Here is a 115,343-nt window from a genome sequence, read left to right as displayed (position 1 = left end):
TCAACTCAGACGGCGGTTTTGCTTCCTGAGCTCCGCTTTTCTCCATGATCTTTCTCCCTTTGCGGTGCTTTTGGGCCGCACCAAACCGGATACGGGCGATGTCGTTTGAGGATTCCCGCTCGCCCTGCAGGTCCTCGCCGATCATGCGACTCGGGTCGCTCGGGCGGCAAAGCGGTTTCACGTTTCCCTCGATGCGGGACCCTTTTAGAGATGGCACGTGAACTTAGGGGATTCTCGCCAGTTGTCGTTGCGCCCATCGGCGAAATTTACGGGCGCTGCCGCAAGCTCATCTTCCGGCACATCGTCAAGGCAGTTTACCCGGACGGAGACGAAATCACCACCGATCTCCGGAATGTTTCCGGTGCTGAAGGAATGGACCCCGCATACCTTGCAGAACTTGTACTTGCCGACGCCCGTTCCGAACGAATATTCGGCGACATCTTCCGGCCAGCAGCGGAGCCGGAAGGCAGCCGGCTTCACGATGGCGTTCCAATTCCGCGTCTTCATGCAGATCGAGCAGTTGCAGCGCCCCGTTCCGCCTGCGAGGTCGATGTCGACTTCGAAAGTCACCGCTTTACAATGGCAACTTCCCCTGTAGGTCTTCATCATCGCTCATTTCCTCCCATGCCTGCGAACCAGGGGACGCTGCTTGCAACCATTCGCCCTATATGACAACATATTGTCAATGCAGAACCAATAGATAAGCGACAATATGCTGTCAACGAGGAAGCCGCGCCGGACACCGGAAGGTGAAGCCTTCGCCAAGCTGGCGTTCGCCGTTTTGCGGCTATCGGGCTATCTCACCGCGGCAGGCGATGCCTTGACCAAGCCTCTCGGGCAGAGCAGCGCGAGATGGCAGGTTCTGGCAGCAGCTTCGCATGGAGCGCTTTCCGTTGCGCAGGTCGCTCGTGTCCTCGGCATGAGCCGGCAAGGCGTGCAACGGGTGGCGGATCTTCTGGTCGAGAGCGGCCTCGCAGAATATCAGCCGAACCCGCTTCACAAGCGGGCGAAGCTCCTGAACCTCCTGCCGAAGGGGCAGGAAATTCTGGCCGAGATTCGGCTGCGGCAGGCCGTGTGGGTCGATGAGATCGGAAAGCGATTCAGCGCGGAGGATCTTGTCGCCGTGGAAGGGCTGCTGAATCAGGCAATAGATGCGCTTTCGGAACATGACACACCCTAGGCATCCATGTGGGCTTAAGCCCCCTGTGGAGTAGAGGGGGCTGCCCGGACCGATAGGGGGCCCTGACAACGCCATATGTCCCTGCGCGATACCATGCTCATTTCCGCGCGGGATTTCTACAAGCGGTTCGGATATACTCCGAGGATGCTCAGCGGGCCTTATCCCTTCTCTCTTCATGCCTACCCGCTCGTGGGGGCGCGACTGCCTGACGGGGGCGGGCCTTCGCTGTTCGCGAAGCTGTTTGGCGTCGCGGAGCAGGCCTCCCTCGACACGAGGGCTCTCGCGGGCAGGGCCGTATGATGGAAATTGGAATTCTGGCCAGCGCAGCCATCTTCGTCCTGACCTATGGCGGTATCGCGCTCGGCCGAATTCCGGGGCTTCGCCTTGACCGCGCCGGCATTGCTCTGCTTGGTGCCGCATCGATGCTGGCAGCCGGCGCGCTTACCCCCGAGGAGGCGTACCACGCCGTCAATCTCGACACGATCACGTTGCTGCTCGGAATGATGGTCATCGTGGCGCATCTGCGGTTGTCCGGATTCTTCCGTCTGGTGAATGGCTGGGCCGTCACCCACGCTCATTCGCCGCTGGTGCTGCTGTCCGTGGTCACGCTGACCACCGGTGCTTTCTCGGCCTTCCTGGTCAACGACGCGGTGTGTCTGGTGATGGCTCCTCTTGTGCTGGATGTGACCAAGCGTCTCGGACTGAGGCCCGTACCGTACCTGCTGGCCGTCGCAATGGGCTCGAACGTGGGCAGCGTCGCGACCATCACGGGCAATCCTCAGAACATGATCATCGGGGTGATTTCCCAGATTTCCTACGCAACCTTTGCGGCTGCCCTCGTGCCGGTGGCGGCGGTGGGCCTGATCCTTGTCGTCATTCTGGTGACGCTTCTGTGCGGGAGCGAATTCCGAATCCCGAAGGTGCTGGCCGCAGATGCCGGGCCTAGCCGGATCCATAAGTCCCAGATGCTGAAGGCCATCCTTGTCACCGTGGGGGTGGTGGTCGCGTTCTTCGCCGGCGTGCCGGTTGCCAAGGCAGCCATTTCCGGCGCAGCGCTGCTGCTCGTGACGCGGCAGGTAAAGCCGGGAAAAGTCTACCGGGAGATCGACGGGCCCTTGCTGCTCATGTTCGCAGGGCTCTTCATCGTGGTGGCCGGTGCGGAGAAGGCTCTGCTGTCGCCCGACCTGATCGAAGCGGTACATGGGCTGCGACTGACCGACACCTGGATTCTCACCGGCGTCACGGCGGCTCTGTCGAACCTGGTGAGCAACGTTCCCGCCGTGCTCGTGCTCAAGCCTTTCGTTCAAGGGCTTCCCGACCAGCAGAGGATCTGGCTGGTGATCGCCATGGCCTCGACGCTGGCGGGCAATCTCACCCTGGTCGGCTCGGTGGCCAACCTGATCGTGGCCGAGAAGGCGCGCGCTGCAGGCGTCGAGATGGGATTCGGGATCTATCTTCGCGTCGGATTCCCGTTGACGCTCGCGACATTGACGGCGGGCGCGTGGTGGCTGTCGGGCGTTTCAGGTTCCTAGAGCATCGTTTTCGCGGACCCGGAGGGCCACGTTCGTGAAAACCGGGCCCACTTTTGCGTTCGGTGTCTGGCGACGGCTGCCGATGGCTCGCCTTGCTCCTTTCCGGAAGGTCAGGCGCGGCACTCACGAGGTGGCCGCGGACGCCGCGTCCCTCCACATTGCGTAGAGATCGTCTCCGCCGGGGCGGACGGGCAGATAGGCGATTTTGAGCGATTGTTGCGACGGCGGCTTCCCGAGTTCGGCATAGACGGCTGCCGTCGATAGGCCATAAGGTTCGCCGTCCTCGTTGGAATAAGCAAAGGTTACTTCGCGGATGCCTGTCAGGTGCATGGCGGCAAGGCACATGGGGCAGGGTTGTCCGCTGGCATAGACCACGCAGCCGTCGAGGCGTGGGCCACCAAGAACCCGGCTCGCCGCGCGGATCGCCTGGAGTTCCGCATGGGCGGTCGGGTCGTGCGTCGCGATGATCTCGTTGACACCCGTAGCGATGACGGCGCCGTCCTTGACGAGGATGGCGCCGAAAGGTCTGCCGCCCTTGCGCACGTTCTCGCGCGCAAGTTCGACGGCCTCACAAAGAAAGCGTTCCGCATCAGCCATGTCGCTTCTCCCATTCTTGTACCGGCGAAAAGGGGGCGTAACCGCCGTCGTTGGTTTTCGGAGCAGCCATCCTACTCCACAAAGGCATCCGGCTAAAGCTCGCGACCAATCTGACCTCTTCCGAAGAGCCCGGGCCTCTTGGGACCCGGGGCCTGCACGACTTGCTTTCGCGGGCGATGGAGCTATGGTGCGGGCATCATGTTCAAGCTCGTGACACCTCTTCGCTTCATGGCGCATGCGGGCTGCCTCAAAGCAGGCGGGTAGGCCCCGACGACCGGCTGGACCTTTGGGTCGCCGGTGCTCGGGGGACATGAATTCTCAACGAGACCATCCATGCGAAAACCGGGGCCGCTTTTTCGCACGATGCGCCAACGTCGCGGGCCGTTCCACTCTTCGACGCCAGAATGCACTCGCATGTGGAATTCCGGGAGGACGTTCCCTGGGGTGGCCGGTATGCGGCGCTCGTCTATCGAGACGAAGTCGATGGCGGGGAGGGCAGGATTGCCGTTCTGTCGCCGGAAGGTGCGGCGCCGATCGGCCTCGGTGGCGGGCAGTCGATCATGTGGTGGGCACCGAGCGGATGGCGCAGCCTGACGCCGTTGCGCGTACTCCGCGAACTGCAGGGGCGCACCACCGAACCACGCAAGGAGAGCCCATGACGTTCTTTCGGACGATATCGCCATCCGACGATGCCGATGGAGCCGTCCATTCACCAGCCGACACGCGAAAGGAGTACCGCAAATGCTGAGCCAAACGCTTTTTTCCATTGTGATGATCCTGGGATGCTTTCTTGCCTATCAGGCGGTTATCCGCTCAGGCACTTCGCGGCATCCTGACGACCACACTCCTCGATGACGGATGCCGGACGATCATGGCTCGTCCGATCTCTGGTGTGCCGTCCCATGGCGCAGGGGCGCATCGTGCATTAACATTGAGACGGGCATCTCATCGAGCGACCCGGCGATAGCTCTCGGCTGCTGACGATAGCCTTTCCTGTCGCCGGGTCGTAGACTGGATCGCGGAAGGGCAGCCAGACATGCTATTGTCGCTCCTCGCCACGCAGCCGGTGTGGCTGTCCAGCATCCTGCTGGTCGGTATGATGTCGCTTGTCGCGATGGCCGGGCCGGTCGTCGTGCGTCGGCGCGTCGACTTGACTCGATTGCGTCGCAACAATGAGGTCGCCGGTTTCCTGTTTGCCACCATCGGCGTGCTCTATGCGGTCATGTTGGGCTTCGCCGTGATCAGCGCGTGGGAAAAGTTCAGCGACGCCGAGAACATCGTGGCCCAGGAGGCCGCCGCCGTTGCTACGCTGTACCGTCTGGCAGAGGGGATCGGAGGCGACCCCGGCATCGCACTGCGCACCAGCCTCGACCGGTATATCACGACGGTCGTTGCGGAAGACTGGCCCGCCATGGAGCATGGGGAAGGCAGCCATGCCGTGACAGAGACGCTGAGTGCGGCCTACAGGGCGCTGCTCACGTTCACGCCCAGCGATAGTCGCGGGGCCGCCTTGCTGGAGGAGGCCCTCCATCAGCTCGATATGGTCACCCAGACCCGTCGAACCAGGCTCGTCCTGGCTCCTGGCATCATTCCTCGCGTGCTCTGGCTCGTGCTGTCCGGTGGCGCGGTCGTGACGATCGGCTTCACGCTATTTTTCGGGACCGAGAGCCTGCGCGTTCAGGTGATCATGACAGCCATTCTGTCGTTTCTGATCTTCTCAGGACTGCTGATCATCACTGCGATCGATCACCCGTTTGCTGGGACCGTAAAGGTTCGCCCGGACGCACTTCTGGCTCTGCTGGAGGACTTCCGCGCCCCGGCTCCGCCGCAACCGCCCTCGCGGTAGCGTCCACCATCCGGCCATACCTCAGCAGCGCGATTCGTGCCGGTATTCTTTATCGGATCCGGACCTTCTCAGAAGCGGCCTCTCCGATCATCCATGAGGAATTGCGGCGCATCTGCGCCGGGCGCCCGGTGCCTCCATCCTTGTCGGCCACGGCGACAGCGCTCCGGTTCACAACCCATCCTACGATTTCGACGATGAAGCGGTTCCTTATGGGGTCTCGTACCGGGTCGAGCTGGCGAGCCGTGTCCTGCCGCGGGAGGCTTGAGCGGCAGGCCGGACATGCCGACGAACCGAGACGGCGTAATAAGAGGTTCGGTCGCTTATCGATCCGGGTGAAGCCTCATTGAACCTGTTGTCCGACGAGTTCGTTCAGCAACTCCTGCCGCCGTGCCCGTCCGACGATCCAGCGGTGAAATTCCCTTGCACCGCTCTTGTTGAAGACCGGACCGTTCCACGCAAGGAAGTACGGAGATGATAGCCGAAGCTTCTGAGGGAAGGGCGCAGCGAGCCGGCCTGCGCGCAAATCCTCGGCCACCATGGCACATTGGCCCAGGGTAAAGCCGCGTCCCTCGACGGCCGCCTCGATCGCAACACTGGAGAGTGAAAACACGAATGAATGGCGCAGGCCGTGACAATCGACGCCGAGCTGCTTCAGCCAATCCTGCCATGTCGGAGGCGACGGGAATTGAGGTTGCCAATCGATGCTCAGAAGAGGATAGGCCAGGAGATCGGCGGGCGTCTTCAGCGGAGGACCGGACTCCAGCAGCTTGGGGCTGCAGACGGGAATGACGCTGTCGGTGAACAGCATGACCGAGCTGTCGTAATTCCTCACGCGATCGCCATAGGTGATGCGGAAGTCCGTACAATCCTCTTCCAGCCGCGGTTCGAGGTGAGTTCCCTCCAGGTGGACGCTCAGGTCCGGACAGCTGTGCTGCCATTCGAAAATAAGGGTCGCGAGCCACTTGCTGGCGAGCGAGGGCAGGGCACTGATGACCAGGCCGCTCGACCAACGGGCACGCTCGATCTCCGCCTGCGCCCGGCGGAACTCCTCGAAACCCTTCGTGATCGTTCTGTAGTATCGCTTCCCGATGTCGGTCAGCACCAGACTGGTTGTGCTCCGGACGACAAGCTGCAGGCCAAGTTTTTCTTCGAGAAGCCGGATCTGCTGGCTCACGGCGCCGGGAGAAACGTTCAGCTCGCGGGAAGCCTTGGTCATGTTCCCGCAACGACCGACGGCCTCGAAAGCCTGGAGCGCACGAAGAGGGGGCAATTCGGCCATTCGCATCACCGGATCGAAGTGCCGGGCGGCACCATGTCAATATCCTAGTCTTTAGCTTTTCTAAAAACAATCTCAGCGGGCGCCCGGTTGTGGGTGCGTTCTCTCACGTTCATTCTCGGTGACGCAGCAAGGGTTCAGTCCAAAGGGAAGACGTCGCGATGTTTCTTAGGAATTCTTGGTACGTGGCAGCATGGGACCATGAGGTCACCCGCTCGTTGCAGCCGGTCGAGATGTTGGGCGAGAAGATTGTCCTCTACCGCAAGGAGAATGGCGAGCCGGCCGCGCTCGAGGATGCCTGCCCTCACCGGAAGCTCCCGCTCTCCATGGGGCGCCTGAAAGGCGATCAGGTCGAATGCGGCTATCACGGACTGACTTTCGATTGCACCGGCACCTGCACACGCGTGCCGGGCGCGGAGCGTGTCCCCCACATCGCCCGGGTCCGCAGCTACCCCATCGTGGAGCGCTACGGATTGCTCTGGGTCTGGATGGGACGGCCGGAGCTCGCCGATCCGGCGACGATCTTCCAGGTCGAGCATTGGGGGGATCCGGCCTGGGGCGTCAACCGTGGCGAGTCCATGGTCATCGATTGCAATTATCTCTACATGACCGACAATCTCCTGGACCCGTCCCATGTCGCCTGGGTTCATCAATCGTCGTTCGGAAGCTCCGCCTGCGAGGAGGCGCCGCTCCAGACAGAAGTGACCAGCGACGGCGTCATCGTTTCGCGCTGGATGATGGACGTGGAGGTCGCCCCCTTCTACGCCAAATTCGTGAAGTTCAGAGGGAACAGCGACCGCAAACAGCATTACGAGGTCAGATACCCGAGCCATGCCATCATCAAGGCAATCTTCACGCCCGCAGGCACGGGTGGCCCCGACGGGCCGCTGCATGAAGACGTGTTCCTGATGGACTCGTACAACTTCATGACGCCCGTCGATGAAAACAGAACGCGATACTTCTGGTTCCAGATGCGCAATTTCGATGCAGACAACGAGGAAACGTCGCACGAATTCGCCAAGTCGGTGCGCGGCGCCTTCGAAGAGGATCGGGTCGTCCTGACGGCCGTCCACGAAGGCATGGCGAATAAACGGACGCCTAACCTCGATCTCCAGATCGATGCGGGGCCGCTGCGCTTTCGCAAGCGCCTCGGTCAACTGATCGGCGCCGAGGCCGAGCAGCCAATGGCCGCTGAATAGGTTCACGCGCGTTCCGGCCACGAAGGGCGCAACCGTGCCCTCCGTGGTCGCTCGGCCCCCGATCATGCCTTCGTACCTGACTGATCCGATGAATCCTGAACCGACAGAGACGTCCTTCTCCGACTACAAGATCGTCGCAAAGCGCCGCGAAAGTGAAACGATCATGTCGCTTGAACTGACGCCCGTATGTGGGTCGTCCGTCAGACCATTCATCCCCGGACAGTTCATCGTCATGCGCTTGCCGGACGCGAGCGGTTCCGGGAATTTGCTCCGCCACTACAGTATCTCCAGCAGTTGCAGGCTCACACATAGCTTCCGTATTAGCGTGAAGCGCGAAATGCCGCCGCCACATCTGCCTGACGCCCCGGAGGGGGTGGGATCCAGCTATCTTCATAACGCTCAGATCGGCACCATCCTGTCGGTCCATGGGCCGCGCGGCGAATTCTGCCTCGATCGCACAAGCCTCCGGCCGGTCCTTCTTCTGAGCGGGGGCGTCGGCCTGACGCCGGTGGTCAGTATGCTGCACGAGCTCGCATCCGATACCGAGAGGCCGGTGTTCTTCGTCCATGCCTGCGAGAACGGCAGGGTTCACGCTCTGAGAGACGAGGTCCTCGCCCTGGCCTCAAGCCGTCCCGGCATCGGGATCCACTTCTGCTATCGTGTGCCGACGGACGTGGATGAGGCCGCCGGAGCCTACGACAGCAAGGGCCTGATCACGAAGGAGACACTGCAGGCGCTCCTGCCACTGGACGATTACGACGTCTATATGTGCGGCCCGGCTGGGTTCATGCAGGCGAACTACTCGCTGCTTCGCGGACTCGGTATTCCAAAGCATCGCATTCGTTACGAGTTTTTCGGACCGGCCACGGTACTTGCCACTGGCGACGAATCCCCGTCCCCTGCAGAGACGACCATTCGCAATGCCGGGCCTTCTCCCGGACCTGACCCTGCTCAGAAAGACGGGACGTCAGAAGTAACCGTGAGCTTCAACGGTTCTGCTGCGCCCATACCTTGGCCGAATGGTGCCCGATCACTCCTGGAGCTTGCCGAATCCGTGGGCCTCGAGCCGCCTTTCAGTTGTCGTGCCGGTGTCTGCAGCACGTGTACAAGCCGCCTCCTCAGCGGCGAGATCGAATACTTCGAGGAACCGCTGACGCTGCCCGGTCCCGGTGAGCTGCTCCTGTGCTGCTCCAGGCCGAGAACATCCGTCGAGATCGCTTTTCCTTGAATGTGCAGACGTGCTGCCCAAGCCGACGGGCGTCACGACGTCGAATATGTGCGGATCGAGGAGCAGACATCGCTCACAATCAGCGGAGCAGCAATCAACAAGAAGACAGTTCATCCGAAACTGCGCCAAACGACAAAAAATCTATCCCAACGGGAGGAAAGACAATGCACGACACAATCATCATCGACAGGCGTGGTTTGCTCCTTGGAGCAGGCACTTTGGGCCTGGCAAGCTCGCTTCCGCTGAAGGCGAGGGCCCAAACACCTCGTAAGGGCGGCGCGCTGCGTATCGGCATGGCGGACTTTTCCACGTCCGAGACGCTCGATCCGACTCTGATGGACTCGCAGTTCCAGCAGAACCTGCATTGGCAGTTGCGAAACAACCTCATCGAGGTCGGTCCCGGGGGAGTTTTGATCCCGGAGCTCGCGGAGAGCTGGGAAGGCTCGAAGGATGCGAAATCCTGGACCTTCATCCTCCGCAAAGGAGTGACGTTCCATAACGGCAAGCCGTTCACCGCGGACGACGTCATCTATTCATTCAACCTGCATCTCAAGGAGGGATCGAAGTCACAGGCCCGCCCGCTCCTGGCGCAGGTCGCTTCGATGAAGGCAGACGGGCCCAACACGGTGATTTTCGACCTGAAGGACGCCAATGTCGGATTCCCGGCCATCACGAGTGCCGTTGGCCTTTACATCGTGCCGAACGGAGAGACGGATTTCGACAAGGGTGTCGGTACCGGGGGCTACATCCTCGAGCATTTCCAGCCGGGCGTGAAGTCTGTCGTGCGGCGCAATCCGAATTACTGGAAGGCCGACCGCGCACATTTCGATACCGTCGAGATGATCTGTATGAAGGATGCTACAGCCCGCGCCAACGCGCTTCTGACGGGGCAGATCGATGCGTATAATTCGGTTGATGCGAAGACGGTCTCCTTGCTTCAGCGCAGCAATGCAATCCGGATCAACCGAGTCAGAAGCAAGGCGCATTTCGCTTTCCCGATGATGGTCGATCAGGGACCGTTCACGAGCAACGATGTTCGCTTGGCCATGAAACTCGCGATCGACCGGGAGGATATCGTCAAGCGCATTCTCAACGGATTCGGTTCTGTCGGCAACGATCACCCGTTGTCGCCCGCCTATCAGATGTATAGCGCGGATGTCCCGCAACGGTCATACGATCCGGATAAGGCGAAATTCCACCTGAAGAAAGCGGGCGTTTCGGATCTGAAAGTGCAGCTGCACGTTTCCGACACCCCTTTCACCGGCGCGACCGATGCTGCCGTGCTCTACAAGGCTCATGCGGCCAAGGCGGGCATCACGATCGACGTGGTGAAGGAGCCCGAGGACGGATATTGGAGCTCGGTCTGGTCGAAGAAGCCCTTCTGTGCGACCCGGTGGAGCGGACGTGTCAACGAGGATGTCATATTCAGCCTCGTCTACACGGCGGACGGCATCAAGGCAGGCTGGAACGAAACCCGGCTGAACGACGATCGCATCAACCGCCTCGTCGAGGAGGCCCGCCGCGAGTTCGACACCGAGAAGCGCCGCACGCTTTATGCGGAGCTCCAGAGGATCGTTCACGACGATGGCGGATCGAACATCTTCGCCTTCTCCGACTTCATCGATGCTGTCAGCAGCAAGGTGACGCATGGCGAATTGTCGGGCGAGTACATGCTCGATGGCAGCCGCGCCGCCGAGCGCTGGTGGTTTGCCTGACCCGCTGCGGTCCTACGCGCCACCGCGCCGGCAAGTGCCTGCGGTGGCGCAATGTCCCGGGACGACGCCAGGGCAGACGATACCCGCCCTGAAGGGATGGTGCCGATGAATGTCATACTCTCCATTTCAGCCAAGCGACTGGCCCTCGGGCTGGCGACGCTGCTGACGATTTCACTGATCGTGTTCTTCTCCGTGGAGCTCTTGCCTGGCGACCTCGCGGAGGCGGTTCTCGGCCAGGGCGCGACCCCCGAGGCCGTGTCCGCATTGCGCCACGAACTCGGCTTGGACCGTCCGGCGGCGGTGCGGTACGTGGCGTGGGTTGTCGACCTGCTGCACGGAGATCTCGGTCGTTCCCTGGCAACAGGCCGGTCCGTGGTCGAGCTGGCCGGTGACCGGTTGGGAAACACGGTCGTCCTCGCCCTGGCGGCTGCGGCGATCGCGATGCCGATCGGGATCGGCCTCGGCATTCTGTCGACGGTCTATCGCGGCCGGGTCTTCGATCGTGTGGCTTCCACGGCATCGCTGGCCGGAATTTCCTTCCCGGAATTCTTCACCGCTTACATGCTGGTGGCGATCTTTTCGGTCAAGCTCGGCTGGCTGCCGGCCGTTGCGTTGGTGGGATCCGGAGAGAGTTGGATGCAGCGAATCGCGCTGCTGACATTGCCGGCTTTGACCCTGGCTCTGGCCGTGATCGCCTACGTGTTGCGCATGACCCGCGCGGCCATCGTCGGCGTCATGGCTGCGCCTTATATCGAGATGGCTCATCTCAAAGGCATTCCGCCAGTCTCCATCGTCATCCGGCATGCGCTGCCGAATGCGCTTTCCCCCATCATCAACGTCGTCATCCTGAACCTGGCTTATCTCGTCGTCGGGGTCGTCGTCGTCGAGGTGGTGTTTGTTTACCCGGGACTGGGGCAGCTTCTGGTCGACTCGGTTTCCAAGCGGGACATTCCCGTCGTACAGGCCTGCTGCATCATTTTCGCGGCGACTTATGTGCTTCTGAATCTGCTCGCCGACATTCTGTCGGTCCTGTCCAATCCCAGGCTGAAGCGGCCCCGACAGCAGGTGTGAGATGAACATTCTCGATAAGCTCGAACACGCGCCTCTGTCGGCCAGGATCGGAATCGGGATATTGGCGGTCAATCTGCTCTGTGTCCTGTTCGCGCCGTGGATCGCGCCCTATGCGGAGGGGCAGATCGTGGGCGATCCCTGGGCACCGGGCCTCATGGGGGCAGCGGCGGGCGACCCCGCGTCGACGACCTGGCTCGGGACCGACCATCTGGGACGCGATGTGTTGACCCGGCTGATCTTCGGCGCCCGAAACTCGATCCTGATCGCTCTCCTGACGACCGTGATTTCGTTCTCGGTCGGAATTACCTGCGGCCTTTTCGCGGCGACGATGCGCGGCGCGGTCGATCAGGTTCTCAGCCGTATCGTCGACGTCATGATGGGCTTTCCGACCCTGATCTTCGCCTTGATGGTGTTGGCGGTGCTCGGATCGTCGGTCCCTGTCCTCATCGGGGTCATCGCCCTTCTCGACGCAACGCGCGTCTTTCGCATCACCCGGGCCGTCGCCATGGATCTCGAGGCTCAGGACTTCGTCGAAGTCGCGAGATTGCGCGGCGAAAGCATCGGCTGGATCATGCGCCGGGAATTGTTGCCGAACGCCATTGCCCCACTGGCGGCAGAATTCGGGCTGCGGTTCTGCTTCGTGTTCCTTTTCATCGCGACATTGAGCTTCGTCGGATTGGGAATTCAGCCGCCGACGGCCGATTGGGGATCAATGGTGCGAGAGAACGCGGCGGCGATCTCGTTCGGCATCCTCATGCCGCTGTTTCCCGCTTCCGCCATTGCGCTTCTGACGGTTGCCGTCAACTTGATCGTGGATTGGGCCGTGGCATCGACGAGCGGAGCGCGCGATGACAATTGAACAACGGATCGTTCCCATGCACGCAGCGATGCATCGCGAGGCCATTCTCGAGATCCGTGGGCTCGAGATGGAAGGGTTCAGCGGCGGTTCCTGGCACAAGATCGTGCACGGGCTCGACCTGACCCTGCACCGGGGCGAGGTCCTCGGGCTCATAGGCGAGTCGGGTGCCGGAAAGTCGACGATCGGTCTCGCCGCCATGGGCTACGCCCGCGCCGGATGCCGCGTCGTCAGCGGGACGGTGCACTTCAGGGGACGGGATCTCCTGCACATGCCTTCCGCGGAACGCCGTGCGTTGAGAGGCTCGAAGATCGCGTATGTCGCGCAAAGCGCGGCGGCGTCCTTCAATCCCGCGCGACGGCTCATGGATCAGGTCGTCGAGGTCGCTGTGACCCGGGGAGGGCGCTCGCGACAGGAGGCAGTCCGGGATGCCCAGGATCTGTTTCGCCGCCTGGCTCTTCCGAATCCCGAAGCGATCGGCTTCCGGTATCCTCACGAAGTGTCCGGCGGCCAGCTCCAGCGGGTCATGACCGCAATGGCGATGGTATGTTGTCCCGACATCATCATCTTCGACGAGCCGACGACGGCCTTGGACGTGACCACTCAAGTCGAGGTCCTGGCCGCGATCCGCGGGATCGTGGAGGAGTTCCAGACCGCTGCGATCTATATCACCCACGATCTCGCCGTCGTCGCGCAGCTCGCCCACAGAATCATGGTGCTGCGGCACGGCCGCCTGATCGAAGAGGCCCCTACGCGGACCATGCTGGCGCATCCCCAACATGACTATACCCGTTCCCTGTGGGCTGTGAGAAAGCTGGCGAAGGATGCCGAGCCGAGGGGCAACGAGCTCCTGACTGTGAGGGATCTCACGGCCCATTACGGCACGCTGCCGGCTCTGGAGGACGTCACGGTGGAGATCGAGCGTGGCCGCACGGTGGCGATCGTCGGCGAATCCGGTTCCGGAAAATCGACGCTCGCCCGGGTCATCACGGGTCTCCTCAAGCCCAGCTCGGGGGAGATCACGTTTTCCGGCGAAAGGCTCCCGCGTGCCGTCAGGGATCGGAGCAGGGAGCAGCTGCGTCGCCTGCAGATGATCCATCAGAGCCCGGATGCATCGCTCAATCCACGCCACACCGTTCGCGAGATCATTGGACGGCCTCTCGCGTTCTATTTCGGGCTGAACGGGCAAAGGCGCGAACAGCGCATCGTCCAGCTTCTCGACATGATCGAGCTGAGCGCGAAGTTTCTCGATCGTTTGCCCGCTGCGCTCTCAGGCGGTCAGAAGCAGCGCGTCTGCATTGCGCGTGCCCTTGCGGCCAATCCGGAATTGATCGTCTGCGACGAGGTGACGTCCGCTCTCGACCAACTCGTTCAGGAGGAGATCCTGAAGCTCCTCTTGAGATTGCAGAGGGAGCTGTCGATCTCCTATCTCTTCATCACGCATGATATCGCGACGGTCAGAGCCATCGCCGACCAGGTCGTCGTCATGCACAGGGGCAGGGTCGTCCAGCAAGGCACGAAGGCGGAAGTCCTCACGCCGCCTCATCCTGCCTATACGGAGCTTCTGCTGTCGTCGGTTCCGGACGTCGATCCGGAGTGGCTCGACCGACTTCTGGCGGCCCGCCGGCCCGATGTCTCCAGCGTGGCATCGTGACGAGATCCTCTCACAACGGAACTGTCGGAGATTTTGCATGCGCCACGCGCAGGACATCGAAGAATTGCGCGGCATGATCGGCGGGGGATCCGTGCAAGGGCAAAGTGAACTTGCCGGACGGGATCCAGGATGGGATGCGCGAAACCTCAGGGCATTCGCCGCTGTCCGGCCGGATTCGCCCGATGCCGTCGCGAACCTCCTGCGCTGGTGCTGTCCGAGGGGGATCCCGGTCGTGCCTCATGGCGGACGAACGGGCCTGGTCGGCGGCGCCGTCACGAATCCCGAAACGCTGATCTGTGATCTGGGCGCACTCGATCGCATCGAAGAGATCGATCCTGTATCGGGCATCGCCGTGGTCCAGGCAGGCGTGACACTGGGCGCACTGCAGGAGGCCGCGAGTGCGTTCGGGCTCGATCCCGCCATCGACCTTGCTGCGCGCGGCTCGGCGACGGTGGGCGGTCTCATTTCGAGCAATGCCGGCGGAATCATGGCATTTCGATCCGGTGTCATGCGCCATCGCGTGCTCGGGCTTGAAGCCGTGCTCCCGGATGGAAGCATTTTCAGCGATCTGACCCGGGTCATGAAGACAAGTGCCGGGTACGATCTCAAGCACCTGTTCATTGGCGCGGAAGGAACGCTCGGGATCGTGACCCGTGCAGTCATCAAGCTCGAGCCATTGGTCCGTGCGCGAGCGACCGCTCTCGTCGGCGTGGACAACGCGGCCGCAGCCCAGAGAGTCGTGACGTACTTTCTGTCGCGCGGCGGTACGAATCTGCGCGCCGCGGAGATCATGTGGCGCAAATACGCGCAGACCACCGGCGCAGCCTTGGGATTCGAGCATGGCCAGCTTCCTCTCGACGCCGACTGCCTCCTGGCGCTTGAACTGGGCGGAGATAGCTTCGAGGCTGCTTCCGCGGCATTGGAAGACGGATTGGCGGCGATCTATGAGGATGCGGGGATCATCAAGGACGGCGTCGTCGCCGGTTCCGTGCAACAGGCCGACCGAATCTGGCGGGTTCGCGAGGACACCGAGATCCTTTACCGTCTCCATCCGCAGGCGCCTTCGTTCGACGTTTCCGTTCCAGGGAGAGCGATCGACAGCTATGTCGATCGCCTCGGCCCGGCGCTCAGGAGCATCGACCCGCCGTTGGATCCGTATGTCTTCGGCCACCTGGCCGATGGCAATCTCCACATCGTGCTCAATATCGAAGGTCCGTTGCCGGCGGCCGTCCAGCAGCGTGTCGAGGAGATACTGTATGGGCCTCTCGATGCGATCGGAGGGTGCTTCTCGGCGGAGCACGGGATCGGTCTCAAAAAGCGGGCGGCTTTCGAGCGCTACGCGGATCCGGTGAAGCAGAAACTCTCACGCGCCATCAAAGGTCTTCTCGATCCGAAGGGACTGCTCAATCCCGGGAAGGTGGTCGACCCGCTCTGAGGCGCCCGTCCCGGCCTGGATTACGCCCCTGCGGGCTTCGATCGGTCCGGGAACTGCCCTGTCCCGGCCGGGGAGAACCGGCCGACCAGCCGGTGACGCTCGCCGGGGTAGGTAATGCGGGCCTCCGTCATGAAGATGCCGGCCTGCCACGTTCGCCGCTCCAGGAGCAGGCATGCCGTACCGGGCGGGATTTGAAGGTGCTTTTGCAGCTTGGCATCGGCATTGACCGCCCGAATCACGTGCTCCGCATCCGTCCAGGGCACCCGGTTCAACAGCCATGTTCCCGGGGGCATCTGCTCGAACTGCTCCGTGCGGGCTTCCGGCACGGCGGCAAGATTGATGATGCGCTCCTCGTAGGCTTCCGGCTGACCTTCCACGAGATGCAGCGTCGTGACGCAGAGCACTTTCGCGCCGGCTCGGGCACCGGTCCGCGCTGCGGCTGCGGCGTCGATCGCCTCCACGCCGCGGTGCAGGACCCTGTGCTGGTACGTCTTGCCGGCGCGCTCGGCTTCCAGCGCGAAATCCTGGATCTCGAGAACCGCGCGGTCGGCGCTCGGGGCAGCCACGACGGAACCGGCGCGACGTTTTCTGATGATCAATCCCTGATTGGCAAGGGCCGAGAGAACTTTGTTCACCGTCATGCGTGAGCAGCCGTACTGCTCCGCCAGTTCGGTTTCGAAGGGAACCCGGTCTCCGGGCGCCCATTCGCCCGACATGATCCGCCTTTCGATATCGTCCCGGATCCGCTCATAGATATGCATAAAAACTCGTCCCGTACTCCGGATTGCTCCTGGAAATCCTTCTTTACTCGCGAATCCGGCGCCGGGATATGGATATCGTGGCCGGCCGCGCCATCATCTCACCGGGCTTATGTCCGGTATGATGGCCGGGCGGGTTTTCACCGATGCCCTAGACCTTAGAAACCGCCAGAGCCCGCAAGGCGAGGAGCAGCCGGTCGTTTTCGTCAGGATGACCGATCGTGACGCGCAGGAAGCGCTGGTAACCGTCTTCCCGCCACGGCTTGACGATGACGCCTTCCTTAAGCAGGCGATCGGCGATGTCGGTGCTGTGGCTATGGCACGCGAAGAACAGAAAGTTGGTCTGCGACGCCGCAGGCGCATAGCCCATATCCTGCAGGGCCGATGCGACACGCTCCCGCTCGGCCCGGATGCGCGCCACCGACGCCTTCATCCACGCCTGGTCGCCCAAGGCCGCGAGGGCGGCCGTCTGAGCGGCGACGTTGACGTTGAAGGGTGTCTTGGCCTTCCGGATCGCATCCGCGATCCGGATATCGGAGCAGACCGCATATCCGACCCTGAGCCCGGCCAGGCCATAGGCCTTCGAGAAGGTCCTGAGCACGACGTAACGGATATCCGTCCCGGCGAGCAGGGCGACGCCGTCAACGCGCGCCGCCTCGTCGGCATACTCGAAATACGCCTCGTCGAAGACGAGGACCGTTTCGCGGCTCATGGACTTGAGAATGGCGTCCAGGGCCTCATGCGACAGAGCGGGCCCGACCGGATTCCAGGGAGAGCTGAGCATCAGGAGCTTCGGCCGCCGGGACAAGGCGTCGAGGATGGCCGGTCGGTCGAAGGCCAGATCCGGTGTCATAGGGATCTTCACGACCGTCGCTCCCATCGCGCGCGGCTCGATTTCGTGGAGACCGAAACTCGGGGCCACGGTCGCCACGTGGTCGCCCGGCAGCAATAGGGCGCGCGAGAGGGCCGCGATCATCTCCTCGGATCCATTTCCGACGACGATGTGATCGGGATGGGTGGCAAGATGCTCGCCCAGTGCCTCGCGCAGAACCATGCACGCCGGATCCGAATAGCGCCACGGCTCCAGCCCTGTCGGAGCGAGGGCTTCCAGAACCGCAGGAGAACAGCCGTCGGGGTTCTCGTTGCTGGCCAGCCGCGCGATGGATTGGCGACCGCTGGCCCGGCGCGCCGCCCCGATGCTCATGCCGGCATTGTATGGCGGAAGGACGACGATGTGAGGGTTGAGGCCGATCGGGTCTGTCACGTTACGCTCGCCATATGTCGATGATGTAGAGTTCCAGGCTTCCCTGCGGGCTGATGCGGACGGACTCCGCTCCCTCGGCCTTGGACACGATGATCGTGTCGCCATCCGCGGCGGAGATCGCCGTGCCGGCGGCATTGGCCGTCGCGCCGGAGCCGGTCACCAGCATGAGCGTGATGTCGCCGCGACATGTCACGCCGACTTCTTCAGCGACGCTCATCCGTGCCATGGCATGCCCGTAGCGACCCCGCCGGGTCATCACGTTCAGATCCATGATGGGTTCGTCCACCAGATCCGCCTCGACCGGGACGTCGCCCGGGAACGAGACGGGCGCCGTATCGGGATGGACCAGAACCTCGCCCCGCCCCGCGATGGACAGCCGGATCCCGCTGCCGTCGAGCACGGCGAGCGTGCGGTCGATCTCCGGGAACAGGGAGAACGGGCCGGGCGATGCGACCTTCGCCATGCTGACCCGCCATTCGAAGGTGCTCAGGGTCGAGCCCTCGGGTGAGGAGACGATTTCGATGGTCTCGCCGCCGCCGTTCTTCCACGGCATGCGGCGGTAGCTGGTCGACGGAACGAGGCGCATGGCGGCAGCCTAGCCGAGGCTCGGGAGGTCGAGCCCGTGCTCGCGGGCGCAGCCGATCGCGATGTCGTATCCCGCGTCGGCATGGCGCATCACGCCGGTGGCGGGGTCGTTCCAGAGCACGCGCTCGATGCGCTTGGCCGCCTCGGGCGTGCCGTCGCAGACGATCACCATGCCCGAATGCTGCGAAAAGCCCATCCCCACGCCGCCGCCATGGTGCAGCGACACCCAGGTGGCTCCGGACGCGCAGTTGAGAAGGGCGTTCAGAAGCGGCCAGTCGGACACCGCATCCGATCCGTCCCGCATGGCCTCCGTCTCGCGGTTGGGGCTTGCGACCGAACCGGAATCGAGATGGTCGCGGCCGATCACGACAGGCGCCTTCAGCTCGCCCCTTGCGACCATGTCGTTGAAGGCGAGGCCGAGACGATGCCGGTCGCCGAGACCGACCCAGCAGATGCGGGCGGGCAGCCCCTGAAAATGGATGCGCTCGCGGGCCATGTCGAGCCAATTATGGAGATGCTTGTTGTCCGGGAGCAGCTCCTTCACCTTGGCGTCGGTACGGTAGATGTCCTCCGGGTCGCCCGAGAGTGCGGCCCACCGGAAGGGGCCGATGCCGCGGCAGAAGAGCGGCCGGATATAGGCCGGCACGAAGCCCGGAAACGCGAAGGCATCGCCGACGCCTTCTTCCTTCGCCATCTGGCGGATGTTGTTGCCGTAATCGAGGGTCGGTACGCCGGCTTTATGGAAATCCAGCATGGCGCGCACGTGCTCCGCCATGGAGTGTCTGGCAGCGCGCTCGACGGCCTTCGGGTCGGTCTCGCGCCTCGACTCCCACTCCGCGAGAGTCCAGCCCTTCGGCAGGTAGCCGTTGATCGGATCGTGAGCCGAGGTCTGGTCCGTGACGGCGTCCGGGCGGATGCCGCGCCGATAGATCTCCGGGAAGATCTCGGCGGCGTTGCCGAGAAGCCCGACCGAAACCGGCTTCTTGTCACGGCACGATTGCTCGATGATCGCAATCGCCTCGTCCAGCGTGTCGGCGCGTTTATCGAGATAACCCGTCCTCAGGCGCATTTCGATGCGGCTCGGCTGGCATTCCACGGCAAGGCAGGATGCTCCCGCCATGGTGGCCGCGAGCGGCTGTGCACCGCCCATTCCGCCGAGGCCGGCGGTAAGGATCCAGCGTCCCGAAAGATTGCCTTCGTAATGCTGGCGGCCGACCTCGACGAAGGTTTCGTAGGTGCCCTGCACGATGCCCTGGCTGCCGATATAGATCCAGGAACCCGCCGTCATCTGGCCGTACATCATGAGGCCCTTGCGGTCGAGCTCGTGGTACTTGTCCCAGGTGGCCCAGTGCGGCACGAGGTTTGAATTGGCAATCAGCACGCGGGGCGCATCCGGATGCGTGCGGAAGACGCCGACGGGCTTGCCGGATTGCACGAGCAAGGTCTCGTCCGCCTCCAGGGCCTTGAGCGCCGCAACGATGCGATCGAAGCTCTCCCAGTCTCGTGCTGCGCGGCCGATGCCGCCATAGACGACGAGCTCGCCCGGTTTCTCGGCCACATCGGGGTCGAGATTGTTCATCAGCATGCGCAGGGGCGCTTCGGTCAGCCAGCTCTTGGCCGACAGCTCGGTACCGTGCGCGGCGCGGATCACGCGGGTGTTGTCGATGCGGGTCATGGCTTGGTCCTCGGTGAGGCTTCTGGTGCGGCAAAGGAAAGACAGGCTTCGAAAATGCGGGTGAGAACGGCGCGCATGGGCGCCGCATAAGCCTCGTCATAAGGCGTCGGCCATGCGCCTTCGGTGACCGGGCCGAGAGGCTCACGCATGTAGCCGCGACAGGCGAGCTCCATCTGAATGGCGTGAACGCCGGTCTCGGGCTTGCCCAGGTTGCGCGTGATGTAGCCGCCCTTGAAGCGCCCGTTGACCACATGGCTGAAGCCGCTGTCCGCGCAGATCGTCTCGACGGCAACGCTGAGAGCGGGCGCGCAGGTGACACCGCCGTTGGTGCCGATGTTGAAGTGGGGCAGGGTGCCGTCGAACAGGCGCGGAATGACCGAGCGGATCGAGTGGCAGTCATAGACGACGACACGCTCGTGCCGCGCCCGCAGCCGTTCGACCTCGGTCCGCAATGTCGCGTGATACGGATCGAAGAAGCGTGCGCGGCGTTCGGCGATCTCCTCTGCCGTCGGCGCCGTTCCCGGCTCGTAGAGCGGCTCGCCATCGAAGGTCGTGGTCGGGCAAAGCTCCGTCGTCGCCTGTCCCGGATAGAGCGATATGCCTGTGGGATCGCGGTTCACGTCGATCACCGTGCGGGAGATCGGCGTGCGGATCACGGTCGCGCCGAGACCGGGAGCAAAATCGTAAAGCTGCTCGATCCACCAGTCGGCGTCCTTGCGCGCGAGCCAGAGAGAGACCAAGCCCGCTTCGTATTCGGACGGAATCTCCGTGCCCGTATGCGGCAGGCTCACGATCAACGGCGCGTCTCCGCGAAAGACGGAGAGCGAAGAGAGATAATCCGAAGCAGTCATGATGGCGGCTCTGCCTTTCACAGATTCTCTTCAGTCACGGACGGCAGGACGTCCTTGCCCACGGCGGCCGCGAGAGAGCCGGATGCGACGAGCATGGTCGCCCGTTCCATATCGGGCGCCATGTGCCGGTCCTCCTCCAGACGCGGCACGTCCGTTCGCAGGAGCGTGCGCGCACCCTCGAGCCGCACGCTCGAGCGCATCGGTGCATGAAAATCGCAGCCCTGTGCCGAGGCGAGCAGTTCGATGCCGATGATGTTCGCGGTATTCGCCGCCATGCCTAGCAGGCGCCGTGCGCCATGGGTCGCCATGGACACATGATCTTCCTGGTTGGCCGATGTCGGGATCGAATCGACGCTGGCCGGATAGGCGCGCTGCTTGTTCTCGGAGACGAGCGCCGCAGCCGTGACCTGCGGGATCATGAAGCCCGAATTCAAGCCCGGCTTCGGGGTCAGAAAGGCGGGCAGGCCCGAAAGAGCGGGATCGACCAGCATGGCGATGCGCCGCTCGGCGAGAGAGCCGATCTCGCACAGGGCCATGGCGATCATGTCGGCCGCGAAGGCGACGGGCTCCGCATGGAAGTTGCCGCCGGAAATGACCTCACCGGTTTCCGAGAAGACGAGCGGATTGTCGGAGACGCCGTTCGCTTCCGTGCCGAGCGTCTCGCCCGCCTGACGCAGCAGGTCGAGCACCGCGCCCATGACCTGCGGCTGGCAGCGCAGGCAATAGGGATCCTGCACGCGGTCGTCATTGGTGAGATGCGAAGCCCGGATGGCGCTGCCCTGCATCAGCATGCGCAGGGAGGCCGCCACTTCGATCTGTCCCCGGTGGCGCCGCAGCGTCTGGATTCTGGCATCGAACGGCCCGTCCGATCCCTTGGCGGCGTCGGTCGCCAATGCCCCGGTGACGAGGGCTGCCTGGAACACGCGCTCCGCCTCGAAAAGGCCTGCGAGCGCCAGGGCCGTCGAAACCTGCGTGCCGTTGAGAAGCGCAAGGCCCTCCTTCGGGCCGAGAACGAGAGGCTTGAGACCCGCTCCGGCGAGGGCCGTTTCCGCCGGCATGCGGATGCCGTCCACGAGGATGTCGCCCACGCCCATGAGCGCCGCCGTCATGTGGGAGAGCGGGGCCAGATCGCCGGATGCGCCGACCGAGCCCTGACCGGGAATGACAGGGAAGAGGCCTGCCCTCAGGCATGCGGCCAAATGCTCGATGGTGGACCAGCGCACGCCGGAGGCTCCCTGCGCCAGGCTTGCGAGCTTCAGGCCCATGACCAGCCGGACGATTCCGGCCGGGAGGGGCTCACCGACGCCTGCCGCATGCGACAGGACGATGTTGCGCTGGAGCGTCGCGAGATCGGACGAGCCGATACGCACGCTCGCGAGCTTTCCGAAGCCGGTATTGATCCCGTAGACGGGATCGCCCTTGGCCACGATGGCCTCGATGGTGCCGGCGCCCGCCTCGACCTTGGGGCGGCATCCGTCATCGAGAGCCACCGCTGCGCCCCGATAGACGGAGCGCCAATCGGCCAGAGAAACGGAGCCGGGAATAAGCGTTACGATGTCAGTCACTGTCCTCTCCAGATGCGGGCGTGCAGCGGGTTGAAGCCGAGGCGGTAGACGAGCTCTGCCGGCCGCTCGATGTCCCAGATCGCGAGGTCGCAAGCCTTGCCGGGTTCGAGTGTGCCGATCTCGTCGAGTTTTCCGAGCGCACGCGCGGCTTCGCGCGTCACGCCCGCGATGCATTCCTCGACAGTCAGGCGGAACAGGGTCGCGCCCATGTTCATGGCGACGAGAAGCGAGGTCAGAGGCGACGTGCCGGGGTTGCAGTCCGTCGCGAGCGCGATCCGGGTGCCGTGCCGGCGGAAGGCGTCGACCGGCGGCAGCCGCGTTTCGCGCAGCGTGTAGAAGGCTCCGGGCAAGAGCACCGCGACCGTTCCGGCTTGTGCCATCGCGCCGGCTCCCTCATCGTCGGTATACTCGAGATGGTCGGCCGAGAGCGCGCCGAACCCGGCCGCGAGTTTCGCGCCGTGCAGGTTGGAGAGCTGGTCCGCATGAAGCTTGATTTTCAGGCCGTGCGTCCTGGCGGTCTCGAAGACCCGGGCGGTCTGTTCCGGCGAGAAGGCGATTCCTTCGCAAAAGGCGTCGACCGCATCCGCGAGACCTTCCCGGGCGATGGCGGGCAGCATCTCCCGGCAAACCGTGTCGACATAGGCGTCCTTGTCGCCGTTCGCCTCCGGCGGCAGGGCATGGGCCCCGAGAAAGGTCGTGACGACGGTGACGGGGCGCTCGCGGCCAAGGCGTCGGGCTGCGCGTAGCATTCGCGCTTCCGTTTCGAGATCGAGGCCATAGCCGGATTTGATCTCGAGAGTGGTGCAGCCCTCGGCGATCAGGTGGTCGAGGCGGGGGAGCGCTCCCGCCACGAGATCATCCTCGCTTGCGGCCCGGGTGGCTTTCACGGTGGAGACGATGCCGCCTCCCGCGCGGGCGATCTCTTCGTAACTTGCGCCGTTCAGGCGCATCTCGAATTCGGCCGCTCTGTCGCCGCCGAAAACGAGATGAGTGTGGCAATCGACGAGGCCGGGCGTGATCCAACGGCCCTCGCAATCGACCTTCTCGACGGCGTCCCAGGCTGTCGGAAGATCGCCGACGGGTCCCGCGAACGCGATGCGGCCATTCCTGGCCGCGATCGCGGCGTCATGAACGATGCCGAGGCCGCCGGCGGCAGGGGCCAGCGTCGCAAGCCGCGCATTGAACCAGACCGTATCGAAACGCATGGGTTTCTCCTGTCTCGACGGCAACCTTCACTTTGCTATGATTAAGTCTATACATATTGGATGAGGTATGTCTATACATAATTCCCGAGATTGGTAATATCCGGATTGGGGATGGATGGACCGATAGGCACCGAGGGCAACGGCCGCCCCGATGGGGCAAAGCCTCCGGTGTTTTTCGAACCGGGAATTTGCTCGCTCCGCGGCCTGCATCCATTCTCGCCGGTTTCATTCGAACGATCCTGCGGTGGCAAGACGATGGCATCATCAACACGCAAGCTCACATTCGATCACGCGCTGCTTCCTACGGGATGGGCCAAGGATGTCGGGATCGACATCGCCGACGGCAGCATCTGCGCCGTGCAGGCAAATGCCTCCACCGAAGGGCGGGAGCGTATCGCCGGTATTGCGCTGCCAGGCTTGCCCAATCTGCACAGCCACACGTTTCAGCGTGGCATGGGCGGCCTTGCGGAGACGCGGGGGCCACGCGGCGACAGTTTCTGGACATGGCGCCAGATCATGTACCGGTTCCTCGAGCGGCTGACGCCTGACGACATCGAGGCGATCGCGGCGGCCGCGATGGTGGAGATGCTCGAGGGCGGCTTCACGGCATTGGCCGAGTTTCACTACCTGCATCACGATGCCGGCGGGAACCCCTATGCCAATCCTGCCGAGCTTTCCGCGCGGATCGCGGCGGCCGCGCGCGAGACGGGCATAGGACTCACGCTCCTTCCGGTGTTGTATTCGCACGGGGGCTTCGGAGGGGCGGCGCCCACGGAAGGTCAGCGCCGTTTCATCAACGACGTCGAACACTACGCCGTGCTCTACGAGAAGGCGAAGAATGCGCTCGCTTGCCTCGACGATGCCGCGATCGGCATCGCGCCCCACAGCCTGCGCGCCGTTTCTCCGGAGGACTTGCAAGACCTGTTGGCGATGGCTCCCTCGGGACCCGTTCACATTCACATCGCGGAGCAGATCAAGGAAGTCGAGGATTGTCTTGCGTGGTCGGGCCGGCGCCCCGTCGAATGGCTGCTCGACCACGCTCCCGTCGACAGCCGGTGGTGCCTCGTCCACGCCACCCATCTGACGCCGGAGGAGACCCGGCGATTGGCTCAAAGCGGCGCCGTGGCCGGTCTTTGTCCGATCACGGAGGCCAATCTCGGAGACGGCATCTTCAATGGAGTGGATTTCCTCAGAGCCGGGGGAGCTTTCGGGGTCGGATCCGATTCCAATATCGAACTCAGCGCGCCGGGCGAGTTGAAGCAGTTCGAGTACAGTCAGCGTCTCCATCACAGGGCGCGCAATGTGCTGCCGGAAAACGAGGGAGAGTCGACGGGGCGCGTTCTCTACGAGGGAGCGCTCGCGGGCGGCACGCGCGCCGTCGGCCGCCGGGTCGGCGCCATCGACACCGGTCGTCGCGCCGACTTCGTCGTGCTCGACCCCCAGCATCCTCATCTCTCGGCGGTTTCCGGCGATCGCTGGCTCGACGGCTATGTTTTCACGGCCGGCACGGCAGTCATCGACAGCGTGATCGTCTCAGGCCGAACCGTCGTGTCGGGAGGCCGTCACGGGAAGCGGGACGCCATCATGGACAAATACGCCGCCACCATGAGGCGCGTTCTTGGATGACCGGCAAGAATTCTTGGATGACCGGCAAGAATCCGACATCGGCGTCGATCCGTCATCGTCTATTAATTCAAGGGGAGCCGCCCATTCGGCCGAAATGCCGGTTGCCATCCTGGCGGCAAGGTTCTTAACTCCACCAGAGCAGAACCTTGATCTCCATCGATCGAGCGTTCCCGATCAACGTTTGGTGAGGCCATGATCACTTCCACCCCGTGGACCAGCGACCGCGCAAGGGAGATCGTCGCAGCTCATGCACGGTGCGACGGTGCCGCGCTGCCGGTCCTCCATGCGTTGCAGGACGAATTCGGACATATCCCTGACGAAGCGATCCCCCTCGTCGCGGAGGCGCTCAACCTCTCCCGGGCCGAAATCCACGGCATCGTGACCTTCTATCACGATTTCCGCCGCCAGCCGGCAGGGCGTCATGTGCTCAAGCTTTGCCGGGCGGAGGCGTGCCAGTCGATGAATGGCGCCGCTGTCGCACAGGGACTCCTCGCAACGCTCGGCATCGGCTGGGGCGAGACGACGCCGGACGGCAGCCTGACGGTCGAGGGTGTCTTTTGCCTGGGCCTCTGCGCCTGCGCCCCGTCCGCCCTTTACGACGGCGAGCCGATCGGGCGCCTCGACCCCGGGACGCTCGACGAGGTCGTCCGGGAGGCGAGGGGGCTATGACCAGGGTCTTCATGTCGGCCGATGCCGCATCCCTTGCCCTCGGCTCCCGCCGGATCGCCGCTCTCCTGGCCGAGGAGGCATCCCGGCGCGGATTAGCGCTGGACATCGTGACGACCGGTTCCCGGGGCCTGTTCTGGCTCGAGCCTCTGGTGGAGGTCGAGACGGCCGAGGGCCGGATCGCCTACGGCCCGCTCAAGCCTGCCGATATCGTGGAGTTGTTCGAGGCCGGTTTCCTCGACGGAAAGGATCATCCGCTCCGCCTCGGCCGCCTGGAGGACCAGCCTTATCTGGCCCGTCAGACGCGCCTGACCTTCGCCCGCTGCGGCATCGTCGATCCCTTGTCGCTCGAGGATTATCGGAGCCATGGCGGCTATGCCGGTCTCGACCGCGCGCTTTTTCTGGAGCCTCAGGCCATCGTGGACGAGGTCAAGCTCTCCGGCCTGCGGGGACGGGGCGGAGCAGGATTCCCCACAGGCGTCAAATGGGGCACGGTTCTCCACGCCGAAGCCGCACAAAAGTACATCGTCTGCAATGCGGACGAGGGCGACAGCGGCACGTTCGCCGACCGCATGCTGATGGAAGGCGATCCCTTCGCCCTGATCGAGGGCATGACGATCGCCGGGCTGGCGGTCGGGGCCAGCAAGGGGTTCGTCTATATCCGCTCCGAATATCCGCATGCCTACCGGACGCTGTCGAGAGCCATCGAGGTTGCTGCGAGGGCCGGCTATCTGGGGGCATCCGTCCTGGGATCGGGCCGCGCCTTCACGCTGGAGACGCGGCTCGGCGCGGGAGCCTATATCTGCGGCGAGGAGACCGCCCTTCTGGAAAGCCTGGAGGGCCGGCGCGGCATGGTGCGGGCCAAGCCGCCGCTTCCGGCCCTGCACGGACTGTTCGGGAAGCCGACCGTCGTCAACAATGTTTTGTCCTTTGGCACGGTGCCGTGGATCCTGGCGCACGGAGCCCAGGCCTATGCCGATTTCGGCATGAGCCGCTCCCGGGGCACGCTGCCGATTCAGCTTGCCGGCAATGTCAAGCGCGGCGGGCTGATCGAGCTCGCCTTTGGAGCGACCTTAAGCGAGATCATCGAGGATTTCGGCGGCGGAACGGCGACGGGCCGTCCCGTGAAGGCGGTCCAGGTCGGTGGCCCCCTCGGGGCGTATTTCCCGGCTTCCATGCTGGATGTTCCCCTGGATTACGAGGCGCTCGCCGCCCGGAACGGGATGCTCGGGCATGGCGGCATCGTCGTGTTCGACGACAGCGTGGATCTCGCCCGGCAGGCGCGCTTCGCCTTCGAGTTCTGTGCCGCGGAAAGCTGCGGCAAGTGCACGCCCTGCCGTATCGGCGCCGTGCGTGGGGTCGAGGTGATGGATCGGATCATCGCAGGGAGCGAGCTGGAGAAGAATGTCCAAGTGCTCGAGGACCTCTGCACTCTCATGACCGATGCCTCGCTCTGTGCCATGGGCGGACTCACTCCGCTGCCGGTCATGAGCGCCCTGACCCATTTCCCCGAGGATTTCGACAAGGCTCCGCGCGTTCCCGCGGCGGCAGAGTAACGGAGGCATTCCATGCCCCTCATCCAGGACATCGATTACGGCACTCCCGTTCCCGTCTCCGGCAAGACACTATCGCTGACCATCGACGGCATGCCCGTTGCCGTGCCGGCCGGAACCTCCGTCATGGCCGCCGCCATGACGATGGGGACCGCGATTCCGAAGCTCTGCGCCACGGATTCCCTTGAAGCCTTCGGCTCCTGCCGCCTCTGCCTCGTCGAGATCGAAGGACGGCGCGGAACGCCCGCCTCCTGCACGACGCCGGTCGAGGAGGGCATGATCGTCCGCACCCAGACTCCCCGGCTCGCCGATCTCCGTCGCGGCGTGATGGAGCTCTACATCTCCGATCATCCGCTCGATTGCCTGACCTGTTCCGCCAACGGCGACTGCGAATTGCAGGACATGGCAGGCGCCGTGGGATTGCGGGACGTTCGTTACGGCTATGCGGGCGAAAACCATCTCGACGCGCCGAAGGACATGTCGAACCCGTACTTCACCTTCGAGGATTCGAAGTGCATCGTCTGCTCGCGCTGCGTGAGGGCCTGCGAAGAGGTGCAGGGCACCTTCGCCCTGACCATCCAGGGACGAGGTTTCGAATCCCGCGTCTCGCCCGGCGGCCTGGATTTCTTCGGATCCGAATGCGTCTCCTGCGGCGCCTGCGTGCAGGCCTGCCCGACGGCCGCCCTCAATGAGAACAGCATCATCGCCATGGGCCAGCCGGAGCATTCGGTGGTGACGACCTGCGCCTATTGCGGCGTCGGCTGTTCCTTCAAGGCCGAGATGAAGGGCTCGACGGTCGTGCGCATGGTGCCCTACAAGCACGGCAAGGCCAATGAGGGCCATTCCTGCGTCAAGGGCCGGTTCGCCTGGGGCTATGCCACGCACAAGGACCGCATCACCAAGCCGATGATCCGCAAGGCGATCACGGATCCGTGGCGCGAGGTGTCGTGGAACGAGGCGCTGGACTACGCCGCGAGCGAGTTCAAGCGCATCCGGGCGAAATATGGCCGCGGATCCATCGGCGGAATCACGTCCTCGCGCTGCACCAACGAGGAGACCTTCCTGGTTCAGAAGCTCGTCCGCGCGGGCTTCGGCAACAACAACGTGGATACCTGCGCCCGGGTCTGCCATTCGCCGACCGGCTACGGCCTCAAGACCACGCTCGGCACGTCCGCGGGCACCCAGGACTTTGCCTCCGTGGCGGAGGCGGATGTCATCGTCGTCATCGGCGCCAACCCCACGGATGGCCATCCGGTCTTCGCATCCCGCATGAAGAAGCGGCTGCGCGAGGGGGCCCGCCTCATCGTGATCGATCCGCGCCGGATCGATCTCGTCAGATCGCCCCATATCGCGGCGGACTATCATCTGCCCCTGAAGCCCGGCACCAACGTGGCCATGATCAACGCCATCGCCCATGTGATCGTGACGGAGGGACTGGTCGACGAGGCTTACGTGCGCGAGCGCTGCGATCTCGGCGACTTCGAGAGCTGGGCGCGCTTCATCGCCGACGAACGGCACTCTCCCGAGGCCGTGGAGGACCTTACCGGAGTTCCTGCCGCCGATGTGCGGGAGGCCGCTCGCCTCTACGCCACGGGCGGCAATGCAGCCATCTATTACGGGCTCGGCGTAACCGAGCACAGCCAGGGCTCAACCATGGTCATGGGCATGGCCAACCTCGCCATGGCCACCGGCAATATCGGCAAAGCAGGCGCGGGCGTGAATCCCCTGCGTGGGCAGAACAACGTGCAGGGCTCCTGCGACATGGGCTCGTTCCCGCACGAATTCTCCGGCTACCGGCATGTCTCCGACGATGCCACGCGGCAGATGTTCGAAGCCTTCTGGGGCGTGAAACTCGATGGCGAGCCCGGCCTTCGCATTCCGAACATGCTCGATGAAGCGGTGGATGGCACCTTCAAGGGCCTCTACATCCAGGGCGAGGACATCGCCCAATCCGATCCGGACACGCAGCATGTCACTGCCGGACTGAAGGCGATGGAATGCATCGTCATTCAGGACATCTTCCTGAACGAGACCGCCAAATACGCCCACGTCTTCCTGCCGGGCTCCTCGTTCCTGGAAAAGGATGGCACCTTCACCAATGCCGAGCGGCGCATCAACCGGGTGCGCAAGGTCATGCCGCCCATGAGCGGCATGGCGGATTGGGAAGTCACCATCGCGCTGTCGAACGCTCTCGGCTTCCCGATGAGCTACACGCATCCGAGCGAGATCATGGACGAGATCGCCCGCCTCACGCCGAGCTTCGCTGGTGTTTCCTACGACAAGCTGGAGAGGCTGGGCTCGATCCAGTGGCCATGCAATGAGGCCGCTCCCCTTGGTACGCCGATGATGCATGTGGACCGGTTCGTGCGCGGCAAAGGCAAGTTCATGATCACCGAGTTCGTGCCCACCGAGGAGCGGACCGGGCCCCGCTTCCCGCTGATCCTCACGACGGGGCGCATCCTGTCGCAGTACAATGTCGGCGCGCAGACGAGGCGTACGGAGAACAGCCGCTGGCATGAAGAGGACGTGCTGGAGATTCATCCCTTCGATGCGGAGAGCCGCGGCATTCTCGAGGGCGACCTCGTTTCGGTCGAGAGCCGCTCCGGCGATATCGCTCTGAGGGCCCGGATCAGCGAGCGGATGCAGCCAGGGGTGGTCTACACGACGTTCCATCATGCCAAGACCGGTGCCAACGTGATCACCACCGACTTTTCCGATTGGGCCACCAACTGCCCGGAATACAAGGTGACGGCGGTGCAGGTGCGCCGCACGAACCGTCCTTCGGACTGGCAGGCCCGGTTCTTCGCAGAGGACGAAGCTCTCAAGCGTATCGAAGCCCATGTCAGCGCAGCCGAATAGAAAAAGCCCGCCGATTCCCGAGGTGGAGGAGACGCCCTCCACGGTTCTGACCTTTGACGGAGCCGAGCCTGTTTCGATGGTTCGGGCGGTTCCGGTCGAGGTGCCGGTCAATCTGATCTATGGCGGCATCCCGTTCGCCGTCATGATGACGACGCCATCCGATCTCGAAGATTTCGCCGTTGGCTTCAGCCTCACGGAAGGCGTCGTTCAAAGGTCCGAGGACATCCGCGGCGTGCGCGTCGAAACGGATGCCGAAGGATTGAAACTCGTCATCGATCTTACGCCCGAGCGGCTTCACGAGCACCTGGCCCGCAAGCGGGCCCTCTCCGGCCGAACCGGTTGCGGGATATGCGGCATCGATGATCTGAAAGCCCTTCCGCACGCCCTGCGTTCGCGCGGGACTGCGCCCGACATCGCGCTCCAGGCGCTGCGCCGGGCGCTGACCGGGCTTGAAAGCAGGCAGCACCTGAACGGGATCACGCATGCGGTTCACGCGGCGGCCTGGGCCGATCTCGACGGAACGATCATCGAAGTGCGCGAGGATGTCGGCCGCCACAATGCGCTCGACAAGCTCATCGGGGCCCTGTGCCGGTCCGACACGAGCCCGGACAACGGCTTCGTCGTCGTCACGAGCCGCTGCTCGTTCGAGCTCGTCGAAAAGGTGGCGGTGTTCGGAGCGAGAACATTGGTGGCCATTTCGGCGCCGACGTCGCTGGCGCTCGAGCGCGCGCGCCATCTCGACATCACGCTCATCGGAATTGCCCGCAGAGACAGCATCACGGTGTTCCACGGCCTGGAACGAATTCGCGGGCGGGATGTACCGGCATGAACACCGAAAAACTGGTCCGCATGGCCAACCAGATCGCGTCCTTCTTCCGGTCCTATCCAGAGGATCAGGCCGTCCGCGGCATTCACGACCATCTGGTCGCGTTCTGGACGCCCGCCATGCGGGCCACGTTTCTCGAGCATGCCCGCACCGACGGCCGTAACCTCGATCCGCTCGTGGTGAAGGCGCTGTCGACCTTTCCGGAAGCCGAGAATCCGATAGCCAAGGAGGTTGCCGGTCCGGAGCAGGCCGGAGAGCTGGGAAGCGATGCAGGCTAGACTATCGGGCGTGAAAGGTGGTTTCGCACTTTTCGGATCAATGCGATGCTCCCCCTATCGAGCAGGGCATCGTGCTTACGAAAAACCGGGTCCACTTTTCGCACGATGCGCTAGAGCCTTTTCCGCAAAAGTGGATGCCGGTTTTGCGAAGAAAAGGCGTCTTTCTCAAACAACAGGAGCCTTTTCCATGAACCGAAGTTCATGGAAAAGGCTCTAGCGCTCCGTTCTGCACCGTCAGCCGCTATGGATCCAGGGCTCTCGCTGCGCTCGCCCCGCAATGAGAGGGAGAGGCGTTGAACAGAAGACGACGGAGCCTCAGCCCGTTGCCGGTTCCGATGCGGCCGTTCTCGCCAAGTGGGCGATCCACACATCGGCAAAGTCGATCGAAGAATAGGCTTTGGGGAACAGCCGCTGCCTCGCCTGGATGGCTCGAACGTCACCCGGCGTCAGGCCGAAGACGGCACGGAAGCTGCGGTGAAAATGCGAAGCGCTCACAAACCCGCAGACGGCTGCGACATCCCGTGCATGAGCCAGCGAGTTGGCCGGGTCCAGCAGCAGCGCATAAGCCTGGGTGAGGCGCTGGTTCTGGATGTAGGTGGCCACACCTCCGAGGCTGGCGAACATTCTGTACAGGGTTGGCCGGGAGATCCCCAGATTCTGGCAGATCTCCGCCGGACCGAGGGTTGGGGAACCCAAATGGCGATCCAGGTACGCCTTCACGCGATCCATGGTCACGGTCTTCGATCGATGTTTCGGCTCATTCGACAAGAGGGGTGCTGTGCAGGCGCTCACCGTAGCCGTGACCATCTGCGTGAGCGCGGGCGCGGCCTCCTGCGCCAAGTCCGCGATCCGCCTCGCCGCCGAGACAAGGTGGTCGACCAACAGAGCCGACGTCGGCATGTCGGGCCGGAGCACGATGCCGCCGAGAGACGCCTCGCGTGAGAGGCCAGGCTCCAGCAACTTTCGCGGGATGATAAAATCCAGGGTGCGGGTGGCCATGGCCTCGAGCGCGAGCGGGCGGGCCAGATCGATGATGGCGATGTCGCCCGCGGCCACGGCGATCTCCCGTCCGTCGGCGACGCCCGCATAGCCGCCCTCCAGGCAAAGCTGCACCAGAATGTGCGTGAGGCCATCGCGCCCAATGCGACGCTGGCTGCGGAAGAAGCGATGAGAGGCAAAGGATGAGCGGCCGATCAGGAGCGCGCCGAGATGCCAGGCCTGCACCTCTGCGGAAAAGCCTGCCGAGGTGTCTTGCCCGATGGGAGAAACGTCGTAGATCGGAGCGATATAGTTGCGCCAGGCCTCGAATTGCGCCGTGGGCTCGTGCTCGCACGTGGAGTAAGTGCGACTGACGATGGCGGCTGGCTTCTTGGCCATGAGGAGCTGACCTCGTTCGGACCACGAGACGCTCAGGCCACACGCCTGTGCGCTCCGGTCGTTAATCTAAGAGCGGCGATACCGGACTGAACAAGGCAGGCGTACCGCCCGTGTGGACGATGCAGGCCGCTTCATGAGCGGGAATATCTCCTCTGGCAACGCAGCTGAGCAGCCCGGCGAACGCTTTTGCCACATAGGTCTGCTCGAGCAGGAGAGCCTCAAGGCGCGCGAAGAGATGACCGGCTTCGATGGACGCAGCGGTCGGCTTGCCGTATCCCGCGCCCAACTGATCCATGTGAATGCGCACGCGATCCAGCATGTCGTGCGTGGGCTCGACCTCGGACGACCGGCACAGATCGGCAAGGATGCTCCTGATCCGTGCTTCGAGATCGTGCGCTTCGTATTCGACGCTGACGAGGTGAAAGGTCCATGGCAGGCCGAGCATGGCCGCGCCCAGGATCATCCCGGCCTCCGTGACGCCCATGGAGCCGGGGAGCACGACGTGGCGCAGGTCGAGCCGCGCGGCGACGGCCTGCTCGTGGAGTTCTCGGGCGGCGCGCACATAGCCGAGCGCGCCAATGATCGGATCTCCTACCAGATAGGGGCGACGCCCGGCGGCGGCGAGATCCGCGACGGCCTGGCCTGCCAGCCTTGCGCGCATCCCTTCATCGACATCGCCGAGGCAACGGATCTGAGCTCCCATCATTTCCGTCAGCAGGCGGTTGCTGTGCGGAGGCGAGAGGTCCGGGCCCGCGTAGAGCACCAGACATTCCAGTCCCATCCTGGCCGCAGCCGCAGCCGTCAGCCGGACCTGGTTCGACGGCGCCGCGCCCGCGATGACCAGAATGTCGCTGTTTTGCTCCAAAGCCTGGCCGAGCCAGAATTCGAGATTGCGCAGCTTGTTGCCCCCGAAGGCGAGGGGCATGCAGTCGTCCCGCTTGACCCAGAGCTGCGGATGGCCGGCATGGCTGCCGGCTCGCACCATGCGCTCCAGAGGCGTCGGACCGGAAAGGAGCGGCACGCGTGGGAAGGAGGTCAGCATCCGGTCAATCCAGATCGATCGTCCGGGCCGCGCCCACCCGGCGCTCGGCCCAGCGGGCGAATCGCAGAACGGGATAGCAGTACAGGAAGTAGATGAACGCGATGAGGCCATAGATGAACAGAACGTCCCGCGGGAAGCGCAGGATCGACACCTCGCCCTGGCGGGTCAGTTCCGAGATGCCCACCACCGACAGGATCGCCGTGCTCTTGATGATCATCACGTAGACGCCGCTCATCGGCGGCACGGTCAGTTTCAGCGCCTGCGGGATGACCACGTACCAGAGGCGCTGAAGGCGGTTCATGCCGAGCGCGGTTGCCGCCTCCGACTGGCCGCGCGGCACGGCCTCGATGGCACCCTTCACGATCTCGGCCACATAGCTCGAGGTATAGACCGAGAGCGACACGAAGGCCGCGGTGCGCGAGTCCCAGCTGAGCCAGGAAAGCCCGGTGTTCGGCAGCACGAAGTAGAAGACATAGAGCTGAACGAGAAACGGGGTTCCGCGCAGAACGTGGATGTAGAGTCCGAAAAGTCCGGTGAGGATGGGCACGCGCTGGCTGCGCACGAGGCCGATCAGGGCCCCGATCAGCGAGCCGGCCACAATGGCCACGAGAGAGACGTAGAGCGTCTCCAGAAACCCCTTCCAGAGGAACGGCAGCAGGGACGAGGTGATGGACCAGTAGCGTTCGAACATCGGATCAGCCCTGCGCGTTCCAGGCGGGACCGGCCAGCCATTGCTTCACACCGCGGGACAGGAGGAGGATCAGGAGATAGATCAGCAGGTAGCCCATCGCGATGGTGAGGAAGCTCTCGTTGGGCCGCACGCGCTCGCTGTTCAGGAGAATGCCGGCGCTCGTGAACTCGAAAACCGTGATGATGGACAACAGCGACGTGTCCTTGATGAGGACCGCCGTCTGGCCGATCAGCGGGGGAAGCGTGTTGGCGAAGGCTTGCGGAAGAACCACGTAGCGCATCCGCTGAGCGTAATTCATCCCGACCGCCTTGGCGCCCTCGATCTGGCCGCGAGGGACGGATTCGATTCCCGCGCGGATGATCTCGCCCATATAGGGAGCACTGTTCAGGGTCAGGGCGGCGATCCCGAAATACATGTCGTTCCAGCTCTTCGCGACGGGCAGAAGGGCGGGGAGGCCGTAATAGACGAGATAGATCTGGACCAGGAGCGGGGTCGCCCGGATGAAGGCCACATAGCCTTCGACGGGCTTGCGAAGACCCGTGCGGCTCGACAGGAGAGTGAGGGCGACGAGGGTTCCGAGCAGAAGCGACAGGACGAGGCTCACGCCCGCAGCCGTCAGCGTGTTGCCCAGTCCTTCTGCGAAGCGGCCGAGATACTGCGCCACGATGCGATAATTGTAGTAGTCGAGGAGCCAGGTCATCACTGTCCTGAGCTGTTTCCGCGGGCGCGGAAACATCTCTCTTCTTTGCTGTGCCGCTTGCTTCGACGAGCCGGATCCGCTTCGCCGAAACACGCTCTAGGGAATTGGGGTGCGGGAGGGCAGCCGGCCCGAAGGCCGGCTGCCGGCAGATGATCCGCTTACTTGTGGTCCTTTTCCCAGTCGGAGGAGTTCCACCAGTAGTTCACCAGGTTCTCGAGGCGGCGGTCGGCCGTGATCAGCTCCACATAGTTGTCGAGCCAGAGCTTCAGGTGGAAGGCATTGGGCTGAGTGGCGAAAGCAAGGGGCTCACGGGTGATGACGCCGTCGAGAATCTTCAGGTTGCCGAACTCGCGCACGAAGTTGGTGACGTTGCCGAGGTCCGACACCGCGCCGTCGAGACGGCCGCTCGAGAGAGCCTGGGCCACGGCAGCCGTGCCGCCGGCGAATTCCTTGAGGTTCGCCTTGGGCATGAACTTCTTCACCGCATCGCCGTAGGAGCTGGCCTGGGTGGCGCCGATGTTGAGGCCGTCCTTGTTGAGGTCCTGCCAGGCCTTGTACGGCGCGTCCTTGGGAGCGACCGCGACGGTCTCCTGGTAGAACATCGGGCGGGAGAACAGGAGCTGCGCGGCGCGCTGGGGCGTCGGGGTCATGTCGGCGGCGATCATATCGACCTTGCCGGACAGGAGCGCCGGAATCAGGCCCTTCCAGTCATAGTCCTGGAACGTGACCTTCACGCCCAGATCCGCCCCCATCATCTTGGCGAGCTCGACCGCGAGACCGGTGCGCTCTCCGTTCTTGTCGACGAAGCTGACCGGAGCGCCCTGCGTCTGAACGGCGACGCGCAGCTCGCCGCGCTTCAGGATTTCGTCCATCTCGTCCGCATGCGCGGCGCTTGCGAAGCCCAGGCAAGCCGTTACGGCGGCCATGATCATATTGCGTAGTTTCGTCATGTGGTCTCCCTCCTGTTAGTCGTTTGGCGTATTCCTCCGTAGCCTGCGGCTCAGAGGATTTGGTCCAGAAACGCCCGGGTTCTCTCGTGGGACGGCGAGGCGAAGAAGGGGCCGGGCTCTCCTTCTTCAACGATCCGTCCCTCATCCATGAAGACGATACGGTCCGCGACCTCGCGGGCAAAGCCCATTTCGTGGGTGACGACCGCCATCGTCATGCCGTCATCCGCAAGTTTGCGCATGAGGTCCAGAATGCCGCCGACCATTTCCGGGTCGAGGGCGGAGGTCGCCTCGTCGAACAGCATGATCTTCGGATCCATGGCGAGCGCACGCGCGATCGCGACACGCTGCTGCTGGCCGCCCGACAGCTGGCTCGGGTAGTGGTCGGCACGATCCGCGATGCCGACCTTCGCCAGCAGATCGCGCGCGCGCGAGACGGCCTCCTCGCGCGAGCGCTTGCGGACGACCACCTGGGGCAGCACGACGTTGTCCAAAGCGGTCTTGTGCTGGAACAGGTTGAAGTGCTGGAACACCATGCCGATCTCGGCCCGCAGACGGTTGAGGTCCGTCTTCTTGTCGCTCAGCGAAACGCCGTCGATGACGATGCTGCCGCTGTCGAAGCTCTCCAGGGCGTTCAGGGTGCGCAGCAGCGTGCTCTTGCCGGAGCCCGACGGGCCGATGATGACGAGCACCTGCCCCGGTTCGATGGACAGGGACACCTTGTCGAGGGCGCGATGCGCGCCGCGCCCATGGACCGAGCGGAAGGTCTTGGAAACCTGATCAACGACGACAATCGGGTGGGCGGACATCATGCTACCTTTAAATCGATCGGAAGCCGGCCGGCGAAGGCGACGGCCGCCGGTCCGGTGAGGGTCACGCTTTCATCGTCGTGGACGTCGATGCGCAATCGTCCTCCCGGCATATCGACCGTGACCCGGGTCTCGCCCGTGAGCCCGCGGCGCCGGGCCGCGAGCACGGCGGCACAGGCGCCGCTGCCGCAGGCGCGGGTCAGGATGCCCGGCCGCTCCCACACCACCAGTCGGATCAGGTCCGGGGCGGCCATCTCCGCCACGCCCACATTGGCTCCTTCCGGAAGCATCGGGTCGTTCTGGATCGCGGGAGCCCAGCGCGGCACGTCGACCGCATCGCGGCTTTCGACGAAGCAGACGAGGTGCGGGTTGCCGACATTCACTGCCGTGGGATGCGCGAGAGGGCCCGAGACGAGATCGAGCGCGAGGGTGTCGGCCGCGGAAGCGAGGGGAATGGCGGGCCAGTCCCATCGGGGAGCGGCCAGCCGCAGGGAGACCTCGCTCTCGCCTGCGCGCGCGGCCTCGATCAAGCCGCCCAGGGTGTCCAGGACGAGGCCTTCGCCGCCGGTCTCGCGCAGTAGCAGCCATGCGACGCAGCGGGTCGCGTTCAGGCATGTCTGGGCTTCGGCGCCGTCGACGTTGTAGATCCGCATGCGGGCCGTGGCGCCGGCTGCCTCGGACGGTTCGATCACCAGCAACTGGTCTCCGCCGACGCCGACATGGCGGTCGCAGATCCAGCGGATCTCCCCGGGCGCGGGCCGGAACGGCTCGCTGCGACCATCGACGACGACGAAATCGTTGCCAAGACCGTGCATCTTCAAGAACGGGCGTCCACTGGGGAGGAAAGCGGTCAAGGCAATATACTACATACAAGGAGCGACGATAGCCGGCCCGTCTCCGACGGAACGCCGAACACTGGTTTCTGTCCCCGGGCAAGTCAAGACGGGGCTTCCCCTTGCAGCTTAGACAATAGTTGGCTTCACGATTCCGGATGTCCCGCCCGAGTCGGGCCGCGAATCCCGGCCGCGCCTCGTCCCCTCTCGTGGGGCCGTGCCGGGAGCGTGCCGGGTCAGCCCGGCCCGGCGGGAGGCAGCACATAGGCGGTGGTGGATTTCACCCGCTGCATGGCAAAGCGCGACGTGACCTTCTTGAGCGGGATCGCCTCGATCAGCCTGTTGTAGAATCCGTCATAGGCGGCCATGTCCGGCACGACGACGCGCAGCATGTAGTCCACGTCCCCGGCCATGCGGTAGAGCTCCATGACTTCCGGCATGGCGGAGACGAAATCCGCGAAACGCTCCAGCCATTCTCCCGAATGATCCGAGGTCTCGATCGAGGCGAACACCGTCAGTCCAAGTCCGACCTTTTCGGGATCGACGAGCGCGACGCGCTTCTGGATGACGCCGGTCGCCTCCAGCCGCTGCACGCGCTTCCAGCATGGGGTCTGGGAGAGATGCACCCGCTGGGCGAGCTCCGCGATCGAAATGCTGACATCCTCCTGCAGCAGCATGAGGATCTTGGTATCCTTTGCGTCCATGGCTCGGTTCCGACAATGCAAGGCGGAATTCCTCTGAAGGCCCGCTTTTCGAGCCTCCCCTTCTCCGTGCAATGACGTTCTTTATAACGAACATTTGGCGGCAATCAAGCCCGACCTTGCCCGATCTGTGATGGCTCAGTCCTCCTGCTTTACGGGTGCAAGAGCCAATTCATCTCCCAGCGACCACTCGGATAAACGAAAATGCTCGCTCGGCTCGTTCTAAAGAAAGAACGTCCCCAGCGCTTTTCCCGGTTTTCCGGCTCGATAATTCGGCTGATCGTCGCGCCAAATGCCATCGTGCAGGGGAAACACCGTGTCGCTCACATCTCGCTTCGGGAATCACGTCGGCCTTTCCTTGATCGGATCCATGCGCCGTCACGCGCGGCGTGAACAACAGCGTGGCGTTCCGGCCCGACAATCCGCTCGCGGCGGATCTGCGCGTTCGCCGCGCCCTGCAAAGCCCGCAGCCTGAGCCCCGCGAGGGGTCAGGACGCCCATTCCTGGCCCCACACCATCACGGCGTGTCCCGGAGAAACTTCGCGGTACTGCCGGGCCGGAGGCACGTAATCGGCCGGCCGCACGGGACTGCGGATCTCGGAATTCGAGACCGCTCCCTTGGTGTGCCGCCGCGCGGGATCGGCGATGGGCACGGCCTCGAGCAGGCGCTTGGTGTAGGGATGCTGCGGATTGCCGAAAATCGCCTCGCGCGGACCGATCTCCACGATCTCGCCGAGATACATCACCGCGACGCGGTGGCTCACGCGCTCGACCACCGCCATGTCGTGCGAAATGAAGAGGTAGGCGAGTTTCATCCTCGCCTGCAGGTCCAGCATGAGGTTGACGACCTGGGCCTTCACGGAGACGTCGAGAGCCGACACCGACTCGTCGGCGACAATGACGCTGGGCTCCAGAGCGAGGGCACGCGCGATGCAGACGCGCTGCCGCTGACCGCCCGAGAACTCATGCGGGAAACGGCTCGCCATGTCCGGCGACAATCCGACATGATGCAGGAGCTCGGCGACCTTGTCGCGAGCCTGGGAGCGGCCGGCAAGTCCGTTGATGAGGAGCGGGGCCGCGATCGCATCGCCGACATTCATCCGGGGATTGAGGCTCGCGAACGGGTCCTGGAAGATCATCTGAATGCGCTTGCGGCGCTCCCGCAAGGCGCGCGCATCCAGCCGAAGCAGATCCTCGCCGTCGAGAAGCACCGAACCGCTCATGGGCTGCTGCAGGCGCATGACCGAGCGGCCTGTCGTCGATTTGCCGCAACCGGATTCGCCGACGAGCGCGAGCGTCTCGCCGCGCTGCAGGCTGAAGGAGACGTTCTCGACCGCGTGGACCCTTCCCTTGACCCTGCCGAACAGGCCGGAGCGGATCTCGAAGCGGGTGGTGAGATTGGATACCTCCAGCACGGGCCGCTCGGCGGCCGCGACCGTATCGGGCGTTTCCGCAGGCACGTCCGACTCTCCGGTGAGTTTGTCCACGACCGGAAAGCGCATGGGACGCCGCTGACCTTCCATGGAGCCGAGCTTCGGCACCGCGGAGAGAAGCGAGCGCGTATAGGGATGCTTCGCCCTCGTGAAGATATCGGCGGTGTTCCCGTTCTCGACGGATTCGCCGTTGTACATCACGACGGTGCGGTCCGCGATTTCCGCCACGACGCCCATGTCGTGCGTGATGAAGAGGACGGCCATGCCCTCTTCCTTCTGCAGATCCTTGATCAGCTCGAGGATCTGCGCCTGAATGGTCACATCGAGAGCGGTCGTCGGCTCGTCCGCGATCAGGAGCTTCGGCTTGCAGGCCAGGGCCAGCGCGATCATCACGCGCTGGCGCATGCCGCCGGAGAAGCGGTGCGGATAGTCGTGGAAGCGGGATTTCGCTGCGGGAATGCGCACCTTCTCGAGCAGCCTGACGGTCTCCGCCTCGGCCTGCGACCGCGAGAGGCCGCGGTGCAGGATCAGCGCCTCGGCGATCTGGAAGCCGACGGTCAGCACCGGGTTCAGCGAGGTCATCGGCTCCTGGAAGATCATGGCGATCTCGTTGCCTCTGATCTCGCGCATATCCGCGTTCGACAGCGCCAGGAGCTCCCGGCCCGCGAGCTTGATGCTGCCGTCGACCTTGCTGCTGTTCGGCGGGTTCAGCTGCATGATCGAGAGCGCGGTCACGCTCTTGCCCGAGCCGGATTCTCCCACCACGGCGAGAGTCTCCCTTTCCGCGACATCGAACGAGACGTTGCGGACGACAGGCTTCCAGAGGCCCTCGACACGGAAGGCCGTGGTCAGGTTGCTCACGGAAAGGATCGGTTGGCTCATCGGGTCCTCTCGGTCAATTTCATCGGCGCGGTAGGGCTGGCGGCAGGGCTGAGCGATGCGCTCTCTCCAAGAAGGGAGCATCGGATTCAATCCCAAAAGTGGCGTCCACTTTTCACGTCCGATGCTCTAGCGCGTGCCGATACGCAGGCCGAATACCCGCGGGATGGCGGCTGCGGCCTGCATCAGCGGGCCAGCCTTGGCTCCACGCTCGTCGGCTTCCTCCGAACCGATGATCCCCCAGCGGACGAAGCGCCCGCCGATGGTCCGGAACGGCTCCGGCGGCAGCGAGGGAACCTCGCGCGTGCACAGGGGGAGCGTCGACCATTCGTCCTTGACCCCGAGAACGAGCGACGCCAGGCACTGGCCGCCCATGTAGGTTGGGTTCACGCCGTGGCCGGAATAGCCGCAGCCGTAATGGACGCGCGTTCCCGGCACGGTCCGGAAGAACGGCAGGCGGTCGGCGGAGATGTCGATGCCGCCGCCCCAGCTCTTCGCCACGGGAACATCGGCGAATGTCGGCAGCAATCGGCGGAGGGCCCGCTCGGCGCGGGCCGCCGATGCCTTGTCCCGAGTGAGGCCGGGATCCGAGGTGCTGCCGTTGTAGCTGATCGGGCCGGAGCCCGAACCCATGAGAACCCGCCCGTCGCGCGTCTTGCGGAAATAGTGGACGAACATCCTCATGTCGGCGAGCCCTTCGTCGCCATGCCACCCGGCTTGGTCGAGCGCATGCGGCGCGGGCTCGGTCATCAGGGCGAAGCTCGAGAACACCGTGACATGGGGCTTTACGTCGGAGCGGCGCGCGAGCTCGATATTCGTCGCGAGCACGACCTCGCGGGCAACGATCTGACCGTTCGGCGTCCGCACGCGGTTCGGCGTCCCCACGTCGAGGCCCGTCATCGGCGTGTTCTCATAGACGGCGACGCCGGCTTCGATCGCGGCCTTGCGCAGAGCGCGAGCCAGCCGGGCAGGGTGCACATTCGCGCCCTCCGGCAGGAAAATGCCCCCGCGGAACGCCGGCGACGCGCAGCGCTGGGCGACCTCGGCCGGCGAGAGAGCATAGACCGTGTCCGGAACGCCGAGCCGTTTCGCGGTCGCGATGTAGTTCGAAATCTTCACGTCCTGCCCGGCGGAAGCCGAGACGCGCACATTGCCGGCCTCCCGCCACCACACATCGCGGCCCGGAGCCGTCGCGAAGCGCCGGATGGCGTCCTGCGCCCGTGTTCCGGCGCGTGCGACGGCCAGAGCGCCGTCGGCTCCGATATTGGCCTCCATGCCCGCGAGAGCCGACCAATAGCCGTGGACCTTGCCGCCGTTCTTGCCGCTCGCGCCCGATCCGCACAAGGACGCCTCGATCAGGGCGATCGAGAGATGCGGCGCGCGCTCCTTGAGCGCAAGGGCCGTCCACAAGCCGGTGAAGCCGCCGCCGACGATCGCGACATCCGCAGTGATCTCGCCGGAAAGGGATGGGGACGGCGCAGCGCCTCCCTCCGCCTTCATGGCATCCGCGAACCACCAAGAGGGATCGCCCGGATTGACGCTCGGAACGCGGTGATCAGTGGACATGCAACACCTTGCTGGACTGAAGTTGAAGAATTTTATTCCGCAGGGCGGAAATGAATGCGCCCGCAACCGATGCTGCGGGCGCGCTTTTTCCGATCAGACGAGGCCTTGAACCTGGATCTCGACCAGGATGGCATCATGCGCGAGGCGGGCCTCGACGGTGGCGCGGGCGGGCGGGCATTTCGGATCGACCCAAGCTTCCCAGGCTTCGTTCATCTCGTTGAACGTGCCGATATCCTTCAGCCAGACATTGCCGGTGACCAGACGCGTCTTGTCGGTTCCCGCGAGCGCAAGGTAATGGTCGATCTGCGCGAGAATATCGGCCGTCTGTTCGCGAACGCCGCCGCTGCGGTCCTTCGCGGTGAGACCCGACAGAAAGACGAACCCGTTTGCGACCAGGGCCTTGCTGAGGCGGCCGGTGTTTTCGTGACGCTCGATCATTCGATGATTACTCCAGTTGAAATCGACTTATGCAGCCGCGACCACGCGGCGACATTCTTTGGAAACCCTGTCGGGAATCAGGACGCCGTGAGCAGGCGTATCAAAGGTGCTTGTCCTGGATGTTGATGATCCAGATCACTTTCGCTTCGACGCCGTGGCGGTTCTCGAGCCTATGCGGGAGCGTGCTCTTGAACTGAAAGCTGTCGCCCTCGGAAAGCTCGGCGACCTCGTTGCCGACGGTCAGTTCGACCCGCCCCGACATGACGTAGCCGCCCTTGTCGCCGGGCCCGCTCAGCATCTCCTCGCTTTCCGCTCCCGGCGGCAGCGTCAGAATCATGAAGCGAAGATTCTCGCTGCTGCTGGGAGAGAGCAGCTCCTTGGTCAGATGCATCTTGCCGGCCACGATGCGAGGCCGGTTGTCCTTGCGGCGCACGAAATGCAGCTTCTCGACCGAAGGGTTCGGTGCATCTTCGAAGAATTGCCAGAGATTGACGCCGAGAGCCGTGCGAATCTTCACCAGGGTGTTGATCGAGGGACTCGACGCGCCGCGCTCGATCTGGCTGATGATGCCCGAGGAGACACCGGCCTTCGCGGCGAGTTCCGCGATCGTCAGTTTTCTCTCCGCGCGCAAGCTGCGCAGCCTTTGCCCGATGTCCCGCGACTGGTCGTCGGGAAATTCGGCTTCCAAGTCCGAACTGGGCGTGGGCTTAGCGGTCGGTGGCATGGTTCGCATATCCATTATATTGAATATGAGCCATACTTCCAACCGTGACGCCGTGCAATCGGCTGCGAATGATTTTTCATCATTTTTGATGAAATTCAGCAGCAAAAACCTGCAGAAGCGCGCTTGGGCCAGGATATGGAACCATAGTCGCCTCAGCATATCTCCATCACGATCTTGACGTTACGTGCATTATAATGAATTGATGGCGCGTCGGGTTGGTGCGGGGCGCGCCTTGTCTCCGATTGAAACGTGAAACGCATGGAGACGGGGCGCTCATGCTCGAACGCGACGATCGCGTCCGGCGCGGTCAGGGCCGCTGCGTCCTGCCTCACAATCTGCCTCAGGGGATCTGCTGAAGCACCGGCTTCGCAACAGAACCAACAACAAGGGAACGGAGAAACAGCATGTCAGATCGATCGAAGTGGAAGGATGGGATGGGGTTGGCTCTTCCGGCGATGCGCCGTCGCGATTTTCTCGGCCTGAGCGCCGCCGGAATTGCCGCGTCGATCGGGTTCGGCGCCCGCGCCCAGTCGGGAGCCGCTGTTCCGCCGCCGCCCAAGGAGCGCAAGGGCCAGGTCGTCGTCGGCCTGTCTCAGGAACCGAAGTCGTTCAATCCCCTGATGCCGGGCGTCGAGGTCGACGAGGTCGTCTGGACGAGCGTGTTCTCCTGTCTCTGGATGGCTCATCCCGACGGCACGCTCGTGCCTGATCTCGCGGTCGCCGTGCCGAGCGAAGAGAACGGCGGCATTTCCGAGGGCGGCCTCGCCTGGACGGTGAAACTGCGCGAAGGCGTCGTCTGGCACGACGGCACGCCCTTCACGGCGGAAGACGTCAAGTATTCCCTCGAGCTGATCATGGCGCCGGGCTTCAAGAGCCGCACGCGCGTGGGGCATGAGCTTGTTCGCGATATCGTCGTCAAGGGAACGCACGAGATCTCATGGCGCATGGAGCGGGCTTTCGCGCCGTATCTCGCCCAGCTCGCCAATACGCAGATCGTGCCGAAGCATATTCTTTCCAAGGCGGACGATCCGAACACGGCCGCTTTCAACGGCAGCCCGGTCGGGACCGGTCCATTCCGCTGGAGCGAGCGCCGTCCGGGGGACAGCATCACGCTTGTCGCCAATGAGCGGTATCACGGCGACGGGCCTTATCTCGAGGGTGTCGTCCTCAAATACATTCCGGACATGACCGCGCTTTACGCGCAGTTCAGAACCGGGCAGGTCGACTTCGTTCCGATTTCCGGAATTCCCGCGAACTATTACGAAGAGGCCACGAAGCTTTCCGGCAGGAAGGTCGCGGTCGCTCCGAGCGGGAACATCGAGGTCATCATGCCGAACCTCGAACATCCTGCCTTCGCCGAGAAGGCGGTGCGTCGGGCGCTCTATGCCGCCATCAACAAGGAGGCGATCGTCGACGCGCTCTACTACGGCGTGCCGAAGCCGACCGAATCCTACTCGCCTCGCGAATCGTGGGCGTACAATCCCAACCTTCCGAAGCACGAATACGACCTCGCCAAGGCCAACCAGCTTCTGGACGAGGCTGGATGGAAGCGCGGCGGGCGCGGCATTCGCGAAAAGAACGGAAAGCGCCTCGAGTTCGATCTCTCCACCACCACGGGCAACGCGCTGCGCGAGCAATGCCAGCAGCTCATGATGCAGGATTGGCAGCAGATCGGCGTCTCGATCAAGATCAACAATATGCCAGGTGCGGTGATCTGGGGCGATTTCTACGTCCGCTCGCAGTTCCAGGCTCTGCTGGTCGGAACGGCCTTCCGCACCGGCGTCGATCCGGATCCCGCGCCGCGCTTTGCCAGCGATGCGATTCCCGTCAAGGGCGGGAGCGGCGGAAACTACATGCAGTGGGTCAATCCCGAGGCGGACAAGCTGATGAAGGAAGGGCAGATCACCTTCAATCAGGAGAAGCGGAAGGAGATCTACTTCAAGGTCCAGGAAATCGTCCGCGAAGAGCTGCCGATCATGCCGCTGTTCCAGTATGCGCCTCTCGAAGGGATCAAGGATGGCCTGATCGGCTACCGACCCAACATCAACCAACGCCAGAACGCCTGGAATCTGGGCAGCTGGTACTGGGCCCGCTGATCCTTGTCTGGTCGCGTTAGGAGCGTCATCGCGTGAGTGGCTTTCTCATTCGTCGCCTGCTGCAGGCCATCGTGCTGCTTTTCATCGTCTCGATGATCGGATTTGCGATTCTGCATCTGGCGCCCGGCGGCCCGCTTTCGCAGTTTGCGGCAAGCGGCGACATGACCCAGGCCGATCTCGACCGGTTGGCTGCCCAGCTGGGGCTCGATCGGCCCTTGCCGGTGCAGTATGTCGAGTGGCTCCTGCGGCTCCTCGGCGGCGATTGGGGCGTCTCCTATCGCGACCAGCAGCCTGTTCTGAAGATCATCGCGGCGCATATCGGCCCCACGATGGAGCTCATGCTCAGCTCCACCCTTCTGGCGATGCTGCTGGGGGCGTGGATCGGCATTCTCGGGGCAGTCAAGCGCTATTCGCTGTTCGACAGCCTCGCGACGATCGGCGCGATGATCGCCCTGTCCATTCCGACCTTCTGGTTCGGACTCGTGATCATCTACGTCTTCTCCGTGGGACTGGGCTGGCTACCCGCCGGCAACCGTTTCACGGTCGGCGACGGATCCTTCCTGAACCGTCTGCACCACCTGGTCGGCCCCTGCATCGTGCTCGCCCTCGTCAGCACGGCCGTCTGGAGCCGCTACATGCGCTCGTCCATGCTGGAGGTGATCAACCAGGATTACATCCGCACGGCGAGGGCCAAGGGGTTGTCCGAGCGCTACATTCTCGTCCGGCATGCCCTGCGCAACGCCCTGCTGCCGATGATCACGATCACCGGCCTGCACGTGCCGACGCTGTTGAGCGGGGCCCTCGTGACCGAGACCGTCTTCACATGGCCGGGAATGGGAAGGCTGTTCCTCGATTCCATCAGTTACCGGGACTATCCGACCGTCATGGGAATCCTCATGCTCACGGCGGTCCTGGTTCTCCTGGGAAGCCTGATCGCCGACGTGCTCTACGGCATTGCCGATCCGCGCATCGAAAGGAGCGGACAATGAACGCCGCAAATCCGTCCCCCGCCCAGACACTCGCCTCCGCGCCGCGCTCGCGCTGGAGCAGCCCCGCCATGCGCCGCTTCCTGCGCCACAAGCTTGCGGTCTTCGGGACGGCCGCGATCGCCTTCATGGTCATCGCCTGCATCTTCGGCCCGATGCTGTTGCCTTACAACGACACGCATATCGACATCCGTCAGCGCTTCGCGCCTCCCTTCTCCGGCTCCCACATCCTCGGCACGGATCCGCTCGGGCGCGACATTCTCGCGCGTCTCCTGATGGCGGGCCGCATCTCTCTTTCGGTCGGGTTCTCGGCCATGGCCGTCAGCATGGCGATCGGCATCTGCGTCGGCGTCATCGCGGGATTCTACCAGCGCATGATCGGCACGGCGCTGATGCGCTTCGTCGATGCGATGCTCTGCTTTCCGTCGATCTTCCTGCTGCTGGCGATCTCCGCCTTGATCGAACCCTCCGTACCCTCCATCGTCCTCCTGATCGCCATGACGTCGTGGATGGAAGTGGCGCGCGTCGTCGAGGGCCAGATCCGTTCGCTCCGGACGCGGGATTTCGCCGTTGCTGCGGTGTCCATGGGCGCCAGCAACACCCGCATCATGTTCCGGGAGCTGCTCCCGAACGCGGTTGCGCCGATTGTGGTCGCGGCGACGCTCAATGTCGCCCATGCCATTCTGGCCGAAAGCTATATCAGCTTTCTCGGCTACGGCATCCAGCCGCCGACGCCGAGCTGGGGCAACATGCTGGAAGGGGCGCAGAGCTATCTCACGAGCGCTCCGTGGCTCGCCATCCTGCCCGGAGCGGCCATCACGCTCGCCGTGACCAGCTTCAACTTCATCGGCGACGGATTGCGGGATGCGCTGGATCCGCGTCTCGACGCGCGGTGACCGCCGCCGCACGCGGACATCGTTCGATCTGCGGCGGCCTATCGCCTGAATCCGGGATGAGAGCTGTTTCCACGCAAGGGGAACAGCTCTTTTTCTGGTGTGCCGCTTTTTTTGGCGGCGAACCGGGTCCACATCGCCGAAAAATGGTCTAAGAACGCCCCGCGCGATGAGGGGACGCTCGGATACGACACCTGCTCTGCGCCCTCTCCAATAAGAACAATCTCAGTCGATCCGTGTCCCTGTTCAAACGCCTCATTCCCGATCTCACCCATGTCAGCCGCCTCGAGCAGATCCGGGTCTGCGCCGGCGTCCTGCTCGGCATCGTCTCCCTGGGGCTCTTGGGGATGGAGGCCCGCGACCTTGTGGAGGGCCTGCCTCTTCTGAGCGCGCCCTTGGGCGCCTCCGCGATCCTCATGTTCGCATTGCCGGGAAGTCCGTTGGCGCAGCCGTGGTCGGTCCTCGGCGGAAACTTGATTTCGGCGTGCATCGGCGTCGCCTGCGCCCGCTGGGTTCCGATGGAACTTCCCGCGGCCGCGATGGCCGGGACTCTCGCAGTCGCCGCGATGTTCGTCCTGCGCTGTCTGCACCCGCCGAGCGGCGCCCTGGCGCTCATGGCCGTTCTCGGCGGCCCGACGATCAAGGCGGCGGGATTCGGCTTCGCGATCTGGCCGGTCGGGGCGGCCTCGCTGACGATGATCGCGGTGGCGCTCGTCTTCAACAACCTGACGGGCAAGCGGTATCCTCATCTGTCGAAGCCCACTCCGGTGAACCGGCATCGGACCTCCGACCCCGCTCCCATGGAACGGGTAGGTGTCAGGCCCAGCGACTTCGATACCGTCCTCAACCGGTACGACCAGATCATCGACATGGATCGCGAGAGCCTGGAGGACCTGTTCCGGCAGGTGGAGATGCAGGCCTATGACCGGCGTTTCGACGGGATGACCTGCGCCGAGATCATGTCGCGGGACGTGGCGGCGGTCACGCCCTCGACGAGCCTGCGCGACGCCTGGCGGCTCCTTCAGCAGCATCGCATCAAGGGACTTCCGGTCGTCGCCGATACCCGTGAGGTGATCGGCATCATCACCCAGACGGACCTGATCAAGCACAGCGACTGGGATCTGCGCACGGGCCTCCGGATGAGCGTCCCTCAGATCGCCCGGCGGGTCATCCGGCTCGACCGAAAGGTCGGGGAGATCATGACCTCGCCCGTACAGACGGCGCGGCATGACACGGCGCTGGCGGCGCTGGTCCCCCGCATGGCGGATGCGGAGCTGCATCAGGTCCCGATCGTCGACGGGGACGGCCTTCTGGTCGGCATCGTGACGCAATCCGATCTCATCGCGGCCCTGTTCCGAGGGCGCGGGGCGGGAGAGGCCGCGACCCGGCCGGCAGCGCGGATCCCCCTGTCGGTCGTACGATAGAGTTCGGTCGCGCGGCCGAACCGCCCGACCCGTGCGGTTCGCCGCAACAGGCTCTAAGTCGACGCCTTCTTGACGAAGCGGTCGTCGAAGGTGGCGGCAAGATCGACCTTGGCGTCCTTCAATTCGGGATCGAGCATTTTGAGCATGTCCATGACGCTCGCCATGCCGTCGGGCGGGACGATGCCGGTCCGGGAATAGCTTTCCAGCGAGTTCTGCACCGCCTTGATGTAGAGCGGTTTGTCACCGAGGTGATACTCGGGCGGCACCGCCTCGGCGACGTCCTCGGGCTTGGCCGTCTGGAGCCATTTGAGCGACTTCATGAAAGCATTGACGAGGCGCTGCGTCGTCACCGGGTTGGCGTCGATGAAGTCCTTCTTGGTGTAGAGAGTCGCGGCCGGATTCGAGCCGCCGAAGAGGGCCCGTGTGCCCGCCTCGGTCCGGGTGTCGATCAGGATCGCGATATCGCCGTCCGATTCCAGTTTCGAGATCACCGGATCGAGATGCGCGATCACGTCGATCTCGCCTTTCTGCATGGCCGCGACGGCGCTCGCGCCGGACCCCACGCCGATCAGGGCCGCATCCGTCGGCTTCAGGCCTGCCTTCACCATGGCGTATTGCGTGGTCAGGGCCGTGGAGGAGCCGGGCGCCGTCACGCCGATCTTGAGGCCCTTGAAATCGGCCGCGGACTTGATCTGTCCCGCCTTGTCCTTCTTGACCGCGATCACGATGGCCGGGAAGCGGCCGAGTTCGGTGACGGCGCGCACGTCCTGGCCCTTGGCCTGCATGCGGATGGTATGTTCGTAGGCGCCGGTCACCACGTCGACGGAACCGCCGATGAGCGCCTGGAGCGACTTGGCGCCGCCGCCGAAATCGTTGATCTCGACGTCGAGCCCTTCCTCCTTGAAGAAGCCCTTCCGCTCCGCGATCGTCAGCGGCAGGTAATAGAGCAGCGGTTTGCCGCCTACGCCCAGCGTGATCTTGCTCTTCTCCGGTTTTTCCTGCGCGAATGCGCTCGGGCTCAGCCCGGCGGTCAGAGCGGCCGCGCCCGCTCCAATGAGAAATGTACGGCGTTCCATCCTGATCTCCCTGCTTGGATGCAGATTGTGGCCGAGCAGGATTGACTAACCCTGCGCGTTTGTCGATGGGGCGGGGCGCCAGACCAGGAGCCTCCTTTCGACCATCGTCACGAAGGCGTCGATGAGGATGACGAAGATCGACAGGATGACCATGCCGGAGAAAACGCCGGTCACGTCGAAGACGCTTTCCGCCTCGTGAATCTTGTAGCCGAGGCCCGCCGAGGAACCGAGATACTCGCCCACGACCGCGCCCACGAGAGCAAATCCCACGGAGGTGTGCAGGGACGAGAACACCCAGGTCAGGGCCGCCGGCCAATAGACATGCCGCAGGAGCTGGCGCTCGTTGAGGCCGAGCATGCGCGCATTGGCCAGCACCACCGGGCTCACCTCGCGCACGCCCTGGTAGACGTTGAAGAACACGATGAAGAACACCAGGCTGAAGCCGAGAGCCACCTTCGACCAGATCCCCAACCCGAACCACAGGGCGAAAATCGGCGCGAGCACCACGCGCGGCAGGGCATTCGCGGCCTTGATGTAGGGATCGAACACGGCGGACAGCAATTCGCGCCGGGCGAACAGGAAGCCGAACAGGATGCCGCCCCCGGCTCCGAATGCGAAGGCGAGGACCGTCTCCAGCAGGGTGATCCAGAGATGCCCCCAGATCTCGGCGGAGGTGATTTCCTTCCAGACCCGCGCCAGCACGTCGGCCGGCGTCGAGAAGAAGAACTGCGTCTGCTTGATCGGCGCGAGGATGGGATAGACCGTCAGGACGTGCCAGAGCAGCAGAAAGCCCAGACCGACCACGACCTGGAGCAGGACCAGCTTCGTCCGGTTCATGAGGAGGCTCCTTCTCCCTGTGCGTAGGCCTTCTGCACCTCGACGCGAAGACTTGCCCATATCTCTTTGTGAATGTGATGGAAGGCGGGTTCGAGACGGATCTCGGCGATGTCGCGCGGACGCGGCAGCGTGACCGGGAATTCCCCGATGATGCGGGCGGCCGGACCCGCCGACATGACCACGACCCGGTCCGCGAGGGCGATCGCCTCCTCCAGATCGTGGGTGACGAACAGCACCGCCTTGCGGTTGGCCGCCCACAGATCCAGGAGAAGATTGCCCATGATCTGCCGGGTCTGCGCGTCGAGCGGCCCGAAAGGCTCGTCCATGAGCAGGATCTCGGGATCGCGGATCAGCATCTGGGCCAGGGCGACCCGCTTCCTTTGCCCGCCGGACATCATATGCGGGTAGCGATTCACGAAGGCCGCGAGGCCGACCCGGCGCAGCCACTCGCGGGCCTTCATCTCGGCCTCGGAACGGGAGATCCCCCTCGGCTCGAGGGCGACGGCGACGTTCTGCAGCGCCGTCTTCCACGGCATCAGGGCGTCCTGCTGGAAGAGATAGCCGGCCCGGGCGTTGAGGCCCTGCAGCGGTGCGCCGAAGATCTCCACATGACCGCCCGAGGGCTTGAGCAGCCCCGCGGACGCGTTGAGCAGGGTGGACTTGCCGCATCCGGTCGGCCCGACGATCGCGATGAATTCTCCCGGCCGTGCCGCCAGATCGATTCCCTGCACGGCGGTGTAGCCGCCCGCCTTCGATCCGAAGGTGATGGCCATGTCGCGAAGTGAGACGGCTGGAACAAGGGGCGATGTCGGCATGGGGCTGGGGCGTTTCCCGCGCCTGTCGGCGGCGCTTAAGGTCATCCTAGGGTTTAAAGCGTCGATGGCAAGGCACGCGGCCCGTGAGACTTTGGTCGGCTCTCCGGGGGTGGCGGATCATCGCCTGAGGGGCTCGAGGCTTTCGAGAAACCGATGGATCACGTCGACCAGGCGTTCCTCCTGCTCCCGGTGCGGCACGTGCCCGGTCTCCGGAAGAATGAACGCGGTTCCACGCCCCGCCGCGATGCGCCGGGCCTGTTCGTTGGAGCCGTACTCGTCCCGATCGCCATGAACGGCAAGCACCGGGCAGCGGACCGCCGCCAGGGGCTCGTCCAGGGTCCAGGTCGCGAATTCGGGCGAAAGCCAAGTCCCGGTCCAGGTATCCACCGCCCATCGCGCCTTGTCGCCGTGATATTTCGCGACTCTCGCGAGTTGGGCGGGATCCTCGAATTCGCGTTGCGCGATGCGGATCCCCTCGCGCGTTCTTTCCTCCACGAAGGCCTGAGCCGCAATGGTCACGAGCGCCAGGCACCGGGCCGGGAAGCGGGCGGCCGTCTCGACGGCCATGCCGCCGCCGACGCTGTGGCCGCAGGCAATGAAGTTTCGCACGTCGAGCTGCTCGCACAGGCGCGGAACGACGTATCGTGCTTCCCTGGCGATGAAGTCGGACCCGGATTGTCCCGGATACGGATCCGAGCGGCCGAAGCCGAGGCGGTCATAGGCGATGACGCGCCGGCCCGTGGCCCGGGCGAGAGCCTTCGGAAAACTGCGCCACAGCTCAACGCAGCCGAGGGAATCGTGGAACAGCAGAATCGGCGCGAGATCCTCGATGCCGGGAGCGCGCGGCGTCCAGCTTTTGGCGAAGAGGCGGCCCTCCTCGATCCGGATCCAGCTTTCCGTCTCTTCGATCGTCGTATGCGGCGTGTGGGGCATGGAAGTGCTCGGCAGTGTCGGATTCGGGGATGCCTTATCAGCCAATGCCGTCCGGCAGAACCCCCGGACGATCTCGTGTCGGGCAGGCCGCGAGGATTGCCCGCTCCAGAACGGCATGATAGTCGCAAAGCCCTCTTCCAACCCCTTGTGATCCTGGAGCCGTGGCATGGGAGCCGAGCCCTCGTCGGACAAGTAGGCCGCAACAACGTCTTCTTCTGTTGTTGCGGCGTCTGTCGAACCGATCCCAGCCCATGCTGACAGGCAGATCGCCGCCAAATGCTCCTCATTTGAGCGGATGCCTCATCATGTCTCCAAAGCCCCCCGTATGGGCCTTTTCCTTGCCGACAGCGCTCCTGCTGATGGCGCCCTTCGACATTCTCGCCTCCCTGGCGATGGATATCTACCTTCCGGTCGTTCCCGCCATGCCCGGCATTCTCGGCGCCGGCCCGGCCGTCGTTCAACTCACATTAAGCCTCTACATGGTGATGCTCGGGCTCGGTCAGATCGTCTTCGGGCCGATCTCCGACCGTATCGGGCGACGGCCCGTTCTGATCGGCGGTGCGCTCGTGTTCGCGGCGGCCTCGTTCTCTCTGGCCGCATCCTCGACGGCCATCGCCTTTGTCGCCCTTCGCTTTTTACAGGCGGTGGGGGCTTCAGCGGCCCTCGTGGCGACTTTCGCGACCGTCCGCGATGTCTATGCCGATCGCCCGGAAAGCGTGGTCATCTACAGCCTGTTCAGTTCCATGCTGGCGTTCGTGCCCGCCGTCGGGCCCATCGCCGGGGCGCTGCTCGCCGACAGCTTCGGATGGCGCTCGATCTTCGTCACGCTGGGCGTTCTTGCCGTTCCGGCCGTTCTGCACGCATCGCTGCGGTGGAAGGAAACCCGCCCGACGGCAGCCCCCATGGCACGACCCTCGTTCCTGCCCATCCTGCGCAGTTCCGCGTTCCGGACCTACACGCTCGGGTTCAGTGCCGCGATGGGAACGTTCTTCGTGTTCTTCTCGACCGCGCCGCGCATCCTCATCGACAAGGCGGGATTTTCCGAGCTGGAATTCAGTTTCGCCTTTGCGACGGTCGCGGTGGCGATGATCGTCACGGCACGGTTCGCCAAGCGGTTCGTCGCCCGGTGGGGACATCGCGGCAGCCTTCTGAGAGGCATGGCGATGCTGCTCCTGGGCGCAGGGTTCCTGAGCATCGGGCAGCTTTCGGCACCTCCATCGTTTTGGACCTTCATCGCCCCCATGTGGGTCATGGCGATCGGCATCGTGTTCACCGTGTCGGTGACGGCGAACGGCGCCCTGGAAAAATTCGGGGACACCGCCGGGGCGGCGGTGGCGCTGCATTTCTGCGTCCAGAGCCTCATCGTGAGCATCGGCGGCACTCTCGCGGTGATCGGGTTGCAGGGCGATACCGCATGGCCGCTTGCGACCTTCTCGTCGGTCATGGCCGGAATCGTGCTGATCGAACTCGGACGGTTGGATCTGCGAGGTCCCGCGCGGATATGACCGGACGGGAGGCGGGGAGATGCCCGCCTCCTGCCGGCAATCGCTGAGGGGAAGCGGCTGGCTCGCGCAGGCCGAAGGCCGGTTGGAGCCACGGCAGGGGGCCGTTCATGGACGGGTGGCCCCGATGCCCCGTGGATTGTTGACGGATCCGCGAGAAGACTCTAAGTATACTCCAAAATGGAGTATTCCAGTTTGGATACTAAAGCACTCTGTCTGGCCGTCCTGTCCATGGGCGACGCCTCCGGGTACGAGATCCGGAAACGGGTCGAGGAGGTCTTCTCGCGTTTCATGGATGTGGCGCCGAGCGGAATCTATGCCGCCTTGAAGCAGCTCGACCAGGAAGGTCTCGTCTCCGCGCGGGTCGTGCCGCAGGAGAGCCGGCCCAACAAGACCGTCTATACCCTGCTCGATCCGGGGCGCGAGGCGCTGGCCGCTTCGCTCCTCGCCTCCGAGGGACGGCACCGGATCCGCTCCGAGCTGGTCACGCTTCTGATGTTCGCCGACCTGCTTCCGCCCGAGAAGCTGCGCGATGTGCTCGTCAACCGGATTGCCGAGCTGGAGCAGATCAGGGCCGAGATGGAAGCGTCAGGCAGCGTCAGCCGTCCGGGACACCGGTTCCTGATGCGCATGGGGACGGTTCTGACCGAGGCCGAGCTCGCCTTCCTGCGCGAGAACGTTCCCGGGTTCCTGGAGGAGATGGGCCGGAACCGGTCCGGACAAGACAGGCCACCGGCCGGCCATCTCGCCGGTTCGGACGTGCTGTAGGGGCGTTGCCGTGAAGAAAGTGACAGTCGCGTGCGCCGTCATCGGCATCGTCGCCCTGGGCGCCGGAGCTGCCCGCACCATGAAGAACGACACGGCCCAGGCCGTGGCGCAGCAGGCTGCGCCTGCGGTGACGGAGCTTGCGCGCAGCGAGATCTTCGCGGTCCGTAAGGCGGACCTGCGCTTCACCGTCCCGCTCGCCGGCACCCTGCGCCCCATCGACCAGACGACCCTGAAGTCGGAAGTCGCCGCGAAGGTGTCCGAGGTTCTGGTCCAGGAGGGTCAGCCGGTGAGGAAGGGCGACGTTCTCGTCCGGCTCGATACCGCGGACCTGACCACCCGGCTCAACGAGCGCGTGGCGAATCTCGAATCCACGAAGGCGCAGCTCGCGCTTGCGGAGAAGAACCGCTCGATGAAGCTCAGCCTGCAGCAGAAGGGTTACGCGGCCCAGGCCTCCGTGGACGAGGTCGAGAGCGCCTTTCGCAGCGGGCAGGCGAATGTCCGCGCCATGCAGGCCCAGGTCGATCTGGCCCGGAAGGCCCTCGAGGACGCCGTCGTGAGAGCCCCTATGGACGGCTTCGTGTCCGAGCGCGCCGTCAATCCGGGCGACAAGGTGCCGGTCGACGGCAAGCTCGTCGTTCTCATCGACCTGGCCCGGCTCGAGATCGAGGCGCCCATCCCCACGAACGAGATCGCACGCGTGGCGGTCGGCCAGAAGGCGCTTTTCCGCGTGCCGGGCTTGGAGGGGCGGGAGTTCGAAGGGCGCGTCGAGCGCATCAATCCGACCACCAAGGCGGGCTCGCGTTCGATCCCGGCCTATATCCGGGTCGAGAACGCCGACATGGTCCTGCGCGGCGGCATGTTCGCCTCGGGCGACATCGTCGTGCGCGAGGTCGGGGACGTGATCGCGGTGCCCCCGGAGGCTCTGCGCGGCGGCCAGAGCCACCGCTACGTGCTCAAGCTCGACGGGGACCGGATCGCCCGTCAGCCCGTCGAGGTGTCGAGCGATGCCACGGCCACGCTGGTCGCTGTGAACTCGGGCCTGTCGGAAGGCGACACCGTCGTGAGCGCACCGTCCATTCTCCTGGAGCCGGGAACTCCGGTCCGCATCGGCGATCATTAAGATGTTCCTCACGCGCATCAGCATCAACAACCCGGTCTTCGCCACCATGATGATGGTGGCGATCCTCGTCGTCGGGCTGTTCTCCTATCAGCGCCTCGGCGTGGACCAGTTTCCGGACGTGGACATTCCGACCATCGTGGTGACCGCGTCCTATCCGGGCGCGTCGCCGGAAGCCGTCGAGAGCGATGTCACCCGCAAGATCGAGGACGCCATCAACACGATCAGCGGCCTCGACACGCTCACCTCCCGCTCGGTCGAGGGCCGCTCCATCGTCATCGCGCAGTTCACCCTCGACACGCCTGCCGCCGTCGCCGTTCAGGACGTGCGCGAGAAGGTGTCCGGCATCCGCGGTCAGCTGCGCGACGAGGTCGACGATCCGACCGTGACCCGCTTCGATCCGGACAGCGCGCCCATCGTGTCGGTGGCGGTCGAATCTCCCTCGCGCTCGCTGCGCGAGCTGACGACCCTCGCCGACGAGGTCGTGCTCAAGCGCATCCAGACCGTGCGCGGCGTGGGCAGCGCCACGATCGTCGGCGGGGTGAAGCGCCAGGTCGAGGTGCGGCTGAAGCCCGACCGCATGCAGGCGCTCGCCATCGGCGTGGACCAGGTTGTGACGACGATCCGATCGGAGAACCAGGATCTGCCCGCCGGCAACGTGACGCGCGGGCGCGACGACAAGGTGGTGCAGATCGAAGGATCGGTGAAGGAGCCGCGCGAGATCGGCAACTTCATCGTGGCGCAGCGCGGCGGGTCACCGGTGCGCCTGTCGGAGGTCGCGGACGTCATCGACGGCCAGGAGGAGAAGACGAACCTCGCACTATTCAACGGCAAGCCCGCGCTCGCCGTGGACGTGGTCAAGGTGCAGGGCGCCAACACCATCGAGGTGGCCGACGGCGTGTTCAGAGCCGTGAGCGATCTCAAGCGCTCGCTGCCCTCCGATGTCGGATTGTCCGTCGTCAAGGATTCCTCAAAGGGCATCCGCAGCTCGGTGCACAACGTGCAGAGCACGATGCTCGAAGGCGCGGTCCTCACGGTCGCCATCGTGTTCCTGTTCCTGCATTCGTGGCGCTCGACGGTCATCACGGGCCTGACGCTGCCGATATCGGTCATCGGAACCTTCGCGGCGCTCGCCTTCATGGGCTTCACACTCAACAGCATGACCCTCATGGCGCTGTCGCTCGCGATCGGCATTCTCATCGACGACGCCATCGTGGTGCGCGAGAACATCGCCCGGCATCTCGAGATGGGCGCCGGTCATTTCGAGGCCGCCTTGAAGGGCACGCAGGAAATCGGCCTCGCCGTGGTGGCGACGACGCTCGCCATCGTAGCGGTATTCGCGCCCGTGGCCTTCATGGGCGGCCTGATCGGCAAGTTCTTCTATCAGTTCGGCATCACCGTCTCGGTGGCGGTGCTGATCTCGCTCTTCGTATCGTTCACCCTCGATCCCATGCTGTCGAGCGTGTGGCACGATCCCTCGATCGGCCGGAAGCCGCGCGGACCGATCGGCTGGATCGCGCGCCTGTCCGACGGCGTGACGGAGGGGATCCTGGCCGTGTATCGCCCGCTCATGCGTTTCAGCCTGCGGCGGCGCTGGGTCGTGATGCTCGCGGCCATCGGCATCTTCGTAGGCAGCTTCGCGCTCGTGCCGATGATCGGCGTCGAATTCGTGCCGAGCGCCGACATGGGCGAGATGACCGTGAAGGTCACGGCGCCCGTGGGCTCCTCGCTCGACTACACGCAGACGAAAGCCCGCCAGGCCGAAGCCGCCATCAAGGAATTCCCGGAGGTGGACTTCACCTATGCGGCGATCAACAGCGGTCAGGCGGCCGGCAAGAACGAGGCGAGCATCGCGATCACCCTCAAGCCCATCCATGAGCGCACGCGCTCGGCGTCGCAGCTGGTGGATTTGATGCGCGCGCGCCTGAAGGCCATTCCCGGCATCGATCTCGCGGTCGGCCTGCCGGGTGTCGGCGACGGCAAGCCGGTGCAGGTCTCCGTGCAGGGTCCCAACCTGGACGAGCTCGCTCGGATCGCGAAGGAGACCGCCGCCATCATGGCGCGGGTTCCCGGCGTGGTCGACCTGGAATCGAGCCTGAAGGCCGCGCGCCCGACGATTGCCGTCAGCCTCGACCGCGAGCTCGCGAGCGATCTCGGAGTGAGCCTGCAGCAGGTGTCGAATACCCTGCGTCCCCTGTTGTCCGGCGAGGATGCCTCGAGCTTCCGTGCGCCCAACGGCGAGAACTACGACGTCAACGTGCGACTGCCCGAGACCGGGCGCGAGTCGCGCGAGGACCTGTCGCGCCTCTATCTCGCCAGCAAGCTGACGAACGAGGACGGCACGCCCAGGATGGTGGCTTTGCGCGAAGTGGCGAAGCTGGAGCCGGGGGTGGGGCCCTCCCAGATCAACCGGCGCGACCTCGCGCGCGAGGTGCAGATCACGGCCAATGTCAGCGGCCGCGCCGCGGGCGATGTCACCCGCGAGATCGGCGCGGCGCTCAAGGATGTGAAGCTTCCGGCAGGCTACCGGTTCGTGTCCGGAGGCTCCGCGAAGAACATCCAGGAGACCTCCGGCTATGCGGGCTCGGCGCTGCTTCTGGCGGTGGTCTTCATCTACATCATCCTGGCGTCGCAGTTCGGCAGCTTCCTTCAGCCGCTGGCCATCATGGCGTCGCTGCCCCTGTCGCTGGTCGGTGTGTTCCTCGGCCTCCTGGCCTGGGGCTCGACGCTCAACATGATGTCGGCCATCGGCTTCATCATGCTGATGGGCCTCGTGGTGAAGAATGCGATCCTGCTGGTCGACTTCGTCAACCAGGCCCGCAAGCGCGGCATGGAGCGCTCCGCGGCGATCATGCAGGCGGCGGAGGTGCGCCTGCGCCCGATCCTCATGACGACGCTCGCGATGATCTTCGGCATGATCCCGATGGCGCTCGGATTGGGGGAGGGCGGCTCGCAGCGCGCCGGCATGGCGCACGCAGTGATCGGCGGCCTGATCAGCTCCACCGTTCTCACCCTGGTGGTGGTTCCGGTCGCGCTGACCCTGCTGGAGGACATGGCGCGAAAGTTCGGTTTCGGGCGCAAGGCGCCTCAGCGTGAGGGCGCTCCGAGGCTGCAGGCGGCGGAGTAGGGGAGCGTCCTCCGCGATCCCGACGCGATGGTCGCATGTGACAAGGCGCGTGATTGTGTCCTGTCACATGCGGAGCTTCGGACGCGGTTCACCGGTAGCTGACGCAGCAGGGTCGATCGGCCACGCGCATGCGACGCTCACTCTCACGACATCGATTCCATATGAGTTTCCGCACGTCCGAATACATGCTGCGGCCTCGCATGCAGGCATCGATCGGATGCTGATTCCACTTTTCGTGGAATCGACACTTTTCCTTGCCGTTCTGCTTTATTTGACGGCGAACCGGACCGCTTCGCCGGAAAATGCTCAAGCCCTCGCGTCATGCCGACAGCGCAGCCCTTTCATGTGGCGGCACAGCTTGCAAACACGTGGCATGCAGCCCATATCAACAGCGGCTGATTTGAACGCGGCGGCGCTATTCTTCCTCCCGGCGTCGCCGTATCGGCCGTTCCCTCTGGAAGGTTTTGACTGAACTGTCGGACCTCAACTTCGCCGGGCCTTTGGCCCGGCTTTTTTCTTGCCCGGCTTTTTCTTGCCTCGATTGAAGGCGCGCCGATGCCGCCGCGCATCGCCGCTCGCGGGCTTCACGGCAACTTCCGCCAGAGCCGTTTCCCCATGCGTGGAATTCTCTCCGTTCTTTGGATCCGCCGCATTTTGTCGGCGAACCGGATCCGCTTCACCGAACAATGCCCTGGGCGCCGGGCACGGCCGCTCACCGCCCCGCGTCACGCCCTGGGCAGGCGGTCCCGATCCTGTCCGGTCTTCCGATCCTGCCGATCCGCTTCGGGCTCCCCCCTCTTGACACTCCGCATTCTATGATAACTATACGTATAAATAGAACAAATAAATATCCCAGAGGTTTCCATGCTCAACCGTCGTGATCTGCTGAAACTGTCCTGCCTGGGTGCGGGCTCGCTGCTCCTGCCCGCCGGGCTCCGCCCGGCCTTCGCGGCCGGCGAGGCCATCACCATCGGGGCCCCGCTGCCCATGTCGGGCCCCTTCGCGGCCAACGGCAAGTTCGGCTCCATGGGCACTGCCATGATCGTCGAGGAGGTCGGCCGGATCCTCGACCGCAAGCTCGCCTATCAGGAGATCGACACGGAAGGAAAGCCCGCGACGGCGGTGCGCAAGGTGCAGGAGGCGATGGAGCGCGGCTCGACGCTGTTCGCCGGCGGCATCCTGTCGTCCGAGGCCCTCGCGATGGGCAAGGAGGTCGCGAAGGGCAAAGGCGTCTTCATCACGACGGCCGGCGCCGACGAGATCACCGGCTCCGAGTGCAACAAGGGCACGTTCCGGTGGAGCGTGCCGACTTTCGGGGCCATTGAGCAGACCGTGCGCCCGCTCGTCGAGCAGCTGCCGAACGCCAAGCGCTGGTACACGATCACGCCGCAATATGTGTTCGGCGACGGCCTCCTCAACGCCGCCAAGGCGATCTTCAAAGAGAAGGGGATCGAGCATGTCGGCAACAGCTATCACTCGCTCACCGAGAAGGAGTTCAGCGGCTACCTGACCAACGCCATGGCGGCGAAGCCCGACGCGCTCCTCATCCTCAATTTCGGATCGCAATCCTCCGACACCCTGCGCCAGGCCGTCAGCTTCGGCATGAAGAAGCGCATGACGATCCTGCTCGCCTGGGCGTCCGGCCTCGAGCAGTTCGAGACCCTCGGGCCCGACCTGATGGAGGGTGTCTATTTCGGCGCGCAGTACTGGCACGGCATCGACTCGGCGTTCAACCGCGAGCTGGTCGCCAAGGTTCAGGCCAAGCACAAGATGAACCCGAACTACGCCTTCGCGAGCGCCTATCTGACCACGAAGATCCTGATCGACGCGGCCGCGAAGGCGGGGAGCACGGAAGGCGAGGCGGTCGTCAAGGCGATGGAGGGCATGAAATATGCCGGCCTCACCGGCGACGAGGAGATCCGCGCGGCCGACCATCAGGTGATCAAGAACTACTACCTTCTGAAGGGCAAGGCCAAGAGCGCCATGAAGGACAAGGACGACTACGCCGACATCATCAGCTTCGGCCAGTCGTTCCAGACTCCGGAGCAAGCCCAGTGCAAGATGGCCTGACCATCGGCCGGGACGGCACGCGGCCGTCCCCTTTTTCTTGCGAAGATTGATCGGCTCCAACGTCAGGTGCCCGCGTGATTTATCTGTTTCAGCTGGTGAACGGCATCGGCCTGGGAATGCTCTACTTCCTGCTCGCGGTGGGATTGAGCATCATCTTCGGGCTGCTTCATTTCGTGAATTTCGCCCACGGCGCATTCTATCTCCTGGGCGCCTATCTCGTTTATGACATGACCGAGCGCGGCGTGAATTTCTGGGCGGCGCTTCTTGTGGCGCCGATCATCGTCGGGGCGCTTGCGGCCCTTACGGAAGCCGTGCTCCTGCGGCGCATCTATCATCTGCCGCATACGTTCCACATCCTCGTGACCGTCGGGCTCGCCCTGATGGTGCAGGAGCTCGTCATCATCCTGTGGGGTCCGGTGGGCGGCAATGTCTCGACGCCCGATGCTCTGAGCGGCGTCGTCATCCTGGGCGACTTCATCTATCCGCAATACCGCCTCTTCGTCATCGGCCTGACCCTCGTGCTGGCGCTCGGGCTCTGGTGGCTTCTGGAGGGAACGCGGCTCGGCGCCGTGGTGCGGGCGGGCTCGGAATCGACCGACATGGTGTCGCTGCTCGGCATCGACATCCTGCGGGTGAACACGGCCGTCTTCGCCCTCGGCGCGGGCCTCGCGGGCCTTGCCGGAGCGCTTGCGGCTCCGATCCGCGGCGTCGAGCCCTTCATGGGCGTCGAGGCGCTCGGCATCGCCTTCGTGGTCGTCGTCATCGGCGGCATGGGCAGCTATACGGGCGCGCTCATCGCGGGCCTCCTGGTGGGAATCGTGCAGAGCGTCATGACGACGCTCTGGCCCGAGGGCGCCCGCCTGATGATCTATCTCGGCATGGGGCTCGTCATCCTGACGATGCCGCGCGGCCTGCTCGGACGCGCATGAGGGATGCCATGATGAACCGCGCGTCTCTTCACTTCCTGCTCGCCGCTCTCGTGGCGCTCGCGCTGCCGCTCTTCATGCGGTCGGGCACGCTCGCATCCGAGGTGCTGATCTTCGCCATGGCGGCGGCGGCCTGCAATCTTCTTCTCGGCTATACGGGCCTTCTGTCCTTCGGTCAGGGAATATTCTTCGGGCTCGGGAGCTATGCGGTCGGCCTGACCTTGCTGCACACCTCGCTTCCGCTCGGCCTAGCGCTCGTGCTCGCAGGGCTTGCAGGCGCGGTCGCGGCCACGGGGGTCGGCTGGCTCTCGATCCGCCGGCAGGGCGTCTATTTCGTCATGCTGACGCTCGCCTTCTCGCAGTTCTTCTACTTCCTCGCCTATACGTTCAAGGACGTCACGGGCGGCGACAACGGCCTTCTCAACATTCCCCGGCCCGCCGTCGGACCGTTCCCGCTGCAGGATTCCTGGGCCTACTATGCCTTCGTGGCGGTGCTCTTCCTCGTCGTCTTCGCGGCCCTGCAGCGGGTCGCGGGCTCCACCTTCGGGCGCACCCTGCTGGCGGTGCGCGACAACGAGGAGCGTGCGCGCGCGATCGGCTTTCCCGTCCGGCTCTTCAAGCTCACGGCCTTCGCGGTCTCCGGCGCGGTGACGGGTCTCGCCGGAGCGCTCCATGCGCTCCTCATCGGAGTCGCGCCCCTGTCGAACATCGAATACCACATGAGCGAGAGCATCCTGATCATGACGATCATCGGCGGCAGCGGCAACCTGTTCGCGTCCGTGCTGGGAGCCGGCTTCTACGTGATCGTGTCGGATCTGCTCTCGTCGATCTGGCCGCGCTGGCTTCTCCTTCTCGGCGGGCTTCTCATCGCGGTGGCGCTCTTCATGCAGAAGGGCCTGTGGGGGCTCATCGAGCGGCTCGTCGAGACGCTGCGCAACGGCCGCGGCTCGTCCGCCCGGCCCGAATCCGAGGGGAGGGGCCTATGAGCACGCGGCCTCCGATCCTCGCGGCCGACAAGCTCGGCGTCCGCTACGGCAGTTTCGTCGCGCTCTCGGACGTCACGCTGACCATCCGGCCCAACTCGATCCATTCCGTGATCGGCCCGAACGGCGCGGGAAAGACCACCCTGTTCCACGCCCTCACCGGCCGCGTGCGGGCCTCGAGCGGACGGATCACCCTCAACGGTCGCGACATCACGCATCTCTCCGACGACAAGAGAGTGCCCCTGGGCATCGCGCGCTCCTTCCAGGTGACGAGCCTTTTCCAGAACCTGAGCGTCCGGGAGAATCTGCGCCTGGCGGCACAGGGGCGCGCGCCCCTGCAGGCGCTCGCGCTCTGGCGCGGAGTCGATCCGCGCGGCAATGCCCTCGCCATCGCCGACGAGGTCATGGAACGCCTGGAGCTGACTCATGTCTCGGAGCGGGCTGCGGGCGAACTCTCGCACGGGCAGCAGCGGCGGCTCGAGGTCGGCATGGCGGTCGCCGCGAAACCCGGGCTGATCCTGCTCGACGAGCCGACATCGGGAATGGGAATCGACGACGTCGAGGCCATGAAGGCCCTGATCCGCGATCTGGGCCGCGACCACACGGTGCTCTTCATCGAGCACAACATGGGTATCGTCATGAACATCAGCGACACCGTGACGGTCATGCGCGCGGGCCGCGTGCTGGTGGAGGGACCGCCTGTCCTGGTGCGGGACGATCCCGAGGTGCGGCGCGCCTATCTCGGCAACATGATCACGGGTGATCTCGCATGAGTTCGGCATTGCTCGAAATCGAAAACGTGCACGGCCATTACGGCAAGAGCCATATCCTTCAGGGCGTCACGCTCGAGGTGCGGGCCGGCGAGGTCGTGACGCTGCTCGGCCGGAACGGCGCCGGAAAGACCTCGACCCTGAAGAGCATCAGCGGCCTGCTCTCGCCGAGCGCCGGGCGCGTGCGCTTTTCGGGAACGGACATCACGGGATGGCGTCCTCACAGGATCGCGCAGCGCGGCCTCGCCCTCGTGCCCGAAAACCGCGGCATCTTCGGCCTGCTCAGCGTCGAGGAGAACCTGCGCATCGCGGAGCGGAAGGGCTCGCCCTGGTCGCTGAAGGACGTGTACGCGATCTTTCCGCGTCTCGAAGAGCGCCGCCGCAACGGTGGCGGCCAGCTCTCCGGCGGCGAGCAGCAGATGCTGGCCATCGCGCGCGCCCTTCTCAACGCGCCCAAGCTCCTGATGCTGGACGAACCCGTCGAAGGACTGGCGCCCGTGATCGTCGACGAGATCGTCGACCAGATCAGGAAGATCCGCGCGACCGGAATCCCGATCCTGCTCGTCGAGCAGAATCTCGCCGTCTGCACCGAGCTCGCCGACCGCCACTACATCCTGGAGCTCGGCCGGGTCGCCTATCACGGCACCCATGCCGAGTTCGCGGCCGACGAGGCGACGAAGGACCGCTATCTGGGCGTGAAGGCCCATTGAACCCCGCGTTTTGGTAGAGCGAATGACGTCAAATCTCCGGATCGATGCCCAGCGCCTCTGGGACAGTTTGATGGACACGGCCCGGATCGGCGGAACGCCGAAGGGCGGCGTGTCGCGGCTGACCCTGACGGAGACCGACAGGCAGGTGCGCGACTGGCTCAAACGCGAATGCGAGAGGCTCGGCTGCACCGTGACGGTCGACGAGGTCGGCAACATGTTCGCCCTGCGGCCCGGCAGGCGCGCCGATCTTCCCCCCATCGCGATCGGAAGCCATCTCGACACGCAGCCGACCGGCGGAAAGTTCGACGGGATCCTCGGGGTGCTCGGCGGCCTCGAAATCCTCAAGACCCTGCACGACGCCGGCTACGAGACGAACGCGCCCCTCATGCTGGTGAACTGGACCAACGAGGAGGGATCGCGCTTCGCGCCCGCGATGCTGGGATCGGGCGTCTATGCGGGCGTCTTCGACCGGGCCTATGCGGACAGCCGGGCGGATCGCCAGGGCGTCACCTTCGGCGAAGCCATCGAGGCGATCGGCTATCGCGGCGACGCCAAGGCGGGGTCGGTCACGTTCGGGGCGATGTTCGAGCTGCATATCGAACAGGGCCCCATCCTCGAACAGGAGGAGAAGGTCGTCGGGATCGTCGAGGGCGTCCAGGGCATGCGCTGGTACGAGATCTCCGTCACGGGCCGCGAGGCGCATACGGGCTCGACCCCGATGCCCATGCGGCGCGATGCCCTCGTGGGCGCGGCGCGGCTCATCGACCGGATCGAGGCCATCGCCCTGGAGCATGCGCCTTCCGCCGTGGGTTCCGTCGGGCTGATCGAGGTTCAGCCCAATTCGCGAAACGTCGTGCCGGGGCACGTGTTCTTCACGGTGGATTTCCGCCATCCCGAGGACGGCGTCCTCGACGCCATGGAGCAGAAGCTCATGGCCGCCGTCGACGGGATGGCCGCCCAGGGCGCTCTTGCCGTGGAATCCAGAAAAGTCTGGGAATCGCCCGCCGTCAGGTTCGATGCCGGCTGCCTCGCTTCCGTGCGCAGGAGCGCGCAGGCGGCGGGATTTCCGGCCCGCCTCATGATTTCGGGCGCCGGTCACGACGCGGCCTATATCGCCCGCGTCGCGCCGACCGCCATGATCTTCGTGCCCTGCGCGGGCGGGCTGAGCCACAACGAGGAGGAAAGCACCTCCTTTTCGGAATGCGCGGCGGGCGCGCAGGTGCTCCTCGGCGCGGTTCTCGATTACGATGGGCGCGGGGCGGAACGCCCGAGCTGACGCGCATCGGGCAAAGCCGCCCGCGGCTCGCCGGGATGCAGAAAACCCATCGGCGCGGGCAGCGCCTTTACAAGGATAGGCCTTCACAAGGATAGACCGGCATGCGCTTCGTTGTCGCCCGCATGAATCATGAAACCAATACGTTCTCGCCGGTGCCGACGCCGCTTGCGTCGTTCAATCCCCGCTGGGGCCGGGACGCCCTGCAGGCGGGCGAAGGTTCGAGCACGGCCATGGGCGCGTTCCTGGCCTTCGCGGAGGAGCGGGGCGCGGAAGTCTCCACGCCCGTCTTCGCGACCGCCAACCCGAGCGGCCCCGTCGCGGACGACGCTTTCGAGGCCATGGCGGCCGCCATCGTCGATGCCGTCGGGCAGGGATGCGACGCGGTCCTTCTCGATCTTCACGGTGCGATGGTGACGGAGAGCCTCGATGACGGCGAGGGCGCGCTTCTCGCGCGCATCCGCGCCGTCGCGCCGGATGTGCCGGTCGGCGTCGCCCTCGACCTTCACGGCAACATCACCGCGCGCATGGTCGCCAACGCCGACGTGCTCGTCGGCTTCAAGACCTATCCTCATGTGGACATGGCCGAGACCGGCGCCCACGTGGCCCGGCTCGTCGGGCGCATGCTCGACGAGCGGCTCGCGCCGCAGCGCGCGTGGTGCCATCCGCCGCAGCTGGCCCATACCCTGAGGATGAATACCGGCGTTCCCGGCGCCATGCAGGATGCGATTTTTGCCGCGCGGGAGGCGGAGGCGCGGCCCGGCGTGCTCGCGGTCAGCGTCTTCGGCGGCTTTCCCATCGCCGATATCCCGGAGGCCGGCGTATCGGTGATCGCGGTCGCGGAAACGGCCGATCTCGCGGTAAAGGCGGCGCGTGATGTCGGCCGGCTCCTGTGGGAGCGCCGCGCCGAGTTCGTGTATCACGAGGAGCCGCTGTCCCGCTCGATCACGGCCGCGCGCGCCGCCGCCGGGAGAGCAGGGCAGGGTCCCGTGCTCCTGCTCGACCACGGCGACAACTGCATGTCGGGCGGCACCTGCGATACCATGGACGTGCTCGGCGAGGCGCTGGAGCAGGGCCTCGACGACATCGTCGCGGGCCCGATCTGCGATCCCGACGCCGTGGCGGCCATGATGGCGGCGGGCGTCGGCGCGCGGATCGCGCTCGGAATCGGCAACCGGGTGGCCATGCCTCGCATCGGCGTGTCGAAGCGCCCGCTGGAGCTCGACGGGGTCGTGCAGGTCCTCGGCGACGGGGAATACACGATCAGCGGGCCGACCTATACGGGCATGCGCTGCTCCATGGGGCGTGCCGCCGTTCTGGATACCGGCCGGGCGCGGGTGCTCGTGACCGAGCTTCCCCACGAGCCGTGGGACCTCGCCGTGTTCACCAGCGTCGGCCTCGACCCACGCGCGTGCCGCTACCTGATCCTGAAATCGCGCATGTATTGCCGCCCGGTCTTCGAGCCCGTCGCCAGGGCGGTCGTCGAATGCGCGAGCCGCGGCGTGACGAGTTCGGATTACAAGTTATTCCGTTTCGAAAAGCTCGCCCGTCCGATATACCCTCTTCAGGAAGACGTCCCCTGGAGACCTGAGGCGGTGCGACCATGACAAGCGACAAGGAAGGCCTTCCGGCCCGCGGGCGGGGACGGATGCGGCGCACGAAGCTCTCGGACCAGATCGCCGAGGACCTGAGGCGCTGGATCGCGCGCGAGGGCCTGAAGCCGGGCGACCGGCTGCCCAACGAGAAGACGCTGATGCAGCATTACGGCTGCGCGAAAGGCACATTGCGCGAGGCCCTGAAGGCCCTCGAGGTGCAGGGGCTCGTCAAGATGCAGACCGGCCCGCACGGCGGCGCCGAGATCCAGCCCGTCTCCATCGACGCGGCCATGCAGCAGCTGCGCAGCTACCTCCATTTCCAGGTGCTGGACTTCGAGCAGATCTACGTCCTCCGGCGCAGCCTCGAAGTCTCCCTGGCGGAGAGCGTCGTCGGCCGCCTGACGGAGGACCAGCTCACGCGGCTGGAGGCCAATATAGAGCAATGCGTCGAAGCCCGAGACAGCGGCGACCGCGTCGCGGGACGGCGGCTCGAAATCGAGTTCCACGACATTCTCTGCGAGAGCTGCGACAATCCTCTGCTCGCCTTCATCTGCCGCTTCCTGAACGGTCTCCTGCGCGATCTCGTCGAGTTCCGCAGCGACCGCTACGACGCGCACGAGGCCTTCGGGCAGCACAACGTGACGAGCCACCGGGATCTCGTGGCGGCCTTCCGGGCTAAGGACCGCCGCGCCGTCAGCCGGATCATGCGGGAGCACATGTGCTGCGCGGAGAGCTTCATGCAGCGCCTCGACGCGTCCTTCCGGTCCGATCTCCTGAGCAGGGCCTGAGACCGGTCGCCTTGGACGGGCGATTGCGCTCGAGCATCGGACCCAAAAGTGGAATCCACTTTTGGGATCGATCCGATGCTCCATCGCATAGCGCATCGTGCGAAAAACCGGCTCCACTTTTTCGCACGATGCGCTATGCGATGGCGCATCTCCGCCGGAGCTGTTCGATCCTTAACCGACCCTTGAGCCGCCATGGACGCCATAGACCAGCGCATCATCAGCATTCTCCGGGCCGACGGGCGCATCACGAATGCCGACCTCGCCGAGAAGGTCGGGCTCTCTCCCTCGGCATGCCTGCGCCGGGTGCGGCTTCTGGAGGAGAGCGGGACGATCCGGGGATACTCCGCCCTGATCAACGACAGGGCCGCCGCGACCGAGACCGTCGTGATCGTGCAGATCACCCTGGAGCGGCAGACGGACGAGTATCTCCGGCGCTTCGAGAAGGCCGCCTGCCAATGTCCCGACATCCGGGAGTGCTATCTCATGACCGGGACCTCGGACTACCTGCTGCGCGTCGCCGTTCCCGACGCGGCGAGCTACGAGCGCATTCACACGGACGTCCTCTCCTGCCTGCCCGGGGTCGCCCGCATTCAATCGAGCTTCGCGATCCGGGCGGTCATCAAGCCGCCGGATCTTTAGCGGCCCCACATTCCGTTGCGGAAGATTCTCGGGCGCCGGGTGCGACGGCATAAAGTTCGATTCCATCGAAGTTTATGACGCCAGGAGCATGTAGATCCGCGAAGTCTACGACGCTTCGGCAGGAAATGCAGGGCGATTTGCGTCACCTTTGATCGTCCTTCGAGGTGCCTCCCGTGCCGCTTTCCCGTTCGACGCCTCTTGCTCCGGCTCGTTCGATCCCGCCGACGACGGCTGTCGGCCCGGGCGCCCGCGACCACCTTCATCGCATCCATCCCTAAGGGTCACGAACCATGCGCGTTCTCGTTCTCGGCAGCGGCGTCGTCGGCGTCACGTCCGCCTATTACCTCGCCAGGCAGGGCCACGAAGTGACCGTGCTGGACCGCCAGCCCGCCGCCGGCATGGAGACGAGCTTCGCCAATGCCGGGCAGGTCTCGCCCGGCTATTCCGCGCCCTGGGCCGCTCCGGGCATTCCGATCAAGGCCATGAAGTGGCTCATGATGAAGCACCGGCCCCTGGTGCTCTGGCCGCGCACCGAGCTGCGCCTCTGGGGCTGGCTTGCCCATATGCTGGCCAATTGCACCGAGGAGGCCTATCGGCGCAATAAGGGCCGCATGGTCAGCTTGGCCGAGTACAGCCGGGATTGTCTGCGCGAGCTGCGGCAGGAGACGGGCATCGCCTACGACCACCGGGAGAAGGGGCTGCTCCAGCTCTTCCGCACGCAGAAGCAGCTCGACGGAATCGGCGAGGACACGGCCGTTCTCGACGCCTATGGCGTTCCCTACGAGATCCTGGACCCCGCCGGATGCGTCGCCGTCGAACCGGCCTTGGGCCTCGTCAGGAGCAAGGTGGCCGGCGGCCTGCGTCTTCTCGGCGACGAGACCGGGGACGCCCACCTGTTCACGCAGCGGCTTGCCGTGATCGCGGAGAGCCTGGGCGTTCAGTTCCGATACGGCATATCCGTCCGAAAACTGCTCACCGAAGGCGACCGGATCTCCGGCGTTCAGGTGGAGGGTGGCGAGGTGCTCACCGCCGACGCCTACGTGGCGGCCATGGGCAGCTATACGCCCCAGCTGGTGAAGCCGCTGGGAATCCACCTGCCGGTCTATCCGGTGAAGGGCTATTCCCTGACGATGCCCGTCGTGAACCCCGATGCGGCGCCCGTGTCGACCGTGATGGACGAGACCTACAAGGTCGGGATCACGCGCCTGGGCGACCGGATCCGGGTCGGCGGCACGGCGGAGCTGGCGGGCTTCAGCCAGCGCCTGAGGGCGCCGCGGCGGGCGACGCTGGAGCACTCGGTCACCGACCTGTTCCCGCAGGGTGGCGACGTCCGGCAGGCCAGTTTCTGGACGGGGTTGCGGCCGATGACGCCGGACGGCACGCCCGTGGTGGGCCCGACCCGGTACAAAAACCTCTACACGAATACCGGTCACGGAACGCTGGGATGGACCATGGCCTGCGGCTCCGGCCGTGTCCTCGCCGACCTGATCTCGGGCCGGGCGCCGGAGGTGTCCCACACGGATCTCGCCGTCGATCGCTACCGGGACGAATGGCGGTTCCAGGCTGCATGAACGGCTGTTTCGCAGCTCGAAACGCCGGGGTTCCAACCGTGAAGTGTCAGAACGTCGGCGGCGTGCAGGCGCTCACGACCTCGCAAGGCACCGGGCCGACGCAGCGGAAGCGGTGCGGTCTCCAGCTTTCGAAATAATAGGCGTCGCCCGGCCCGAGGATTCGCCGCTCGTCGTCGACGGTGACTTCCAGGCGCCCGCTCAGCACGATGCCGCCCTCTTCGCCTTGGTGCGTCAGGGGGATCTTGCCCGTATCCGCGCCGGGCTCATATCGCTCCTTGAGGATCTGAAGCGCTCGACCGAACAGGTTGTTTCCGACCTGGCGGTAGGAGATCTTGCCCTTTCCGATTTCGACCAGCTCGTCCGAGCGGTAGAAGGCCTGCTTCGGCTTCTCGGGCTCCAGAGCGAAGAACTCCGCCAGGCCGATCGGGATGCCGTCCAGGATGCGCTTGAGCGCACCGACGGAAGGGTTGGTCTGGTTGGATTCGATCAGCGAAATCGTTGAATTGGTGATGCCTGCGCGCCTGGCGAGCTCGCGCTGGGACAGGTTGTGGAGCCCCCGGACATAGCGCAGCCGGCCGCCTAGATCGAATTCCATTCCGTCACCGCGCCCCTTGTGTTGCTGTTGTTGAGTATCAGACAAACACACGATATCGGGGTTAGCAATATCAATAGCTTAGCAAACAAAAGAAAAAGACTTGTTGGTATCTCCCGCTCATGGCCATGATCCGTCATCGAAAGGACCCCGGTCATGAATGCACCTCAACGTCACAACAGCTTCCGGCTCGACAGCTATTGGATGCCCTTCACGGCGAACCGCCAGTTCAAAGCCTCGCCCCGCCTGCTCGCAAGCGCGGAAGGGATGTACTACACGAGCGACGACAACCGTCAGATCCTCGACGGAACGGCGGGCCTGTGGTGCGTGAACGCCGGTCACGGCCGCCGCCAGATCGCCGAGGCCGTGGGGCAGCAGCTGTCCACGATGGATTTTGCCCCTTCGTTCCAGATGGGGCATCCGATCGCCTTCGAGTTCGCGGAACGTCTCGCCGAGATCGCGCCCGGTGGGCCGAGCGCCGGGCTCGACCGGGTGTTCTTCACCGGATCCGGATCGGAATCCGTCGATACGGCCCTGAAGATCGCCATCGCTTATCAGCGTGCCATCGGCCAGGGCACAAGAACGCGCCTGATCGGGCGCGAGCGCGGCTACCACGGCGTCGGATTCGGCGGCATTTCGGTCGGCGGCATCGTCAACAACCGCCGCGTGTTCCCGCAGATTCCGGGCGCGGACCATCTGCGCCACACCCATGACCCGGCCCGCAACGCCTTCGTGAAGGGGCAGCCCGAGCACGGCGCTGAACTCGCCGATGATCTCGAGCGTCTCGTCGCCCTCCATGGGGCGGAGACGATTGCGGCCGTGATCGTCGAGCCGGTTGCCGGCTCGACCGGCGTTCTCATCCCGCCGAAGGGTTATCTCGAGCGCCTGCGGGCGATCTGTGACCGCCACGGCATCCTGCTCATCTTCGACGAAGTCATCACCGGCTTCGGACGTCTCGGGGCGCCGTTCGCTGTCGACTATTTCGGCGTCGTTCCGGACCTCGTCACGACGGCCAAGGGCCTGACCAACGGCGCCATTCCGATGGGCGCCGTGTTCGCCAGCCGCAAGGTTCACGACGCGCTGATGCACGGGCCCGAGAGCCAGATCGAGCTGTTCCATGGCTATACCTATTCGGGCCATCCGGCGGCCTGCGCTGCGGGACTGGCGACGCTCTCCATCTATCGCGAGGAAGACCTGCTCACGCGGGCAGCCGAGATCGAGAGCTACTGGCACGATGCGATCCACAGCTTGAAGGGGCTGCCGCATGTCATCGATATTCGGACCATCGGTCTCATCGCCGGCATCGAGCTGGAAAGCCGCGCCGGAGCGCCGGGCACCAGGGCGTACGATGCGTTCGTCGACTGCTTCGAGAAAGGATTGCTGATCCGCGTCACCGGCGACATCATCGCCCTGTCGCCCCCGCTGATCGTCGAGACCTCTCAGATCGACGCTCTCGTCGAGACCCTGTCCGATGCCTTGAAGCGGGTCGCCTGACCGCACGGATGCCGCGTCGGGATCCTGACACGACATCCATGTTCAGATTCGTGAGGGCTTCGATCCAAGTCGAGGTCTCTCGCGATCTGGACCAGGACCATCGTCTCACGTCGAAATGGCGCTTAGAGCATCGGGCCCGACGGATATGATCTGATCGGCACAGCCATTCTCCGGATCGAGTTGAACACCTTGGCGTCCGCGGGGATGACCGTGGAAGGCGACAACCTCGGTGTCGCACTTTCGCGCGAGGATCACGCTTGCCGACGCAAAGAGGCCGCTGCTGCGGGAGAGCGGCACGGACCAGGGCGGGCATCACCGCCTCAATCCGCTCGGCGCCGCTTCTCCTGGCGACACCGTTCTGACATCGGAAGCGATTAACTACGTTTTCACACCGCCCGCGCGAGGCCTCGCTTTGTGATAGAAGGGTTTAAGAAACAATCAGGAAGTGCGAAGAACACTGCGATGCCCGAAATCCATTCCCTCGTTGAATGGCCGCAAGAGCACTCTTCCACTTCAATGGGTTAGGCCATTTCCTATCTCAGTCTGCCGTTTACCGAGTGCCCTGTGCTGTTTCAGGATCGGACCGACACGGAGATCAACTTTCAAATCCTTGAGAGGAAGATCTCTGAGATTCATTCCCACTTGGGCGGCATTCCAGCCCGAGAACTCGGCTGCGCCCTGCAATCCGGGAATGGTTTAGCTGTCGTCTATCAGCCTCAGATCAACGTCGCCGACGATCAGATTTCAACCGTTGAGGCCCTCGTGCGCTGGCATCATCCCAGGGTCGGGGACGTGCCGCCGCGAGTGTTCATTCCAATCGCCGAGGAAACCGGGCAGATCCTGCAAATCACGGACTTCGTTCTCCGAGAAGCATGCTCCCTCGCGAAGCGGAATCCGGGATTGACCGTCGCCGTCAATCTGTCTCCGACGCTCTTTACGCGTCCGATGCTGATCGAACGGATCGTCAGGATTGTCGCGAACTGCAGGACGCTCCCGCGCCAGATCGAGTTTGAGATCACGGAGGATCAGCCCCTCGCCGGGGATGGATCGGCACGGCGCTCGATTGCCTTCCTGCGCGAGAGCGGCTTTCGGATCGCCCTCGACGATTTCGGAACCGGATACTCGGGACTGAAGCGCCTGAACGACATTGCCGTGGACAAGATCAAGATCGACCAATCCTTTGTCGCGGGATTGAATTGCCAATCCCCCGGAAGCGCTCAGAAGACCATCAAAGAGATGATCGAGGTCGGCAGGGCCATGAATTTGACCGTGACGGCGGAAGGCATCGAAACGAAAGAACAGCGCGCGTTCCTGGCATCGGTCGGGTGTGATGTGCTCCAGGGCTTTTTCTTTGCCCGTCCGATGCCCGCGCAAGCTCTCGAGGAGTTCCTCCAAAGGCAGCCTTGGAGCACTCCCGACGGCCGCAGCCTTATGCCGTTTCCCCTTCAGCAGAAGAGAAGCCGCCGCACGAACTGATACCACGTCCTGGTGAGAGCGACTCGTCGCAGCGTCAAAGCGCCTGAGATGTGATTCAACATGGCAAGCGAGGAGGTTTGCCATGTCCATTCCCGTCGCCCTCCGGCCCGATTACGATGCCGTTCGTCTGCGCCAACTTGCCCGCCGGAGCAAGGATGCCCCGCAGACCCGCCGCTTGCTGGCCCTGGCGGTGATCTACGAGGGGGGCTCGCGCACCCAAGCGGCCGAGATCGGCGGGGTCAGCCTGCAGACGGTGCGTGACTGGGTCCTGCGCTTCAATGCCCATGGGCCCGATGGGCTTCTGGACGGGAAGGCGCCGGGACAGCCTTCGATCCTGAGCGACGCGCATCGGCAGCGCCTGAGCGAGATGATCGAGAGCGGCCCGATCCCAGCCGTCCACGGGGTAGTGCGCTGGCGCCTGGCCGACCTGATGCAGTGGCTCTGGGAGGAGTACCGGATCCGGATCTCGAAGCAGACGCTCAGCCGTGAGCTGCGGTCTCTGAGCTTCCGTAAGCTGTCGGCTCGCCCGCGTCATCACGCCAGGAGCGACGCGGCCGTGGCTGCTTTTAAAAAGACTTCCCCACGCGTCTGGAGGAGATCGCGACCAACGAGGCCGGCGGCCGGCCCATAGAGATCTGGTTTGCCGATGAGGCCCGCATCGGCCAGAAGAACAAGATCACCCGGCGCTGGGCCAAGCGCGGCACCCGTCCCTCCGCCCCACGCGATCTGCGGACTGCGTCTGCTTACATCTTTGGGGCGATCTGCCCGGCCCAAGGCAAAGCCGCCGGCCTGGTCTTGCCCCGCTGCACGACCGAGGCGATGTCCCTGCATCTGGCCGAGATCTCGCAGGCGGTGGCGCCTGGCGCGCATGCTGTGCTGCTGCTCGACCAAGCTGGATGGCACGTCTCGAGGAAGCTGAAGGTGCCGCCCAACATCACTCTGGTGCCGCTGCCGGCAATGGCGCCTGAGCTGAACCCCGTGGAGAACATCTGGCAGTTCATAAGGGAGAACTGGATCTCCAACCGGATCTTCACGTCCTACACGGACATTCTCGACCACTGCTGTGCGGCTTGGAACAAGCTGATCGATCAGCCTTGGACCATCATGTCGATCGGCTTGCGCGAGTGGGCGCACCAATGATGATCAGCGGGAATTGGTATGAGAGCGGCTTTCGGATTCCCGTCCGTCGGCTTGACCGGCTCCCTCGTGGGCGCGCGCCGCCGATGGCCGCAAAGATGTGTTCGGCGCAGAAAACCCGTCGATCTTGAAAGAAGGCCGAGGCTCAAGGCGGATGCGCCTCGAACCTCGGTATCGCCCGATTGCCCGGTTCAGGCAGCCTTGACGCCCGCCAGGAAGGAGCTGACTTCCTGCCCCAGGCTGGTGGATTGCCGCGCAAGTTCCTGAGCTGCCGAGAGCACCCGGGAAGCCGCGGAGCCTGTCTCGCCGGCACCCTGGCGTACATCGGTGATAGTCCCGGTGACCTGCTCCGTGCCGCGGGCCGCCTCCTGCACGTTCCGGGCAATCTCTGACGTGGCTGCCCCCTGCTCTTCCATAGCGGCCGCGATCGAGACCGATATCTGGGACATTTCCGTGATGGTCTTGGCGATCTGCTCGATTGCACTCACCGCCTGCCCGGTCACCTGCTGAACGGATCCGATCTGAACGGAAATCTCGTCGGTCGCCTTGGTCGTCTGTGTCGCCAGTTCCTTGACCTCAGAGGCGACAACCGCAAAGCCTTTACCGGCTTCACCGGCCCGCGCCGCTTCGATGGTGGCGTTGAGCGCCAGCAGGTTCGTCTGGCCCGCAATGTTGTCGATGAGCGCGATCACATTGCCGATCTTTTCCGCCGACGCGACGAGGGTTTGAACGATATCGTTCGTGCGCTGAGCATCCGCCACGGCCTGCTCGGCAATCCGGGAGGATTGTATCACCTGGCTGGCGATTTCCCGGATCGAGATCGAAAGCTCCTCCGTGGCCGCGGCCACGGTCTGGACGTTAGCGGAGGTCTGCTCGGCGGCGGATGCCGCCGTGACGGTTTGACCATTCGTCTGGTCGGCGATGGCCGCCATCGACTGGGCAGTCCCCTCCATCTCGCTTGCCGATGTGGAAAGACTATGGGTCAGGATGGAGACATTCTGCTCGAAGCTCTTGGTGAGCTCGTCGAGCATCTGCGCGCGATGCATCTTGGCGTCGGCTTCCAGCGCAGCCGCTTCGTCGGCCTCTCTTTTCGCGATCAAGGCCTCTTTGAAGACCTGGACGGCATCGGCAATCCTGCCCATCTCGATTTTCTCGCCGCGGAACGGAACAGAGACCGAGAGATCACCGGCAGCCAATGCGTTCATCGGGACAGTCACGTCCTTGATGCCCTGCACGATGCTGCGAATGATCAGGAACGACATGGCGACGGCCAGCAGAGCCGCTCCGATCACGATGCCGATGATCGTGCTGCGGGTCGCAGAGTAGACATCCGCGGCCGTCGTCCTTGCGTTGCTTGCATGTTCCGCGTTGAGGCGCACGAGGTTTGCCAGCGCGACGCTGACATCGGCTGCAGCAGGCCGAACTTTCTGAATGTTTTGGTTGGATGCTCTCGAGTCCTGAAAGTTTCTGGAGAACCCGACGGCGGCATTCATCTCGACCTCAAAGGTGTCCCATGCCCGGCTGAAGACCTCGTACAGCGCACGCACATCGTCTCGTGTGATGGTCTGTTCATATTGTTTGCGCGCTTCCAGGATTTCCTGGGCCTTGGTTTCAAGTGCAGCGTCAACCTCCCGCTTGGAGTCGGAATCGGGAGCCATAAGGTGGCGCAGGAAGGTCGATTGATACTCGACCGCGGCGGCATTGAGCGCTCCTACTTTCTCGATGCCAGGCAGCCACTCGTCAGCAATAGCGACGGTTTGCTCGTTGAGCTTGCTCAGGCCGCTGATGCTGAACGAACTGCTCCCGATCAGGAGCAGGAGCAGGATCGAGAATGCTCCAACGAGCTTCGAGCGTATGGAAAGTTTTTGAAGCGCCAATTTTTGCCCCCATTTAGCCCGCTCGTAGCGCATTCGCAGGCTGACAAATTTCAAGGTGAGATGATTCGGTCCGACCGATTCAAATCAAGCATTGCCGAGATATGCATAGGATGGTCGCCTGAGGCTTGCACGGGCGTCGGATCCGGTGGCGGTATCCGCTCGTTCGGATTGCAGCGTGCATCCACTCTGGCAAAGCCGTGCCCGATATCGCTGTTCCGCTTGGCGGATGGGGTACGGCCGTTCGACGAAGCCTGCCATCGAGGCGAGAGCCTGCGAATGTCGTCAGGCAGCGCGGGGCCGCATTCGTGACCCTGGCGCCGCCCGCCTTCGGTGGCTCGCGAATGTAGGACCCGCGAGCCACTTTCGTCCTGTTTACAAGGGTCTTACTTCACCGGCTTGATATTCATCGCCAATGTATCTTCATCGGCGCGCGGGACGATCGTCACCTTGTCCTTCCGCATCGCCCAAGCGGTCACGATGGATGCGATCGGAAGGTTGGGCCGCTCCTTGGCCACCATGGCGTTGGCCTGCTCAAGGAGGGAACGACGCTTGTCGGTATCCATCTCGGCTGCAGCATCCTCGATCAGCTTGTCCATGACCGGGTTGGAGTAGCCGCGAATATTGAAGCCGCCCATCTTCGTCTCAGGATTGTTGGTATGGATCAGCGCCGCGAGCGTATAGTTGCTTTCGCCCGTGAGAGTGCCCCATCCCGACATCGTGAAGGAGTAGTCGCCCCGTGTCTTGGCCGGGAAATAGACGGCGCCCGGGACGGCGTTCGCCTGTGCATCGACCCCGATACCGGCCAGCATCTGAGCAATGGACGCACCAACCGCGCCGTCGCTCTGCAGGCGATCGTTCGTGAAGCTGAACGTCACCTTGAATCCGTTCGGATAGCCGGCCTCCTTCAGGAGTTCCTTGGCGCGCTTCGGATCGGACTTCGTCACCTGGATCGACTTGTTGTAGCCGAAGATGTTGTCGGTGATGAGCTGCGCAGCGGGCTTGCCCAGCCCTTCCATCGCGATCTCGGTCAGTGTTTCGCGATCGATGGCGAGATCGAACGCTTCACGCACCTTCGAGTCGAGGAAGGGGTTCTTCGGGAGAGCCGATCCGTCCTTGGCCGAAACCTGCGGGGACTTCTCACGGAAATCGAAGTCGAGCTGGAAGAGATAAACGCTGTCCGCCTTGGTCACGCGCAGCTTCGAATCCTTCTCCAAGGTGGGCACGTCGGAGGAGGGGACCCTGGCGATGATGTCCAGCTGACCGGCCTTGAGCTGCGCCACGCGGCCAGCATCGTTCGGGATTTCCTTACGGACAACCTTTTCCCACGGCTCCTTGCCGCCCCAGTATCCGTCGAAGCGCTCGAGGACCAGTTCCTCTTTGGGCGTCCATGAGACGTACTTGTAGGGTCCGGTGCCGATCGTGGCCTTGCCCGAATTGAAGCCCTCGTTCGCGGTGTCCTTGGTGGAATAAGCCTTGGCGGCTTTGCTCGAGACCACGAAAAGACGAATGAAATCGTTCGGCAGATTGGGGGCGGGGCCGTCGGTCTTGATCTGGATCGTGTGCGGATCGACGATCTTCACCTCTTTGACGCGCCGCACATAGACGGTCGTCGGGTTGGGGCCCGTGACATTGGGAATGCGTTCGATCGAGAATTGGACATCCTCGGCCGTGAAGTCCGACCCGTCATGGAATTTCACGCCTTGCCGAAGCTTGAACTCCCACGTGGTGTCGTCAATTGCCTTCCAGCTCTCGGCCAGGCCGGGCTCGAGCTCGAGGTTGTCTCCGGATTTCACGAGCGGTTCGAAGACGTGCTTCACAGCCTCGGCGTGAGTGCCGGCTGCCGTGAAGTGGGGGTCCATCGAGGCCGGGCCGGCGCGCACGCCAATCGTCAGCGTCTGCGCCAGCGCTCCGGCCGACACGGTGGCCGTGAGAACCGTCGCGAGGGCGATGGCACGTGGGAGATGTCCAAAATACGTCATACTGGGTCCTCTGGAGTGATAGACGTTGGCCAAGTGGGAGAATCGACGACCACTTTGGCTAGTAGTTCGGAGAGCATGGAACGCTCTGCCGGGCTCAAACGCGCGAGCATCGTGCGCTCGCGCTCGACCATGACTGGCATGGCCTCGTCGAAAATCGTTCGGCCTGCTTCCGTGAGATGCAGGACATAGCTGCGCTGATCCGCCGGGTCGACCTCCCGCCGAAGAAGGTTTCTCTTCAAGAGCAGCTGAATAGCGCGGCTGATCGTCGGCTTCGGGAAGCCGGTCGACCCGCAGATGTTCTTGGCGGCGATTCCCGCTTTCAGGCCCACCGAGTAGAGCACGACGAATTCCGGCCTGGTCACGCCACAGGACTGCTCGATCCAGCCATAGATCGGGATGTTGAAATGCAGGGCCAAATAGTTGATGCGGAAGGAGAACCAGCACGGGTTATGCCAGAGCCTGATCTCGACCAGGGGGTCGAGATGCGAGAGGCTTCCTTCATGCGGGGCTCCCGTCCCATCTGGGATTTCATGCGATGTCATCGTTCTCCTATCGGCCAATCCTGGCGTGATGGAAAATTCAGCCCGGCTGCTTCCATTTAGTTCGATATGAAACTTGACAATTGTCAATCCCTAGTCAATTCTTTGATTAAAGTTTCATATAAAACGATATTGATATCCACGCTCAGGACGAATCCGCCTCGAAGCAGGCCCTTGAGCGAGCCAGCTGCATCGGAGGGGGCATGAAGATTGCAGACATGAACTGGATGCAGGTCGAGGCGCGCGTACGCGACGATGACCGTTGCGTCCTTCCGATCGGCAGTGTCGAGCAGCACGCCTATCTCAGCCTCTGCGTCGATATGATCCTCGCCGAGCGGGTCGCGGCCGAGGCGGCCGAGCCGCTCGGCGTTCCGGTATTCCCTGTCCTGCCATACGGGCTTGCAACGGGTTTCCTTGACTACCCCGGAACGATCTCGTTGCGGATGTCGAGTTACCTTTCCGTGATGGAGGATATTCTCGAAAGCCTTTACCGTGGAGGCTTCCGCCGCATCGTCATCGTGAACGGCCACGGCGGCAACACGCCCGTGACGAGCTTCATCTCGGAATGGATGGACCGGCGCCGCGAGGCGCGTGTGAAATTCCACGATTGGTGGCGTGCGCCGCGCGTGTGGTCCACGGTCATGGAGATCGACCCGGCGGCCTCGCACGCCTCGTGGATGGAGAACTTCCCGTGGACGCGGCTTGCCGATGTCGCCATGCCGGCGGAGCGCAAGCCGTCGATCGATTTCACACGCCTCGCCATGTCGAACCCGGCCGAGAAGCGCGCTCTTCTGGGGGATGGAAATTATAACGGCCTTTATCAGCGGCCAGATGAAGACATGATGGCGATCTGGAAGGTCGCCGTCGAGGAAACGCGCGACCTTATCGCGTCGAATTGGCCCTGAAGCCGCGGTGACGGGACGAATTCATGCTAGGATTTCTCATCCAAAGATTGGCGCAGGCGCTCGTCGTCATGCTGGCGATGTCGGGGCTCGTCTTCATCGGCGTCTTTGCCATCGGTAATCCGATCGATGTCCTGATCTCGCCGGACGCGACGCAGGACATTCGTGCGGCTGCGATCGCGCAGTACGGTCTCGACCGTCCGCTGTGGGAGCAGTACTTCGCGTTTCTCGGGCGGGCTTTGCACGGCGATCTCGGGCAATCGCTGGTCTACAACATGTCCGTCGGCGACCTCATTCTATCGCGGCTCCCGGCCACCCTCGAACTCGCCGTGACGGCCGTTCTGGGTGCCGCGCTGATCGGAGTGCCCGTCGGGATGTATGCCGGATACCGTCCGGAAAGCCGGATATCGAAGGCGATCATGGCGCTTTCGATCTTAGGGTTCTCCGTGCCGACCTTCTGGATCGGGCTGGTGCTCATCTTCACTTTCGCGGTGCAGCTCGGCTGGCTGCCGGCCGGCGGGCGCGGGGAGACCTCGTCGCTCTTCGGCATCGAGTGGAGTTTTCTCACCGGCGACGGTCTGTCCCATCTCATTCTGCCGGCCATCAATCTTGCGCTGTTCAAGTTCGCGCTGATGATCCGGCTGGCGCGTGCCGGGACCCGGGAGGTGATGCTCACCGATACGGTCAAATTCGCCCGTGCGGCGGGCCTGGCGGAGAGAACCGTGCTGCTTCGGCATGTGCTGCGTCTCATCTCCATTCCGATCATTACCGTCTTCGGCCTCGAGTTCGGCTCGACGCTCGCCTTCGCGGTCGTCACCGAGACGATCTTCTCGTGGCCGGGACTCGGCAAGCTGATCATCGACTCGATCACCATGCTCGATCGGCCCGTCATGGTGGCGTATCTGGTGCTCGTCGCCTTCTTCTTCATCACAATCAATCTCGTCGTGGATCTCTCTTATGCTGCGCTCGACCCACGACTGCGCAGGAGGCGGGCATGATCAATCGCGATTCTCCCGTAGCCCGCTTCTTTGCCGAATTCCGCGAGAATCCGGTCGCAGTCGCCGGGCTGGTCGTTGTCGTCGTGATGATCGGTCTCGCGCTTCTGGCGCCTCTGATCGCACCGCAGGACCCTTATGATCTCTCGAGCCTGGCTCTGCGCGATGCGCGGCGCCCTCCGGGGTACGTCGGCACGGCCGGTTTCGTGCATCTCCTGGGGACGGATGCTCAGGGGAGAGATCTCCTGTCGGCGATTCTTTACGGATTGCGCATTTCTCTGCAGATGGGCCTCGTCGCGGGCGCGGTCGCCTTCGCGTTCGGGGCAACGGTCGGAGCGACGGCGGCTTATCTGGGCGGTCGGATCGAAGCCCTCATCATGAGAGTGATCGACCTCCAGCTCTCCTTCCCGGCCATTCTGCTGTCCTTCGTGATCGCAGCCCTGCTGGGGCAGGGGAAGGGACAGCTCATCATTGCGCTCGTCGCGGCTCAATATGCCTACTTCGCCCGCACGGCCCATGGGGCGGCTTCGGCGGAGCGTCATAAGGACTACGTGGAAGCCGCTCTCTCCACGCCTCTGCCCGCGTACAAGGTCGTGCTGCGCCACATCCTGCCGAACTCCCTGCCGCCCCTGATCGTCGTCGCCACGGTGCAGATCGCCAGCGCCATCTCGCTCGAAGCGACGCTGTCGTTCCTGGGCGTCGGGCTTCCCCCCACGGAGCCGTCTCTCGGAATGCTGATCGCCAACGGATTTCAGTACATGCTGTCCGGTCGATACTGGATTTCGATCTATCCGGGGATTGCACTCATCATTCTCATTTTCGCGATCAACCTGGTCGGCGACCAAATCCGCGATCAGCTCAACCCGAGGCTCAAGAGATGAGCGCGCCCCTCCTCGAAGTTCGAGACCTGAAGACGCATTTCGCCACGAAGGGCGGAGTGGCCAAAGCCGTCGACGGTGTCTCCTTCACCCTGAACCGCGGCGAAGTGCTTGGCCTGGTGGGAGAGTCCGGATCCGGAAAGAGCGTAACGGGCTTTTCGCTCATCGGCCTGATCGAGGCGCCCGGGCGGGTCGTCGGCGGAAGCGTCAAGCTCGAAGGGCGTGAACTCGTCGGGCTTCCTTCCTCCGAACTTCGCAAGATTCGCGGACGGCACATCTCGATGGTCTTCCAGGACCCGATGATGACGCTCAATCCGGTCCTGAAGATCGGGACGCAGATGCGGCTCGCGCTGGAGGCTCATGAGCGGATTTCAAGCCGTGCCGCCCGCGACCGCTCCATCGAGGTCCTCACGAAGGTCGGCATTCCGGATCCTGCGAGCCGCCTTGAAGCCTATCCGCATCAATTCTCCGGCGGCATGAGACAGCGTGTGGCGATCGCGGTTGCGCTTCTGCACCGTCCCGCCCTGATCATCGCGGACGAGCCGACGACGGCGCTGGACGTGTCGATTCAAGCTCAGATCCTGGCGGAAATGAAGACGCTCGTGAGCGAGAGCGATACCAGCCTGATCTGGATCAGCCATGATCTCGCGACAGTGTCATCGCTCGCCAGCCGCATCGCGGTCATGTATGCCGGGCGGGTCGTCGAGAGCGGCCCGACGGCTGCCGTTCTCCGTTCGCCGCGCCATCCTTATACGCGCGGATTGATCGAATCTCTGCCTACTCTTGCCGAACCGGGACAGGAACTCAGTTCGATCCCGGGCTCCACGCCGTCCATCTTGAAGCTGCCGCCGGGCTGTGCTTTCGCTCCGCGCTGCCCGCGTGCCGGAGAACCCTGCACGCTCGAATTGCCGCCCCTCACGAATGGCCAGAGAGAATTCCGATGCCATTACCCGCTGAGTGCGGAGGTCTAATCATGGAACCGTTTCTATCCGTTTCGGGGATCAGCAAGCGCTTTGCGCCACAACTCACGCTCAGCGACCGAATTGCCGCCGCACTCGGGAGTGCCACCGAGAGCCGTACCGTCCGCGCCGTCGACGGGATCGATCTCGTCCTGAAAAAGGGCGAAGCCGTCGGCCTGGTCGGCGAGTCGGGTTGCGGAAAGTCGACCCTCGGCCGCATCATCGCGGGCATCATGCCGCCCACGGAAGGGCAGGTTCGCCTGGACGGGCAGCCGGTCATGTCGGCGGGCGGACGCCCGCAGAAGACGACGACACGGGTTCAGATGGTGTTTCAGGACCCCTTCGCCTCGTTGGATCCTCGAATGCGTGTCGGCGACGCCCTCGCCGAAGGGCCGATTGCTCACGATTTGGTCACGAAGGCAGAGGCTTCGGAATATGTGAGGTCCTGGCTGACCACCGTCGGGCTCGATCCCGATTATGCAACACGCTATCCGCACCAGTTTTCGGGAGGGCAGCGTCAGCGCATCGCCATTGCGCGGGCCCTGGCGATGAAGCCCGAGGTTCTCGTCTGCGACGAGCCGGTCGCCTCTCTCGACGTTTCGATCCAGGCGCAGATCATCAATCTCTTCCTCAAGCTGCGCCGGGAACTCGATCTCACGCTCCTCTTCATTTCGCACGATCTCGGGGTCGTCCGGCATTTATGCGACCGGGTCGCGATCATGTATCTTGGCCGCATCGTCGAGCAGGGCCCGACCCGGCAGATCTACGATGATCCGCGGCATCCCTATACGAGAGCGTTGCTCGAGAGCGTCCCGAAGCTCGTCATCGACGATCATGTCGATGTGCAGTTCAATCCCATCGAAGGCGAACTGCCTTCTCCGATGTCGCCGCCGCCCGGCTGCCATTTCCATGCCCGCTGTCCGTTGAGCGTCGATCGCTGCCGGAGCGAGCGCCCGCATCTGGTCCCACTCGCGGCCGATCGCGCTGCAGCCTGTCACCTCGCCTAGTTTCGATTGTTATACCGTTGTTCGGATGGAGGATCTGATGGAACCGTGGCAATGGCCGGACGATGTCTGGCAAAGGAAAGTCAACAAAGTCCGTGCCGGCCGCTCTCTGAAGCCTCAATCCTGGAAGAATGGCGCCCGGTGCGCGGTCGCTCTCTCTTTCGACAGCGATCATGAGACGAACGAGCTCCGCGATGGCGGCGAGTCGATCGGACGCATGTCGACCGGCGAATACGGCAATCGCGTGGGAATTCCGCGCATTCTGAACCTTCTGTCTCGGACCGGCGTCCCGGCGACTTTCTTCGTGCCGGCGGTTTCCGCACTGCTTCATCCCGATGAGCAGCGCCGTGTCGTCCAAGAGGGCCATGAGGTCGGGCTCCATGGCTGGATCCATGAGCTCAACACCAAGGTGCCTCCGGAAGCCGAGCGCGATCTTCATTTCCGGGCGGCCGATACGCTCGAAAAGATCACGGGCGTGCGGCCTGTCGGCATGCGGACGCCTTCATGGGACTTCTCGCAGGTCACCTTGAAGATCGAGCGCGAACTGGGGCTCCTCTACGATTCCTCCCTTATGGCGGACGACGATCCTTATGAAATCGTCGAAGACGGTGAGCCGACGGGCATTGTCGAACTTCCGGTGGAATGGATTCGCGATGATGCCGTGTACTTCAACATGAACCGCCACTCGGCACTGCGCCCCTATACGCCGCCGACTGCGGTGCTCGATATCTTCCGCCGCGAGTTCGACCGGGCCTATGAAGACGGTGGGCTGTTCCTGCTGACCATGCATCCGCATGTCATTACCTATCGCTCACGGATCTTCATTCTCGAGGAGCTGATCGCTCATATGAAGAGCCGCGCCGATGTGTGGTTCGCCACGCATGCCGACGTGGCGCGTTTCGCGAAAGAGAACGCCTGAACGCATGCGGCGCGACGTGTCCCGTCGCGCCGCTCCCGTTCGAGCCCCTCATCAGGCCGCCAGCGGAAATAACGATGACCTTAGCTTACTGGAACGGCACGTACATGTCTCTCGCGGACGTGAAGGTCTCTCCGCTCGACCGGGGTTTCCTTTTCGCTGATGGCGTCTACGAAGTCGTTGCATTCTACGACCGCCGCCTGTTCCAGCTCGACGAACATCTCGCGCGTCTCGAGCGGAGCCTGCGCGAGATCCGGATCGGCACGGATATCTCGAGGGAGGAGCTGGCCGGCGTCTTCAGACACCTCATGGACGATCTCCCGTCGAAGACCGGGACGGTTTATCTGCAGGTGACGCGCGGCGCCGCCGCGGGGCGGGCCCATCCTTTCCCCGCGGGTACGGCCGCGAGCCTCCTGGCCTTCGCAAGTCCCCTGAAGCGCCTCTCCGAAAGCGAAATGGAGCTGGGGTTTCTCGCAACGACCTCTCCCGATATCCGATGGCAGCGTTGCGACATCAAGGCGATCGCTCTCCTGCCGTCGGTCCTGGCCGCACAGGATGCCAAGGAAAACGGAGCCCTTGAGACCATCATGCATCGGGATGGCCTCGTGACGGAATGCGCCTCCAGCAACGTCTTCATTGTCCGCGATGGCCATATCGCCACGCCGCGGGCGGACAATCGGATTCTCAACGGCATCAATCGACAGGTTGCGATCAGTCTTGCCAGGAATCTGGGCCTGAGCGTCGAGGAGCGCGACGTCTCTCTCGAAGAGCTGCGCTCCGCCGACGAGATCTGGATCACCAGCACCACAAAGGAGATCGCGCCGATGACGCGGCTGGACAATGCTCCCATCGGTGACGGCCGCCCCGGTCCGCTCTGGAGACGCGTCCGGCAGGCATTCTGCGCACTCATTGATCAGGCCTGATGAGGCCCGAATTGCCGATCATAGGCGTCGCCAGGGTCGTAAAGAGCGCGGGCCGACGAGGGCCCATGAGCCAGGTTTGCTGAACACCGATCTTGCTGACCAAGACACACTGACGGAGGAAAAAACGATGGCCCATTTTGCGATTGCCATTCATGGCGGGTGCGGCGTCATGGCAAAGCTCAACCTGACCGAAGCGGAATGGAGCGCAGCGCGCGCCGATCTGGCCCAGGCCTTAAGAATGGGCTGGGCGAAACTCGTTGCCGGAGCCGGCGCCCTCGATGCCGTCGCGGCTGCGGTCGTCGTCATGGAGGATTCGCCTCATTTCAATGCGGGGCATGGGGCGGCCCTCAACACGAATGGCGAGCACGAGCTCGATGCCGCTGTGATGGATGGAGCGACCCTGGGGGCCGGGGCGGTCTGCGCGGCCCGGCGCATTCGCAATCCTGTCAAAGCGGCCCGCGCGCTGATGGAGCGTGGGGAGAGCGTTCTTCTGACGGGAAGCGCGGCGGATGCTTTCGCACAGGATCAGGGGCTGGACATCGTCGATCCGCACTACTTCACCACCGAGCGCCGCCGCGAGGCTCTCGCTTCCATGAAGGCGCATGAGCGGGAGGGGACCTCGTTGAGCGCCAGCGAGGCGGAAAAGCATGGCACGGTGGGCGCCGTCGCACTCGATGCCGCCGGACATCTGGCCGCGGCCACGTCCACGGGCGGCTTCACCAACAAGCCGGCCGGACGGGTCGGAGATTCCCCGATCATCGGAGCGGGAACCTACGCGCGGGACGGCGCCTGCGCGGTCTCCGGCACGGGAAAAGGGGAGTATTTCATCCGGCATGTGGTCGGTCACGAGATCGCCAGCCGAATGCGCTATCTCGGCGAGACTCTGAAAAAGGCGGCCGACAAGGTCGTCATGGAGGATCTGGCGCCCTACAAGATCGGTGCCGGCCTCGTGGCGATCGATGCGGCGGGCAATATCGCGGCGCCCTACAACACGGATGGCATGTTCCGCGGCTGGGTCACGATCGAGGGCGACCTCTACGTTGCGACCCATGATGAAGTCTTCTTCGTCGAGCGCCTCGCCGGCGGTATGACGAGAGCCGGCGAATAAGGACGCTAGAGAAAGCATTCTGACGGGATCGGAATGCTTGCTCTCTCTCTGATGGAGCATCGTTCTTCGCGAAGAACCGGTTCCCACTTCCTCGCACGACGCTCTAGGAATGGCACTCTCAGCCTGAATAGCCTCCGCGCTCAGGTTCGGTCCGCTCGATCCGAGCTTTACGACAGGAACGGTCCGGGAAGAGGGTTCATTCCCGGACCGCCAAGGCCGCTCGCTCGCCTTAAGGACGGACGGCCGTGACCTCGATTTCGACCAGGAAGCCGGGGCTGGCCAGACCCGCCACCTGGAACACGGACCGCGTCGGCAGGCTCGGCTGATCCGCCGTCCCATAGAATTGCTTGTAGCCTTCCATGAAGCCCGCGAAATCCATCTTGCCGCCCTTGGCGGGGGCACCGACCAGGAACACCTGCATCTTGACCACGTCGCCCATCTTGAGCCCCAGTCCGCTCAAGGTCTTCTCGATGGAGCGGAGGACGGATACGGTCTGGGTCTTCGTGTCGCCATAGGCAGCCAGCGTGTTCTTCTCCGCTGACGGATCGGCCACTGTCGGAACTGCACCGCTGACATAGACCGTGGTCTTGCCGGCCGGGATCTCGACCGCCTGGGCGATCGGGAAATCCGAGTTCGGAATCTTATGACGGATGACGTCCTGCGCGGAAGCAGGTCCCGCCAGCGCGAGGAAAGCCGCAAGAGATGAAGCGGCGACAAATCGACTTATCATGAATTCACTCCATTAGAGCATCGGATGCGGGGTCGATTCCACGTCCGATGCCGTAGAACGCGAGAGCGGGAAAGAGTCCGTTATTGCCGGGCCGCGGCCACATCCTCGGCCGCCACTGCGTCTTCGTATGCATTGCCGAAATGCGTCCGCACGTAGTTGACCACTTCGGCAACCTGTTCATCGCTCATCATTTTGCCGACGGGCGGCATGCCCCTGAGGCCATGGAGAACGACGGTGAGGGGATATCCTGCCGCTTCGAGCTTCGGATTGTTCGCAAGGGCAGGATAGATTCCCGCTCCCTTCGCGCCTTTGCCGCCCGCCATGTGGCAGGCCTGGCATACGTTGTTGTAGAGTGCCTCCCCGGTTTTCTCGGCGAAGACCCGGGTCGGGCTGAGCGTCGGCTCTGCCGAGGGCAGGCTTGCGTTCTGTGCGCTCGCTGCGGCAAGTGATCCTGCGAACAGCGCCCCTGCGAAGACACCTCTGATCCGCTTCGTGGTGATGATCATGATCAAGCTCTTCAATTGATTTGGAACGGAAAGCGTTTCGATCAGCTTGCGAGAACGCGCTTGTGCAGCCTCGATATGGCATCGAGAGATGACAGGATTGCACCCTCCTGCCAGGCCGGAATGTAGGAGGCATGCTCGCCTGCGAGCACGATGCGCCCGTCGATCTGGCAGAGGTTGTCGTAGTGCTCCTTTCGCGCCTCCTCGGTCCAGTCGCCGGCGCAGCCGAGCGTGAACGGCACCCTGTGCCACGCAACGGAGATGCCGGTCTCGAAGTCCTGCCGATACTGAGGGTGGATCTGTGCGCCGAATTCGACAGCGCGCTTGATGCGCTGATCCGGCGACATCGCCGTGAACTCATAGGAGTTCGGCCCGTTCCAGGTATAGGCGCCGAGGAGCACGCCTTTTCCGCCCTGATTGAATCCCGTGCTCGGGTACGAGATCTGAGAAATGGGAAGGTCCGTATAGCTGATGCCGCCGTAGATGGCCTCATCCTCCTCCCAGAAGCGGCGCTTGAACTGCAGGCCGACCTTCACCGAAGAGGCATAGGGGACCGCTGCGATCGCAGCCTGCATGGGTGCGCCCACATTCATGTCGATCTGGCTCAAGACCGTCAGCGGGATGGTGCAGACGCACCAATCGGCCTTCGCCTGCAGGCTGCTGCCAGGATTGGTCGTGTCTTCATACGTGACCGTGACACCGGTCTCGTCCTGACGGATCTCTTTCACCTTCGAATTGTAGCGGATAAGCTCACCGACCTGCTTCACGAAGGCCTTGCTGATCATGTCCATGCCGCCGACGGGCTGGAACATGGTCGTTTGAAATTCATAGAGCGAGAAATTCGCGAGCGACCGCCACAGACGGGAGTTCAGAACGTCGCTGAATGCGATCGGATCGCTGTTGAGGGGACGAGCGCTCAGGCCGCCTCCCGGATCCTTCCGATAGCCGCGGAACTCCGATGTCAGATCGCCGGCTTTGTACGCATAATCCTTGTCGAGCGCTCCCCAGGATTTCAGGGCCTGAAGCAGGACTTCCTGATCCTCCTTCGAGACGGCGCCCTCGAGCTTGCCCTGCTGGGTCACTTTGGCCAGGAGCTCGGAGACGTGGCCCTGGAAATCGATCTTGATGTCCCGAATACGCTGCGGCTTGCCGCCGAACGCCTTCGTGGAGTGAAGAAAGGCGTTATGGTTGAGTTGCTGGAACGGCTCGAGCGCCACACCGAGCCGCCGGCAGTAATCGAGCAGGCCGTGGTGATGATAGGGGATGCGCCATGGCCCGGGATTGATGTACATCCCCTCGTCGAATTCGCATTTCTGAGTGACGCCGCCGAGCTCGGTGAAGGAATCGCCCCCGCGCAGCGTCCAGTTCCGGCCGCCGGCGCGATTGTTGAATTCAAGGACCTGCACCTTGTAGCCGGCCTGGCGGAGTTCGAGCGCCGCAGTCAGACCTGCGAGTCCTGCTCCCAGGATGAGAACCGAGGCTCCCTTCGGGTCGCCATCGAGCTTGATCGGTCCCTTGTAGCCGGACTCGGCCGCGAATCCGAGACTCGTCATAGCCTGATACATCGCCGCGGTGCCGGCCGTCATGCCGATCATCGACAAAAGGTGTCGGCGGCTGATTCCTTCTGATCCCGAATGGTCTTTCATGATTCATCCTCGTTTGAACGGGCTCGCCCCGACATGCTTCAGGGTCTTTCGTCTTGTTGCCGCAGACCATTCGACGTGGTTCGAGCGCTGCGGGTTTGCCGGGCTCACGGCGATAACGGGCCGATGCGTGCCATCTTCCGATGACGCGCAAACCGGCTGCCCGGACAGAATCGAGGTGCTTCGATCGCTGGGGTTCCTGCCAAAACGGTGAAATCGCAACACTTGCCTTCGTCGTTTGACACGGCGAAAGACCGCCTTACCGAGAGGGACTTCGCATTCTCTACCCCCGACGTGATCTTCCTCTGACGGGAGATTAAACTTCTGACGCGGGGATCATACATCCAGTTCGCCGGGCAGCGACCTATTCGTTCGCATAGCTTGTCAAAGCGCTGTCGCGCCCTAAAGAGTTAGGCTGCAGATCATGATCACCAAAATTGATAAGCCGCCTTAAATTCTGTGATCGAATCTCGCTCGTCCTGCGCTGTTCTCTTGGACATGGATCAGAGCCCAGTTGGTCCGATGGTCGAGCAGGAAAGCGCGGTCGAGCCACCTGGCTCGACGAACATCTCACGTTTCCGACTGGTCATATTCTTCGCTGCCGACGCATGCATCGCCGATGCGACCGGCGCAATGCGATGACGGCAGCCTCTGCGCGAGGCGACCCGCACCATTGCATCACATGCATCATGGATTGCGCCGGAACCGGCTCTCGGCCGCAGCCGGATGGCTGCATGAGCACGCCGAAGTGGGGCAGGTGCTCAAGGTCGCGCCGACCGCGGGCGAGTTCTTCCTCAACGAGGAGTCGGCCCGTCGTCCTCTCGAGGGCGAACCGGATCCACTTCGCCGAAGAGGGCTCCAAGCCGTACAATGCGAACGCGTGTCAGCCCCGTCAGGACAGGCGCGACGGAGCACCGCCTGCCGACTGGACGGAAAGAGCACCCGATTCGATGCCGGCCGCCAGGCTTTTTTCGATATCCCTGGTTTCGAGCCAGGAATGCAGGAAGCCGGCGTTGAACGCATCGCCGGCGCCCGTCGTGTCGACCACGTCGACCGGGATCGCCTCGGCCGAAACGGAACCAGCCTGCGACGAGGCCATCGCGCCGTATTCGCCGCGTTTGAGAACGACCAGAGGAAATCTCTCACGGAGGCTGTGCATGATCGCCTCCGCCGAGCTTTCGCCGGTCAGCGCTCTTCCTTCCTCGACATTGGGGAGAAAGATATCGATCCCCGCGCAAAGCTCGAAGAAACCCGCATCCTGGCGGATCAGGTGATCGTCCCAGCTCGGGTCGAGCGAGATCGTCAGGCCCAATCTGCGTGCCAGGGCGATCACGTCCGGATTGTCCTTGAGAGTGGCGAATTCCGCGATGTGCAGATGGGCGACATCGCGAGCCGCGAGGGCCTGCTCCAAGGTCGACGGCCGGGAGCGGCCCGCACGCCGCGACACGAAGGCTCTTTCGCCGTCCTTGACGAGCGCAACGGTCGGCTGGGGACCGGCGTCGCCCGATCGTTCAACGAAAGACAGATCGATCCCGCTCGTCGCGAGCTCCGCATCGAGGCCGCGCGACAGAGGGTCGGTTCCGAGGCGGGTGAGGAGCGCGGCCGGGCGGCCGAGAGAGGCAAGATGAGCCGCCGTGATATAGGCGCCGCCGCCGCCCGTGATCGTCACGTCCTGCGCAAATCGCTCCTGGCCGAGCACCGGCATCTCGTGCAGGCCCGTGAAGATGATATCGCAATAGATCCGCCCAAGGCACACGACCTTGTTGCGCTCGGAGGCCATTCCGCTCATTGGGCCGCCAGTGCCTTCTCTGTGGTCTTGTCGAAGTAATAGAGCCTCTCCGCGGGAGCATGGAGGGTCAGGTGCTCCCCGATCCGCGGGATGTGCCGGCCCGGCGCGGAACCGATGATCGTCTGCCCCGCGCTTTCGATATGAACGAGCGTTTCGGAGCCCAGCGTCTCCACGACGGCAACCGTGCCCGAGACGGTCAGGCCCTGCGCGTCCGAAGCGACCGGAACGAGATCCTGCGGGCGTGCGCCGACGAGGATATCGGACGTCGCCGCCGACGAGGACGGAGCCCGAACCGAGCCGCCGGTCGAAAGATCCGCTCCACCCTCCCGCAGGACCGCCGGCAGCAGGTTCATGGTCGGGCTGCCGATGAAGCGCGCGGTGAAGACGTCCACGGGCTTGTCGTAGAGCTCCAGGGGCGTGCCGACCTGAAGAATCCGGCCGTCGCGCATCACCACGATCCTGTCGGCCATGGTCATGGCCTCGACCTGATCGTGAGTGACGAAGACCGAGGTGGTGCCGAGCCGGTGATGGAGCCGTTTGATCTCGATCCGCATCTGCGTGCGCAGCTGCGCATCGAGATTGGAGAGCGGCTCGTCGAACAGGAATGCGGCCGGATCGCGAACCATCGCGCGGCCGATCGCGACGCGCTGGCGCTGGCCGCCCGAAAGCGCCGAGGGACGACGCTCCAGAAGCTGCGACAGGCCGAGCGTCGCGGCGACTTCCTCGACGCGCCGACGCTTCTCGCTCGCCGACAGCTTGGAGCGGTAAAGGCCGAACGCGATGTTGTCGGCGACGGTCATGTGCGGATAGATGGCGTAGTTCTGGAACACCATGGCGATGTTCCGGTCCTTCGGCTGAAGGTCGTTGACGACGCGCCCGTCGATCCGGATCGCGCCGTCGCTGATTTCCTCGAGCCCGGCGATCATCCGCAGCGTCGTGGACTTGCCGCATCCGGACGGGCCGACCAGGACGACGAACTCGCCATCCCGGATCGACAGGTCGATTCCATGGACGACCGTCGTCTGTCCGTAGCGCTTGACGAGGCGATCGATTTCAATGGTCGCCATTAGCGATCTCCGAGAAGTGAGGTAAAGCGAGCCTGAAGATCCCGGGAGGAGGCGTCCTCCCGCGTCCGGGCGTCCTGCATCCGTTGGCGGATCCGGGCGATGTCGTCCCGATATCCGGCGATCGCCTGGGACAACGCCGTTGGCGCCGGGCCGCCGAACCGGTCGCGGACGGCCACGAAATTCTCCGGCGAGACGATCTCGGAGAACTGCGTCCTGTCGATCGCCGTCCGGCGCTTCGTGCAGCGTTCGAAGGCCGCCTGAAAGGCCTCATAGCCGTCGACCGCGATATCTCCCCCGACGGCGACGACCGCGCGGGCGACCTCCGCCGCGATCTCGTGCGCCTCGCGGAAGGACAGTCCCTCGCGCCGCACAAGGCTGTCGGCGAGTTCGGTCACCGTGATGCAGCTGCGGCGGATGTTGTCGCGGACCCTGTCCCCGTTGATGCGAAGAGCCGGAACAAGCGCCGCGAGCAGGTCGAGGACGCGCCCGCCGCTCTCGAAGGCGCCGTAGCCGAAGCCCTGGCTCTCGCCCTCGCTGTCGTTCATGTCCGTGAAGGGCGTGTTGTGCATGATGGTGAGCATCGCCTGCGCACGCCCGACGGTCTGGGACGCCAGGTGCCGCATATGCTCGATGGGAACGGGATTGCGCTTCTGCGGCATGATCGAGCTGATCTGCACGAAAGCGTTGGGAACGTAGACCTGACCGACTTCGAAGCTTGTCCAGAACTGCAGGTCCTGAATGAAACGCCCGAGATGCAGGAAGACCAGTTCGATGGCCGAATAGGTCGCGGTGATGTAGTCGATGGATGCGATGCATCCATAGGAATTCTGCAAGGGACGGCTGAAGCCGAGGAGGCTCGCCATCAGCGCCCGGTCGATGGGAAAGCCGCTCGTGGTGATGGCGGCGGCCCCCATGGGAGAGCGGTCGACGATGTCCCGGGCCGCTTCGAGCCGGGCGATGTCGCGCAGCAAGGTCTCCAGCATCGCGGACAGGTAATGACCGAAGACGGTCGGCTGCGCCGGCTGGCCGTGGGTGTAGGCGACGATCAGCGTCCCGCTTTCCCGCTCCGCAACCGATGCCAGGGTCTCGGCCAGATGGACGAGACGTTCGAGCAGAGGATCGATCCGAGCCTTGAGACCGAGCTTGAACAGGGTGTGGTCGATATCGTTGCGGGAGCGCGCCGTGTGAAGGCGTCCTGCGAGATCCGTTCCGAGACGGGTGCGAAGCTCCTTCTCGATCAGGAAGAAGAAGTCCTCGACCTCGCCCGTATAGACGAGCCCGGAGACGTCGATCTCGCGGTCGATGGCCTCGAGCGCCTGGGCGATGGGCCGGGCCTGCTCGATGGTCAGAATCCCCGTCTCGTGGAGCATGACGAGATGGGCCCGGTCAATGAGGCGAAAGCCCTCGACATGGTGGTCCTTCGCGCCGTCGAAGAGGGGGCGAAGCACGGTTTCCTTGTAGACCGGATCCGGGAAAACGGAGGTGTCTTTGAAGGTGCCTGCGGTCATCGGCTTCAGCCTTTCAGTCCGGCCAGCATCACGCCTCGGACGATGTAGCGTTGAAGGAACAGGAAGATGACGAGGGTCGGCAGGGTCGCGATGCTCGCGCCCGTCATGATCTTCTCCCACTGAATCGACTGCTCGACCGCGAAGCTCGAGAGTCCGACGGGCAGCGTGTAGAGATCGGCGCTCGTGGTCACGATGAGCGGCCAGAAGAAGGCCGTCCAGTTGCCCAGGAAGGTGAAGATCGCAAGCGCCGACAGGGCAGGGGTGACCAGCGGCATGGCGATTTTCCACCAGATGGTGAACTCGTTGAGCCCGTCGATCCGCGCGGCTTCCAGGAAGTCGTTCGGCACGCCTTCGAAGAACTGCTTCATCAGGAAGGTGCCGAAGGCCGTCATCATGCCCGGGAACATGATGCCCCAATAGCTGTCGAGCCACCCGAACTGGCTGGCCATGAGATACCAGGGCAGCACCAGCATCTCGGTCGGGATCATCAGGGTGGACAGGATCGCGATGAAGACGACGTACCGGCCGCGGAACCGAAACTTCGCCAGCGTGTAGCCGACAAGGCTGTCGAAGAAGACGTTCGACAGGGTGACGATGACCGCCACGATCATCGAGTTGACGAACCAGCGCACGAAGCGTCCGTCGCTCAGGATCTCGATATAGTTGTCGAGCGTGGGCGAGGCTGGAATCACGCGCAGATCGTAGACCTGCGAGGCGTCCTTGAGGGACGTCGAGAGCATGAACAGGAGAGGCGTCACCATGATGACGCCGCCGATGAACAGGAGCGTCCAGGCAACGATCCGGCCGGGCCTGATCCGCGGCATGGACAGACCTTGGGAAGATGCGACAGTTGTCATCAGCGGTCTCTCATGAGGCGCAGTTGAACGAGGGAGATGACGAGCAGGATCAGGAACAGGACCACCGTCTGAGCCGCCGCATAGCCCATTTCGTAGGAGCTGAACGCCGTCTGGTAGATCATCAGCACGAGGGGCTTGGTCGAATTCAGGGGACCGCCGGGATCGTTCGTGTTGATGTTGTAGACCTGGTCGAAGATGCGCAGGAAGCCGATCGACGAGAACACGACGAGGAAGACGAGCGTCGGCTTGAGCAGCGGAATCGTGATCTTCCGGAGAATCGCGCCCTCCGAGAGGCCGTCGATGCGCGCAGCTTCGTAATAGGTGACGGGAATCGCTCTCAGCCCGGCGAGAAAGATGATGATCTGGAAGCCGAGGCCCGCCCAGACCGCGGGTGCCAGCACGGCCGGCAGCGCCTGCGCGGTCGAGCGGAGGAACGGCTGCTGAGGAATGCCGAGGCTGGACAGGATGTCGTTGATCACGCCGATGGGAACAGGCTGGTAGAACCAGCGCCACACCCATGCCATCGCGGCCGCCGTCGTCAGAAACGGCAGGAAATACAGCGCGCGGATGAGCGAATGCATGAACCGCACGCGGTCGAGATAATAGGCCACGACGAACGAGATCAGCAGGCTGATCGGCGTGCCCAGGATCAGATACATGAAGGTGTTGCGGAACACCTGCCAGAAGAGGGGATCCGCAAACAGCCGCTTGTAGTTCTCGAGCCCGACGAAGCTCGCGGGCCGCGTGATGCTCCAGTCCGTGACCGAGAGGTAGAAGGCCTGAAATGTCGGCCAGAAGCGGATCACCGCATAGAAGATCAGAGGAACCGCGAGGAACCCCCACGCCCATATCACCTGTTTCTGGCCGAGACTCATTTTCGACCAGAGGCCGCCTTGGGCGGCCTCTCGCTGTGCGACAACGGACATCGTTGGATCCTCGCGGACTTTCTTAGCGCTTGGCGCGGTCGATGATCGCCTGCTCGTCCTCGGCCGCCTTGGCAAGCGAGGCCTTCGGCTCGTCGCCGCCGATCAGGACGCGGTTGGCCATGTCCATGGCCACCTGCCGCTGGGCCGCCTCATCCTTGAACTGCGTGGTGTGCGCATATTCGAGGCCCTTGAGGAACGGACCATAGATCGGGTGCGCGACGTTCTCGGGCGTGAGAGCGGCGGCGCGGCGGGCCGGCAGTTCTCCGACGACGTCCATCCAGATCTTCATGGCTTCGGGCGAGGACACATAGGCCAGGAACTTCTCGGCCGCCGCGAGTTTCTCGCCTTCGGCCTTCGTGGTGATCGCGTTGGCGAAGTAGCTGGCATAGTTGCTGCGCACGCCCTGGGCATTGGCGGGAAGCTCGGTCACGCCCCATTCGAAGCCCTTGATCGTGTTGAAGGAGCCCAGACGGAAGGTGCCGTCGATCGTCATGGCGGCAAGGCCCGCCCGGAATGCGGCCTGTCCTTCGTCCATGAAGCCGACCTGGCCGACCTTATGCTTCTTCTGGAGATCCGTGTAGAAGGTCAGAGCCTTGAGACCGGCCTCGTCGTTATAGGTGACCTTGGTGTCGTTGTCCGTGTAGGGAGCGCCGCCGAACTGCCGGACCAGCACCTCGCGCCACCATTGATGATCCTGCCCGGCCATGTCGAGCGTCATGCCGGCGGACACGATGTTGCCGCTGCCGTCACGCTTGGTCGTCTTCTCGGCTGCGGCGACGAGCTCCTCGAGCGTCTTGGGCGGATTGTTGGGATCGAGACCTGCGTCCTTGAAGGCCTTCTTGTTGTAGAACAGCGCCAGCGAGCGCACGGCCGTCGGCAGGCCGTAATAGTCGTTTCCGCGCTTCATCGCGCTCACGATCGGGAAGAAGTCGCGCTCGATATCGGCGGCCGGGAACGCCTCGGCCCGCAAGGGGCGGATCATCTTGCCGGCGACGAAGTTGTCGGTCCATCCGTAGAAGAGCTGAACCACATCCGGCCCCTGGCCAGCCAGGATCGCGGCGGCGACTTTCGTCTGGTAGTCGGCGTAGGGGAACGTGGTCTGCTTGACCTTGATGTCCGGGTTCGCTTCCTGGAACTTCGTGATCAGCTGGTTCATCGCTTTGACGCGCGTGTCGAACACGTACTGCCAGTATTCGATCTCGACGGCCTTGGCGCCGAACGCCGCCAGGGTGGCGCAGCTCATGGCGACGCCCGCGAGCAGATGACGAAAACGCATATCCCTCTCCATTATTGCCCGGCGCCTTGCGCCGACTTTTCACGGGTCCCGGTCTCAAGACCGTTCCGCTTCTCAGGCTCTCCTAGTGTCGGCGGCCTGTCAATAACATAATTCACTTGAGTTATTCATTTCCCGGCGTCATCGTACCGTGATGGAGAGTCGGAGATGCCGAGAAAATCCAACGCCGGGACGTCGTCGACGATCGGAAGCAATCCGGAGCGCAACCGGTCTCACAATCGCCGCGTCGTGCTGGATGTCGTGCGCCAGCTCGGACCCGTCGGCCGGATGGAAATCTCGCGCCATGCGCATCTGAGCACGCAGGCGGTCTCGAACATCGTCGAGGATCTCGTCGCGGACGGCCTGCTCATCAAGACCGGGCGGCTTCGGGCAGGCCGCGGCCTCCCGCCGATCCAGTTCGCGGTCAATCCCGATGGCGCGATGACGGCAGGCGTCGAAATCGCCGCGGATCACATCTCGACCCTTCTGGTGGATATCGGCGGCTGCGTTCGCGCCCAGCGCACCCTGGCGATCGAGCGGAACGATCCCGATACGGTGCTCCCCCTCATCAAGGCCGAAATCGAGGCGGCCCGCGCGCAATTGAAATCTCCTGTCCCGCAGCTTCTCGGGGTCGGCGTCGTCATGCCGGGTCCGTTCAATGTCGAGGGCATGACGTCCGTCGGACCGACGACCCTGTCGGGATGGCTCGATTTCGACGCCGTGTCCGGCATCGGACAAATGCTGGGCTCATCCATCGTCCTCGAGAACGACGCCACCGCGGCGGCCGTCGGCGAGCGCCTTCACGGGGCCGCCAGGGATTTGAAGAATTTCTGCATGATCTTCTTCGGGCAGGGGCTGGGGCTGGGGATCATGATCGATGGCCGCCCTTACCGGGGAGCCAACGGCAATGCGGGCGAGATCGGGCACGTGCTCATCGAGAAGGGGGGACGCCTCTGCTCGTGCGGCCAGCACGGGTGCCTCGAGGCCTATGCCTCCATCCACGCCCTGACCGAACGACTGAAGGCGGCCGGAATCCATGGCATCGACTACGCGCGTCTGGAGCAGCTCCATCATGACGGGCATCCCGTCGTGGGCGCCTGGGTCCGGGAGGCCGCCGGGCATCTCGCGCCTCAGATCGCCATGCTCGAAAACCTCTTCGACCCGGAGGCGATCGTGATCGGCGGCGCTCTTCCTCCGAGCCTGCTGGAGGATCTCATCCAGGCCATGCAGCCGCTTCCATTGTCGGTCGCGCGCCACAGGAACCGGAGCGAAGCGCGCCTGATTCAGGGGCGCACGGGCCGGTTCACGGCAGCCCTCGGTGCCGCCGCCTTGCCGCTTCTGGAAACAATGACGCCCCGGCTCGACACGGCCCAGGCGGCTCACCGGGATCTATTGAACGAGGAGATCTCCCGTGCCGGGTAGTCACGACCGTCTTGCCAGCGCTGTTCATCAGCCGGCCCTTGTTCGCCTGCATCGCGCTTTGAGCCGGTTGCGATCGACCCTCACGGTGATGAATACCGGAGCGCATCCGGACGACGAGGCCAACGGCCTGCTGGCCGCATTGCGGTTCACCTACGGCATGCGCGTCGTCGTGGCCTGTTCCACAAGGGGGGAGGGTGGCCAGAATGCCCTCGGCCCGGAGCGGGGAGGGATCCTCGGCGTGCTGAGAACCGCCGAGATGGAAGAGTCCGCCCGCCGCATGGACGCCGACGTGGCATGGCTCGGCCACGGACCGGACGATCCGGTTCATGATTTCGGCTTCTCCAAGAATGGAGAGGATACGCTCCGGCGCTGGGGCGAGAACCGCGTCGTCGAGCGGCTCGTCCGGGCTTATCGGCAGTACCGGCCGGACATTGTCATCCCGACCTTCCTGGACGTGCCGGGGCAGCACGGGCATCACCGGGCGATGACCCGGGCGGCCGAAACGGCATGGGCCCTGGCCGCCGATCCTTCGGCCTTTCCGGAGCATGGGAAGCGCGGTCTCTCACCCTGGCAGGTTCGCAAGTTCTATCTCCCGGCATGGTCGGGAGCGAGCTACGCATACGACGATGAGGTGCCGCCGCCGCCTACGACGCTCGACGTCCGGGTTGCGGGAGGCGACGAGGTCACCGGCTTGGCGTACCGGCAGCTCGGCGAGTGGTCCCGGGCCGCGCATGCGTCCCAAGGCATGGGTGTGTGGCGAGAGGATCCCGTCGACCAGTGGAGTCTTCACCTGAAGCTCCGGGCCGACGGCCCGCCGGAGCCCGAGAGCGACATTCGCGATCACTTGCCTGCGAGCCTTGCGGACGTTGCCGCCGCACCGGGATTGACGCAGGCCGCCGCCGCGGCCCTGCGAAAGGCGCAGGAGCACATCGACGCGGGCATCGCCGCATTCCCCGATCGCAAGCGGATCGGCGAGGCGCTGGTTCACGCGGCGCGCCTGATCGAAACGGTCCGAGGCGGCCTCGACCGGGAGACCGCCGACCGCACGGGGCACCGCCTCGACCGCAAGCTGCGGGAGATCGATGCGGTTCTTTTCGAGGTCCATGCGCGTGGCGCGCGTGCGGTCTTCAAGGGCCCATGCCATCCGGGATCGCGGATGGGCCTGGATGTCGATATCGACGCGCCGGATCTTGCGAATCTGACGGTCTCGCCCCGCCTTCCCGACGGGATGGATGTGGTCGGGACGGCCGGCCAATCGGGGCGCGTGGAATACGCGCTCGCGATTTCGGCCTCCGCGTCGCATACGGGCAATTACCCCGAGATTTTCGACCCCATGGGCGGCAACGGCGAGGCCGGAATTGTCGTCTCGGGCGACGTGGACGGCCGCACCATCAGGATCGATCAGGATCCCGAGGAGCCTCTGAAGATCGGGCCCCGGCAGTCCTTGTCTCTCGATCCGCAGACAGCCGTCATCCGAACTGGAACCCATTCATCCGCCCTTCGGATCCAGGCCATGGGAGCCAGTCCCACGGAATGGCGTGCGCCGGACGGCTGGAGCGTTCGAGCGGATGGCCACGACTGGATCATCGATCCGCCGCAGCGGGCAGGCACCGGGATCGCAAAGCTCGTTCCGCTCGTGGACGGCAGGCCGGCGAGCCGGATCGAAACCGTTGCCTATCCTCACATCCGGCCCACATCCTTCGTTGCGCCTGCGGAGGTCACGATTCTGACGCTTGACGTCGCTCTCCCGGCCGGTGCGCGCATCGGCTATGTGGGCGGCGGAAGCGACAATGTCGGCACCCATATGCGCCGCCTCGGCCTCGATGTGACGGATCTCACGCAGGCCGATCTGACGGCAGGGTCTCTTTCGGAGTTCACGACCATCGTGGTCGGCATCTTCGCATTCGGGCTCCGGCGGGACCTTCAGGACGCGAGCGGACGCCTTCATGGCTTCGTGGAGGAGGGCGGCCATCTGGTGACGCTCTACCACCGCCCGACCGACGGGTGGGATCCCGACCATACGCCGCCGCGCCGCCTCGCCATAGGGGCGCCGTCGCTCCGGTGGCGCGTGACCGATCCGGCCGCACCGGTCACGGTTCTGAAGGCGGACGATCCCTTGCTGACCTATCCGAACCGCATCGAGGCCGGCGACTGGCAGGGGTGGGACAAGGAGAGGGGACTCTACTTCGCGTCGGAATACGACCCGTCCTATGAGGAACTCTTGGCCCTGAACGATCCCGGAGAAAGCCCCCTCAAGGGCTCGCTCCTGTCGGCCCGCATCGGGCAGGGGCGCCATACCCATGTGGCGCTCGTGCTGCACCACCAGCTGGACAAGCTGGTGCCCGGCGCCTTCCGCCTGCTCGCGAATCTGGTTCAGCCCGCGTAACGGCCTGCGAGAGGACATGGAGGCTCCGCCCGAAACCGATTCATCCCCGCCTTCGATCCCGTTGTGGCGAAGCGCGGGCTGGCTGCTGATCGACATGGCGCTGGTCACGACCATGCAGGCCATCGTCAAGGCGGAGGGTGAAACCTATCCGGCCATCCAGCTCGTCTTTCTGCGTTCGCTCGTCGGGTTTCTGTCGGTTGCGCCGCTGATTTGGCGCCACCGTGCCAAGCTGACGAATTTGTCGAACATCCGTGGCCATCTCGCGCGGGTCGGGTTCAACTCCATCGCGCTGACATTCAACTTCGCGGCTTTCGCGGCGCTGCCTCTCGCGCTGGTAACCGCGATCGGTTTCACCCGGCCGCTCGTGCTCCTGGTGATGGCGGCCCTCATGCTCGGGGAGCGCGTCAGCCGAATGCGCTATGCCTTCACGGCCATCGGTTTCCTGGGTGTCATCATCATGGTCCAGCCGGATGTGATCCCCTGGAGCATGGGATTGATCGCGGCCTTCGGATCCGTCTTCTTCGGGTCGCTGGCGGTCGTTCAGACCAGACGCCTCGCCGGCGAGGACACCGTCGTGCTCATGCTCTTCTACACGGTGGGCCTGACGATCCTGACATCCATCCCGGCTGCCATCGTGTGGGTGCCGATCCCCTGGAGCGAGGCGCCGAACATCATCCTGGTCGGCGTCCTGGCGCAGCTGGGGCAGTATTGCTGGCTGCAGGCCTACCAGAAGCAGGAAGCGCGGCTTCTGGCCCCGATCGGATACCTGTCGATCGTGTTTTCAGGCTTTGTCGGCTGGCTCTTCTTCGGTGAAGTCCCATCCCCGGCCCTGTGCCTCGGCGCAGCCATCGTGGTTCTCACAACGATCCTGGCGACCCCGGCGGAACGCTGGCTTCGAAACAAAAGAAGGGCCTAACACATCGCGCGGCGCTTCGGATCGGCTCAAGCGATGCGCTCCTTCCGAGAACGGAGCATCGGAGGGAAACCCAAAAGTGGATTCCACGTTTCACGTCCGATGCTCGATGGGGACAGGAAAGTCCAAAGGAAGAGCGCGCGCCAGAGGGCGATCAGGCCACAGCGGTCTTACGTCCAGCCACGATGCGTAAGGATCCGTCGGCTCCCGTCACCTTCGGCTGATCGAAGTTGAGATTGCCGAGCTTCCAGGACTGGAGAACCACTGAGGTGTTCCCAACCGCTTTCGGCTTCACGCCGCCGTCCGTCGTGCGCTCGACAATCAAGGCCTTGCCGCTCCACTCCAGCACGAGGCGGTCATCGGGGCCAAATCCCGCCTGGTCCCAGAGCTCCCTCGGCAGACGAATCGAGGTGTAGAACCGGTCCGCGCGCTTGGCGTCCGCAATGGATCTCACCGCGACGGCGTGGGCGCTCACCTGATCCGCTTCGACTCGGGCGCGGCGCATACCCGTCCGCCGCTTCGGAGGCGTTGCTTCTTCGCTCTCGACGGCTTGTGTCGGTCGAGCATCACCGGCGCGCGCCGGTTCTCCCGCCGTGTCCATTTCCGAAGAGGATTGCCGATCAAGGTCGGGAACCGACCCATGCGGCACAGCCTGAACCGCGCCCGCCGCATGGCGAAGGCTTCCCGAGAGGCTCTCGGCGGATCTGATGAGGGCAGGGGCGAAGCGCGCAATGGCATCGACTTGGCTGCTACCGAGGGCTGCCAGCTGGGTCACCTGTTCAGCGACAAGTTCCATGGCGGACCGCAAGCCTTTCAGATCCGCCGCCATGTCGGCCAGAACCTGCTCCAGTGCCGAGGGAAGGTCCGGCACGGACATCGATGGCGGCGGAGGCTTTTGCGCGGATACTGAGGGCGGCGGCGTCTCTTTGGGACGGAAGACCTCCGCGGCCAGAGCCTCGGGCTTGCCGAGATGACGCGCCAGGATATCGGCCGTATCCCGGTGGCGCTTATCGGGTGCGGACGCCATGCGTTGCGGCTGACCCGACGATCTCGTTTCGGACGTGCCATGCGAGCGCGCCAGGCAGACCGGACAGATGTCATAGGAGCGGTCGCGTCCGAGCAGCCAGCCACGCTCGTCAAAGTAGCGCTTGACGACATCATGACCGACGGACCTGTTGGACTCGTAGGCGTCAGTCTTGGCGCATTCGGAACAGCGGATCGTAAAGCGGAACTTCGAGGGCGTGCCGCCACTGCGCGTGATCTGCGGCTCGAACTGGCGTGCGATACCGGGCATCTGGCAAATCCTAATCGTTAGAGAATGAAATAGGCTTGAAAAAGACTGAGTGTCTCGGCCGTCGCGGTCTTGAATCCACTGCTTGGACGAGAGGGGAGATAGCATTGAACCTGGGAAAATCCAACCGATCGGAAGGGATGTTTCAGTACGACGGTGAGTGGGCCGCAGATCCCATGTCGGTCAGGAGGTCTCGGAGCGGAACTGGTGAGGTCGCATTGCCCGGGTCCGGATTGCTCACCAGAGCGGCGTGCGACCGCCCAGCCAATTGCACGGGGACTTGAGACGATCACGGATCCCACTCAGAACCTCATCGGACAAAGGAGCCGTCGGTGCCGAGCGTCAACTTCAACACTGAGGAATAGACGAATTCCGTAACGTCATCGGATGATGGATTGCCAAGGCGGACGCCGGTCAAACGTTCAGCTTCTCAATCATGCTGATCACGGACAGGTCGGATTGCGATCCCCGGTGCGGGTCAGTACCGCGTAGCGGCTCTGGAGCTTCACCAGCAGGAGCGGCCTGTATCACGCTGTGAGCGATGCGGGCCTGTTGGGCTGAGTCGTGCGTGTTGCGTGGGGTGGTTTTGATCCGTGAGGTTTGATTGCAGGGACCTGAAACCACCGACGCTATAGGAGGTAGACCATCATGTAGGAGAAGCTCGGCTATGGTGAACCGTATCGAATTCAGCGCTCAAGTAAATCATCGTTTGCAACTGGTTATCAATCGTTATGGCATTCCATAATCCAATAAGTGTACGGAATGAAAGATTGGTGTATGATTGTTCCCTTCACAAATCTGAAGTAGTCCTTGGCGAGCGCAGCATAGCCGTCAGCCGTGCGCACATTCTGCCCTACATCCTGGCTAATAATGAAACGAGCCAGCGGATTTTGTCGGTCAACGTAGACGTTGTCGAGCGTTATGACGCGGCCAGTCGATTGTAGAGCTCGCCTGAGCAGCCTAAATAAATCGCGGGCCTGCTCGTCGTCGAGGTGGTGGAGGACAGCTGACACAACCGCGATGTCGAACGGAGCGTGATCGTCTACGCTCTGGTCATCGAATATGCCAAGCCGAAAGGTAGCTTTGCCCCCATAGGTAGCATGAGCTGCCGCAATATAACTAGGGTTAGGATCATAACCGACATATTCAACATCCGGTAGAAACTGTACAAGGCTTCCCGGACCACAGCCGATATCTAGGAGCCTGTCGCCAGGCTTCGCTTTGATGAAGTTGTCTGCGAAACGCTTCGAGTTCCGCTTCGCTCCCATAAGATTTTGGATTAATTCGTAAACACGCGGATTGTTGACCAACGCGCGCAATCCATTTCGGTTCTCAGCCATAGCGCTTCTCATCAGCCTCGCGCCCGGGCGAGTGTTTCGTAGTCATGAGAATTCTTAATCCAATCAAAAGGCCAAGGCCAATCATCAGCGGTGAAATGACGCGAAGGCCGATTGCTCCCGCTTCTGCTTGAGTTATATCGGTCCCAAACCAGACCAGTAGTGCCCGCGTGGAGACCTCCGCAATACCAATGCCACCTGGAATCAGTGACAGTGATACTGACAGCGTAACGCCGACGACGACAATCAGGACAGTTGAGAGCGGAATTTCAATGTCCAAGCTCATGAAGACCGCATTCCAGAGGAGCGCAACCAGCAACCACTTGGCAATCGTGCTAAGGCCAAGGCAGGCGAGCCGCTTCGGAGACAGTTGATACTGCGCGATCGGCTTCAAGGTGCGGGATAAAAAGCCTGGAAGATTCAATTTCGTAAGGAAACGGACTGTCGGCAACAATAACGCGATACTCAAGAATAGGAGTGCTGCCGTTAATGCCAAGACGGCGCTGTTTGTACCATGCAGGCTGAAGCCTACGGCTGCTAGGAAAGCAAGCACCGCAAGGTCCATCGCCCGCTCGAGAGCGAAGGCAACCGACAAATGCGCGTAGCTGCTTCCGGTTTCGTCTCTCGTAAATTTGAGTTTGAGCAGTTCGCCGAGTTGCATCGGAGAGGGCGTGGCGGCGGCAATAGCCAGCGCTGTATAGACAAAGACCTTCCTAAAGCTCGACCACCGAAACGGCATTCCGGCGACCGCTATCCACCGCAACGAGCGTAGACCCAAGACGGCGAGCGTGAGAGGCACTCCAGCAAGCAGGAACTGCACATAGTCGAAACGCCAGAGGATCTGCCCAATCGACGTCCAATCGAAGGTAATGAGGGCCCATGTACAACATATTGCGGCTAGCATGTATGGCCAGAAGCGCCGCACTTCCTTCATGCTGTTCATGATACGGAGAGTTCCAGGCGAGCGAGCGCCTCTTCGATGTGAAGGTCAACGCTCTTCCGGTCGCGGCCAGTGACAATCAACTCGCCGAAGCGCGCCCGTCCGTCGGAGAAGGCGCTCACAGGCGAGCCGGACGGGAGATCCAGCGCGAGGTAATGGCACCAAGATTCATGTTTTAGGGCGCTGATCGCACCGACATTATAAGTGAGAATGCCGGGACGGGGGCTGCCTAAGATTTCTACCCCAGCCGGACAGATCTTGAAGTCCTCGAATGAGGAGACATCCATCCCAAGCGCATTTGCGATCAGGTACATGACATGATCGGATCCCGTCGCGGCTTCGATCAGGCGCATAAGGGCATTTCCGCCCGCGCGCGGCGTCAACTCAATGATGACTGGCCCCTGAGGAGTGGAGACAATATCGGCATCGAACGGCCCGTCGCGATATTCCAGGTAGTTGAACACCTTCTGAATTTGCTCAACGACATTTGCGCATGCGGACGGCGGAAGGGCGGAGGGAGCTCGATGTCCACGCGTTGCGGTAAAGGGCGGTGGCGCCGTCAGCCGATCGGTGACCATGCAAGAGCGGATCAGGCCGCCGCTGAGGATGCCCTCGAGCGAGTGCTGTGTTCCTGGCAGAAATCGCTCGATGATCGCCTTTCCATTGAGCGACAATTTCTGAGCTTCCTGAAACGCATCGTCTAAGCTCTCATGCGCTTCGACGATGCGGATGCCGCGCGATCCGGAACCCACAACGGGCTTGACGACGAAGGGGCCGTTTCCTTCCACATAGCCGGGAGAATCCGTCGCGAACGGGGATGGAAGGCCAAGTTCGCGCTGAAGGCGGCGAAAGGCGTCTTTGGGAACCAGAGCCTGGGCCGCCTCAGGTGAGGGGGCTCGGAGTCCAAGTGCAGCGCCGACTGCTGCGGCGGAAGGAAGGGCCACGTCCGTCGCGGCGGCAATGACGCCATCAATCTTGTTTTCCCTGGCAAGCGCCACAATCGCGTCAGTATTGCGCGTGTCGACTGTAAAGCTCTCGTCGGCGAGAGCGTGCCCGATATTCTGTGGCTGGTTATCTGCCGTCAAAACCGTGCAGCCAAGCTCCCGTGCCCTTCTGATGATCGGCAACTGATTGATGCTCGCGGCAAGAACGAGAAGCCGCGCTCCCGCAAAAGGAGTGCCATTATCGGACATCGGCGATCCTGTAGCTGGCCCGTGCTCCGTTGAGAACCTTGTGGGTCCGGGACACATAGATAAGCACGATAGCGATGGCAGCCATGATCATCGTGCTCTGAACACCGGTCATGATCATAAGGCTTGTCCAGCCTGGAACGGATTCGACGGTAAGGAAATGCATGATAAAGATCACTGCCATTACCAGGAATGTGAAGACAAACGAGGTAAGGCAAGTCGCAGCAACGATGATGAAGGGTATGCGGGAGTAGGTCATCAAAAGATTTGCTGCCAGAACCAAGCTTTTTGTGAGGCTGTACCCGGACGTACCATCTTCACGCGCGGCATGCTTCACATCGACATTCACGACGCGGGTGCTCACGGCGAGGATTGCCGCAGTGATGTAGGTGTACTCCGTTTGATTCTCGACGACTTCGTGAGCCACGAAAACCCGGAAAGCCCGGAAGCTTGTAAGTTGAAAATCATTGGGAAGCTTGAACAGATGTCGAAGCAGCCGATCGATGAGGCCCCCACTCAAATTGCGCCATTTGGCATGCTGCTTTTTACCATAGCTGGCAATTGCGATGTCGGCATCTTGAAGCGCATCGAGAAGAGGCTGCAGATCTTCAGGCCGATGCTGAAGATCATCATCCATGGTGACGACATGGGTTATATCTGTATCGATTGAACCCAGGCCACACTGCAGGGCCATGTGCTGGCCAACATTGCGCGCTAAGCGGATGCATTTGACCAGGGTGCCATACTTCATGTGCAAGGCCAAGAGCACTTCCCAAGTGTTGTCGGGGCTTGCATCGTCGATAAGGACAATCTGGTACCGTGATCCACGCTCTGTCAGTACACGCGAAAGGCGCTCCACCAGAAGGCCGATTGTCTTGGCGCTTCGGTAGCATGGCACGACGACGGCAATGTACTCAGAGCCAGGCGCTGCAGACTGCTTCATGGGATACGCTTTGCAATGACGCCCTTGTAATCGCCGAGGCCCGACTTCGGGCCGGTGATCCGTAGGATCAGCTCGCCAACTTCGTGACCGATCGTCGTCAACCAGGCAGGCCATTCGATAGGCGCAAGAAAGAGGCGAGCAGGCCAAAAGTGCAGCTCGGCACGGCCCGTGACCACGAAGCCGCTCTCTTCGATAATCGACAGAATCTTAGACAATGGAACGTCCAGAACCCGATGCAGAAATCCTTCGTGGAATGGCTCGATCATGGCCAGCGTGCCGCCAGGCTTGAGCGCAGCATGAAGCTTGCGCATGACGAGCGCAAATTCTTCTTTGCTCTTGCATGCGGCGGAAACACAACCCAGCACCGCTATGTGCTCGTACAAGGCTTCGTCATTCAGGTCAAAGACCGACATGACGCTGACGTCAATATCTCTGTCGCCATTCTCCCGACGGGCGATCTCAACCGCGCTTTCGGCGAAATCGAAAGCACGAATCCGAGCGCCGCGAGCGGCCAGGTGCCTCGATAGTCGTCCGGTGCCGCACCCGACATCCAACACAAATCTTCCATTCACATCAGGCAGGGCGCGATCAAAGAACGCAAATTGCGCCGCTTCATAGTGGCGGTTCAAATTGCGGTTTGCGAACATTGAAACCGCGCTGCCCTCATAGTGATGGGCTTTGTTGTTCCAGAACTGCGCACTTGAGTATACTTCGCGCCGTTTCATGCGGTCCTGCAGCATCTGGCGGAGCGCTCTGCTCATAGTGTTTCCCTTTGGTTGGCGGCCTTGACGACGGCTCTGACGTCGCGAGCCGTCATGGACGTGTAAAATGGTAAGTTCAGGACGCGGCCTGCGATGAGCCAGGCATGCGTTTGCTCGCGAGGTGCGGCGATCGTTGTGAAACTAAACCCGGTATCTATCCCCGCTCTCGCGAGCCGACGATGAACCTTGATTTTGTCCCCGCGTACATAGATCGGAAAGCGGATCAAGCTCCCTGGTCTCTCTGGGCTCAATACTTCCGTGTCGAAATTGTCCGACGCTCGGATCTCACGTCGGTAGATAGCATAGATCGCTTCTCGCTTTGCGATGATTCCGTTAAGCTGTCGAAGTTGCTTTAGGACGACCCTCGCCTGCCATTCAGAGAAGGAGTATTGGTAATATGGGTTTAGCGCAGATGCCAGCTGCCCATTCTCAGCGGTGTAATTGCCCAGCAATTGAAAATTCAGAAAGTAAAATAGCCTATAGAATGCGGTTTTGGTGACGATGATCAGGATAAGGGCAGTCAACACAAGCCGCAACGTATGCAATGCGGGCATCGGTTTCAGGTGAGAAGCAGCGGTCGTCTTCAAGTCAGCCGCAAGCTGAGCATCATCTGTGGCGACAAAGCCGCCTTTTAGTGGACTATGCACAAGTTTGGATGTATCGAAACTTCCAAAGCACGCAAGGCCTACCGAGCCGACGGGACGGCCCTTTATTTCTGCTCCTAGGGCTGCAGCGATGTCCTCTATGACAATTGCTCCCCGTGCGTCCGCAAGTGCCTTGATGCGACTGACGTCGCACGGAAAGCCATACTGATGCGTCGCGATAATGATGTCGCCCGCTTGCACCACATTTGCGATATCTGAAGGCGCGAGATTCAAATGCCCTGCCTGATGCTCGACAGTAACGACGTCTCGGCCCGCTAGCCGAGCGCTTTCAAATACCGCCGAGCAGGTGTAGCCGGGAACAATGACGCGCCCTTCGGGAAGGGCCTTCAGCAGCAGAAACAACGCGCCTCGTCCTGATGGTGTCAGGACAGCATGAGACACTCTGATCTCCTGCGAGATCAGGCGGGCAACCTCTTGGGCGGCAGAGCCGGACCGCGACCGGTCGAATAGGGCTTTTGCCAAGTCGCTTAAGCCGTAATTGGGCGCAAAACGAGGGATCATTGAAGCTCTAGACCACGAAACGGCTACTGAACGAAATTGCGTTTCCGGTATACGCTACTGGGCATTCATATGAAAGCCCTCATATATCAACAAGAAGGCACGCTATTGTCGCTAAGGAAATAGCCAGGGCAATTGGAGTACTCGACGTCGTCTCTCGGGCTTGCCGGGGCAACGTTCACGCTGGTTTCTTGGCAACGACAACTCGGCTCCCGCCCATAGGCCAAGCGAGGCCATGCAGTGCCAAATTTACTTCAATGCCTGTGACCGTACCCAAGAGGTGGTTCGCCCATCCAGAAATGCGATACTCTCTCTTAATGATTTCATCGGTGCCGTCCTGTCGAATTCTGGACAACAGCCGCGAGATGACGAAAGCAGGCAGAATGAAAGCTGCAAAAGATGTGGAGAAAAGCACGTTGAAGCCTGCAGCTTTCATCTTGGCTTCCAGTTCGCCCCGGCGGTAACGGCGGACATGGTGGGCAATATCATCATTCGTGCTCCACAGGAACTGATGCTGCGGAACAGAGACAATGATGCCGCCGCCGGGAGAAGTGACTGCGTGCATTTGCTTCAAGACGTCTACGTCCTCTTCAATATGCTCAAGCACATCGAAGGCCCCCACGATTTCGAATGCATCCTGCGCTGGGATTTCGCGGGCGTCCATCTGGACGAGCTCCGCCGATGTTCCCAACCGTTGACGTGCAAAGCCGAGGGCGGAAGGGTGCAACTCTGATCCCGCCAAGCGCTGCCAATCGCGGCCTTTCGCAACGGCACTTAGAACCGCGGCGTTGCCGCAGCCGATCTCAAGAAACGATTTTGCCTCAGGAAAGTAGCGATCGATGAGGCCGGTCAGGAGGCGAGAGCGGGCCTGAAACCAGAAATGGGTGGTCTCGACCTCCCATAACAGGCTGAAGCTAGCAGGATCCATGCCGACAACCTTATCGGCGAGGTCCGGCGCAAAAAGAGGAAAACCATCAACAACTGCAGGATGATAGCTGCAACTGGAGCATCGCCATGTCGGTGGCCAGACAGGTTGGCCTGGTTCGATAGCCTCAAGAGTATGGCATTCGGGGCAGGAGCGGCGTGAAATCATAAATTCAGGAGGGTTAAGGAGTTTTTCCCGCAGTCATAAGAGGTTGTGCGGTTTATTGCATATTCAGTTCCCGTTGAGAATAATAAAGTCGTCGAGCGCAAAGCTGAATAGAACACCGTGGCCGAGGATCAGTCGAGTATTAGGCGAGCGGCCTCCTGTGCCGGCCCGATATGGCCTAAGACCGCCCAAGGATGCAAGTCATAATCTTAAGAATTGCAATGACTTGCACAAATCTCTCGAATATCGGCGGGCCTAGAATCGAGGGTATATTCATTCATCTTTTTTGATGATAGATGTTGGCTCCAAAAGCATATCGAGATCAAGCATGCGCGTGCCGTTCAACGTTCCGTCAATCTCTGGCCGTGAATTTGAAATGATTCGGGATGCTATCGCGCGCGGTCAGCTATCCGGTGATGGGCATTACAGCAGCTTGTGCCGCTCCTGGATGAGTAAGTTTACGGGAGCCCACGACGCGCTTTTGACCCATTCTTGCACCGCTGCTCTGGAGATGGCTTCGATCCTCCTGGATATCGGCGAAGGGGATGAAGTCATCATGCCCTCGTACACCTTTGTCTCGACTGCGAATGCAGTTGTCCTGCGCGGTGGTGTGCCGGTGTTCGTCGATATCAGGCCGGACACGCTCAATATCGATGAAACTCAGATTGAGGCTGCGATTACTTCTCGCACGAAGGCAATCTGTGTCGTCCATTACGCTGGTGTCGTATGCGAGATGGATACAATCCTCGCCATCGCCAGAAAGCATGGCCTTGCCGTCGTAGAAGATGCCGCTCATGCATTTGGCTCAACATATAAGGGACGCGCGGCCGGATCACTGGGCGATCTCGCCGCCTTCAGCTTTCACGAAACGAAAAATATTGTTTCAGGTGAGGGCGGCGCCATTCTATTTCGAGATTCGACGCATCTGAAGCGTGCGGAAATCATCCGCGAAAAAGGGACTAACAGAAGCCAGTTCTTTCGCGGCCAAGTGGATAAATATAGCTGGGTCGACATAGGATCTTCATATCTTCCAGGAGAGCTTATTGCCGCTTTTCTTTATGGTCAGCTGGAGAAATCGAAGGAAATCCAAGATGACAGGATGGGCAATTGGCAGCGTTATGATGCTGCGCTGAGAAAATATCATAACCTGGATGTCGGCCTTCCAAATGTGCCGGAGCATTGTGTACACAACGCGCATCTCTTCTATCTGCTTCTACCCAATCTCGATCTTCGCCAGGAAATCATCAGAAGGCTGAGAGAAGACGGGATCGGCGCGCCATTCCACTATATCCCTCTGCACTCATCCCCTGCGGGGCAGCGTTTGGGCCGTTCGATCGGCGAATTGCCCGTCAGCACCAGCGTTTCGGAGCGCCTGCTGCGGTTGCCGCTCTACCCAAGGATGGGAGATGCCGTTGATTGGGTCATTGATCGTGTAAGTAAGCACATCGAGGACATGTTCTAACTTCGCGCTCCAACCCTCTAGGGCCACGATGTATCTTCCGCTCTGAACCCCTTGCTTCGCAACGAACCTGGGGATGCAACACGTTGAAATCTCGATACAGGGAATCTGCTGGCGCGGCACGCTCTATCCCCGTTTCGATGTACAATCAACAACTCTAAGTTCTCCGTTCGGCAATACCTGAAGAACGCTGTGCATTCTATGCTGGGTCGCATCGTTGCAAAGGCTAGCATCGTCGTAAGAGCGTGCGGAAGATATAGACTTTTTGTAATCGGCCCAGCCATATGTCATCGGCAGGCGGCAGTTAATCGACATTGGATGTAAGCCTTTAAGCAGTGGGCGACTGGCTAAGGCTTGGACCATAAGGGAGGAGGCCCAACATGTCTTGGTGTGGCCTAGCCAAAATGCGCTGACTTCTGGGGAGACATGAACGCCGTCAATTTGAGGATTCGTATCGATTGCCGTAAGAATTCTCCCAAACAATGTCGAGTCGATTAATCCCTGTGTGCCCCGTCCGTCAGATCGAACCTTGATATCCTCCCTAAGAGCTGCGATCTGTTGCATTGCCTTGGACGGCCTGCTTGTCCCAAGGGTAACGACAGTAACGCCAATCAAGGCAATGGCGATCTGAGCCTTGTAGCTAAAGCTGGACAAGGCTTCTTTCGGCCAAGCGCAGAAAGCCAGAATGCATAGAGCAGCCCAAATTCCCGGATTGACGAAGTAGAAAACTGCCCCTGCAGGAAGGTCAAGTATGAGGCTGCTCGCTATGGAAGCCAGCATCATTGCACCCAACCCCATCAGTAATGCCTGATTATTCGGTTCTCTCGGGTAACGGCGCCAGCCCACAAATAGCAGGATAACGAACACTGTGGGTAAGAAATAAGCATTGTAGCCATAGCGTCGAAAGGTGACGAACGGACGGAATATACTGTCCTCTCCACTTCCACTGCCGCTGTATGTCGACATGTAAACAAGCAGGAATGGCAGAAAAGCGAATGCTGCTCCCGCCATTGTCCAAGGAAGAGACTTCGGATTCCGCCATGCGATCCATACCGCTGCGCCGCACGACAGCACCGCGCCGGTCGAAATCTTGGTAATGCTGGTCATCGTCACCAGTACAGCAACGCAGAATAGCAGGGGTAGTGCTGATCGTATAGTGGATGGTAATCCGACTATCATTGTTTGTATTGTCAGTAGAAAGAACCAGAGGCTTACCAAGTAGCTTTCGGAGACCCAGAAGACCCCGAAGAGGGTAAAGTGACCTAGTCCAACTGTAATCGCGGTGACGATAAACATAGCAGCATAGCGAGCTATCCCGCTATCTGCCGGCCTTAGGTGGGCCACTGTGGCCAGTAGATAAAAGAGCAGTAGAGGTCCGCCGAGAATAGGTACAAACAAGCTATATGCCTGGATTGTGCTTAACCCAGTCCAGCGTGCCAGTCCGCCGATAAACCAATGGCTCGCTACGTGATAGATAATCGGTTGCAGGCCGTCTAGACCAATGCTTACGGTTCCATACTGTTGAAAAAGACCAGCTATTGCAGCATGATAAAGAGTATCCTTGAACAACTCTCCCATCAGCGCTTGCTCAAAGCCAAGAGGATGCGCGTAGCCGCGCACGACCGAAATCGCCAAGTGATTCACGGCGAGCAGAATCGCAATGGCGCAGATACAACAAACGAGCGGAAGGGAAAGATCGCGCCGAACCGAAGGAAACGTAAGCCACAATCCCGCAAAGCAGATGGTAAGAACCAGCCCGTCAACCGCAAACGGCCATACTTTCCCAAGGAATGACACTGCAAAAAAAACGACAAAGGTTAGCATCAAAGGCAACAGAGGCTGCAGTTGTCGATTGCCTTTTGCCAGCGCGTAACCCAGTGGAAGGCATAGCATCAAGCTCAATGCTAATGCCGATGACCTTAGTACGCTCCAGAGTCCTATAGCATGAGCGCCACTTTGAATGTCTAATCGTATGAAAATTGAGATGATAGCAGAAGCCAACACCCAAGCGCTGCAAATTAGCAGAGGGGCGTGAAAGATTGCAGGTATTTTACTTGGATGCTGAGGTTCTGGTGAATGCATAGTCATTGCTAGACATAAGCTTTCTTGGAATGCTCATAAGTTTGGAGAAACACCTCAATAGGCTAATATTGTATCGAGCATGACAACGCAATGCTGCAGTCGACAGGTGTATGGTAAGCACTCGGCGTGGGTCCTCTTGTGAAGGTGCTGCTTGCGCGTGACGTTCTGACCTTAAGGCTAAAGCCATTTCCGGCTATTCCGAGTCAGAGGGGATTCCACTGTGAGAGTTGATGTGGCCTGCTTGTCTCCAGACATGGAGGCCTGACGTGGCACGCGCTTACAGTCAGGATCTGCGGGACCGCGTGATCAAGACGGCCCTGGGTGGCGTCTCGGTGTGGCGGGCGGCCGCTCGTTATGGAGTCGGCATCTCAACCGCCGTTCTGTGGGTGCGCCGCGCTCGATCCGGCGAGGTGGCGGCCCGCCGGCAGGGACAAGCCCAAGGGCTCCAAGCTCGATGCGCATGCGGCCTTTCTCCTGGAGCTGATTGACGCCTCCTCGCATCTCAAACTTCACGCGATGCAGTCTCGCTTAAGCGAGGAGCGCGGCGTCTCGGCTGGCATCGGCACGCTCTGGCGCTTCTTCCACCCGCAGGCGATCACGGTCAAAAAACCGCGCACGCCTGCGAGCGTGACCGGCCCGAGGTCAGGGCCGCACGCGAGGCCTGGTGTGACGGGCAGCTTGATCTCGACCCGGACCGGCTGGTGTTCATTGACGAGATCAGCGCGACGACCAAGATGGCTCGCCTGTATGGCCGTTGCGCGCGAGGGCAACGCCTCCGGGTCGGCCTTCCGCATGGACACTGGAAGACCACCACCGTTGTGACCGGCCTGCGCCTGAGCGGGTTCTCCGCCCCGATGGTGCTGGACGGGCCGATGACCGGCCCCTGGTCTGCGGCTTATCTCGAGCAGATCCTGGTGCCGACGCTGCGGCCGGGCGACGTGGTGATCCTGGA

The 115,343-nt window shown here is 63.1% G+C and carries 101 protein-coding genes (2 of these 101 running past the window's edge); 52 read left to right on the top strand and 49 right to left on the bottom strand.

Features of this window, described 5'->3' with window-relative positions; translation table 11 throughout:
* Together RE429_RS20885 and RE429_RS20880 are read right to left on the bottom strand one after the other, a co-directional pair.
* Positions 1–46, bottom strand: partial view of a DUF1801 domain-containing protein gene (locus RE429_RS20885; protein WP_414475864.1) — the 5' end (the start) only. Its footprint begins 404 nt before the window's first position; the window shows 46 of its 450 coding nt (coding positions 1–46); its start codon is at positions 44–46; its stop codon lies off the left edge, out of view.
* 158 nt (positions 47–204) lie between these two features.
* Positions 205–609, bottom strand: coding sequence for a GFA family protein (locus RE429_RS20880; RefSeq protein ID WP_414475276.1), 405 nt, complete (start codon positions 607–609; stop codon positions 205–207).
* Positions 610–712: 103 nt separating this feature from the next.
* Here RE429_RS20880 and RE429_RS20875 point away from each other — a divergent pair, with 103 nt between their 5' ends.
* The 3 genes from RE429_RS20875 to RE429_RS20865 all read left to right on the top strand — a co-directional run bounded on the left by RE429_RS20875 (position 713) and on the right by RE429_RS20865 (position 2,712).
* Positions 713–1,180 (top strand): MarR family winged helix-turn-helix transcriptional regulator, encoded by a 468-nt coding sequence (locus tag RE429_RS20875; RefSeq protein ID WP_414475275.1) that lies wholly within the window; start codon positions 713–715, stop codon positions 1,178–1,180.
* Between the two features lie 75 nt (positions 1,181–1,255).
* The gene (locus RE429_RS20870) at positions 1,256–1,480 is read left to right on the top strand and encodes a hypothetical protein (RefSeq protein ID WP_414475274.1); all 225 of its coding nucleotides are present in this window, start codon (positions 1,256–1,258) and stop codon (positions 1,478–1,480) included.
* Positions 1,480–2,712 (top strand): anion transporter, encoded by a 1,233-nt coding sequence (locus RE429_RS20865; RefSeq protein WP_414475863.1) that lies wholly within the window; start codon positions 1,480–1,482, stop codon positions 2,710–2,712. The genes RE429_RS20870 and RE429_RS20865 overlap by 1 nt, the downstream gene beginning before the upstream one ends.
* A 123-nt stretch (positions 2,713–2,835) precedes the next feature.
* Here RE429_RS20865 and RE429_RS20860 read toward each other — a convergent pair whose 3' ends face one another.
* Positions 2,836–3,309, bottom strand: a complete 474-nt coding sequence (locus RE429_RS20860) for a nucleoside deaminase (protein ID WP_414475273.1) — start codon at positions 3,307–3,309, stop codon at positions 2,836–2,838.
* A 404-nt stretch (positions 3,310–3,713) separates the two neighbouring features.
* Between RE429_RS20860 and RE429_RS20855 the strand changes: the two genes are divergently transcribed.
* Positions 3,714–3,968, top strand: coding sequence for a hypothetical protein (locus tag RE429_RS20855; RefSeq protein WP_414475272.1), 255 nt, complete (start codon positions 3,714–3,716; stop codon positions 3,966–3,968).
* 377 nt (positions 3,969–4,345) lie between these two features.
* Positions 4,346–5,155, top strand: coding sequence for a hypothetical protein (locus RE429_RS20850; protein WP_414475271.1), 810 nt, complete (start codon positions 4,346–4,348; stop codon positions 5,153–5,155).
* 340 nt (positions 5,156–5,495) lie between these two features.
* Here the strand turns inward: RE429_RS20850 and RE429_RS20845 are convergent, their stop codons facing one another.
* Positions 5,496–6,434: a LysR substrate-binding domain-containing protein gene (locus RE429_RS20845; protein ID WP_414475270.1), complete on the bottom strand. Its 939-nt coding sequence runs from the start codon at positions 6,432–6,434 to the stop codon at positions 5,496–5,498.
* Positions 6,435–6,592: 158 nt separating this feature from the next.
* On the opposite strand from RE429_RS20845, the gene RE429_RS20840 reads away from it, so the two are divergent.
* The 7 genes from RE429_RS20840 (at position 6,593) to RE429_RS20810 (ending at position 15,589) form a co-directional block, all read left to right on the top strand.
* Positions 6,593–7,630, top strand: a complete 1,038-nt coding sequence (locus RE429_RS20840) for a Rieske 2Fe-2S domain-containing protein (RefSeq protein ID WP_414475269.1) — start codon at positions 6,593–6,595, stop codon at positions 7,628–7,630.
* Between the two features lie 64 nt (positions 7,631–7,694).
* Positions 7,695–8,858 carry a 2Fe-2S iron-sulfur cluster-binding protein gene (locus RE429_RS20835; protein WP_414475268.1) on the top strand — a complete coding sequence of 388 codons (1,164 nt, stop codon included), beginning with the start codon at positions 7,695–7,697 and terminating at the stop codon, positions 8,856–8,858.
* 164 nt (positions 8,859–9,022) lie between these two features.
* Positions 9,023–10,573 carry an ABC transporter substrate-binding protein gene (locus tag RE429_RS20830; protein WP_414475267.1) on the top strand — a complete coding sequence of 517 codons (1,551 nt, stop codon included), beginning with the start codon at positions 9,023–9,025 and terminating at the stop codon, positions 10,571–10,573.
* 105 nt (positions 10,574–10,678) lie between these two features.
* On the top strand, positions 10,679–11,644 hold the full coding sequence (locus RE429_RS20825) for an ABC transporter permease (protein ID WP_414475266.1): 966 nt from the start codon (positions 10,679–10,681) through the stop codon (positions 11,642–11,644).
* A 1-nt stretch (position 11,645) separates the two neighbouring features.
* Complete coding sequence (locus RE429_RS20820) at positions 11,646–12,503, top strand: ABC transporter permease (RefSeq protein ID WP_414475265.1); 858 nt, start codon at positions 11,646–11,648, stop codon at positions 12,501–12,503.
* Positions 12,493–14,154: an ABC transporter ATP-binding protein gene (locus RE429_RS20815; RefSeq protein ID WP_414475264.1), complete on the top strand. Its 1,662-nt coding sequence runs from the start codon at positions 12,493–12,495 to the stop codon at positions 14,152–14,154. Before RE429_RS20820 ends, RE429_RS20815 begins: the two co-directional genes overlap by 11 nt.
* A gap of 37 nt (positions 14,155–14,191) precedes the next feature.
* Entirely contained in the window at positions 14,192–15,589 is a 1,398-nt protein-coding gene (locus tag RE429_RS20810; protein ID WP_414475263.1) for an FAD-binding oxidoreductase, read from the top strand.
* 20 nt (positions 15,590–15,609) lie between these two features.
* On the opposite strand, the gene hutC is transcribed toward RE429_RS20810, so the two are convergent.
* The 7 genes from hutC to hutI all read right to left on the bottom strand — a co-directional run bounded on the left by hutC (position 15,610) and on the right by hutI (position 23,492).
* Positions 15,610–16,350: a histidine utilization repressor gene (hutC, locus tag RE429_RS20805; protein WP_414475262.1), complete on the bottom strand. Its 741-nt coding sequence runs from the start codon at positions 16,348–16,350 to the stop codon at positions 15,610–15,612.
* A gap of 148 nt (positions 16,351–16,498) precedes the next feature.
* The gene (gene hisC / locus RE429_RS20800) at positions 16,499–17,611 is read right to left on the bottom strand and encodes a histidinol-phosphate transaminase (RefSeq protein ID WP_414475261.1); all 1,113 of its coding nucleotides are present in this window, start codon (positions 17,609–17,611) and stop codon (positions 16,499–16,501) included.
* A 1-nt stretch (position 17,612) separates the two neighbouring features.
* Positions 17,613–18,197, bottom strand: a complete 585-nt coding sequence (locus tag RE429_RS20795; RefSeq protein WP_414475260.1) for a HutD family protein — start codon at positions 18,195–18,197, stop codon at positions 17,613–17,615.
* A 9-nt stretch (positions 18,198–18,206) separates the two neighbouring features.
* On the bottom strand, positions 18,207–19,871 hold the full coding sequence (gene hutU, locus RE429_RS20790; protein ID WP_414475259.1) for a urocanate hydratase: 1,665 nt from the start codon (positions 19,869–19,871) through the stop codon (positions 18,207–18,209).
* A complete protein-coding gene (gene hutG / locus RE429_RS20785; protein WP_414475258.1) occupies positions 19,868–20,722 on the bottom strand; it encodes an N-formylglutamate deformylase in 855 nt (284 codons plus the stop codon). Before hutG ends, hutU begins: the two co-directional genes overlap by 4 nt.
* Positions 20,723–20,739: 17 nt before the next feature.
* On the bottom strand, positions 20,740–22,287 hold the full coding sequence (hutH, locus tag RE429_RS20780) for a histidine ammonia-lyase (RefSeq protein WP_414475257.1): 1,548 nt from the start codon (positions 22,285–22,287) through the stop codon (positions 20,740–20,742).
* Positions 22,284–23,492, bottom strand: a complete 1,209-nt coding sequence (gene hutI, locus RE429_RS20775) for an imidazolonepropionase (protein WP_414475256.1) — start codon at positions 23,490–23,492, stop codon at positions 22,284–22,286. Before hutI ends, hutH begins: the two co-directional genes overlap by 4 nt.
* Positions 23,493–23,747: 255 nt before the next feature.
* On the opposite strand from hutI, the gene RE429_RS20770 reads away from it, so the two are divergent.
* The 6 genes from RE429_RS20770 (at position 23,748) to RE429_RS20745 (ending at position 31,300) form a co-directional block, all read left to right on the top strand.
* Positions 23,748–25,118, top strand: coding sequence for a formimidoylglutamate deiminase (locus RE429_RS20770; RefSeq protein WP_414475255.1), 1,371 nt, complete (start codon positions 23,748–23,750; stop codon positions 25,116–25,118).
* 192 nt (positions 25,119–25,310) lie between these two features.
* A complete protein-coding gene (locus RE429_RS20765) occupies positions 25,311–25,787 on the top strand; it encodes a formate dehydrogenase subunit gamma (RefSeq protein ID WP_414475254.1) in 477 nt (158 codons plus the stop codon).
* Positions 25,784–27,340 (top strand): formate dehydrogenase beta subunit, encoded by a 1,557-nt coding sequence (locus RE429_RS20760; RefSeq protein WP_414475253.1) that lies wholly within the window; start codon positions 25,784–25,786, stop codon positions 27,338–27,340. Before RE429_RS20765 ends, RE429_RS20760 begins: the two co-directional genes overlap by 4 nt.
* A gap of 12 nt (positions 27,341–27,352) precedes the next feature.
* Positions 27,353–30,196 carry a formate dehydrogenase subunit alpha gene (gene fdhF, locus RE429_RS20755; RefSeq protein ID WP_414475252.1) on the top strand — a complete coding sequence of 948 codons (2,844 nt, stop codon included), beginning with the start codon at positions 27,353–27,355 and terminating at the stop codon, positions 30,194–30,196.
* Entirely contained in the window at positions 30,177–31,025 is an 849-nt protein-coding gene (fdhD, locus tag RE429_RS20750) for a formate dehydrogenase accessory sulfurtransferase FdhD (RefSeq protein WP_414475251.1), read from the top strand. The genes fdhF and fdhD overlap by 20 nt, the downstream gene beginning before the upstream one ends.
* Entirely contained in the window at positions 31,022–31,300 is a 279-nt protein-coding gene (locus RE429_RS20745) for a formate dehydrogenase subunit delta (RefSeq protein ID WP_414475250.1), read from the top strand. The genes fdhD and RE429_RS20745 overlap by 4 nt, the downstream gene beginning before the upstream one ends.
* Positions 31,301–31,615: 315 nt before the next feature.
* Here the strand turns inward: RE429_RS20745 and RE429_RS20740 are convergent, their stop codons facing one another.
* From RE429_RS20740 to RE429_RS20685, 12 genes are all read right to left on the bottom strand, one after another.
* On the bottom strand, positions 31,616–32,677 hold the full coding sequence (locus RE429_RS20740; protein WP_414475249.1) for a helix-turn-helix domain-containing protein: 1,062 nt from the start codon (positions 32,675–32,677) through the stop codon (positions 31,616–31,618).
* 61 nt (positions 32,678–32,738) lie between these two features.
* Complete coding sequence (locus RE429_RS20735; protein ID WP_414475248.1) at positions 32,739–33,719, bottom strand: 1-aminocyclopropane-1-carboxylate deaminase/D-cysteine desulfhydrase; 981 nt, start codon at positions 33,717–33,719, stop codon at positions 32,739–32,741.
* 4 nt (positions 33,720–33,723) lie between these two features.
* Positions 33,724–34,410, bottom strand: coding sequence for an amino acid ABC transporter permease (locus tag RE429_RS20730; RefSeq protein WP_414475247.1), 687 nt, complete (start codon positions 34,408–34,410; stop codon positions 33,724–33,726).
* Between the two features lie 4 nt (positions 34,411–34,414).
* Positions 34,415–35,110, bottom strand: a complete 696-nt coding sequence (locus RE429_RS20725) for an amino acid ABC transporter permease (protein WP_414475246.1) — start codon at positions 35,108–35,110, stop codon at positions 34,415–34,417.
* 158 nt (positions 35,111–35,268) lie between these two features.
* The gene (locus tag RE429_RS20720; protein ID WP_414475245.1) at positions 35,269–36,060 is read right to left on the bottom strand and encodes an ABC transporter substrate-binding protein; all 792 of its coding nucleotides are present in this window, start codon (positions 36,058–36,060) and stop codon (positions 35,269–35,271) included.
* A 50-nt stretch (positions 36,061–36,110) separates the two neighbouring features.
* A complete protein-coding gene (locus RE429_RS20715; RefSeq protein WP_414475244.1) occupies positions 36,111–36,869 on the bottom strand; it encodes an amino acid ABC transporter ATP-binding protein in 759 nt (252 codons plus the stop codon).
* On the bottom strand, positions 36,866–37,681 hold the full coding sequence (gene dapF, locus RE429_RS20710) for a diaminopimelate epimerase (protein ID WP_414475862.1): 816 nt from the start codon (positions 37,679–37,681) through the stop codon (positions 36,866–36,868). Before dapF ends, RE429_RS20715 begins: the two co-directional genes overlap by 4 nt.
* A 254-nt stretch (positions 37,682–37,935) precedes the next feature.
* The gene (locus RE429_RS20705; RefSeq protein ID WP_414475243.1) at positions 37,936–38,403 is read right to left on the bottom strand and encodes an Lrp/AsnC family transcriptional regulator; all 468 of its coding nucleotides are present in this window, start codon (positions 38,401–38,403) and stop codon (positions 37,936–37,938) included.
* 485 nt (positions 38,404–38,888) lie between these two features.
* Positions 38,889–40,715 (bottom strand): dipeptide ABC transporter ATP-binding protein, encoded by a 1,827-nt coding sequence (locus RE429_RS20700; RefSeq protein WP_414475242.1) that lies wholly within the window; start codon positions 40,713–40,715, stop codon positions 38,889–38,891.
* A 126-nt stretch (positions 40,716–40,841) separates the two neighbouring features.
* Entirely contained in the window at positions 40,842–42,278 is a 1,437-nt protein-coding gene (locus tag RE429_RS20695; protein WP_414475241.1) for an NAD(P)/FAD-dependent oxidoreductase, read from the bottom strand.
* Between the two features lie 93 nt (positions 42,279–42,371).
* Positions 42,372–42,716 (bottom strand): RidA family protein, encoded by a 345-nt coding sequence (locus RE429_RS20690; protein WP_414475240.1) that lies wholly within the window; start codon positions 42,714–42,716, stop codon positions 42,372–42,374.
* Between the two features lie 100 nt (positions 42,717–42,816).
* Positions 42,817–43,545, bottom strand: coding sequence for a helix-turn-helix domain-containing protein (locus tag RE429_RS20685; protein ID WP_414475239.1), 729 nt, complete (start codon positions 43,543–43,545; stop codon positions 42,817–42,819).
* Positions 43,546–43,844: 299 nt separating this feature from the next.
* Here RE429_RS20685 and RE429_RS20680 point away from each other — a divergent pair, with 299 nt between their 5' ends.
* The 4 genes from RE429_RS20680 (at position 43,845) to RE429_RS20665 (ending at position 48,839) form a co-directional block, all read left to right on the top strand.
* Complete coding sequence (locus RE429_RS20680) at positions 43,845–45,536, top strand: peptide ABC transporter substrate-binding protein (protein ID WP_414475238.1); 1,692 nt, start codon at positions 43,845–43,847, stop codon at positions 45,534–45,536.
* A gap of 32 nt (positions 45,537–45,568) precedes the next feature.
* Positions 45,569–46,525, top strand: coding sequence for an ABC transporter permease (locus RE429_RS20675; RefSeq protein WP_414475237.1), 957 nt, complete (start codon positions 45,569–45,571; stop codon positions 46,523–46,525).
* Complete coding sequence (locus tag RE429_RS20670) at positions 46,522–47,418, top strand: ABC transporter permease (protein ID WP_414475236.1); 897 nt, start codon at positions 46,522–46,524, stop codon at positions 47,416–47,418. The genes RE429_RS20675 and RE429_RS20670 overlap by 4 nt, the downstream gene beginning before the upstream one ends.
* Before the next feature lie 233 nt (positions 47,419–47,651).
* Positions 47,652–48,839 carry an HPP family protein gene (locus RE429_RS20665; RefSeq protein WP_414475235.1) on the top strand — a complete coding sequence of 396 codons (1,188 nt, stop codon included), beginning with the start codon at positions 47,652–47,654 and terminating at the stop codon, positions 48,837–48,839.
* Positions 48,840–48,892: 53 nt separating this feature from the next.
* On the opposite strand, the gene RE429_RS20660 is transcribed toward RE429_RS20665, so the two are convergent.
* From RE429_RS20660 to RE429_RS20645, 4 genes are all read right to left on the bottom strand, one after another.
* Entirely contained in the window at positions 48,893–49,915 is a 1,023-nt protein-coding gene (locus tag RE429_RS20660; RefSeq protein ID WP_414475234.1) for an ABC transporter substrate-binding protein, read from the bottom strand.
* Positions 49,916–49,960: 45 nt separating this feature from the next.
* Positions 49,961–50,752, bottom strand: a complete 792-nt coding sequence (locus RE429_RS20655; RefSeq protein ID WP_414475233.1) for an ABC transporter permease — start codon at positions 50,750–50,752, stop codon at positions 49,961–49,963.
* Positions 50,749–51,567 (bottom strand): ABC transporter ATP-binding protein, encoded by an 819-nt coding sequence (locus RE429_RS20650; RefSeq protein ID WP_414475232.1) that lies wholly within the window; start codon positions 51,565–51,567, stop codon positions 50,749–50,751. The genes RE429_RS20655 and RE429_RS20650 overlap by 4 nt, the downstream gene beginning before the upstream one ends.
* Before the next feature lie 117 nt (positions 51,568–51,684).
* Entirely contained in the window at positions 51,685–52,500 is an 816-nt protein-coding gene (locus tag RE429_RS20645; RefSeq protein WP_414475231.1) for an alpha/beta fold hydrolase, read from the bottom strand.
* Positions 52,501–52,805: 305 nt separating this feature from the next.
* On the opposite strand from RE429_RS20645, the gene cml reads away from it, so the two are divergent.
* The 14 genes from cml (at position 52,806) to RE429_RS20575 (ending at position 70,339) form a co-directional block, all read left to right on the top strand.
* Positions 52,806–54,005 carry a CmlA/FloR family chloramphenicol efflux MFS transporter gene (cml, locus tag RE429_RS20640; RefSeq protein WP_414475230.1) on the top strand — a complete coding sequence of 400 codons (1,200 nt, stop codon included), beginning with the start codon at positions 52,806–52,808 and terminating at the stop codon, positions 54,003–54,005.
* 192 nt (positions 54,006–54,197) lie between these two features.
* Complete coding sequence (locus RE429_RS20635) at positions 54,198–54,770, top strand: helix-turn-helix transcriptional regulator (protein ID WP_414475229.1); 573 nt, start codon at positions 54,198–54,200, stop codon at positions 54,768–54,770.
* A 10-nt stretch (positions 54,771–54,780) separates the two neighbouring features.
* On the top strand, positions 54,781–55,890 hold the full coding sequence (locus RE429_RS20630; protein WP_414475228.1) for an efflux RND transporter periplasmic adaptor subunit: 1,110 nt from the start codon (positions 54,781–54,783) through the stop codon (positions 55,888–55,890).
* Position 55,891: 1 nt separating this feature from the next.
* Positions 55,892–59,014: an efflux RND transporter permease subunit gene (locus RE429_RS20625; RefSeq protein WP_414475227.1), complete on the top strand. Its 3,123-nt coding sequence runs from the start codon at positions 55,892–55,894 to the stop codon at positions 59,012–59,014.
* A gap of 864 nt (positions 59,015–59,878) precedes the next feature.
* Positions 59,879–61,084 carry an ABC transporter substrate-binding protein gene (locus RE429_RS20620; protein ID WP_414475226.1) on the top strand — a complete coding sequence of 402 codons (1,206 nt, stop codon included), beginning with the start codon at positions 59,879–59,881 and terminating at the stop codon, positions 61,082–61,084.
* A gap of 116 nt (positions 61,085–61,200) precedes the next feature.
* On the top strand, positions 61,201–62,013 hold the full coding sequence (locus tag RE429_RS20615; protein ID WP_414475861.1) for a branched-chain amino acid ABC transporter permease: 813 nt from the start codon (positions 61,201–61,203) through the stop codon (positions 62,011–62,013).
* Positions 62,014–62,021: 8 nt separating this feature from the next.
* Positions 62,022–62,996, top strand: a complete 975-nt coding sequence (locus RE429_RS20610; protein WP_414475225.1) for a branched-chain amino acid ABC transporter permease — start codon at positions 62,022–62,024, stop codon at positions 62,994–62,996.
* Positions 62,993–63,766 carry an ABC transporter ATP-binding protein gene (locus RE429_RS20605; RefSeq protein WP_414475224.1) on the top strand — a complete coding sequence of 258 codons (774 nt, stop codon included), beginning with the start codon at positions 62,993–62,995 and terminating at the stop codon, positions 63,764–63,766. Before RE429_RS20610 ends, RE429_RS20605 begins: the two co-directional genes overlap by 4 nt.
* Complete coding sequence (locus RE429_RS20600) at positions 63,763–64,473, top strand: ABC transporter ATP-binding protein (RefSeq protein ID WP_414475223.1); 711 nt, start codon at positions 63,763–63,765, stop codon at positions 64,471–64,473. Before RE429_RS20605 ends, RE429_RS20600 begins: the two co-directional genes overlap by 4 nt.
* A 22-nt stretch (positions 64,474–64,495) precedes the next feature.
* A complete protein-coding gene (locus RE429_RS20595; RefSeq protein WP_414475222.1) occupies positions 64,496–65,749 on the top strand; it encodes a Zn-dependent hydrolase in 1,254 nt (417 codons plus the stop codon).
* Between the two features lie 101 nt (positions 65,750–65,850).
* The gene (locus RE429_RS20590; protein WP_414475221.1) at positions 65,851–67,353 is read left to right on the top strand and encodes a M81 family metallopeptidase; all 1,503 of its coding nucleotides are present in this window, start codon (positions 65,851–65,853) and stop codon (positions 67,351–67,353) included.
* A complete protein-coding gene (locus tag RE429_RS20585) occupies positions 67,350–68,129 on the top strand; it encodes a FadR/GntR family transcriptional regulator (protein ID WP_414475220.1) in 780 nt (259 codons plus the stop codon). Before RE429_RS20590 ends, RE429_RS20585 begins: the two co-directional genes overlap by 4 nt.
* 192 nt (positions 68,130–68,321) lie before the next feature.
* Positions 68,322–68,768, top strand: coding sequence for an Lrp/AsnC family transcriptional regulator (locus tag RE429_RS20580; protein WP_414475219.1), 447 nt, complete (start codon positions 68,322–68,324; stop codon positions 68,766–68,768).
* Positions 68,769–69,058: 290 nt separating this feature from the next.
* Positions 69,059–70,339, top strand: a complete 1,281-nt coding sequence (locus RE429_RS20575; RefSeq protein ID WP_414475218.1) for a D-amino acid dehydrogenase — start codon at positions 69,059–69,061, stop codon at positions 70,337–70,339.
* A gap of 46 nt (positions 70,340–70,385) precedes the next feature.
* Here RE429_RS20575 and RE429_RS20570 read toward each other — a convergent pair whose 3' ends face one another.
* Positions 70,386–70,934 carry a cupin domain-containing protein gene (locus RE429_RS20570; RefSeq protein ID WP_370435119.1) on the bottom strand — a complete coding sequence of 183 codons (549 nt, stop codon included), beginning with the start codon at positions 70,932–70,934 and terminating at the stop codon, positions 70,386–70,388.
* Positions 70,935–71,087: 153 nt separating this feature from the next.
* On the opposite strand from RE429_RS20570, the gene RE429_RS20565 reads away from it, so the two are divergent.
* The 3 genes from RE429_RS20565 to RE429_RS20555 all read left to right on the top strand — a co-directional run bounded on the left by RE429_RS20565 (position 71,088) and on the right by RE429_RS20555 (position 75,041).
* Positions 71,088–72,425, top strand: coding sequence for an aspartate aminotransferase family protein (locus tag RE429_RS20565; RefSeq protein ID WP_414475217.1), 1,338 nt, complete (start codon positions 71,088–71,090; stop codon positions 72,423–72,425).
* A 642-nt stretch (positions 72,426–73,067) separates the two neighbouring features.
* A complete protein-coding gene (locus RE429_RS20560) occupies positions 73,068–73,901 on the top strand; it encodes an EAL domain-containing protein (RefSeq protein ID WP_414475216.1) in 834 nt (277 codons plus the stop codon).
* Positions 73,902–73,983: 82 nt separating this feature from the next.
* Positions 73,984–75,041, top strand: a protein-coding gene (locus tag RE429_RS20555) for an IS630 family transposase (RefSeq protein WP_414475215.1) whose coding sequence is annotated in 2 segments (ribosomal slippage) — positions 73,984–74,517 and positions 74,520–75,041 — 1,056 coding nt in all. Because the reading frame shifts where the segments join, the coding sequence is not laid out codon by codon here.
* Between the two features lie 188 nt (positions 75,042–75,229).
* Here RE429_RS20555 and RE429_RS20550 read toward each other — a convergent pair.
* The 3 genes from RE429_RS20550 to RE429_RS20540 all read right to left on the bottom strand — a co-directional run bounded on the left by RE429_RS20550 (position 75,230) and on the right by RE429_RS20540 (position 79,523).
* Positions 75,230–76,915, bottom strand: coding sequence for a methyl-accepting chemotaxis protein (locus RE429_RS20550; RefSeq protein ID WP_414475214.1), 1,686 nt, complete (start codon positions 76,913–76,915; stop codon positions 75,230–75,232).
* Positions 76,916–77,298: 383 nt separating this feature from the next.
* Positions 77,299–78,894 carry an ABC transporter substrate-binding protein gene (locus RE429_RS20545; RefSeq protein ID WP_414475213.1) on the bottom strand — a complete coding sequence of 532 codons (1,596 nt, stop codon included), beginning with the start codon at positions 78,892–78,894 and terminating at the stop codon, positions 77,299–77,301.
* Complete coding sequence (locus RE429_RS20540; RefSeq protein WP_414475212.1) at positions 78,891–79,523, bottom strand: MarR family winged helix-turn-helix transcriptional regulator; 633 nt, start codon at positions 79,521–79,523, stop codon at positions 78,891–78,893. Before RE429_RS20540 ends, RE429_RS20545 begins: the two co-directional genes overlap by 4 nt.
* A 113-nt stretch (positions 79,524–79,636) precedes the next feature.
* Between RE429_RS20540 and RE429_RS20535 the strand changes: the two genes are divergently transcribed.
* The 8 genes from RE429_RS20535 (at position 79,637) to RE429_RS20500 (ending at position 87,118) form a co-directional block, all read left to right on the top strand.
* Positions 79,637–80,338: a creatininase family protein gene (locus tag RE429_RS20535; protein WP_414475211.1), complete on the top strand. Its 702-nt coding sequence runs from the start codon at positions 79,637–79,639 to the stop codon at positions 80,336–80,338.
* A 23-nt stretch (positions 80,339–80,361) separates the two neighbouring features.
* The gene (locus RE429_RS20530; RefSeq protein WP_414475210.1) at positions 80,362–81,333 is read left to right on the top strand and encodes an ABC transporter permease; all 972 of its coding nucleotides are present in this window, start codon (positions 80,362–80,364) and stop codon (positions 81,331–81,333) included.
* Positions 81,330–82,211, top strand: a complete 882-nt coding sequence (locus RE429_RS20525) for an ABC transporter permease (RefSeq protein WP_414475209.1) — start codon at positions 81,330–81,332, stop codon at positions 82,209–82,211. The genes RE429_RS20530 and RE429_RS20525 overlap by 4 nt, the downstream gene beginning before the upstream one ends.
* The gene (locus RE429_RS20520; RefSeq protein ID WP_414475208.1) at positions 82,208–83,179 is read left to right on the top strand and encodes an ABC transporter ATP-binding protein; all 972 of its coding nucleotides are present in this window, start codon (positions 82,208–82,210) and stop codon (positions 83,177–83,179) included. The genes RE429_RS20525 and RE429_RS20520 overlap by 4 nt, the downstream gene beginning before the upstream one ends.
* Before the next feature lie 2 nt (positions 83,180–83,181).
* Positions 83,182–84,174: an ABC transporter ATP-binding protein gene (locus RE429_RS20515; protein WP_414475207.1), complete on the top strand. Its 993-nt coding sequence runs from the start codon at positions 83,182–83,184 to the stop codon at positions 84,172–84,174.
* Between the two features lie 37 nt (positions 84,175–84,211).
* A complete protein-coding gene (locus RE429_RS20510) occupies positions 84,212–85,090 on the top strand; it encodes a polysaccharide deacetylase family protein (protein ID WP_414475206.1) in 879 nt (292 codons plus the stop codon).
* A 74-nt stretch (positions 85,091–85,164) separates the two neighbouring features.
* Positions 85,165–86,010: a D-amino-acid transaminase gene (dat, locus tag RE429_RS20505; RefSeq protein WP_414475205.1), complete on the top strand. Its 846-nt coding sequence runs from the start codon at positions 85,165–85,167 to the stop codon at positions 86,008–86,010.
* Between the two features lie 127 nt (positions 86,011–86,137).
* Positions 86,138–87,118, top strand: coding sequence for an isoaspartyl peptidase/L-asparaginase family protein (locus RE429_RS20500; RefSeq protein ID WP_414475204.1), 981 nt, complete (start codon positions 86,138–86,140; stop codon positions 87,116–87,118).
* A gap of 229 nt (positions 87,119–87,347) precedes the next feature.
* Here the strand turns inward: RE429_RS20500 and RE429_RS20495 are convergent, their stop codons facing one another.
* The 9 genes from RE429_RS20495 to RE429_RS20455 form a co-directional block, all read right to left on the bottom strand.
* The gene (locus RE429_RS20495) at positions 87,348–87,848 is read right to left on the bottom strand and encodes a RidA family protein (protein ID WP_414475203.1); all 501 of its coding nucleotides are present in this window, start codon (positions 87,846–87,848) and stop codon (positions 87,348–87,350) included.
* 80 nt (positions 87,849–87,928) lie between these two features.
* Positions 87,929–88,354 (bottom strand): c-type cytochrome, encoded by a 426-nt coding sequence (locus RE429_RS20490; RefSeq protein ID WP_414475202.1) that lies wholly within the window; start codon positions 88,352–88,354, stop codon positions 87,929–87,931.
* Positions 88,355–88,395: 41 nt separating this feature from the next.
* Positions 88,396–89,997, bottom strand: a complete 1,602-nt coding sequence (locus RE429_RS20485) for an NAD(P)/FAD-dependent oxidoreductase (protein ID WP_414475201.1) — start codon at positions 89,995–89,997, stop codon at positions 88,396–88,398.
* Between the two features lie 889 nt (positions 89,998–90,886).
* Positions 90,887–91,783 (bottom strand): carbohydrate kinase family protein, encoded by an 897-nt coding sequence (locus RE429_RS20480; protein WP_414475200.1) that lies wholly within the window; start codon positions 91,781–91,783, stop codon positions 90,887–90,889.
* A complete protein-coding gene (locus tag RE429_RS20475; RefSeq protein WP_414475199.1) occupies positions 91,780–92,850 on the bottom strand; it encodes an ABC transporter ATP-binding protein in 1,071 nt (356 codons plus the stop codon). The genes RE429_RS20480 and RE429_RS20475 overlap by 4 nt, the downstream gene beginning before the upstream one ends.
* On the bottom strand, positions 92,850–94,358 hold the full coding sequence (argH, locus tag RE429_RS20470; RefSeq protein ID WP_414475198.1) for an argininosuccinate lyase: 1,509 nt from the start codon (positions 94,356–94,358) through the stop codon (positions 92,850–92,852). Before argH ends, RE429_RS20475 begins: the two co-directional genes overlap by 1 nt.
* Positions 94,359–94,363: 5 nt before the next feature.
* Positions 94,364–95,215, bottom strand: a complete 852-nt coding sequence (locus RE429_RS20465) for a carbohydrate ABC transporter permease (protein ID WP_370435098.1) — start codon at positions 95,213–95,215, stop codon at positions 94,364–94,366.
* Positions 95,215–96,090, bottom strand: a complete 876-nt coding sequence (locus tag RE429_RS20460) for a carbohydrate ABC transporter permease (RefSeq protein WP_414475860.1) — start codon at positions 96,088–96,090, stop codon at positions 95,215–95,217. The genes RE429_RS20465 and RE429_RS20460 overlap by 1 nt, the downstream gene beginning before the upstream one ends.
* A gap of 73 nt (positions 96,091–96,163) precedes the next feature.
* Complete coding sequence (locus RE429_RS20455; RefSeq protein WP_414475197.1) at positions 96,164–97,429, bottom strand: extracellular solute-binding protein; 1,266 nt, start codon at positions 97,427–97,429, stop codon at positions 96,164–96,166.
* A 153-nt stretch (positions 97,430–97,582) separates the two neighbouring features.
* Here RE429_RS20455 and RE429_RS20450 point away from each other — a divergent pair, with 153 nt between their 5' ends.
* From RE429_RS20450 to RE429_RS20440, 3 genes are read left to right on the top strand one after another with little or no spacing between them, the layout of a single operon-like run.
* Positions 97,583–98,836, top strand: a complete 1,254-nt coding sequence (locus tag RE429_RS20450) for an ROK family transcriptional regulator (protein WP_414475196.1) — start codon at positions 97,583–97,585, stop codon at positions 98,834–98,836.
* The gene (locus tag RE429_RS20445) at positions 98,826–101,222 is read left to right on the top strand and encodes a PIG-L family deacetylase (protein WP_414475195.1); all 2,397 of its coding nucleotides are present in this window, start codon (positions 98,826–98,828) and stop codon (positions 101,220–101,222) included. The genes RE429_RS20450 and RE429_RS20445 overlap by 11 nt, the downstream gene beginning before the upstream one ends.
* 16 nt (positions 101,223–101,238) lie before the next feature.
* The gene (locus RE429_RS20440) at positions 101,239–102,138 is read left to right on the top strand and encodes a DMT family transporter (RefSeq protein ID WP_414475194.1); all 900 of its coding nucleotides are present in this window, start codon (positions 101,239–101,241) and stop codon (positions 102,136–102,138) included.
* 151 nt (positions 102,139–102,289) lie between these two features.
* Here RE429_RS20440 and RE429_RS20435 read toward each other — a convergent pair whose 3' ends face one another.
* From RE429_RS20435 to RE429_RS20400, 8 genes are all read right to left on the bottom strand, one after another.
* A complete protein-coding gene (locus tag RE429_RS20435; RefSeq protein WP_414475193.1) occupies positions 102,290–103,429 on the bottom strand; it encodes a hypothetical protein in 1,140 nt (379 codons plus the stop codon).
* A 719-nt stretch (positions 103,430–104,148) separates the two neighbouring features.
* A complete protein-coding gene (locus RE429_RS20430; protein WP_414475192.1) occupies positions 104,149–104,766 on the bottom strand; it encodes a class I SAM-dependent methyltransferase in 618 nt (205 codons plus the stop codon).
* Positions 104,759–105,706, bottom strand: a complete 948-nt coding sequence (locus RE429_RS20425; protein ID WP_414475191.1) for a lysylphosphatidylglycerol synthase transmembrane domain-containing protein — start codon at positions 105,704–105,706, stop codon at positions 104,759–104,761. Before RE429_RS20425 ends, RE429_RS20430 begins: the two co-directional genes overlap by 8 nt.
* On the bottom strand, positions 105,703–106,896 hold the full coding sequence (locus RE429_RS20420; RefSeq protein ID WP_414475190.1) for an ATP-grasp domain-containing protein: 1,194 nt from the start codon (positions 106,894–106,896) through the stop codon (positions 105,703–105,705). The genes RE429_RS20425 and RE429_RS20420 overlap by 4 nt, the downstream gene beginning before the upstream one ends.
* Positions 106,886–107,836, bottom strand: a complete 951-nt coding sequence (locus RE429_RS20415; protein ID WP_414475189.1) for a glycosyltransferase — start codon at positions 107,834–107,836, stop codon at positions 106,886–106,888. Before RE429_RS20415 ends, RE429_RS20420 begins: the two co-directional genes overlap by 11 nt.
* A complete protein-coding gene (locus RE429_RS20410; protein ID WP_414475188.1) occupies positions 107,833–108,576 on the bottom strand; it encodes a class I SAM-dependent methyltransferase in 744 nt (247 codons plus the stop codon). Before RE429_RS20410 ends, RE429_RS20415 begins: the two co-directional genes overlap by 4 nt.
* Positions 108,577–108,593: 17 nt before the next feature.
* Positions 108,594–109,643 (bottom strand): DegT/DnrJ/EryC1/StrS family aminotransferase, encoded by a 1,050-nt coding sequence (locus tag RE429_RS20405; protein WP_414475187.1) that lies wholly within the window; start codon positions 109,641–109,643, stop codon positions 108,594–108,596.
* A gap of 295 nt (positions 109,644–109,938) precedes the next feature.
* Complete coding sequence (locus RE429_RS20400) at positions 109,939–110,688, bottom strand: class I SAM-dependent methyltransferase (RefSeq protein WP_414475186.1); 750 nt, start codon at positions 110,686–110,688, stop codon at positions 109,939–109,941.
* A 490-nt stretch (positions 110,689–111,178) separates the two neighbouring features.
* Here RE429_RS20400 and rffA point away from each other — a divergent pair, with 490 nt between their 5' ends.
* Positions 111,179–112,312, top strand: coding sequence for a dTDP-4-amino-4,6-dideoxygalactose transaminase (gene rffA, locus RE429_RS20395; RefSeq protein ID WP_414475185.1), 1,134 nt, complete (start codon positions 111,179–111,181; stop codon positions 112,310–112,312).
* Between the two features lie 123 nt (positions 112,313–112,435).
* Here rffA and RE429_RS20390 read toward each other — a convergent pair whose 3' ends face one another.
* Positions 112,436–114,313: a hypothetical protein gene (locus tag RE429_RS20390; protein ID WP_414475184.1), complete on the bottom strand. Its 1,878-nt coding sequence runs from the start codon at positions 114,311–114,313 to the stop codon at positions 112,436–112,438.
* Between the two features lie 779 nt (positions 114,314–115,092).
* Here RE429_RS20390 and RE429_RS20385 point away from each other — a divergent pair.
* Positions 115,093–115,343 carry the 5' portion of a transposase gene (locus RE429_RS20385; RefSeq protein WP_414475183.1) on the top strand. It continues 34 nt past the right edge of the window, so only the first 251 of its 285 coding nucleotides appear in the window; its start codon is at positions 115,093–115,095; its stop codon lies off the right edge, out of view.

It is taken from the genome of Microvirga sp. M2 (genome assembly GCF_047497095.1).
In the GTDB taxonomy this organism is placed as follows: Bacteria; Pseudomonadota; Alphaproteobacteria; order Rhizobiales; family Beijerinckiaceae; genus Microvirga.
This window is presented reverse-complemented; position numbering and strand designations above follow the sequence as displayed.

Excerpts from the sequence above, each read along its gene's own strand:
- RE429_RS20705 (WP_414475243.1), bottom strand. The coding sequence starts at position 38,403 with ATGGACGCAAAGGATACCAAGATCCTCATGCTGCTGCAGGAGGATGTC.
- RE429_RS20410 (WP_414475188.1), bottom strand. The coding sequence starts at position 108,576 with ATGCTGCAGGACCGCATGAAACGGCGCGAAGTATACTCAAGTGCGCAG.
- RE429_RS20590 (WP_414475221.1), top strand. The coding sequence starts at position 65,851 with ATGCGCTTCGTTGTCGCCCGCATGAATCATGAAACCAATACGTTCTCG.
- RE429_RS20535 (WP_414475211.1), top strand. The coding sequence starts at position 79,637 with ATGAAGATTGCAGACATGAACTGGATGCAGGTCGAGGCGCGCGTACGC.
- RE429_RS20620 (WP_414475226.1), top strand. The coding sequence starts at position 59,879 with ATGCTCAACCGTCGTGATCTGCTGAAACTGTCCTGCCTGGGTGCGGGC.
- RE429_RS20520 (WP_414475208.1), top strand. The coding sequence starts at position 82,208 with ATGAGCGCGCCCCTCCTCGAAGTTCGAGACCTGAAGACGCATTTCGCC.
- RE429_RS20760 (WP_414475253.1), top strand. The coding sequence starts at position 25,784 with ATGACCAGGGTCTTCATGTCGGCCGATGCCGCATCCCTTGCCCTCGGC.
- hutG (WP_414475258.1), bottom strand. The coding sequence starts at position 20,722 with ATGACTGCTTCGGATTATCTCTCTTCGCTCTCCGTCTTTCGCGGAGAC.
- hutI (WP_414475256.1), bottom strand. The coding sequence starts at position 23,492 with ATGCGTTTCGATACGGTCTGGTTCAATGCGCGGCTTGCGACGCTGGCC.
- RE429_RS20670 (WP_414475236.1), top strand. The coding sequence starts at position 46,522 with ATGAACGCCGCAAATCCGTCCCCCGCCCAGACACTCGCCTCCGCGCCG.
- RE429_RS20660 (WP_414475234.1), bottom strand. The coding sequence starts at position 49,915 with ATGGAACGCCGTACATTTCTCATTGGAGCGGGCGCGGCCGCTCTGACC.
- cml (WP_414475230.1), top strand. The coding sequence starts at position 52,806 with ATGTCTCCAAAGCCCCCCGTATGGGCCTTTTCCTTGCCGACAGCGCTC.
- RE429_RS20510 (WP_414475206.1), top strand. The coding sequence starts at position 84,212 with ATGGAACCGTGGCAATGGCCGGACGATGTCTGGCAAAGGAAAGTCAAC.
- hutU (WP_414475259.1), bottom strand. The coding sequence starts at position 19,871 with ATGACCCGCATCGACAACACCCGCGTGATCCGCGCCGCGCACGGTACC.
- RE429_RS20720 (WP_414475245.1), bottom strand. The coding sequence starts at position 36,060 with ATGACGAAACTACGCAATATGATCATGGCCGCCGTAACGGCTTGCCTG.
- RE429_RS20580 (WP_414475219.1), top strand. The coding sequence starts at position 68,322 with ATGGACGCCATAGACCAGCGCATCATCAGCATTCTCCGGGCCGACGGG.
- RE429_RS20695 (WP_414475241.1), bottom strand. The coding sequence starts at position 42,278 with ATGTCCACTGATCACCGCGTTCCGAGCGTCAATCCGGGCGATCCCTCT.
- RE429_RS20855 (WP_414475272.1), top strand. The coding sequence starts at position 3,714 with ATGCACTCGCATGTGGAATTCCGGGAGGACGTTCCCTGGGGTGGCCGG.
- RE429_RS20420 (WP_414475190.1), bottom strand. The coding sequence starts at position 106,896 with ATGTCCGATAATGGCACTCCTTTTGCGGGAGCGCGGCTTCTCGTTCTT.
- RE429_RS20850 (WP_414475271.1), top strand. The coding sequence starts at position 4,346 with ATGCTATTGTCGCTCCTCGCCACGCAGCCGGTGTGGCTGTCCAGCATC.
- RE429_RS20715 (WP_414475244.1), bottom strand. The coding sequence starts at position 36,869 with ATGATGTCCGCCCACCCGATTGTCGTCGTTGATCAGGTTTCCAAGACC.
- RE429_RS20745 (WP_414475250.1), top strand. The coding sequence starts at position 31,022 with ATGAACACCGAAAAACTGGTCCGCATGGCCAACCAGATCGCGTCCTTC.
- RE429_RS20460 (WP_414475860.1), bottom strand. The coding sequence starts at position 96,090 with ATGAGTCTCGGCCAGAAACAGGTGATATGGGCGTGGGGGTTCCTCGCG.
- RE429_RS20575 (WP_414475218.1), top strand. The coding sequence starts at position 69,059 with ATGCGCGTTCTCGTTCTCGGCAGCGGCGTCGTCGGCGTCACGTCCGCC.
- RE429_RS20450 (WP_414475196.1), top strand. The coding sequence starts at position 97,583 with ATGCCGAGAAAATCCAACGCCGGGACGTCGTCGACGATCGGAAGCAAT.
- RE429_RS20435 (WP_414475193.1), bottom strand. The coding sequence starts at position 103,429 with ATGCCCGGTATCGCACGCCAGTTCGAGCCGCAGATCACGCGCAGTGGC.
- hutC (WP_414475262.1), bottom strand. The coding sequence starts at position 16,350 with ATGCATATCTATGAGCGGATCCGGGACGATATCGAAAGGCGGATCATG.
- argH (WP_414475198.1), bottom strand. The coding sequence starts at position 94,358 with ATGACCGCAGGCACCTTCAAAGACACCTCCGTTTTCCCGGATCCGGTC.
- RE429_RS20475 (WP_414475199.1), bottom strand. The coding sequence starts at position 92,850 with ATGGCGACCATTGAAATCGATCGCCTCGTCAAGCGCTACGGACAGACG.
- RE429_RS20835 (WP_414475268.1), top strand. The coding sequence starts at position 7,695 with ATGCCTTCGTACCTGACTGATCCGATGAATCCTGAACCGACAGAGACG.
- RE429_RS20645 (WP_414475231.1), bottom strand. The coding sequence starts at position 52,500 with ATGCCCCACACGCCGCATACGACGATCGAAGAGACGGAAAGCTGGATC.
- RE429_RS20725 (WP_414475246.1), bottom strand. The coding sequence starts at position 35,110 with ATGACCTGGCTCCTCGACTACTACAATTATCGCATCGTGGCGCAGTAT.
- fdhF (WP_414475252.1), top strand. The coding sequence starts at position 27,353 with ATGCCCCTCATCCAGGACATCGATTACGGCACTCCCGTTCCCGTCTCC.
- RE429_RS20730 (WP_414475247.1), bottom strand. The coding sequence starts at position 34,410 with ATGTTCGAACGCTACTGGTCCATCACCTCGTCCCTGCTGCCGTTCCTC.
- RE429_RS20595 (WP_414475222.1), top strand. The coding sequence starts at position 64,496 with ATGACGTCAAATCTCCGGATCGATGCCCAGCGCCTCTGGGACAGTTTG.
- RE429_RS20700 (WP_414475242.1), bottom strand. The coding sequence starts at position 40,715 with ATGAGCCAACCGATCCTTTCCGTGAGCAACCTGACCACGGCCTTCCGT.
- RE429_RS20650 (WP_414475232.1), bottom strand. The coding sequence starts at position 51,567 with ATGCCGACATCGCCCCTTGTTCCAGCCGTCTCACTTCGCGACATGGCC.
- dapF (WP_414475862.1), bottom strand. The coding sequence starts at position 37,681 with ATGCACGGTCTTGGCAACGATTTCGTCGTCGTCGATGGTCGCAGCGAG.
- RE429_RS20430 (WP_414475192.1), bottom strand. The coding sequence starts at position 104,766 with ATGGCTGAGAACCGAAATGGATTGCGCGCGTTGGTCAACAATCCGCGT.
- RE429_RS20465 (WP_370435098.1), bottom strand. The coding sequence starts at position 95,215 with ATGACAACTGTCGCATCTTCCCAAGGTCTGTCCATGCCGCGGATCAGG.
- RE429_RS20735 (WP_414475248.1), bottom strand. The coding sequence starts at position 33,719 with ATGCTGACCTCCTTCCCACGCGTGCCGCTCCTTTCCGGTCCGACGCCT.
- RE429_RS20765 (WP_414475254.1), top strand. The coding sequence starts at position 25,311 with ATGATCACTTCCACCCCGTGGACCAGCGACCGCGCAAGGGAGATCGTC.
- RE429_RS20875 (WP_414475275.1), top strand. The coding sequence starts at position 713 with ATGCTGTCAACGAGGAAGCCGCGCCGGACACCGGAAGGTGAAGCCTTC.
- RE429_RS20515 (WP_414475207.1), top strand. The coding sequence starts at position 83,182 with ATGGAACCGTTTCTATCCGTTTCGGGGATCAGCAAGCGCTTTGCGCCA.
- RE429_RS20455 (WP_414475197.1), bottom strand. The coding sequence starts at position 97,429 with ATGGAGAGGGATATGCGTTTTCGTCATCTGCTCGCGGGCGTCGCCATG.
- RE429_RS20810 (WP_414475263.1), top strand. The coding sequence starts at position 14,192 with ATGCGCCACGCGCAGGACATCGAAGAATTGCGCGGCATGATCGGCGGG.
- RE429_RS20655 (WP_414475233.1), bottom strand. The coding sequence starts at position 50,752 with ATGAACCGGACGAAGCTGGTCCTGCTCCAGGTCGTGGTCGGTCTGGGC.
- RE429_RS20545 (WP_414475213.1), bottom strand. The coding sequence starts at position 78,894 with ATGACGTATTTTGGACATCTCCCACGTGCCATCGCCCTCGCGACGGTT.
- RE429_RS20880 (WP_414475276.1), bottom strand. The coding sequence starts at position 609 with ATGATGAAGACCTACAGGGGAAGTTGCCATTGTAAAGCGGTGACTTTC.
- RE429_RS20815 (WP_414475264.1), top strand. The coding sequence starts at position 12,493 with ATGACAATTGAACAACGGATCGTTCCCATGCACGCAGCGATGCATCGC.
- RE429_RS20565 (WP_414475217.1), top strand. The coding sequence starts at position 71,088 with ATGAATGCACCTCAACGTCACAACAGCTTCCGGCTCGACAGCTATTGG.
- rffA (WP_414475185.1), top strand. The coding sequence starts at position 111,179 with ATGCGCGTGCCGTTCAACGTTCCGTCAATCTCTGGCCGTGAATTTGAA.
- RE429_RS20425 (WP_414475191.1), bottom strand. The coding sequence starts at position 105,706 with ATGAACAGCATGAAGGAAGTGCGGCGCTTCTGGCCATACATGCTAGCC.
- RE429_RS20830 (WP_414475267.1), top strand. The coding sequence starts at position 9,023 with ATGCACGACACAATCATCATCGACAGGCGTGGTTTGCTCCTTGGAGCA.
- RE429_RS20495 (WP_414475203.1), bottom strand. The coding sequence starts at position 87,848 with ATGATAAGTCGATTTGTCGCCGCTTCATCTCTTGCGGCTTTCCTCGCG.
- RE429_RS20820 (WP_414475265.1), top strand. The coding sequence starts at position 11,646 with ATGAACATTCTCGATAAGCTCGAACACGCGCCTCTGTCGGCCAGGATC.
- RE429_RS20825 (WP_414475266.1), top strand. The coding sequence starts at position 10,679 with ATGAATGTCATACTCTCCATTTCAGCCAAGCGACTGGCCCTCGGGCTG.
- RE429_RS20500 (WP_414475204.1), top strand. The coding sequence starts at position 86,138 with ATGGCCCATTTTGCGATTGCCATTCATGGCGGGTGCGGCGTCATGGCA.
- RE429_RS20770 (WP_414475255.1), top strand. The coding sequence starts at position 23,748 with ATGGCATCATCAACACGCAAGCTCACATTCGATCACGCGCTGCTTCCT.
- RE429_RS20415 (WP_414475189.1), bottom strand. The coding sequence starts at position 107,836 with ATGAAGCAGTCTGCAGCGCCTGGCTCTGAGTACATTGCCGTCGTCGTG.
- RE429_RS20605 (WP_414475224.1), top strand. The coding sequence starts at position 62,993 with ATGAGCACGCGGCCTCCGATCCTCGCGGCCGACAAGCTCGGCGTCCGC.
- RE429_RS20615 (WP_414475861.1), top strand. The coding sequence starts at position 61,201 with ATGCTCTACTTCCTGCTCGCGGTGGGATTGAGCATCATCTTCGGGCTG.
- RE429_RS20740 (WP_414475249.1), bottom strand. The coding sequence starts at position 32,677 with ATGGCCAAGAAGCCAGCCGCCATCGTCAGTCGCACTTACTCCACGTGC.
- RE429_RS20485 (WP_414475201.1), bottom strand. The coding sequence starts at position 89,997 with ATGAAAGACCATTCGGGATCAGAAGGAATCAGCCGCCGACACCTTTTG.
- RE429_RS20690 (WP_414475240.1), bottom strand. The coding sequence starts at position 42,716 with ATGATCGAGCGTCACGAAAACACCGGCCGCCTCAGCAAGGCCCTGGTC.
- fdhD (WP_414475251.1), top strand. The coding sequence starts at position 30,177 with ATGTCAGCGCAGCCGAATAGAAAAAGCCCGCCGATTCCCGAGGTGGAG.
- RE429_RS20625 (WP_414475227.1), top strand. The coding sequence starts at position 55,892 with ATGTTCCTCACGCGCATCAGCATCAACAACCCGGTCTTCGCCACCATG.
- RE429_RS20570 (WP_370435119.1), bottom strand. The coding sequence starts at position 70,934 with ATGGAATTCGATCTAGGCGGCCGGCTGCGCTATGTCCGGGGGCTCCAC.
- RE429_RS20400 (WP_414475186.1), bottom strand. The coding sequence starts at position 110,688 with ATGGATCCTGCTAGCTTCAGCCTGTTATGGGAGGTCGAGACCACCCAT.
- RE429_RS20600 (WP_414475223.1), top strand. The coding sequence starts at position 63,763 with ATGAGTTCGGCATTGCTCGAAATCGAAAACGTGCACGGCCATTACGGC.
- RE429_RS20865 (WP_414475863.1), top strand. The coding sequence starts at position 1,480 with ATGGAAATTGGAATTCTGGCCAGCGCAGCCATCTTCGTCCTGACCTAT.
- RE429_RS20795 (WP_414475260.1), bottom strand. The coding sequence starts at position 18,197 with ATGCGCCTCGTTCCGTCGACCAGCTACCGCCGCATGCCGTGGAAGAAC.
- RE429_RS20480 (WP_414475200.1), bottom strand. The coding sequence starts at position 91,783 with ATGAGCGGAATGGCCTCCGAGCGCAACAAGGTCGTGTGCCTTGGGCGG.
- RE429_RS20530 (WP_414475210.1), top strand. The coding sequence starts at position 80,362 with ATGCTAGGATTTCTCATCCAAAGATTGGCGCAGGCGCTCGTCGTCATG.
- RE429_RS20525 (WP_414475209.1), top strand. The coding sequence starts at position 81,330 with ATGATCAATCGCGATTCTCCCGTAGCCCGCTTCTTTGCCGAATTCCGC.
- RE429_RS20870 (WP_414475274.1), top strand. The coding sequence starts at position 1,256 with ATGTCCCTGCGCGATACCATGCTCATTTCCGCGCGGGATTTCTACAAG.
- dat (WP_414475205.1), top strand. The coding sequence starts at position 85,165 with ATGACCTTAGCTTACTGGAACGGCACGTACATGTCTCTCGCGGACGTG.
- RE429_RS20840 (WP_414475269.1), top strand. The coding sequence starts at position 6,593 with ATGTTTCTTAGGAATTCTTGGTACGTGGCAGCATGGGACCATGAGGTC.
- RE429_RS20680 (WP_414475238.1), top strand. The coding sequence starts at position 43,845 with ATGTCAGATCGATCGAAGTGGAAGGATGGGATGGGGTTGGCTCTTCCG.
- RE429_RS20860 (WP_414475273.1), bottom strand. The coding sequence starts at position 3,309 with ATGGCTGATGCGGAACGCTTTCTTTGTGAGGCCGTCGAACTTGCGCGC.
- RE429_RS20585 (WP_414475220.1), top strand. The coding sequence starts at position 67,350 with ATGACAAGCGACAAGGAAGGCCTTCCGGCCCGCGGGCGGGGACGGATG.
- RE429_RS20845 (WP_414475270.1), bottom strand. The coding sequence starts at position 6,434 with ATGGCCGAATTGCCCCCTCTTCGTGCGCTCCAGGCTTTCGAGGCCGTC.
- RE429_RS20440 (WP_414475194.1), top strand. The coding sequence starts at position 101,239 with ATGGAGGCTCCGCCCGAAACCGATTCATCCCCGCCTTCGATCCCGTTG.
- RE429_RS20610 (WP_414475225.1), top strand. The coding sequence starts at position 62,022 with ATGATGAACCGCGCGTCTCTTCACTTCCTGCTCGCCGCTCTCGTGGCG.
- RE429_RS20490 (WP_414475202.1), bottom strand. The coding sequence starts at position 88,354 with ATGATCATCACCACGAAGCGGATCAGAGGTGTCTTCGCAGGGGCGCTG.